Origin of the sequence: Halanaeroarchaeum sp. HSR-CO, from assembly GCF_024972755.1 — an archaeon.
GTDB lineage: Archaea > Halobacteriota > Halobacteria > Halobacteriales > Halobacteriaceae > Halanaeroarchaeum.
The window spans coordinates 1,852,314-1,961,110 of record NZ_CP087724.1 but is presented as its reverse complement, the minus strand read 5'-3'; the positions used below and the strand labels follow the sequence as shown (position 1 = coordinate 1,961,110).

At 64.4% G+C, this 108,797-nt stretch carries 117 protein-coding genes, 4 tRNA genes and 2 pseudogenes (2 of these 123 cut by a window edge); 53 read left to right on the top strand and 70 right to left on the bottom strand.

Annotated elements, in window-relative coordinates:
- Positions 1-560: the 5' portion of a shikimate kinase gene (locus HSRCO_RS10140; RefSeq protein ID WP_259517529.1), read on the bottom strand. The gene continues 289 nt to the left of window position 1, outside the view; the window shows 560 of its 849 coding nt (coding positions 1-560); the start codon lies at positions 558-560; its stop codon lies beyond the left edge, outside the window.
- Positions 561-654: 94 nt separating this feature from the next.
- Here HSRCO_RS10140 and HSRCO_RS10135 point away from each other — a divergent pair, with 94 nt between their 5' ends.
- Complete coding sequence (locus tag HSRCO_RS10135) at positions 655-1,083, top strand: DUF5796 family protein (RefSeq protein ID WP_259517528.1); 429 nt, start codon at positions 655-657, stop codon at positions 1,081-1,083.
- On the opposite strand, the gene HSRCO_RS10130 is transcribed toward HSRCO_RS10135, so the two are convergent.
- Positions 1,084-1,218, bottom strand: coding sequence for a hypothetical protein (locus tag HSRCO_RS10130; RefSeq protein WP_259517527.1), 135 nt, complete (start codon positions 1,216-1,218; stop codon positions 1,084-1,086).
- A 75-nt stretch (positions 1,219-1,293) separates the two neighbouring features.
- Between HSRCO_RS10130 and HSRCO_RS10125 the strand changes: the two genes are divergently transcribed.
- From HSRCO_RS10125 to HSRCO_RS10115, 3 genes are all read left to right on the top strand, one after another.
- Positions 1,294-3,393: a CDC48 family AAA ATPase gene (locus HSRCO_RS10125; RefSeq protein WP_259517526.1), complete on the top strand. Its 2,100-nt coding sequence runs from the start codon at positions 1,294-1,296 to the stop codon at positions 3,391-3,393.
- Between the two features lie 51 nt (positions 3,394-3,444).
- Complete coding sequence (locus HSRCO_RS10120; RefSeq protein ID WP_259517525.1) at positions 3,445-4,104, top strand: HAD family phosphatase; 660 nt, start codon at positions 3,445-3,447, stop codon at positions 4,102-4,104.
- 311 nt (positions 4,105-4,415) lie between these two features.
- Entirely contained in the window at positions 4,416-5,186 is a 771-nt protein-coding gene (locus HSRCO_RS10115; protein ID WP_259517524.1) for a DICT sensory domain-containing protein, read from the top strand.
- Positions 5,187-5,316: 130 nt separating this feature from the next.
- Here HSRCO_RS10115 and HSRCO_RS10110 read toward each other — a convergent pair whose 3' ends face one another.
- The 4 genes from HSRCO_RS10110 to HSRCO_RS10095 form a co-directional block, all read right to left on the bottom strand.
- A complete protein-coding gene (locus HSRCO_RS10110) occupies positions 5,317-8,142 on the bottom strand; it encodes a DEAD/DEAH box helicase (protein ID WP_259517523.1) in 2,826 nt (941 codons plus the stop codon).
- A 63-nt stretch (positions 8,143-8,205) separates the two neighbouring features.
- Positions 8,206-8,952 (bottom strand): metallophosphoesterase, encoded by a 747-nt coding sequence (locus HSRCO_RS10105; protein WP_259517522.1) that lies wholly within the window; start codon positions 8,950-8,952, stop codon positions 8,206-8,208.
- Positions 8,952-10,487, bottom strand: coding sequence for an RPA family protein (locus HSRCO_RS10100; RefSeq protein WP_259517521.1), 1,536 nt, complete (start codon positions 10,485-10,487; stop codon positions 8,952-8,954). Before HSRCO_RS10100 ends, HSRCO_RS10105 begins: the two co-directional genes overlap by 1 nt.
- The gene (locus tag HSRCO_RS10095; protein WP_259517520.1) at positions 10,484-11,752 is read right to left on the bottom strand and encodes a Single-stranded DNA binding protein; all 1,269 of its coding nucleotides are present in this window, start codon (positions 11,750-11,752) and stop codon (positions 10,484-10,486) included. Before HSRCO_RS10095 ends, HSRCO_RS10100 begins: the two co-directional genes overlap by 4 nt.
- A gap of 99 nt (positions 11,753-11,851) precedes the next feature.
- On the opposite strand from HSRCO_RS10095, the gene HSRCO_RS10090 reads away from it, so the two are divergent.
- Positions 11,852-12,532 carry a 2,5-diamino-6-(ribosylamino)-4(3H)-pyrimidinone 5'-phosphate reductase gene (locus HSRCO_RS10090; protein WP_259517519.1) on the top strand — a complete coding sequence of 227 codons (681 nt, stop codon included), beginning with the start codon at positions 11,852-11,854 and terminating at the stop codon, positions 12,530-12,532.
- A 23-nt stretch (positions 12,533-12,555) separates the two neighbouring features.
- Here the strand turns inward: HSRCO_RS10090 and HSRCO_RS10085 are convergent, their stop codons facing one another.
- Positions 12,556-12,843, bottom strand: a complete 288-nt coding sequence (locus tag HSRCO_RS10085; RefSeq protein WP_259517518.1) for a hypothetical protein — start codon at positions 12,841-12,843, stop codon at positions 12,556-12,558.
- 46 nt (positions 12,844-12,889) lie between these two features.
- A pseudogene (locus HSRCO_RS10080) lies at positions 12,890-13,948 on the bottom strand (NAD(P)/FAD-dependent oxidoreductase); the annotation flags it as partial.
- Between the two features lie 142 nt (positions 13,949-14,090).
- Here HSRCO_RS10080 and HSRCO_RS10075 point away from each other — a divergent pair.
- From HSRCO_RS10075 to HSRCO_RS10020, 12 genes are all read left to right on the top strand, one after another.
- Positions 14,091-14,375, top strand: coding sequence for a DUF357 domain-containing protein (locus HSRCO_RS10075; RefSeq protein ID WP_259517516.1), 285 nt, complete (start codon positions 14,091-14,093; stop codon positions 14,373-14,375).
- Positions 14,376-14,470: 95 nt separating this feature from the next.
- Positions 14,471-14,833: a hypothetical protein gene (locus HSRCO_RS10070; RefSeq protein ID WP_259517515.1), complete on the top strand. Its 363-nt coding sequence runs from the start codon at positions 14,471-14,473 to the stop codon at positions 14,831-14,833.
- Between the two features lie 80 nt (positions 14,834-14,913).
- Positions 14,914-15,537 (top strand): phosphoribosyltransferase, encoded by a 624-nt coding sequence (locus HSRCO_RS10065; protein WP_259517514.1) that lies wholly within the window; start codon positions 14,914-14,916, stop codon positions 15,535-15,537.
- Positions 15,538-15,628: 91 nt separating this feature from the next.
- Positions 15,629-15,922, top strand: a complete 294-nt coding sequence (locus HSRCO_RS10060; protein ID WP_259517513.1) for a 50S ribosomal protein L21e — start codon at positions 15,629-15,631, stop codon at positions 15,920-15,922.
- 3 nt (positions 15,923-15,925) lie between these two features.
- Positions 15,926-16,282, top strand: a complete 357-nt coding sequence (locus HSRCO_RS10055; protein ID WP_259517512.1) for an RNA polymerase Rpb4 family protein — start codon at positions 15,926-15,928, stop codon at positions 16,280-16,282.
- Positions 16,283-16,336: 54 nt separating this feature from the next.
- Positions 16,337-16,915 (top strand): DUF655 domain-containing protein, encoded by a 579-nt coding sequence (locus HSRCO_RS10050; protein ID WP_259517511.1) that lies wholly within the window; start codon positions 16,337-16,339, stop codon positions 16,913-16,915.
- A 33-nt stretch (positions 16,916-16,948) separates the two neighbouring features.
- Positions 16,949-17,773: a 16S ribosomal RNA methyltransferase A gene (locus tag HSRCO_RS10045; protein ID WP_259517510.1), complete on the top strand. Its 825-nt coding sequence runs from the start codon at positions 16,949-16,951 to the stop codon at positions 17,771-17,773.
- Positions 17,770-18,345 (top strand): HemK2/MTQ2 family protein methyltransferase, encoded by a 576-nt coding sequence (locus HSRCO_RS10040; protein ID WP_259517509.1) that lies wholly within the window; start codon positions 17,770-17,772, stop codon positions 18,343-18,345. Before HSRCO_RS10045 ends, HSRCO_RS10040 begins: the two co-directional genes overlap by 4 nt.
- A gap of 72 nt (positions 18,346-18,417) precedes the next feature.
- Positions 18,418-19,413, top strand: coding sequence for a 5-methyltetrahydropteroyltriglutamate--homocysteine methyltransferase (locus HSRCO_RS10035; RefSeq protein ID WP_259517508.1), 996 nt, complete (start codon positions 18,418-18,420; stop codon positions 19,411-19,413).
- Positions 19,410-20,462, top strand: coding sequence for a methionine synthase (locus HSRCO_RS10030; protein ID WP_259517507.1), 1,053 nt, complete (start codon positions 19,410-19,412; stop codon positions 20,460-20,462). Before HSRCO_RS10035 ends, HSRCO_RS10030 begins: the two co-directional genes overlap by 4 nt.
- Positions 20,463-20,522: 60 nt before the next feature.
- Positions 20,523-20,792: a hypothetical protein gene (locus tag HSRCO_RS10025; RefSeq protein ID WP_259517506.1), complete on the top strand. Its 270-nt coding sequence runs from the start codon at positions 20,523-20,525 to the stop codon at positions 20,790-20,792.
- Positions 20,793-20,836: 44 nt separating this feature from the next.
- Positions 20,837-21,109 carry a hypothetical protein gene (locus HSRCO_RS10020; RefSeq protein ID WP_259517505.1) on the top strand — a complete coding sequence of 91 codons (273 nt, stop codon included), beginning with the start codon at positions 20,837-20,839 and terminating at the stop codon, positions 21,107-21,109.
- 35 nt (positions 21,110-21,144) lie between these two features.
- On the opposite strand, the gene HSRCO_RS10015 is transcribed toward HSRCO_RS10020, so the two are convergent.
- A complete protein-coding gene (locus tag HSRCO_RS10015; RefSeq protein WP_259517504.1) occupies positions 21,145-21,645 on the bottom strand; it encodes an Lrp/AsnC family transcriptional regulator in 501 nt (166 codons plus the stop codon).
- Between the two features lie 272 nt (positions 21,646-21,917).
- Here HSRCO_RS10015 and HSRCO_RS10010 point away from each other — a divergent pair, with 272 nt between their 5' ends.
- On the top strand, positions 21,918-23,261 hold the full coding sequence (locus HSRCO_RS10010; RefSeq protein WP_259517503.1) for an aspartate aminotransferase family protein: 1,344 nt from the start codon (positions 21,918-21,920) through the stop codon (positions 23,259-23,261).
- 294 nt (positions 23,262-23,555) lie between these two features.
- A complete protein-coding gene (locus HSRCO_RS10005) occupies positions 23,556-24,866 on the top strand; it encodes an MFS transporter (RefSeq protein ID WP_259517502.1) in 1,311 nt (436 codons plus the stop codon).
- A 25-nt stretch (positions 24,867-24,891) separates the two neighbouring features.
- On the opposite strand, the gene HSRCO_RS10000 is transcribed toward HSRCO_RS10005, so the two are convergent.
- The 5 genes from HSRCO_RS10000 to rpl7ae are packed head-to-tail and all read right to left on the bottom strand — an operon-like array spanning position 24,892 to position 26,695.
- Positions 24,892-25,404 (bottom strand): macro domain-containing protein, encoded by a 513-nt coding sequence (locus HSRCO_RS10000; RefSeq protein ID WP_259517501.1) that lies wholly within the window; start codon positions 25,402-25,404, stop codon positions 24,892-24,894.
- Positions 25,405-25,455: 51 nt separating this feature from the next.
- On the bottom strand, positions 25,456-25,920 hold the full coding sequence (gene ndk / locus HSRCO_RS09995; protein ID WP_259519794.1) for a nucleoside-diphosphate kinase: 465 nt from the start codon (positions 25,918-25,920) through the stop codon (positions 25,456-25,458).
- The gene (locus tag HSRCO_RS09990) at positions 25,917-26,099 is read right to left on the bottom strand and encodes a 50S ribosomal protein L24e (RefSeq protein ID WP_259517500.1); all 183 of its coding nucleotides are present in this window, start codon (positions 26,097-26,099) and stop codon (positions 25,917-25,919) included. The genes ndk and HSRCO_RS09990 overlap by 4 nt, the downstream gene beginning before the upstream one ends.
- Positions 26,099-26,323 carry a 30S ribosomal protein S28e gene (locus HSRCO_RS09985; protein ID WP_259517499.1) on the bottom strand — a complete coding sequence of 75 codons (225 nt, stop codon included), beginning with the start codon at positions 26,321-26,323 and terminating at the stop codon, positions 26,099-26,101. The genes HSRCO_RS09990 and HSRCO_RS09985 overlap by 1 nt, the downstream gene beginning before the upstream one ends.
- A 9-nt stretch (positions 26,324-26,332) precedes the next feature.
- Positions 26,333-26,695 (bottom strand): 50S ribosomal protein L7Ae, encoded by a 363-nt coding sequence (gene rpl7ae, locus HSRCO_RS09980; RefSeq protein ID WP_259517498.1) that lies wholly within the window; start codon positions 26,693-26,695, stop codon positions 26,333-26,335.
- 208 nt (positions 26,696-26,903) lie between these two features.
- Here rpl7ae and tmcA point away from each other — a divergent pair, with 208 nt between their 5' ends.
- Together tmcA and HSRCO_RS09970 are read left to right on the top strand one after the other, a co-directional pair.
- Entirely contained in the window at positions 26,904-29,153 is a 2,250-nt protein-coding gene (gene tmcA, locus HSRCO_RS09975) for a tRNA(Met) cytidine acetyltransferase TmcA (RefSeq protein ID WP_259517497.1), read from the top strand.
- On the top strand, positions 29,107-29,673 hold the full coding sequence (locus HSRCO_RS09970) for a DUF456 domain-containing protein (RefSeq protein ID WP_310795433.1): 567 nt from the start codon (positions 29,107-29,109) through the stop codon (positions 29,671-29,673). Before tmcA ends, HSRCO_RS09970 begins: the two co-directional genes overlap by 47 nt.
- Here HSRCO_RS09970 and HSRCO_RS09965 read toward each other — a convergent pair.
- Entirely contained in the window at positions 29,664-31,421 is a 1,758-nt protein-coding gene (locus tag HSRCO_RS09965) for a glutamate--tRNA ligase (RefSeq protein ID WP_259517496.1), read from the bottom strand. The genes HSRCO_RS09970 and HSRCO_RS09965 overlap by 10 nt on opposite strands.
- Positions 31,422-31,519: 98 nt before the next feature.
- Here HSRCO_RS09965 and HSRCO_RS09960 point away from each other — a divergent pair, with 98 nt between their 5' ends.
- Entirely contained in the window at positions 31,520-32,368 is an 849-nt protein-coding gene (locus tag HSRCO_RS09960; protein WP_259517495.1) for an aldo/keto reductase, read from the top strand.
- 46 nt (positions 32,369-32,414) lie between these two features.
- On the opposite strand, the gene HSRCO_RS09955 is transcribed toward HSRCO_RS09960, so the two are convergent.
- From HSRCO_RS09955 to mvk, 5 genes are all read right to left on the bottom strand, one after another.
- Positions 32,415-32,861, bottom strand: coding sequence for a DUF2391 family protein (locus HSRCO_RS09955; RefSeq protein ID WP_259517494.1), 447 nt, complete (start codon positions 32,859-32,861; stop codon positions 32,415-32,417).
- 64 nt (positions 32,862-32,925) lie between these two features.
- Entirely contained in the window at positions 32,926-33,978 is a 1,053-nt protein-coding gene (idsA3, locus tag HSRCO_RS09950) for a geranylfarnesyl diphosphate synthase (RefSeq protein WP_259517493.1), read from the bottom strand.
- 1 nt (position 33,979) lies between these two features.
- A complete protein-coding gene (locus HSRCO_RS09945) occupies positions 33,980-35,326 on the bottom strand; it encodes an RNase J family beta-CASP ribonuclease (RefSeq protein WP_259517492.1) in 1,347 nt (448 codons plus the stop codon).
- A 199-nt stretch (positions 35,327-35,525) separates the two neighbouring features.
- Complete coding sequence (locus tag HSRCO_RS09940; protein ID WP_259517491.1) at positions 35,526-36,269, bottom strand: isopentenyl phosphate kinase; 744 nt, start codon at positions 36,267-36,269, stop codon at positions 35,526-35,528.
- Positions 36,266-37,252 carry a mevalonate kinase gene (gene mvk / locus HSRCO_RS09935; protein WP_396266394.1) on the bottom strand — a complete coding sequence of 329 codons (987 nt, stop codon included), beginning with the start codon at positions 37,250-37,252 and terminating at the stop codon, positions 36,266-36,268. The genes HSRCO_RS09940 and mvk overlap by 4 nt, the downstream gene beginning before the upstream one ends.
- Before the next feature lie 88 nt (positions 37,253-37,340).
- Here mvk and HSRCO_RS09930 point away from each other — a divergent pair, with 88 nt between their 5' ends.
- Positions 37,341-38,153, top strand: coding sequence for a VOC family protein (locus HSRCO_RS09930; RefSeq protein WP_259517490.1), 813 nt, complete (start codon positions 37,341-37,343; stop codon positions 38,151-38,153).
- 37 nt (positions 38,154-38,190) lie between these two features.
- Here HSRCO_RS09930 and rpsB read toward each other — a convergent pair whose 3' ends face one another.
- From rpsB to moaA, 14 genes are all read right to left on the bottom strand, one after another.
- Positions 38,191-38,904, bottom strand: a complete 714-nt coding sequence (gene rpsB / locus HSRCO_RS09925; RefSeq protein ID WP_259517489.1) for a 30S ribosomal protein S2 — start codon at positions 38,902-38,904, stop codon at positions 38,191-38,193.
- Entirely contained in the window at positions 38,901-40,100 is a 1,200-nt protein-coding gene (gene eno, locus HSRCO_RS09920; RefSeq protein ID WP_259517488.1) for a phosphopyruvate hydratase, read from the bottom strand. Before eno ends, rpsB begins: the two co-directional genes overlap by 4 nt.
- Complete coding sequence (locus tag HSRCO_RS09915) at positions 40,101-40,274, bottom strand: DNA-directed RNA polymerase subunit K (RefSeq protein WP_259517487.1); 174 nt, start codon at positions 40,272-40,274, stop codon at positions 40,101-40,103.
- A 5-nt stretch (positions 40,275-40,279) separates the two neighbouring features.
- Positions 40,280-40,480 carry a DNA-directed RNA polymerase subunit N gene (locus tag HSRCO_RS09910; RefSeq protein ID WP_259517486.1) on the bottom strand — a complete coding sequence of 67 codons (201 nt, stop codon included), beginning with the start codon at positions 40,478-40,480 and terminating at the stop codon, positions 40,280-40,282.
- A 12-nt stretch (positions 40,481-40,492) separates the two neighbouring features.
- Positions 40,493-40,891: a 30S ribosomal protein S9 gene (locus HSRCO_RS09905; protein ID WP_259517485.1), complete on the bottom strand. Its 399-nt coding sequence runs from the start codon at positions 40,889-40,891 to the stop codon at positions 40,493-40,495.
- Positions 40,885-41,322: a 50S ribosomal protein L13 gene (locus tag HSRCO_RS09900; RefSeq protein ID WP_259517484.1), complete on the bottom strand. Its 438-nt coding sequence runs from the start codon at positions 41,320-41,322 to the stop codon at positions 40,885-40,887. The genes HSRCO_RS09905 and HSRCO_RS09900 overlap by 7 nt, the downstream gene beginning before the upstream one ends.
- On the bottom strand, positions 41,319-41,672 hold the full coding sequence (locus HSRCO_RS09895; RefSeq protein WP_259517483.1) for a 50S ribosomal protein L18e: 354 nt from the start codon (positions 41,670-41,672) through the stop codon (positions 41,319-41,321). The genes HSRCO_RS09900 and HSRCO_RS09895 overlap by 4 nt, the downstream gene beginning before the upstream one ends.
- Positions 41,673-41,711: 39 nt before the next feature.
- A tRNA-Leu gene (locus HSRCO_RS09890) sits at positions 41,712-41,796 on the bottom strand.
- Between the two features lie 144 nt (positions 41,797-41,940).
- Positions 41,941-42,687, bottom strand: coding sequence for a DNA-directed RNA polymerase subunit D (locus HSRCO_RS09885; protein ID WP_259517482.1), 747 nt, complete (start codon positions 42,685-42,687; stop codon positions 41,941-41,943).
- Between the two features lies 1 nt (position 42,688).
- A complete protein-coding gene (locus tag HSRCO_RS09880) occupies positions 42,689-43,072 on the bottom strand; it encodes a 30S ribosomal protein S11 (protein WP_259517481.1) in 384 nt (127 codons plus the stop codon).
- A 6-nt stretch (positions 43,073-43,078) separates the two neighbouring features.
- Positions 43,079-43,591: a 30S ribosomal protein S4 gene (locus tag HSRCO_RS09875; RefSeq protein ID WP_259517480.1), complete on the bottom strand. Its 513-nt coding sequence runs from the start codon at positions 43,589-43,591 to the stop codon at positions 43,079-43,081.
- The gene (locus HSRCO_RS09870; protein WP_259517479.1) at positions 43,591-44,103 is read right to left on the bottom strand and encodes a 30S ribosomal protein S13; all 513 of its coding nucleotides are present in this window, start codon (positions 44,101-44,103) and stop codon (positions 43,591-43,593) included. The genes HSRCO_RS09875 and HSRCO_RS09870 overlap by 1 nt, the downstream gene beginning before the upstream one ends.
- A 19-nt stretch (positions 44,104-44,122) precedes the next feature.
- Positions 44,123-44,205, bottom strand: a tRNA-Ser gene (locus tag HSRCO_RS09865).
- Positions 44,206-44,368: 163 nt separating this feature from the next.
- Entirely contained in the window at positions 44,369-45,343 is a 975-nt protein-coding gene (moaA, locus tag HSRCO_RS09860) for a GTP 3',8-cyclase MoaA (protein WP_259517478.1), read from the bottom strand.
- 121 nt (positions 45,344-45,464) lie between these two features.
- On the opposite strand from moaA, the gene HSRCO_RS09855 reads away from it, so the two are divergent.
- The 4 genes from HSRCO_RS09855 (at position 45,465) to lrpA1 (ending at position 50,423) form a co-directional block, all read left to right on the top strand.
- A complete protein-coding gene (locus tag HSRCO_RS09855) occupies positions 45,465-46,541 on the top strand; it encodes an Mrp/NBP35 family ATP-binding protein (RefSeq protein ID WP_259517477.1) in 1,077 nt (358 codons plus the stop codon).
- A gap of 567 nt (positions 46,542-47,108) precedes the next feature.
- Positions 47,109-48,995, top strand: a complete 1,887-nt coding sequence (locus tag HSRCO_RS09850; RefSeq protein ID WP_259517476.1) for a 2-oxoacid:acceptor oxidoreductase subunit alpha — start codon at positions 47,109-47,111, stop codon at positions 48,993-48,995.
- A 3-nt stretch (positions 48,996-48,998) separates the two neighbouring features.
- Positions 48,999-49,934, top strand: a complete 936-nt coding sequence (locus tag HSRCO_RS09845; RefSeq protein WP_259517475.1) for a thiamine pyrophosphate-dependent enzyme — start codon at positions 48,999-49,001, stop codon at positions 49,932-49,934.
- 60 nt (positions 49,935-49,994) lie between these two features.
- Complete coding sequence (lrpA1, locus tag HSRCO_RS09840; protein WP_259517474.1) at positions 49,995-50,423, top strand: HTH-type transcriptional regulator LrpA1; 429 nt, start codon at positions 49,995-49,997, stop codon at positions 50,421-50,423.
- Here lrpA1 and HSRCO_RS09835 read toward each other — a convergent pair.
- Positions 50,405-51,571 carry a pyridoxal phosphate-dependent aminotransferase gene (locus HSRCO_RS09835; RefSeq protein ID WP_259517473.1) on the bottom strand — a complete coding sequence of 389 codons (1,167 nt, stop codon included), beginning with the start codon at positions 51,569-51,571 and terminating at the stop codon, positions 50,405-50,407. The two genes, lrpA1 and HSRCO_RS09835, sit on opposite strands and share 19 nt — an antisense overlap.
- A 154-nt stretch (positions 51,572-51,725) precedes the next feature.
- Here HSRCO_RS09835 and HSRCO_RS09830 point away from each other — a divergent pair, with 154 nt between their 5' ends.
- Positions 51,726-52,280 carry an NAD(P)/FAD-dependent oxidoreductase gene (locus HSRCO_RS09830; RefSeq protein WP_259517472.1) on the top strand — a complete coding sequence of 185 codons (555 nt, stop codon included), beginning with the start codon at positions 51,726-51,728 and terminating at the stop codon, positions 52,278-52,280.
- A gap of 104 nt (positions 52,281-52,384) precedes the next feature.
- Entirely contained in the window at positions 52,385-53,242 is an 858-nt protein-coding gene (locus HSRCO_RS09825; protein ID WP_259519791.1) for a DMT family transporter, read from the top strand.
- A gap of 18 nt (positions 53,243-53,260) precedes the next feature.
- Here the strand turns inward: HSRCO_RS09825 and HSRCO_RS09820 are convergent, their stop codons facing one another.
- A complete protein-coding gene (locus tag HSRCO_RS09820) occupies positions 53,261-53,668 on the bottom strand; it encodes a thioesterase family protein (RefSeq protein ID WP_259517471.1) in 408 nt (135 codons plus the stop codon).
- Between the two features lie 60 nt (positions 53,669-53,728).
- Positions 53,729-54,352: an HAD family hydrolase gene (locus HSRCO_RS09815; protein ID WP_259517470.1), complete on the bottom strand. Its 624-nt coding sequence runs from the start codon at positions 54,350-54,352 to the stop codon at positions 53,729-53,731.
- Between the two features lie 131 nt (positions 54,353-54,483).
- Between HSRCO_RS09815 and HSRCO_RS09810 the strand changes: the two genes are divergently transcribed.
- Positions 54,484-54,681: a heavy-metal-associated domain-containing protein gene (locus HSRCO_RS09810; RefSeq protein WP_259517469.1), complete on the top strand. Its 198-nt coding sequence runs from the start codon at positions 54,484-54,486 to the stop codon at positions 54,679-54,681.
- Positions 54,682-54,728: 47 nt separating this feature from the next.
- Here the strand turns inward: HSRCO_RS09810 and HSRCO_RS09805 are convergent, their stop codons facing one another.
- Positions 54,729-55,724, bottom strand: coding sequence for a cytochrome d ubiquinol oxidase subunit II (locus HSRCO_RS09805; protein ID WP_259517468.1), 996 nt, complete (start codon positions 55,722-55,724; stop codon positions 54,729-54,731).
- Positions 55,721-57,121, bottom strand: a complete 1,401-nt coding sequence (locus HSRCO_RS09800; RefSeq protein ID WP_259517467.1) for a cytochrome ubiquinol oxidase subunit I — start codon at positions 57,119-57,121, stop codon at positions 55,721-55,723. The genes HSRCO_RS09805 and HSRCO_RS09800 overlap by 4 nt, the downstream gene beginning before the upstream one ends.
- 387 nt (positions 57,122-57,508) lie before the next feature.
- Between HSRCO_RS09800 and HSRCO_RS09795 the strand changes: the two genes are divergently transcribed.
- The gene (locus HSRCO_RS09795) at positions 57,509-59,239 is read left to right on the top strand and encodes an adenine deaminase C-terminal domain-containing protein (protein WP_259517466.1); all 1,731 of its coding nucleotides are present in this window, start codon (positions 57,509-57,511) and stop codon (positions 59,237-59,239) included.
- 88 nt (positions 59,240-59,327) lie between these two features.
- Entirely contained in the window at positions 59,328-60,017 is a 690-nt protein-coding gene (locus HSRCO_RS09790) for a DUF420 domain-containing protein (RefSeq protein ID WP_259517465.1), read from the top strand.
- Here the strand turns inward: HSRCO_RS09790 and HSRCO_RS09785 are convergent, their stop codons facing one another.
- The 8 genes from HSRCO_RS09785 to HSRCO_RS09750 are packed head-to-tail and all read right to left on the bottom strand — an operon-like array spanning position 60,018 to position 66,251.
- Positions 60,018-60,806, bottom strand: coding sequence for an ABC transporter permease (locus HSRCO_RS09785; RefSeq protein ID WP_259517464.1), 789 nt, complete (start codon positions 60,804-60,806; stop codon positions 60,018-60,020). It lies immediately after the preceding gene.
- Complete coding sequence (locus tag HSRCO_RS09780) at positions 60,803-61,780, bottom strand: ABC transporter ATP-binding protein (RefSeq protein WP_259517463.1); 978 nt, start codon at positions 61,778-61,780, stop codon at positions 60,803-60,805. Before HSRCO_RS09780 ends, HSRCO_RS09785 begins: the two co-directional genes overlap by 4 nt.
- Positions 61,777-62,478, bottom strand: a complete 702-nt coding sequence (locus HSRCO_RS09775) for a hypothetical protein (RefSeq protein ID WP_259517462.1) — start codon at positions 62,476-62,478, stop codon at positions 61,777-61,779. The genes HSRCO_RS09780 and HSRCO_RS09775 overlap by 4 nt, the downstream gene beginning before the upstream one ends.
- Positions 62,475-63,896, bottom strand: a complete 1,422-nt coding sequence (locus HSRCO_RS09770; RefSeq protein ID WP_259517461.1) for a heme o synthase — start codon at positions 63,894-63,896, stop codon at positions 62,475-62,477. The genes HSRCO_RS09775 and HSRCO_RS09770 overlap by 4 nt, the downstream gene beginning before the upstream one ends.
- Positions 63,897-63,902: 6 nt before the next feature.
- Complete coding sequence (locus HSRCO_RS09765; protein WP_259517460.1) at positions 63,903-65,198, bottom strand: cytochrome bc complex cytochrome b subunit; 1,296 nt, start codon at positions 65,196-65,198, stop codon at positions 63,903-63,905.
- A 1-nt stretch (position 65,199) separates the two neighbouring features.
- Entirely contained in the window at positions 65,200-65,841 is a 642-nt protein-coding gene (locus tag HSRCO_RS09760; RefSeq protein WP_259517459.1) for a ubiquinol-cytochrome c reductase iron-sulfur subunit, read from the bottom strand.
- A 4-nt stretch (positions 65,842-65,845) separates the two neighbouring features.
- Complete coding sequence (locus tag HSRCO_RS09755) at positions 65,846-66,097, bottom strand: hypothetical protein (protein ID WP_259517458.1); 252 nt, start codon at positions 66,095-66,097, stop codon at positions 65,846-65,848.
- The gene (locus HSRCO_RS09750) at positions 66,090-66,251 is read right to left on the bottom strand and encodes a hypothetical protein (RefSeq protein ID WP_259517457.1); all 162 of its coding nucleotides are present in this window, start codon (positions 66,249-66,251) and stop codon (positions 66,090-66,092) included. The genes HSRCO_RS09755 and HSRCO_RS09750 overlap by 8 nt, the downstream gene beginning before the upstream one ends.
- Before the next feature lie 246 nt (positions 66,252-66,497).
- Here HSRCO_RS09750 and HSRCO_RS09745 point away from each other — a divergent pair, with 246 nt between their 5' ends.
- Complete coding sequence (locus tag HSRCO_RS09745) at positions 66,498-67,022, top strand: helix-turn-helix domain-containing protein (RefSeq protein WP_259517456.1); 525 nt, start codon at positions 66,498-66,500, stop codon at positions 67,020-67,022.
- Complete coding sequence (locus HSRCO_RS09740) at positions 67,019-67,228, top strand: hypothetical protein (RefSeq protein ID WP_259517455.1); 210 nt, start codon at positions 67,019-67,021, stop codon at positions 67,226-67,228. Before HSRCO_RS09745 ends, HSRCO_RS09740 begins: the two co-directional genes overlap by 4 nt.
- A 145-nt stretch (positions 67,229-67,373) precedes the next feature.
- Here the strand turns inward: HSRCO_RS09740 and HSRCO_RS09735 are convergent, their stop codons facing one another.
- From HSRCO_RS09735 to HSRCO_RS09715, 5 genes are all read right to left on the bottom strand, one after another.
- Positions 67,374-67,592 carry a DUF6684 family protein gene (locus tag HSRCO_RS09735; RefSeq protein WP_259517454.1) on the bottom strand — a complete coding sequence of 73 codons (219 nt, stop codon included), beginning with the start codon at positions 67,590-67,592 and terminating at the stop codon, positions 67,374-67,376.
- Positions 67,593-67,598: 6 nt separating this feature from the next.
- Positions 67,599-67,967, bottom strand: a complete 369-nt coding sequence (locus HSRCO_RS09730) for a cox cluster protein (protein ID WP_259517453.1) — start codon at positions 67,965-67,967, stop codon at positions 67,599-67,601.
- Between the two features lie 68 nt (positions 67,968-68,035).
- On the bottom strand, positions 68,036-68,887 hold the full coding sequence (locus HSRCO_RS09725; RefSeq protein WP_259517452.1) for a heme-copper oxidase subunit III: 852 nt from the start codon (positions 68,885-68,887) through the stop codon (positions 68,036-68,038).
- A gap of 1 nt (position 68,888) precedes the next feature.
- Positions 68,889-69,617: a cytochrome c oxidase subunit II gene (coxB, locus tag HSRCO_RS09720; RefSeq protein ID WP_259517451.1), complete on the bottom strand. Its 729-nt coding sequence runs from the start codon at positions 69,615-69,617 to the stop codon at positions 68,889-68,891.
- Positions 69,614-71,365 carry a cbb3-type cytochrome c oxidase subunit I gene (locus tag HSRCO_RS09715; RefSeq protein ID WP_259517450.1) on the bottom strand — a complete coding sequence of 584 codons (1,752 nt, stop codon included), beginning with the start codon at positions 71,363-71,365 and terminating at the stop codon, positions 69,614-69,616. Before HSRCO_RS09715 ends, coxB begins: the two co-directional genes overlap by 4 nt.
- A gap of 301 nt (positions 71,366-71,666) precedes the next feature.
- On the opposite strand from HSRCO_RS09715, the gene HSRCO_RS09710 reads away from it, so the two are divergent.
- The 3 genes from HSRCO_RS09710 to HSRCO_RS09700 are packed head-to-tail and all read left to right on the top strand — an operon-like array spanning position 71,667 to position 73,691.
- Complete coding sequence (locus HSRCO_RS09710; RefSeq protein ID WP_259517449.1) at positions 71,667-72,014, top strand: hypothetical protein; 348 nt, start codon at positions 71,667-71,669, stop codon at positions 72,012-72,014.
- A gap of 7 nt (positions 72,015-72,021) precedes the next feature.
- Positions 72,022-73,437, top strand: coding sequence for a hypothetical protein (locus HSRCO_RS09705; RefSeq protein ID WP_259517448.1), 1,416 nt, complete (start codon positions 72,022-72,024; stop codon positions 73,435-73,437).
- Entirely contained in the window at positions 73,434-73,691 is a 258-nt protein-coding gene (locus tag HSRCO_RS09700; protein ID WP_259517447.1) for a C2H2-type zinc finger protein, read from the top strand. The genes HSRCO_RS09705 and HSRCO_RS09700 overlap by 4 nt, the downstream gene beginning before the upstream one ends.
- A gap of 66 nt (positions 73,692-73,757) precedes the next feature.
- Here HSRCO_RS09700 and HSRCO_RS09695 read toward each other — a convergent pair whose 3' ends face one another.
- The 3 genes and pseudogenes from HSRCO_RS09695 to HSRCO_RS09685 form a co-directional block, all read right to left on the bottom strand.
- A complete protein-coding gene (locus HSRCO_RS09695) occupies positions 73,758-74,120 on the bottom strand; it encodes a helix-turn-helix domain-containing protein (protein ID WP_259517446.1) in 363 nt (120 codons plus the stop codon).
- 532 nt (positions 74,121-74,652) lie between these two features.
- Positions 74,653-74,850 (bottom strand): helix-turn-helix domain-containing protein, encoded by a 198-nt coding sequence (locus tag HSRCO_RS09690; RefSeq protein WP_259519790.1) that lies wholly within the window; start codon positions 74,848-74,850, stop codon positions 74,653-74,655.
- Positions 74,851-74,871: 21 nt separating this feature from the next.
- Positions 74,872-77,154: pseudogene (locus HSRCO_RS09685) on the bottom strand (bacterio-opsin activator domain-containing protein); the annotation flags it as partial.
- Positions 77,155-77,335: 181 nt separating this feature from the next.
- On the opposite strand from HSRCO_RS09685, the gene HSRCO_RS09680 reads away from it, so the two are divergent.
- Entirely contained in the window at positions 77,336-77,482 is a 147-nt protein-coding gene (locus HSRCO_RS09680; protein ID WP_259517445.1) for a hypothetical protein, read from the top strand.
- A gap of 277 nt (positions 77,483-77,759) precedes the next feature.
- Here the strand turns inward: HSRCO_RS09680 and HSRCO_RS09675 are convergent.
- Both HSRCO_RS09675 and HSRCO_RS09670 read right to left on the bottom strand, forming a co-directional pair.
- A tRNA-Arg gene (locus HSRCO_RS09675) sits at positions 77,760-77,832 on the bottom strand.
- A 33-nt stretch (positions 77,833-77,865) separates the two neighbouring features.
- The gene (locus HSRCO_RS09670; RefSeq protein ID WP_259517444.1) at positions 77,866-78,135 is read right to left on the bottom strand and encodes a twin-arginine translocase TatA/TatE family subunit; all 270 of its coding nucleotides are present in this window, start codon (positions 78,133-78,135) and stop codon (positions 77,866-77,868) included.
- A gap of 117 nt (positions 78,136-78,252) precedes the next feature.
- Here HSRCO_RS09670 and HSRCO_RS09665 point away from each other — a divergent pair, with 117 nt between their 5' ends.
- Together HSRCO_RS09665 and HSRCO_RS09660 are read left to right on the top strand one after the other, a co-directional pair.
- Positions 78,253-78,729 (top strand): redoxin domain-containing protein, encoded by a 477-nt coding sequence (locus HSRCO_RS09665; protein ID WP_259517443.1) that lies wholly within the window; start codon positions 78,253-78,255, stop codon positions 78,727-78,729.
- Positions 78,730-78,782: 53 nt separating this feature from the next.
- Positions 78,783-79,610, top strand: a complete 828-nt coding sequence (locus HSRCO_RS09660; RefSeq protein ID WP_259517442.1) for an HD domain-containing protein — start codon at positions 78,783-78,785, stop codon at positions 79,608-79,610.
- Positions 79,611-79,620: 10 nt separating this feature from the next.
- Here the strand turns inward: HSRCO_RS09660 and HSRCO_RS09655 are convergent, their stop codons facing one another.
- From HSRCO_RS09655 to HSRCO_RS09645, 3 genes are all read right to left on the bottom strand, one after another.
- Positions 79,621-80,367, bottom strand: a complete 747-nt coding sequence (locus HSRCO_RS09655; protein ID WP_259517441.1) for a hypothetical protein — start codon at positions 80,365-80,367, stop codon at positions 79,621-79,623.
- Between the two features lie 74 nt (positions 80,368-80,441).
- The gene (locus HSRCO_RS09650; protein WP_259517440.1) at positions 80,442-81,008 is read right to left on the bottom strand and encodes a DJ-1/PfpI family protein; all 567 of its coding nucleotides are present in this window, start codon (positions 81,006-81,008) and stop codon (positions 80,442-80,444) included.
- A gap of 161 nt (positions 81,009-81,169) precedes the next feature.
- Positions 81,170-81,685 carry a hypothetical protein gene (locus HSRCO_RS09645; RefSeq protein WP_259517439.1) on the bottom strand — a complete coding sequence of 172 codons (516 nt, stop codon included), beginning with the start codon at positions 81,683-81,685 and terminating at the stop codon, positions 81,170-81,172.
- 321 nt (positions 81,686-82,006) lie between these two features.
- On the opposite strand from HSRCO_RS09645, the gene HSRCO_RS09640 reads away from it, so the two are divergent.
- On the top strand, positions 82,007-82,177 hold the full coding sequence (locus HSRCO_RS09640) for a DUF1059 domain-containing protein (protein WP_259517438.1): 171 nt from the start codon (positions 82,007-82,009) through the stop codon (positions 82,175-82,177).
- A gap of 33 nt (positions 82,178-82,210) precedes the next feature.
- Here HSRCO_RS09640 and HSRCO_RS09635 read toward each other — a convergent pair whose 3' ends face one another.
- From HSRCO_RS09635 to HSRCO_RS09610, 6 genes are all read right to left on the bottom strand, one after another.
- Positions 82,211-82,669: a hypothetical protein gene (locus HSRCO_RS09635; RefSeq protein WP_259517437.1), complete on the bottom strand. Its 459-nt coding sequence runs from the start codon at positions 82,667-82,669 to the stop codon at positions 82,211-82,213.
- 33 nt (positions 82,670-82,702) lie between these two features.
- Positions 82,703-83,095 (bottom strand): hypothetical protein, encoded by a 393-nt coding sequence (locus tag HSRCO_RS09630; RefSeq protein ID WP_259517436.1) that lies wholly within the window; start codon positions 83,093-83,095, stop codon positions 82,703-82,705.
- Positions 83,066-83,137: transfer RNA gene (locus HSRCO_RS09625), tRNA-Gly, on the bottom strand. The genes HSRCO_RS09630 and HSRCO_RS09625 overlap by 30 nt, the downstream gene beginning before the upstream one ends.
- Positions 83,138-83,205: 68 nt before the next feature.
- Positions 83,206-83,865, bottom strand: coding sequence for a class I SAM-dependent methyltransferase (locus tag HSRCO_RS09620; RefSeq protein WP_259517435.1), 660 nt, complete (start codon positions 83,863-83,865; stop codon positions 83,206-83,208).
- Positions 83,862-85,949, bottom strand: a complete 2,088-nt coding sequence (locus HSRCO_RS09615) for a type II secretion system F family protein (protein WP_259517434.1) — start codon at positions 85,947-85,949, stop codon at positions 83,862-83,864. Before HSRCO_RS09615 ends, HSRCO_RS09620 begins: the two co-directional genes overlap by 4 nt.
- Positions 85,949-87,637 carry a type II/IV secretion system ATPase subunit gene (locus HSRCO_RS09610; RefSeq protein ID WP_259517433.1) on the bottom strand — a complete coding sequence of 563 codons (1,689 nt, stop codon included), beginning with the start codon at positions 87,635-87,637 and terminating at the stop codon, positions 85,949-85,951. The genes HSRCO_RS09615 and HSRCO_RS09610 overlap by 1 nt, the downstream gene beginning before the upstream one ends.
- Before the next feature lie 106 nt (positions 87,638-87,743).
- On the opposite strand from HSRCO_RS09610, the gene HSRCO_RS09605 reads away from it, so the two are divergent.
- The 8 genes from HSRCO_RS09605 (at position 87,744) to HSRCO_RS09570 (ending at position 96,148) form a co-directional block, all read left to right on the top strand.
- Positions 87,744-88,214 (top strand): DUF5793 family protein, encoded by a 471-nt coding sequence (locus HSRCO_RS09605; protein WP_259517432.1) that lies wholly within the window; start codon positions 87,744-87,746, stop codon positions 88,212-88,214.
- A 63-nt stretch (positions 88,215-88,277) separates the two neighbouring features.
- Positions 88,278-89,675, top strand: coding sequence for a phosphomannomutase (locus HSRCO_RS09600; RefSeq protein ID WP_259517431.1), 1,398 nt, complete (start codon positions 88,278-88,280; stop codon positions 89,673-89,675).
- A gap of 68 nt (positions 89,676-89,743) precedes the next feature.
- On the top strand, positions 89,744-90,883 hold the full coding sequence (locus tag HSRCO_RS09595; RefSeq protein WP_259517430.1) for a BMP family protein: 1,140 nt from the start codon (positions 89,744-89,746) through the stop codon (positions 90,881-90,883).
- A gap of 34 nt (positions 90,884-90,917) precedes the next feature.
- Positions 90,918-92,483, top strand: coding sequence for an ABC transporter ATP-binding protein (locus HSRCO_RS09590; RefSeq protein WP_259517429.1), 1,566 nt, complete (start codon positions 90,918-90,920; stop codon positions 92,481-92,483).
- A complete protein-coding gene (locus tag HSRCO_RS09585; RefSeq protein WP_259517428.1) occupies positions 92,480-93,760 on the top strand; it encodes an ABC transporter permease in 1,281 nt (426 codons plus the stop codon). Before HSRCO_RS09590 ends, HSRCO_RS09585 begins: the two co-directional genes overlap by 4 nt.
- Positions 93,753-94,850, top strand: coding sequence for an ABC transporter permease (locus HSRCO_RS09580; RefSeq protein ID WP_259517427.1), 1,098 nt, complete (start codon positions 93,753-93,755; stop codon positions 94,848-94,850). Before HSRCO_RS09585 ends, HSRCO_RS09580 begins: the two co-directional genes overlap by 8 nt.
- Positions 94,851-94,895: 45 nt before the next feature.
- Positions 94,896-95,282: a cytidine deaminase gene (cdd, locus tag HSRCO_RS09575; RefSeq protein WP_259517426.1), complete on the top strand. Its 387-nt coding sequence runs from the start codon at positions 94,896-94,898 to the stop codon at positions 95,280-95,282.
- A gap of 44 nt (positions 95,283-95,326) precedes the next feature.
- Complete coding sequence (locus HSRCO_RS09570; RefSeq protein WP_259517425.1) at positions 95,327-96,148, top strand: nucleoside phosphorylase; 822 nt, start codon at positions 95,327-95,329, stop codon at positions 96,146-96,148.
- 1 nt (position 96,149) lies between these two features.
- Here the strand turns inward: HSRCO_RS09570 and HSRCO_RS09565 are convergent, their stop codons facing one another.
- Together HSRCO_RS09565 and HSRCO_RS09560 are read right to left on the bottom strand one after the other, a co-directional pair.
- Entirely contained in the window at positions 96,150-97,304 is a 1,155-nt protein-coding gene (locus tag HSRCO_RS09565) for an NAD(P)/FAD-dependent oxidoreductase (RefSeq protein ID WP_259517424.1), read from the bottom strand.
- 57 nt (positions 97,305-97,361) lie between these two features.
- Positions 97,362-97,895: an Rrf2 family transcriptional regulator gene (locus tag HSRCO_RS09560; protein ID WP_259517423.1), complete on the bottom strand. Its 534-nt coding sequence runs from the start codon at positions 97,893-97,895 to the stop codon at positions 97,362-97,364.
- Between the two features lie 129 nt (positions 97,896-98,024).
- Between HSRCO_RS09560 and HSRCO_RS09555 the strand changes: the two genes are divergently transcribed.
- The 3 genes from HSRCO_RS09555 (at position 98,025) to HSRCO_RS09545 (ending at position 100,378) form a co-directional block, all read left to right on the top strand.
- Positions 98,025-98,942: an NAD-dependent epimerase/dehydratase family protein gene (locus HSRCO_RS09555; RefSeq protein WP_259517422.1), complete on the top strand. Its 918-nt coding sequence runs from the start codon at positions 98,025-98,027 to the stop codon at positions 98,940-98,942.
- A gap of 64 nt (positions 98,943-99,006) precedes the next feature.
- Positions 99,007-99,915 carry an arginase gene (rocF, locus tag HSRCO_RS09550; protein ID WP_259517421.1) on the top strand — a complete coding sequence of 303 codons (909 nt, stop codon included), beginning with the start codon at positions 99,007-99,009 and terminating at the stop codon, positions 99,913-99,915.
- Between the two features lie 88 nt (positions 99,916-100,003).
- A complete protein-coding gene (locus HSRCO_RS09545) occupies positions 100,004-100,378 on the top strand; it encodes a cyclic nucleotide-binding/CBS domain-containing protein (protein ID WP_259517420.1) in 375 nt (124 codons plus the stop codon).
- A 21-nt stretch (positions 100,379-100,399) separates the two neighbouring features.
- Here the strand turns inward: HSRCO_RS09545 and gyrA are convergent, their stop codons facing one another.
- Together gyrA and gyrB are read right to left on the bottom strand one after the other, a co-directional pair.
- Positions 100,400-102,853, bottom strand: coding sequence for a DNA gyrase subunit A (gene gyrA, locus HSRCO_RS09540; protein ID WP_310795431.1), 2,454 nt, complete (start codon positions 102,851-102,853; stop codon positions 100,400-100,402).
- The gene (gene gyrB, locus HSRCO_RS09535) at positions 102,850-104,772 is read right to left on the bottom strand and encodes a DNA topoisomerase (ATP-hydrolyzing) subunit B (protein ID WP_259517419.1); all 1,923 of its coding nucleotides are present in this window, start codon (positions 104,770-104,772) and stop codon (positions 102,850-102,852) included. The genes gyrA and gyrB overlap by 4 nt, the downstream gene beginning before the upstream one ends.
- A 145-nt stretch (positions 104,773-104,917) precedes the next feature.
- Here gyrB and HSRCO_RS09530 point away from each other — a divergent pair, with 145 nt between their 5' ends.
- Positions 104,918-108,797, top strand: the 5' portion of a protein-coding gene (locus HSRCO_RS09530) for an ATP-binding protein (protein ID WP_259517418.1). It continues 227 nt past the right edge of the window; the window shows 3,880 of its 4,107 coding nt (coding positions 1-3,880); it begins with the start codon at positions 104,918-104,920; its stop codon lies beyond the right edge, outside the window.

The following is a 108,797-nucleotide window of genomic DNA, read 5'->3' as shown; positions in this document are numbered from 1 at the left end:
CGACACCGCTCGACGTCCGCGTCGGCACTGAACGCCTGCTCGGGGGGCGTCCACACCACCACGTCCCAGTCCACCTCGTCGCGGACCAGGAGGGCATCCTGGTCGTTGTTCGTCACCGTCACGCCGCCCAGCATGCTCGCGCTCGCGTCGTCGAAGGCACCGGTTGCCGTCACGCCGACGTCTCGTGCCGCCGCGACCCCGATCCTGGCGGCGTCCTCCCTGGTCACGGCCTCGAGGGCACCGAGGGCGTCGAGGGTCGCCAGGACCACGGCGTTCGCCGCGGCACTGGAGCTCTTCAGGCCGGATGCCATCGGCACAGCCGAGTCGGTCTCGACGCTGGCTCCCTGCTCGTTGCCGAACTCGTCGATGACCAGTTCGGCGCTTCGCTCGATGAGGCGCGTGTCGGCGTCCGGAACCCCGTCGACCGACCCGTCGATGGTCGACCCGCCGAGGGAGACCGATGCGCGCACGTACTCGTCGATGGCGAACGCGGACCCGGTGCCGGTGGCGAGGGCATTGAGCACCGTTCCGGCCGCTGGTGCTTCGGCACGACCGTCCATGGTGCTCATTCCACAATGTTGCACTTACACGTGGCGGTCCTGGCAAGCGGGGTCAAGCGGCGGGCTTTTTACGATTTAGTGCGAACTCCACCCGATGAGTCTCCGTACGGAGGTCCCACCGGATACACTCGACATTTCGCTCGCCGAGGAGGGCATCTACGTGACCTACTGCGACGGTCGCCGGGCGTTCTACAACGGGGTCCCGGAGACGGTCCACGGGACGCTACGGACGCGGCCGGGCAAGGACGTCCAGGTACTCGTGACGAATGGCGACGACACTGAGGGGATGTTGACCTACGTCAACGAACGCAAGACCGAGGCCGAGATCCTCGAATCCAGTGGCGTCGGCCGCGTCATGTTGGACAAGGGGGAGACCGAGGAACTATTCCCGGGTGTGACGGTCACGCTCGACGGCTACGCAATCGAAGTCGAGGCAGACCCGGAGACGGCCGGTGGCCGGGTCTTCGTGTTCGAGGAGGACGAGATGGGCGAACGCAAGTTCGAACTGCTCCCCGAGGAGTAGTCACTGGAGGTACGACGGTTCTTCGGCATCGCAGTTCTCCTCGTGTTTTTTCGCGTCGTCCGGGTCGTCGAACATCAGCCCACATTTCTCGCATTTGTACCACGTCATGTCGTCCCGTTCGGTTTCCTCGACCATACATGATAATCCGCCTGCCGATGGCATAGGCGTTACCCCGCCATCCTTTTGCTCCGGTGCGCCCTCCCTTCGAGCATGCAAGACGGTCGCGGTCGCCAGGCACGCGTGCTGGAAGCTCATCCACGCGACGCTGGCCGGGGCACGGTTCGCCTCTCCAGGGCGTTGATGCGAGACCTCGGCGTGTTGAGCGGTGAGATCGTCCGGATCGACGGTCGGCGCTCGACGGTCGCGACGGTCTGGCCGGGTCGTTCCGACCTCGACGCGGACGCCTTCCGCGCGGACGGGCAGATCCGTGCCAACGCCGGGATCTCGGTCGGCGAGGCGGCGCGACTCTCGCCGGCGACCGCCGAACGAGCTACCGAAGTGGTGGTCTCGCCGACGGTCGCCCAGTCGAGAGATGCGGCCGCGATCGAACCGGTCGTGAAGCGGGCACTTCTGGACCGGCCCGTCTCTACCGGAGAGCGCGTGAAAGTCGAGGGTCTGGGCGACCTGGGCGAGTTCCAGGTCCGGGAGACCGAGCCGTCGGGACCCGTTCGGGTCACCGAATCCACATCGGTGGTCATCACCGAGCCCGAAGAGCGCACGTCGTCGGCACCCGACTCCGTCGGCCTCACCTACGAGGACATCGGGGGTCTCGACGAGGAACTCGAGCAGGTCCGGGAGCTGGTGGAACTGCCGCTCTCCGACCCGGGGGTCTTCCACCGGCTAGGGATCGAACCGCCGAAGGGCATCCTGATGCACGGCCCGCCGGGGACCGGCAAGACGCTCATCGCGCGGGCAGTGGCTAACGAGGCCGACGCCCACTTCGAGAATATCTCGGGCCCGGAGATCGTTCGAAAGTACAAGGGCGAGTCCGAAGAACGGCTCAGAGAGATATTCGAGGAGGCCGAAGCGCAGGCCCCGAGCATCGTCTTCTTCGACGAGATCGACGCGGTCGCACCGAAACGCGAGGACGGCGGGGACATGGAGAGTCGCATCGTCGCCCAGTTGCTCTCGCTGCTCGACGGTCTCGAGTCTCGTGGCGAGGTCGTCGTCATCGGCGCGACGAACCGTGTCGACGCCATCGATCCCGCGCTGCGCCGACCGGGACGATTCGACCGCGAGGTCGAGGTCGGCGTCCCAAATGCAGTGGGCCGTACGGAGATCCTCCAGATCCATACGCGCGGGACGCCGCTCGCCGACGACGTCGACATCGAACGGATCGCCGAGCGCGCCCACGGCTTCGTGGGGGCGGACCTCAGAGCGCTCGTCGCCGAGGCCGCCATGTACGCTCTCAGACGTGGTCGCGAGGCGGGGACGTGGGACGTGGAAGTGACGCGACGCGATTTCGAACGCGCGCTCTCCGGCGTCGAGCCATCGGCCATGCGCGAGTACGTCGCCGAACTACCGGAGACGTCCTTTGACGACATCGGTGGGCTCGACGCGGCGAAGGCGTCGCTCCGGGAGGCCGTCGAGTGGCCACTGACTCACGGCGACCTCTTCGAGGCCGCGTCCACGGAACCGCCTACCGGGGTCCTGCTCTATGGGCCGCCCGGCACCGGCAAGACGATGCTCGCTCGCGCCATCGCCCACGAAAGCGGCGTCAACGTCATCCGGGTCGCCGGTCCCGAGATCCTGGACCGCTACGTGGGGGAGTCCGAACGCGCCGTCAGATCGGTGTTCGAACGCGCTCGACAGGCAGCGCCGGCCATCGTCTTCTTCGACGAGATCGACGCCATCGCCGGGGCACGTGGGGGCGGAAGCCACGAGGTGAGCGAACGGGTGGTCTCACAGCTCCTCACCGAGATGGATTCGGCCGCGGATGACCCGAATCTCGTCGTCCTCGCTGCGACCAACCGCAAGGACGCACTCGATCCGGCCCTGCTCAGGCCCGGGCGACTCGAGGAACACGTCGAGGTGCCCGAACCCGACCGGGAGGGACGGCTCGAGATTCTCCGGGTGCACGCTCGCGAGAAGCCACTGGCAGCGGACGTCGACCTCGAGGCCATCGCCGCGGATCTCGCCGGCTATACGGGTGCGGACGTCGCGGCGCTCGTCCGTCGGGCCGCGATGCGTGCGATCAGGGACGTCGCCGAGCGGCGGGAAGCCGCCGGAGACACGGACGACCAGTCGGTCACGATCGGGATGGAGCACTTCCGCGAGGCGATGGCGACTGTCGACGCGATCGCCCGGTAGCGGGAGTACAGAGACGATAGCTACTCGGGCATCGGCGGTGAAGATGCGCACATGGTCCCAGCGGTCGTCTTCGACATGGACGGCGTCATCGTGGATACTGAGCAGTACTGGATCGAAGAGGAAGCGGAGATCCTCGCGGCGGCGCTCCCCGAGGGCCACGACGTGGACCCCCACGACATCACGGGCATCAACGTCCACGAGCAGTACGATATGCTCACGGCGGAGTACGACCTGCTCGTCGACCGCGAGGAATATTTCGCCCTGTTCGACTCGAAGGCGGAGTCCGTCTACGCCCGGGCGGACCTCATGCCAGGCTTTCACGACATGCTCGACGCGCTCGAGGAGCGCCAGGTCCCACTCGGCGTCTGCACCTCCTCGTACCCCCGGTGGATCGACATCGTCTTCGAGTCGAACGACCTCGAGGGTCGTTTCGACGCCGTCCTGAGCGCCGCGGACGAGCCAGTCCCCGGCAAACCCGAACCCGACCTCTACGAACGGATCGCCGCGGAACTCGACGTCGACCCGTCGGAGATGGTCGTCGTCGAGGACTCCGAAAACGGGGTGGCTGCCGCTGTGGCGTCCGGTGCGTACACTATCGCGTATGCTGCGAGTGCCCACGACGGAATCGACCACTCGCCGGCCGACGAGGTCGTGGAAACGCCCGAGCAACTGCGAGATCGGCTGCTGACCCTCGTCGACGGCGAGGAATAGCGAACAGGCGAGACGCTTCCATTGCGGACCGGTGTCTCGCGCACCCGCGGCCCGGCCCGCCACGACGGTCAGAGCATGGTCGGCGGTGGACCGGTGCTGGTATTTGAACCTGCCTCCGGTGGTGGACGGTACTTCGTCGGTGTAACGGGTGCCACAAATTTTAGCGTGCGATCCATTCAATCGGCTATTATGGGTGTGTCATGTCACAGAATCTCCGGGAGGGCGAACACGGCTGATTCGACTGGCCTGGATACGCTTCTCGTTCACCGGACGGTTGGAGGTTGCACGAGCACTCGGGGCAGAAGCGAGCCATGACGAGCGCTCACGTCGATTCACTGGCGGCGTTCCTCCCACCGGACTGGCTCGAATACGAACTCGTCGTCGCGCATCCGGGAACCGAATGGCTCTCGACGGCGGACGTCGACACGCTGTTCGACAGCAATACAGTCGATGTCTCGCATCTCGAAGTCCCCGACGTTGACCAGGAGACGCTCTTTCTCTTCCATAACGAGGAGGTGGTCACCGCCTCGCCTACCTGGAAACTGATCGATGCCATCGCCGAGGTCGACACGATGATCCGGACTGGCTCGGCCGAATCACTCGAATCGGTCGCGTTGCCCTCGGTTCTCGGCGAACTGGACGAAGTTCCCTTCGCCGCCGCCGGACCGGACGACTCGTCGCTGAAGCTGTTGTTCACCACGATCAGCCGCCACATCGAGGCCAGAGCGATCGAAGTCGGTGACGGACAGTTGCGGGCGGGATTCCAGCGACTGTCCCGCCTCCAGCTGGCCGATGAAGGCCACACCCGCGCCGTCTACGATCATCTCGCGGACACCGACGTCGACGTCCACGTCTACGGCCGGCCGGACTGGACGCCGCCGGCGTCGCTGGGGACGACGATGCATGGTGGGTATACCGAGGACTTCCTTCGGAACTGGTTCGTCGTGTTCCGGTCGGCCGACGAGGGGGTGAGTGCTGCGTTTCTGGCCCACGACCATGGGCGGGGGGCCTGGCGTGGTCACTGGACGTTCCAGGACGATCGCGTCGGTCAGATCAACCGCTATCTCGAAGAGCATCTCTGAGTTTGCCGTTCCAGGCGGTGAAGGTGTGTGAGATTCCACGTCGTACCGGGAGCGCGGAGCGCTCCCGGCCTTTTTCATGACCGTTTTTGCGCCGAGAGGTGCCCGCAGGGCACCCGAGGCGGAAAACGGTTCACCAGAACGCCTTGGTCCGGGCGTACTCGCGCTCGCGTTCCAGGATGTCGCGGTAGAAGTCGTCCTCGTCCTCGCGGTGGCGATTGATGATGCGGGCGGCGTTCTGGGGGCCGACGCCACGGGCGACGAGGGCGATGACCGCCTTCTTGCCGTGACTCTGGACGATGCTTGCGTTCCGGACCGCCCGCTCGGTCAGGTGCTCTTGCTCGTCGTCCTTCTCGTCGGCCCTGACCGCGGTGACGACCTCGCCGGCCCACGGGCTGAGCGCGGCGATCCGGGTCGATTCGCAGTGCGGACACTGGGGTTGCTCGGGGACGCGACGGACCTTCGTCTCCTGCTCCCAGTCCCGACAGTGCACACAGAAGAGCTTCACGCGGTCGTCCTTGATGCGCTCGCGGACCGCGTTGACCACGCTCGCGTCGGCGTTCTCGGGGGTCAACAACTCTTTCCCGCTCGACCGCCCGGAGACGCCGATGGGCGTCCGACCGCCGTGTCGTTCGACGGTTATCTCGCCATTCTGGATCCGTTCGAGCACCGCACTCGCCCGCCCGACGTCGAGATTCTCGTGGAATACCTCTCGGACGGCCTCGTCGTACATCGGGGTGTCCTCGAGGGCGGCCATGACGCGGTCGAGGGAGATGGCATCGCCACCACGCCAGCGCTTGAGGGCGCCGAACTTGGCGGCGACCTGCGAGAGGGTAAACTTGAGCGTATCCGACCGTTTGAGGCTCAACTCGAGGAGCGGTCCCACGTGGTCGGGGTCGGTCGATTCGAGGACGTCGACGACGTCCGGGGCGCGGATGCCCTGTGGAACCTCCAGTTCGATTCGGTACGGGTCGACGTCGACGCCGACCGAGGATCCCGTGCGCTGGCCGATGAGGGCGGCCAGGAGTCTGCCGAGCGTCTCGTTCGTCTCGTGTCCGAAACAGGCGTTGACGACGATGCTCCGGCCCTGGGACTCGACGACGAGGTCCGCGTCGGTGGGCACCGGCGCCTCGGCATCGACGTGGTTCTCGATCCCTTCGATGGCCGCGGTGGCCGTCGCCTCGTCGGCTGGATATCGGGTGGCGAAATCCCGACCCACCGCGGGGGCAGTTGCACCGGATTCGATCTGGGGGCCGGCGACCGAGCGCATCTGCCCGACCTCCTGGGCGACCTCGTACGGAACCGGTATCTCCTGGCCGACCCAGGAGGGAACCTCCCCCGAGGGGTCCTCGATCGGCGAGACCTCCACGCGGTCTTTCTCCTCGTCGATCTCGGCGATGCGCCACATCTCCCCGCGCTGGACGAAGGTCGCGCCCGGTTCGGCGAAGTTGACCACGAAGCGTTCGTCCAGGGTCCCGATCTGTTGTCCCCGTGCGATGTCGTACACCTCGTAGGTCTCCTCGTCGGGGATCATCGAGAGGTTGGCGTAGTAGTACTGCCAGGTGCCCCCCGACTTCTGGATGCGGTCTGCCTCCTCGTCCAGCCACACGACGTGATTCCGGTTGACCTCCCGGACGACCTGCTTGAACGTCTCCTCCGCAAGATCGCGGAACGGGTACGCCCGGGTGACGATCTCGAACGCTCGGCGCCCCGAGACGGTCCCCTCGTCCATGACGAGACCGACGATCTGGTTCGCGACGACGTCCAGACTCCCGTGGTGGATGTTCGCGTCCTCGACCTCGCCGGCGTAGGCCCGCCGGGCGATGGCGAGCGCCTCCATCGTGTCGTCGGGGTGGCCGGTGACGATCGTACCCTTCGAGACCTGGTCCTGGCGGTGTCCGGCACGGCCGACGCGCTGGAGCAGTCTGGCGACCTCCCGTGGACTCGCGTACTGTACGACGTGGTCGATCCGCCCGACGTCGATGCCGAGTTCCATCGAGGAGGTACACAGCAGCGCGTCGAGGTCGCCCGCTTTGAACTGCTCTTCGACCTCGATGCGGGCGGACTTCGAGAGCGACCCGTGGTGGACGCCGATGTTCGCCCCGATCTCGTTGAACCGCGAGCCCAGGGCTTCGGCGGTCTGGCGCGTGTTGACGAAGATCAGCGTCGAGTCGTTGTCCTCGACGATGTCCCGGATGGTGCGGACGTGACTCGCCATGGTCGCCGAGGTCAGTAGCTTCGACGCCAGATCTTCGTCCTCGGCCCGGATCTCCGGTTCCAGGACGCGGAAGTCGATCTTGCTCGTCACGTCGACCTCGACGATGGTGCAGCCACGGTCGCCCGTGAGGAACTTGCCGACCTCTTTGGGGTCACCGACGGTCGCGGAGAGACCGACCCGCTGGAACGGTCCGGCGAGTTCGCGGAGGCGCTCGAGGCCGATGGTCAACTGCGCCCCCCGCTTCGATGCGGCGAGTTCGTGCACCTCGTCGACGACGACGTGGTCGACCGATTCGAGCCCCGTCCGGAGCTTCGATCCGGTGAGCATCGCCTGGAGGGTCTCGGGAGTCGTCACGAGGACGTCGGGCGGATCGTTGGCCTGCTTCTGTCGCTGGTAGTCGGTCGTATCGCCGTGGCGAACGTCGACGTCGAGGTCGAGCGCGTCGGCCCACCAGTCGAGGCGTTCGCGCATGTCGCGGTTGAGCGCTCGCAGCGGGGTAATGTAGAGTGCCCCGAACCCGTCGGGGCTGGATTCGACGAGTGCGTCGAAGATCGGCAACATCGCCGTCTCCGTCTTCCCGGTCCCCGTCGGGGCGACAACGAGTGCGTCGTGGCCGTCTGCGATCGGCGGGATGGCCCGACGCTGTGGCTCCGTGGGGCGATCGAATCCCCGCTCGGAGAGGGCGTCCCGGACTGGCTGTCCGAGAGACGCGAACGCGTCGGCCCCCGTCGTCCCGCTCATCACCGCCCTAGTACCCGGGAGGCCGGGTTAAGCCCATTGCTCCGTGTGACGGGCGGACACACCTCAGACCGACCAGTACGGGCCGAGACGGGTGCCGTCGAGCAGGTAGGCGTCGGCGTCCGGCGATGCGGCCGGCAGGAACGGCGAGAGGAACTCCTGCTCGTCGACGTTGACCCACGTCCCGCCGACGAGGTCGTTGAACGCGGGGAAGACCACAATGTCGCCGTCGATTGCGGGGCCGTCCTCGCTGTCCATTCGGTCGTCGAACGGGTCGGCGGAGAGCGGGCCCCGCAACCAGACGCGCTCGATCCGACTGCCGCCGACCTCGTCGGCCAGCCTGACGGTCGGATGTTCGTGACCGACCGCCAGCACGTCGGCCTCGAGGACCCCCTCGCTCGGCCACGAGTGCCCGTGCACGAAGCCGACCGAGCCAATGACCACGCCGTCGCCGTTCGCGACCTCGAAATCGAGGACGTCCCCCAGGCGGCCGTCGTGGTTGCCGGGGACGAGCGTGACGTCGATGTCTCTGAGGTCGTGTTCGAGGTCCATGAGTTCCTCGAGTTCTGCGCCACTCGGCTCACCGATGTGGTTCCCGAGATCACCGAGAAACACGACCCGGTCAGCGTCGGTCCGGTCGACGAGCGACCGCACTCGTTCGCGTCGCTGGGGCCCACGGCTCTGTATCTCGACGCCGTCGCGGCGGAGTTGTTCCTCGACGCCCGCGTGGTAGTCCGCCACCACGAGTGCCGTCTCGTCGCCGAGGTCGGCGGTCGCCGCCGGTGCGTCGCGGATCGGGTCGACCAGCGCCATCAGATGGGCGTGATACGGTCATCGGACGGTTCGTAGCACCGACCGCCCATCAGCGCGTCCTGGATGGCGTCCTCGACGGCGTCCGTTCCGACGCCATGCTCCTCGACGACCTGCTTCACCAGTTCGTCGCGGGGAGCGCCGTCGCCGTCGTCCAGTTCGCCCATCGTCTCGACCACCACGTCTTCGAGGTCGATATCTTCGGCTTCGTCGGTCTTCGCTTCCGCCGCCGCTGGCTTGGCGTCAGATTCGTCGCCGGCCGTATCGTCGGGTTCCGACTCGGAGTCCGGTTCGGTCGCTGTGGAGGATGACTCTGGCTCCGTCTGGGTCACCGGCTCCGCCTCCGATGTATCAACTGGCTCCTCGGGTTCGGGCGTCTCGATGCCCGCTTCCCCGGCGGAGTCTACCTCGTTACCGGTAGCGAAATCCACCCCGAACTCCGATTTGACCTCCTCGCGTTCCTCCTCGGAGAGTTCGTACATCTCGTCCGGGTCTTCGAGGGACCCGACCTCCTCCTCGGCTTCTGGCTCGGTCGTCTCGGCGGCGTCCTCGTCTGATGCAGCTTCGGAACGGTGCGCTTCGGTTTCACCGACATCTGCCGAGGCCTCTTCGACCGGTTCGTCGGTCGAGGACTCCTGCTTTGGGGCCTCGGCTTCAACCGCTGCGGCCTCGGTTTCCTCCGTTTCGGCCTCGGCTTCCGTATCCGTTTGAGACTGGGTGTCCATCGTGGCGACTGCTTCAGTCTCAGCTGCCGTCTCGTCCGCCGTTGCTTCCGACGTGTCGGCCGATTCGTCGTCTTCGACGGCGTATTCGGGCGCCTGGAGGGAGTACTCGAATCCGAGGTCGACGTCGGCTCCCTCGTCTGGAGCGAGCGTCGGCGCCTCGACTTCGTCGAGTTCGTTCGCCACGACGCGGGCGGCGTCGAGTGCGACGCGGTGGATCTCGGCGAGGTAGCCGGTCGTCGTCCCGTACTGGTCTATCGCCTTCGGGATGCCGGCGGCGAGTCCTGGCTGGATGCCGCGGCGTTCGAGCGCCTCGGCCAGGGCGTCGCCACGCTCGGCCATGTCGAGCGCCCCGGCGAACGTCTCGATCCGGTCGATGGTCTGCTCGGCGGTCTGGACGACCCAGCGGTCGCGGGTCTCCGCCGTGACCCTGTTGGCGCTCTCCGGGCGGATGGAGGTGTAGACGATGTCCGAGTCGTCCGGCTGGAAGGTCCGTGCCTTGCCCGTCACGGCGACGAACTCCGGCGGGTCCGTGCGCTCGAAGAACGCCAGTGCCTCGGGCTGGTACTGGCCCGCGTAGACGACGAACGCGCCGGTCGGGTCTACGATCCTGGCTCTAAGGACGTCGTCGCTAACCTGCTCTAGCTCCGTCAGGACGCCGACGGCGAACACTCGGTTGACCCGTGCACCGGTTGGGGTGACGACGTAGTTCGGGGCACGCTCCTCGTCGCTCTCGGCGTAGGTGAAGTCGCTGTCCTCGAACTCCGCCGCGAAGAGGCGGTAGGCGACCTCTCGCTGGGGCCGTTCGCCGCTCATGGCTGTGCCTCCTCGAGCAGGGCGTTCGCCCGTTCGGCCGGGTCGTCCTGGGACCGTTCGAACTCGGTCGCTTCGAGGTTCGACCCGAAGTCGTCGACGCTCAGGTGCCCGCGCACCCGGTACTCGTACCCGACGAGTTCGTCGGCGATGGTGTCGGCGACGACCGACTGGTCCATCGCGTCGCGGGCCTGTTCGCGTGCGTCATCGACGTCGCCGCCGTAGACGACCTCGGTCAGTTCGTCGTCGAGGATGACGGTCACCGTCCCCGTTCCGTCGTCCAGGATGGCCTTCACGCGGAGGTCGTCCTCGCCTTCGACGGCGCCGTGCTGGCGACACTGTCCCTTCTGGACGACGCGGCCGCACTCGGGACATCGCTGGATGAGCCCCGAGCCGTCCCGAATCTCGATGATGTTCCCGGCGAGTGCGACGTCGTAGACGCCGCCACTGTCGACCGCATCCCGGATGGGCAGTTCGGTCGGGCCACCGGGTTCGACGCCGTCGTCGAGGACGCTCACCTCGGTGAACTCGGAGACGTTCACGGAGGGAACGCCCCTGAACTCCCGCACGTAGACGTTCTCGAGCCGGAGCGAAGCCCCGTCGGTGATGGCGTCGTGGGGGTCCCAGTCGGTGAACGGCAGTCTGGCCGTTTCGTCGCCGAGGACGCCCGAGAGGATGTCCGTCTTCCCGTCCCGGCCGTCGATCGTCCGCGATTCGACGTCGAGCACCTGCACCTCCACGTTGCGGCCGCGGTCGCCCGGCTCGAGGTCACGAAGCAGCGTGTCGCCACCGACCTCGTGGGGGATCGAGAGCGTCTCGTCGGCGACGCTCACGGAGGTGTGCTCCCCGATGTTCAACTCCGGTTTCCCCTCCCACTCGCGGACGGAGGCGTTACCGATAGTGACCGTATCGCCCGGTTCGACGTCGAAGTCGTCCCAGGCGGTGTAGGATATCCGCCCGCTCTCGTCGGCGACGGCACCCTCGCGGATGACGTGATCGTCGCCCTGGTACTGGATGCGTCTGGTGCCGACGGTGAGCACTGTCACGGTAACGGTCGCCGAGCCGCTCTCGGTCGTGATATCGTGGATGGCCGTCGCCGAGGGAGCACTCCCGTCGCCGTCTCCACCACCGTATTTTCGTCGGAGACTCTGCTTCGCTTCGTCGATGGGCACGCTGTAGGCGAGCAGGTTCTCCAGGTCCTCTTTGACCTCCGTTTTGTCGACGCCGAGGTCGGAGGCGAGATCCTCGGCATGAGATTCGATTTCCATCGTCGTTCCCTTCGCAGACCGGCGGTAAAAGGTTCGTGGGCTGGGTCGCGGTCGTGTGGCGGTCGAAACGAGTATGGTCGCGTCATCTGAACTGTTCGTATGCACGTCGTCGTCAACGCCGCCGTGAGCGTGGACGGAAAACTCGCCTCTCGGGAGCGCGAGCAACTTCGTATCAGCGGTCCCGAGGACTTCGCGCGCGTCGACCGCCTGCGCGCCTCGGCCGACGCGGTGATGGTCGGTGTCGGAACGGTCCTGGCCGACGACCCGTCGTTGACCCTGGACGACGAGTCGCTCGTGGCCCGTCGAAGGGATGCCGGGCAATCACCCCACCCCGCGCGAATCGTCGCCGACTCGCACGCCCGAACCCCGCCGGATGCCACCATCCTCGACGACGACGCCGAAACCTTCGTCCTCGTGACCGAGGCGACGCCCACCGATCACCTGCGCTCGCTCGAGGAGGGCGGCGCAACCGTCATCGTCGCGGGGACCGATCGTGTCGATCTCTCCGCGGCCTGTAACGAACTGGCGGCAGCGGGCGTTGAGACGATCATGGCCGAGGGCGGCGGCGAACTCATCTTCTCGCTCTTCGAGGACGACCTTGTCGACGAACTGACGGTCTACGTCGGGTCGATGCTCGTCGGGGGCCGTGATGCGCCGACGCTGGCCGACGGCGAGGGATTCGTCGCGGAGTTCCCCGACCTCGACCTCCAGTCGGTCGAACGACTGGACGACGGCGTGGTCCTGGAATACGACGTCGCCGACGCTGGCGAGAGTCGATAGACGGAAGACTGGGTGCGTCGGTATCAGTGGGAGTGGCCGGTGGCCTCGCCGTAGGTCATCCCGAAGCGCTCCTCGAAGACGTCCATCGCGTCCGACTCGATCGCTTCGAGTTCCTCGTCATCGTCGCCGTGCCCGTGGTGGACGATGGCGTGGGCACGCTCCGCGAAGGCCATGACGACCATGTCGCCGACGATCTCGGCGTCGGTCTCGTCTGCTTCCTCGCGGAAGAGGTCCACGAGGTCTGCTGGGAGTTCGATCTCGTCCGATTCGCCGTCGACGTCGAGGGATACCGTCAGTCGGTCAGTTGCCATGGTACCGGGTTCGTCCGACCGGACAAGAAACCACTGTTTTCCGGACTCAGTCGTCCGCTGTGGCACGCGTCTCGCCGGAAACGTCACCGAGGTCGGCCGTCTCGAGCCAGTCGTCCGCGTCGATGGCGGCCTGACTCCCCATCCCGGCCGCCGTGACCGCCTGCTGGTAGTGGAAATCGACCACGTCGCCCGCGCCGAAGATACCCTCGACGTCTGTCCGTGTCTGGCCGCCACCGCGCCCGCCTTTCGTGAGGAGATACCCCTCGTCGTCGAGTTCGACGCCGGTCCCTTCGAGGAAGTCGGTATTGGGCGTGTGGCCGATGGCCAGGAAGACCGCGCCGACGTCCATGTCGAAGTGCTCGACCTCGTCGGCGGTCTCGGGGTCCTCGAGTTTGTCGGTCGGGTGGCTATCGTGGTGGCGGACCAGACTCACGTGGTCCACGCCGTCCGCCTGGGAGCCGTGGATCTCGACCGCCTCGGTGTTCTTCAGCAGTTCGATGTCGCCGGCCTCGACCTGCTCCATGACCCGGTCGATCCAGTAGTCCTCGGCCCGGAAGTTCTCGCGGCGATGGGCGATGTACACCGTGTCCGCGAACTTCGTGAGGAACGTCGCCTCCTCCATCGCGGCGTCACCGCCGCCGACGACGAGCATGTCTTCGTCCCGGAAGAACGCCCCGTCGCAGGTCGCACACGTCGAGACGCCGTACCCCATTAGGGTCTCTTCACCCGGGATGCCGAGGGTGCGGGCGCTTGCACCACTGGCGACGATGACTGCGTCGGCGGTGTAGACGTCACCGTTCGAGAGTGTGATCTCGAACGGACGCGAGCTGTCGTCGATGGTCTCGACGATGCCGTGTTCGACCTGGGTCCCGAACTTCTGGGCCTGTGTTTTCATCCGATTGATCAGGTCGGAGCCGTTGATGCCGTCCGGGAAGCCCGGGTAGTTGTCGACCTCGGTCGTCAGCGTCAACTGTCCACCTGGCTCGTCTCCCTGGAAGAGCAGCGGTTCGTTGTTGGACCGACCGGCGTAGATGCCCGCGGTGAGTGCGGCGATGCCGGAGCCGACGATGAGGAGGCGTCGGTGCTCGACCTCGGCACCGCCGTCCGGTACCGCTCGCGACGAATCCGTGTGTTCCATGCCATCTAGTTGCTCAGAGACCCGTAATTAGCTTGTCCCCCAGGGCGGTCTCGCCGGGTCCAGTCGCCGGACACGAACGCTTAGGGGCGACCGGGTGCTGGGTGTGGCTATGCCCGCCGACCTCGAGGAGAAGACCGACCGCTACGAGCGACTGCTCACCGAAGCCCTCGACGCCGCCGAAGTGACCGCCCCACCGGAGACGCCGCTCGGCGAGGCGGCCACCGAATACGAGGAGATGGCGCGCTCGTATCTGGCGGACGGGCGGCACTTCCGGGAAGACGACGATCTCGTCAACGCACTGGCTGCGTTCTCCTACGGCCACGCGTGGCTCGACGCCGGTGCGCGTATCGGACTCTTTTCGGTACCGACTGCGGGACACCTGTTCACCGTCTGAAATCGGGCCGAAATCGTCAGTTGGAATCACTTCCACGGCGGTCATCATCTTTATATCTCGGACCCCGAAATCGTAGCATCGACGCCGTGATGGGGATGGAAGAAACTACGAACTGTGTCGTCTGTGGCCGTGACGGCGGCTACCACCGGGCAGTCGTCGATGTCGTCGACGAGCGTGTCGTCGGCGCCCTCTGTCGGGAGTGCGAGCGCGAGGAGTTCGGCCGCACCCTCGAACGAGGCTTCTTCGAGGCCCGCGAGGGCTGTATCCTCTGTGACCGCGACGGTCACGTCGCCATCCCCATCTGGCGACCCGTCGCCCGCACCACGGACGACGGTGCGGTGCTCAACGAGGTCACGTTCGCCATCGACGAGGCGACTGTCAGGTTGTGCGATGAGCACCTGGCCGCCATCGCGGAGGAGTTCCCCGCAACCCGCCCCCGACCGGTTCCGTCGCGGTAGTCGGGGCCGATCGCGGTAGTCGGGACGGTCTCTGTCGGGTCGCCACCGGGTTTGATGGCTTTCGCCACGTAGTGTTATGTATGTTTCAAGATAGGGTCACCGCTGGGCACCAGCTGGCGGAGCTGATGGAGGCAGACGCACTACCCCTGGACCTGGTTCTCGGCGTTCCCCGCGGTGGATTACCGGCAGCCAGAGCCGTCGCCGACGCCTTCGATGTCCCGCTCGATGTCATCGCGGCGAAGAAACTCGGTGCACCGCGCAACCCCGAACTCGCCATCGGCGCGGCGGCGTCGGACGGGACTGTCTGGCTGAACGACGAACTGATCGACCGACTGGGCGTGGCCGACTCGTATGTCGACGAGGAGCGCAAACGGGCGATGTCGGTGGCTGCAGAGAAGGAGGCGACGTATCGTGAGGGACGCGAGCCCCCGGCCATCGAGGGGAAACGGGTCGCCATCGTCGACGACGGCATCGCGACGGGAGCGACGATGAAGGCGAGCATCCGTGCCGTTCGGAACCAGGGGGCAAGTGGGGTCGTGGTCGGCGTCCCCGTCGGACCGCCAGAGACCGTCCGCGACCTCCGAGACGAGGCTGACGCGGTCGTGGTTGTGGAGCAGCCGCGGAGTTTCGGCGCCATCGGCGCCCACTACCGCGATTTCACCCAGGTATCCGACGAGGAAGCCATCGGGTACCTCCGGACGTGAATATTCCTCCCCGGCCCGGTTCCGTGGTCCGCGCCGAGCGGACGGGAACGTGCCTTTTATAACTTCCTCGCTGGTAGAGAGTTGTACGACTATGCCGAGTTCCAACGGACCCCTCAACAGCACACGCAAGAAGCTCTCTAACCGACCGCGAGAGCGTGGGACGTCCCCGCCACAGCGGTCCGTCGAGACCTTCGAGGCCGGCCAGAAGGTACACCTCCACATCGATCCGAGCGTTCCCGATGGTCGCTTCCATCCGCGATTCAACGGCCAGACGGGCGAGATCATCGAACAGCAGGGTCGGGCGTACAAGATCGCCATCACGGACCGCGGCAAGGACAAGACCCTCTTCGCCATCCCCGCTCACCTGCAGGCTCAGCAGGACTGACCCATGACGATCTTCAAGGAGACGGTCGACGAGGAGTTCGTGACGGTCTCGGAGGCCAAAGAGCTGCTCGCCGACGTCGAGAGCGAACGGGCACTCGACGAGGAACGGGAGCTTCGGTACGAACTGGCTCGGGCCATCGAGCACTCTCAGCGCTTTGCCGTCCTCGACCCCGAGGAGTCGGTCGACCTCGTCGAGGAACTCGCCGCGCTGGAGACGGTCGACACCAAGGTCGCGTTCAAGATCGCCGACCTCCTCCCGCAATCGCGGACGGAACTCCGCGCCGTCTTCGCCCAGGAACGCTACGCCCTCTCTGGCGACGAACTCGACGAGATTCTCGACATCGTCGCCAAATACGCCTGACCGCGCCGGCCAACTGGGGCATCTATTAAGTGGCCGCTCGGCGTACGCACAGCCATGAGCGACAGTGACGGGTCTGACGCAGACGACCGCGAGTACGCGGTCGTCCTCGACGTCCTCGCCCACGGGCGAAGTGACGCCGACGAGCCGCAGTATCGCCGATCGCCGGTCGCCTACGCAGTCGGCGAAGATACGTTCGCACTCTTCGAAATGACGTTGACCGACGACGCGGACATCTCGATCGGTGACCGCGTCGCCATCCGACCCGCCTTCGAGGAAGGGATCGACCGTGGGCGGCAGATCGACTACGATGGGCTGACCGACGGCGCCCGGTCCGAACTCGAGTACGTCGTCGAGGAGATCGTGGAGGACAACGAGCGACGCTTCGTCGACTTCTTCAACGAGGCCCAGCCCGTTTCCCTCCGACTGCATCAACTCAACATCCTGCCGGGTATCGGGGACAAACTACGCGATACGATCCTCGAACGGCGCAAACGCCAGCCCTTCGAGACCTTCGAACAACTGGACGAGCAGGTGGACGGACTCCACGACCCGATGGGGACCATCAGCGACCGCATCCTCGAGGAGATCCGCGAGGGTGAGGACCTCAAGTACCGTCTCTTCGTTCGCTCGTAAGCGGTATCAGGCCTCGCCCGCTACGAACGGCTAATGTCTCGCCGTCGCGACCCCGACGATCTGATCGCCCGGGCGGGCCGTGGCGATCCGCGTCGGGATCAGCACTTCCTCGTCGACGACCGCGTCCTCGATCGCATTCCGACGTACGCCGACGACTTCGACACCTCGCACGTCCTCGAGATCGGTCCGGGGACGGGTGCGCTGACCGACCGCTTGCTCGCGGTCGCCGACCAGGTGACGGTCGTCGAGCGCGACGCCGACTTCGCCACCTTCGTACGGTCCGAGTTCGCCACGGCGGTCGACGAGGGCCGGTTGACGGTCGTCCAGGGAGACGCGCTGTCGGTCGATTTCCCCGAGTATACGACCTGCATCTCCAATCTTCCGTACGGCGTTTCCACGGAGGTCACCTTCCGCCTGCTACCGACGCGCAACCCCGCGGTGTTGATGTTCCAGAAGGAGGTCGGCGAACGGATGGCCGCCGACCCCGGGACCGCGGAGTACGGCCGACTCTCCGTGGCAGCCCAGCACTACGCGACCGTCGAGGTCGTCGAGCCAGTGCCGCCGGCGGCCTTCGACCCACAGCCGGCGGTCGATTCGGTCGTCGTCCGGTTGACGCCCCGAGATCCCGAATATCGCGTCCCCGACGAGGATGCGTTCCTTCTGCTGGTGAAGGCGATGTTCACCCAGCGCCGCAAGACGGTGCGAAACGCCATCCGCAACACCGCCCATATCTCCGGTCTCAGCGACCCCGACGCCGTCGTCGAGGCGCTCGACGAGTCGCTGCTTTCTCGCCGACCCGACGCGCTCGAACCGGCCGCGTTCGCCAGGATCGCCACGGTCGCTGGCGATATCGGATGACGGACCTCGCCGACCGGCGCGGCATCGAGACCGACTACTACGAACCGGCCGAGGATTCGATGCTGCTGGCGGACGTCGTCGTCGCGGACGTCGACGCGAGCGACCTGGTCCTCGACGTCGGAACTGGGTCCGGGTACGTCGGCGCCCGGATTCGAGACGAGGCGGGGTCGCGGGTCGTCGGGTCGGACCTGAACCCCCACGCCTGTCGCCGTGCCGTAGCGGCCGGTATCGAGGCCGTCCGCGCGGATCTCGTGTCCCCGTTCGCCGACGGGGTCTTCGATGTGGTCACCTTCAACCCTCCGTACCTCCCCGCAGACGACGACGCGGCCCGCGACGACTGGGTGGAGGTGGCGCTGACCGGTGGCGAATCGGGCCGCGCCGTCATCGACCCGTTCCTGGACGCCGTCGGTCGGGTGCTCGCGCCCGATGGGCGCGTCTACCTCCTCGTGAGCACCCTCACCGGCATCGAGGCCGTCGTTAAACGGGCTGGACAGCGTGGGTTCTCGTCGGTGCTTCTCGACGAGACGTCGTTCCCGTTCGAGACACTGGTCGTCCTGAAACTCGTGGCGTGAGGGTGGGATTACTTATGCTCATTATCTGGGAAAGAAAATATTAAAGAGCGTGATTGCCCTACCTCTTCTCACATGCAATTACTCGCGACGACGCCGGGGCTCTATCCGCTTCCGGACGACGCGAAGGAGACTCTCTCCGACTTGAAGGGTCACCAGCGAGGCGACATGATCAGCGGTGACGAAGACGACGACATCGTCGCCGTCTACGAGGACGTTCGCACCGAACTGATCGACACCCAGGCGGCGGCCGGACTCGACCTCGTGGTCGAGGGCCAGGCGCGCTGGGACGACATGCTCGCCCACCCGCTCGTCGTCCACGAGAACGTGGAGACCGGCGGTATCGTGCGCTACTTCGACAACAACAACTTCTATCGCGATCCGATCGTCCGCGGCGAGTTGACTCCGGACGGGGACATGGCCGCCGAACTCGAGGCCGCTTCTGCGCTGACCGACGACTTGCAGGCGGTCGCGCCCGGCCCGTACACCCTCGCCGAGTTGGCGACCGACGAGTACTACGAGGACGACGCGGTCTTCCTCGACGCGGTGACCGACTTCCTCGCCGCCGAGGTAGAGGCCTTCCCGGCGGCCGTCGAGTCGCTGTTCCTCCTCGAACCGTCGCTCGTCACGAACCCGCCCGGTGAGGGCGAGGACGAACGGGTCAGCCAGGCGATCGACGCCGTCGCGGACGCCATCGACGTCCCGGTCGTCGTCCAGACCTACTGGGGCGCCCTCGAGGAGACTGTCCACGCCCACCTGCTCGACGCCGACGTCGACGCCATCGGCTACGACCTCGTCTCGGACCACGAGGCGAGCATCGACCTCGTCGCCGAGTACGGGACCAAAGACGACATCGCTCTCGGCGTCATCGACGGGCAGAATACGCTCGTCGAGGAGCCCGAAACCATCGTCGAACGGGTCGAGTGGGTCGACCAGCAGACGCCGCCAGCCCAGGATTTCGACACCGTGTACGTCACCAGCAATACCGAACTGTTCTACCTCCCCGTGAACCGCTTCGAAGACAAACTCGGCGCACTCGCCGCAGCCGCCGACCTGGGGGTGAACGAATGACGGACACCCGCAGTCAGTTCCGACCGGCTGATCACCCGAACGACCACTTCCTGCTGACGACCGTCGTCGGGAGTTACCCGAAACCCAAGTGGCACGACCGCGCCCGCCAACTCTTCGAGGACGCCGACGCGGATTTCGACGAGGACGCCTGGGCGGAGGCCAAAGACGACGCCGCCCGCCTCATCACCGAAGAACACGAGCGCTCGGGCCTCGACGTCGTCGTGGACGGCGAGATGCGCCGCAACGAGATGGTCGAGTACTTCGCCCACCGCATCTGTGGGTACGAGTTCAACGGGCCGGTGAAGGTCTGGGGGCACAACTACTTCGATAAGCCATCGGTCGTCGACGAGGTAGAGTACGACGAGACCTGGCTGGTCGACGAGTTCGAGTTCACCGACGACGTGGCTGGCCGCCCCGTCAAGGTGCCCATTACCGGTCCGTACACGCTGGCCTCCTGGAGTTTCAACGAGGTCTACGAGGACGACGCCGAACTGGCGAACGAACTCGCAGACCTGGTCAACCTCGAGATCGAGAAACTCGTCGAGGCGGGGGCGACGTACATCCAGATCGACGAACCGGCGCTCGCGACCACGCCCGACGACCACGCCATCGTCGGTGAGACCCTGGAACGCATCGCCGACGGCATTCCGGACGACGTCCGCCTCGGCCTACACGTCTGCTACGGCGACTACTCGCGTATCTACCCCGAGATGCTCGACTTCCCGGTCGACGAACTCGACCTCGAACTGGCCAACGGTGACTTCGAACAGGTCGAGGTCTTTACCGAACCCGAGTTCACGAAAGACCTCGCGATGGGCGTCGTCGACGTCCACGACGCGACCGTCGAGTCGGTCGAAGAGATCAAAGAGAACATCACTCGTGGGTTCGAGATCGTCCCGCCGGAACAGCTAACGGTCAGCCCGGACTGTGGGCTCAAACTCCTACCTCGGGAAGTCGCCTACCAGAAGATGGCAAACATGGTCCAGGCCGCCCGGGAGATCGAAGCCGAACTCGACGCGGGCGAAATCGACGTCCCCGCCGCCGAGTAACCGGCCGATTGACAGCCGAGTAACCGGCGCCTTTTTCGCCGTCCTCCACGGCGTTCCCGTATGAGTGACTGGCGGGAGTGGACATATCGGGTATTCGTCGGTCGCGACGTGCTCGCGGCGTATCTCGGGGTGCTCGCAGTGGTCTGGATCGCGCTGGTCGCCGACCATCGGCTTCTCCAGATCCCCGGCCACATCTTGCTCGTGGGTTTCGACGTCATCCAGACCGCCCTTACACCGCCTTTCGCCCGGCCTCTGTTCGACGTCTATCGGGCCGGCTACCTCTACGGCCTGGCCGTGGTGGTCGCCGCAATCTACCGGGCCTCGCGGTGAGAACCGACCACCACCTTTATCAAATTACCAACCATTTTATCCCCATGCACCCCCGAACAGTCGAACGGATCGACGTCATCTCCCTGGCGAAGGTTGTCGGCGGCATCGGGTTCCTGTGGGGCCTTATCATCACCCTCGCCTGGATCGCGACGGGCATCCTCGGGGGACCGTTCCCCGGGCTACCGGAATTGCTGTCGTCCACCGTCGGGAGCCTCCTCGGAGGCGTCATCGTGGGCGGGGTGACGGCGATACTCTACAACGCAGCGGCGAGTCTCATCGGTGGAGTCGAACTCGAACTCTCCGATTCCGCACCGTGATATCCTTCGCGTTTCCGTCCCACCACGACGCCCCGTCAGTCCAGCATCTCGTAGATCGTCTCGGCGTCGAAATCGGCGATGGGGAACTCGGCGTGTTTGACCGGTTCGATGACGAACTTCGAACTCGTCTTCTGGATGCCATCGATAGCCTCGAAGTCCTCGACCAGTCGTTTGACCATCTCGCGGTCGTGAAGGTGTGAGATGACTACGAAGTCGGTCTCCCCCATCGTGAAGTAGACCTGGTTGACGCCTTCGACGGCCGCGAGTTTCTCGCCGATACTCGTGTGATAGCCCTCCTCGAATTCGGCGAACACCTCAGAGATCACGGTGACCGAGAGGCCGACCTTCTCCAGGTCGAGTTCGAAGAGGTCGTTTTTCAGTACCCCCATCTCGCGGAGCTGTTGGATCCGATAATGGACCGTCGACTTCGGAATCCCCGTCTCGTCGCTGATCTCCTTCGAGCTCGTCGCCTTCCGCGTTCCAATCGCGGCCAAAATGTCCAGGTCTTTTTGGTCGACGTCTAACTCTTCTTCCATCTTGATAGGTGATATTCCAGGAGTGAGTGATAAACTTTCGCCGTCCGAGTGGGGGGGGGGGAGGGGCGATACTCGCCGTGTCCCGCTTTGCAGGCCCGTGTTCGGACGGGTCGTATCGCGCATCGTATGGCCAGATGGTCTATGCTGGCAACGGGGGTCGGGTACTATCCGAACCGATCGGACAAAAATGTATGTTGACGAAATACGATTCTTCTATGGGATTATCAACAAGATTTATAACCATTGTTGCACCTCTTTCGAATAGAGAACGGATGCCAGCACACTCTCCATCCATCCACGAGCTGCATTTCGACGACGCTCCGAGCGTCGACGACGCACCGGGCCGTCGATCACGCCAACTCGTCGACCGGCAAAAGGAGATCGACAGCAACGCGGTCGCCTATCCGCGTCGGATTCCCATCGGTATCGACGAAGCGAAGGGCGCCACGCTGCGAGACGTGGACGGGAACACGTATCTGGACTTCTTCGCTGGAATCGGCGTGTTGAACGTCGGTCATTCGAATCCGTACGTCCTCTCCGCCGTCCACGAACAGATCGACAAGGTCGTGCATACGATCGATTTCCCGACCGAGGCTCGCATCGAACTCATCGAGAAACTCGATGCGATCGCGCCCGGGAATCTGAGCGGCAATAGCAAGGTCATCTTCGGCGGTCCCTCCGGGAGTGACGCCATCGAGGGCTCGATCAAACTGGCCAAACAGCACACCGGTGGGTCCGGGCTCATCGGGTTCCGCGGTGCCTATCACGGGACGACCGCCGGCGCAGGAAGTTTGACTGCCGGGAAGAAGTACAAACGCGATTACGCGCCACTCCTGGCGGACGTCGTGCACGCGCCCTATCCACGGACGGATACGGAGGTCCAGTTCGCCCTCGACGAGGTCCAGTCGATACTGGAGGACCCGTATGGCGGACTCAGTAATCCGGCCGGTATCTGGGTCGAACCGATCCAGGGCGAGGGCGGCGTCGTCGTCCCACCCGCGGATTTCTTGCCGGGCTTGCGCGACCTCGCGGACGACAACGACGTCCCGCTGATCGTCGACGAGATCCAGTCGGGGCTGGGCCGGACCGGCGAGTGGTGGGGCAGCGACCACTTCGACGTCACGCCGGACGCGATAACCATGGCGAAGGGGATCGGCGGTGCCGGCTTGCCGATCGGAGCGATGCTCTACGACGAATCGCTCGACACCTGGGGACCGGGTGGCCACGTCGGCACCTTCCGGGGACACGTACCCGCGATGGTCGGCGGCCTCCGAGCCATCGAGTACATCGAAGAGCACGACCTGCTCCAACACGCGACGGAACTGGGCGAATACATTCGGTCACGACTTCGCGAGATCGCAGAAGACGAGTCGTCGATCGTAGACGTCAGGGGCAAGGGACTGTTCATCGGGATGGAACTTCGTGACGACGACGGACAGCCGATGAAAGAGACCGTCCAGACGATCCAGACGCGGGCGTTCGAGCGCGGTATCCTCGTCTGGACGGCGGGCAAGTACAGCAGCACGCTCCGTCTCCTTCCGCCGATGGTCATGACCCACGAGCAGGCGGCCACGGGTCTGGATATCCTGACCGAGGCCGTTCACGACGTCCTGTAACGGCCCGGTTCGAGCCGTATCGGTCTCGTCGATCCGGTTCGAGCCGTATCGGTCTCGTCGATCCGGTTCCGTCGTTCCAGTCGGCGTCTTCGAAAGACCGTTCGTCGATGGATTCCGTTGAGTACTCCTCGATACCGTCGGTGGGCCCGACGAGGTTCGTCGTGCTCCGAGCCTTCTCGATGCTGTCGGTGGTCTTCCGTATGACTGCTCTGGCCACTCGGGCGAATACACGGCTCTTCATCGGGGATAGGTCCCACCACAATCGTTAACCAGCGTTCATCGCAAATAGTTGTCGTGCGTCTGTTGACTGATACCAGGAACCGACGCTGGCTCGCCTGGGGGGCGCTGGCGCTCGTCTTCCTGCTCGTCAACATCCATCGGCTCTCCACGGCCGTTCTCTCCGAACAGTTGACCGCGGATTTCGCCATCTCGGCAGCCCAGCTGGGGACGTTGCACGCCTCCTTCTTCGTCATCTACGCTATCGTCCAGATACCGACGGGCGTGATGGCCGACCGGTACGGCCCGCGGTACATCGGTGCCGGAGGCGCGTTCGTGTTGAGCGTGGGCGCTATCTGTTTCACACTGAGCGACGGCTATCTCGTCGCCTTCCTCTCGCGGGCACTCACCGGCCTCGGGAGTGGCGTCATCTTCATCTCCATTTTGCGGTTCAGCGCCAACTGGTTCCGGACCGACGAATTCGGGATGATGACCGGGCTGACCGCCGGCGTCGCTGGCCTGGGTGCCATCTTCTCGACGACGCCACTGGCGGTCGCCGTCGGCCGGTTCGGCTGGCGACCGACGGTCTTCGGGCTGGCGCTTTTCGGGTTCGCCGCGGGTGTCGCCGTCTTCGGCCTCGCGAGACGTTCGCCCGCTGCTGCCGGCCTCGAACCGATCAGGAACGTCCCCGAACAGCCCGCCATCTCGCTTTCTGCGACCGGCGCCTACATCCGCACGCTCCTCGGCGACGTCGACCAGTGGCTCCTGTCGATCGTCTTCTTCTCGGGGATGGGTACCGTCCTGACGATCATCGGACTGTGGGGTGTTCCGTACCTCGTTGTGGTCTACGGTCTCGACGTCACCACTGCCTCGTACTTCACGCTCCTCGGATCGGTCGGGATGCTCGTCGGTTCGCCGACCGTCGGCTGGCTATCGGACCGGATCGGGCGGCGGTTCCTTCCGATGGCCGCAGGGCTCGGACTGTTCGTGGTGACTCTCGCCGTCGTCCCCATCACCGGGAAGCCACCGCTTGCCGTCGTCGCCCTCACGTACTTCCTGACCGGGACCGGTCTCGGGTTCATCGTGCTGGCGCTCCCCATCGTCAAGGAGAAGTATCCCGCCGCGGTGAGCGGGGTCGCCACCGCGACCGTCAACGCGGCGGGCTTTTTCGGGGCAACCGCTCTCCCGCCCCTGATGGGTGTGGCCCTCGATCGCTATCGGACCGGCGATATCGTCGGCGGGACGGTCGTCTACACCGAGTTCGGCTATCGTGTGGCGTTCGCTATCACCACCGTCGCCGTTGCCGTGGCGTTCCTGAGTTCGATGGTGCTCTTCGTGCGGAAACGACGGCATCCGGAGCAATTCCGATCGGAGCGCCTCGACGCCTGACGAGCAATCGACCACCGACCGTCTCTCACGCCGGTCCACGAACCGCTTCGGCCACTCCTTCGATGGTCTCGATCTCCTCGTCGCTGTAGCCGATGAACCGGACGTCCGAGAGCGTCTCGCCCGAGAAGTCGGCTATCTCCTCGCAAATCAGTCGCGCTCCGTCCGCCAGGTCGAAGCCCGCGACGCCACACCCGAGCGCCGGGATGACCAGCGACTCACACCCCAATTCGTCGGCCGTCGAGAGTGCGTTCCTGGTCGCCGCTCGGATGCTCGCTTCGGTCGCTTTGCCGTCCCCGTAGTGGGGCATCGCGGCCGCGTGAACGACGTAGTCGGCGTCCAGATCGAAGGCGTCGGTGATGGCGACCTCGCCGAGCTCGACCGGCCCCCTCTCCATCGCCGCCTCGTTGATGGGGCCGTTCGCTCCGCGGCGGAGCGCACCGGCGACACCCGACCCCATCCGGAGGCTGGTCCCGGCGGCGTTGACCAGGCAGTCCGCCGACTGTGCCGCGATGTCTCCCTGGACGACTGCGAAGTCCATGCGTGGCTGTTCGGTGCGATGACACAAAAACGTCGGTCCGAATGGCCGCCGTCAGTCTTCGTACAGCCAGGCTTCGTCGATGCGCTCGTAATCGAGCAGTTCCTCGTCGTCGAAGAACAACTCGATCTCGCGCCCGTTGGAGCCGGGTTCGGTGTCGGAGCCGTGAATGACGTTCCGACCCAGGTCGAGTCCGAAGTCGCCGCGGATGGTGCCTGGCGCGGACTCGGCGGGGTCGGTCTCGCCCATCATGGTACGGACCTGCTGGGTCGCGTCCTGGCCCTCCCAGACCATCGCCATGACGGGACCGGCCGTGATGAACTCGACGAGGTCGTCGAAGAAGGGCTTGTCCTCGTGCTCGCCGTAGTGTTCCTCGGCGAGGTCACGGTCGATCTGCATGAACTTCCCGCCGACCAGTTTCAGTCCACGGTCTTCGAATCGCCCGATGATCTCACCGATCAGGCCACGCTGGACGCCGTCGGGCTTCACCATCACGAAGGTGCGTTCTTTGCTCATTATTCGCCGCTCCGCGCCTCTTCGGTCCACTCGACGTCCCGGGCTTCGCGGCCCAGGTCGGCGTTCTTCTCGCACTTCGAGGAGCAGAAGTACATCGTCCGACCGTCGTTGTAGACGTACATCGTGCCCGTGCCGGGCTCGATGTCGGATCCACAATAGTCGCACTGACGTGTCTGTGGCATTATTGGCCTCCGATGGAGTCGGCTTCGCGGGCCGTCTCACGCAGCTGGATCACGTCGCCGACCCGCACGGGGCCGAGGACGTTGCGCGTGATGATGCGGCCCTGGTTCGATCCTTCCTGGATGCGACATTTCACCTGCATCGCTTCGCCGTGCATCCCCGTCTTTCCCACGACCTCGATGACCTCGGCGGGCGTCGAGCCCTCCGTTTGTTCTTCCGCGCTCATGGTTCTGGGTTACCGCAGGTCCTCGACCTTCGTGGCGATGTCCTCGACGTCCTCCTCCGCCTCGCCGGCGTCGGTGATGGCGGCGGCCGCGCTGCCGACCTCGAGGCCGGCGGCGGCGCCGAGCTCGTCCTGTGCCTCGACGAAGACCGTCGAGATCCCCTTCTCGTCGGCGAGTTCGGGGATGTGCATGACGATCTCCTCGGGAGAGACGTCCTCGGCGACCACGACGAGCAGGGCGTTGCCCCGCTCGATGGCCTTCGTCGTCTCGTTCGTTCCTTTCTTGATGCGACCGGTGTCGCGGGCCACCTCGAGCGCCTCGAGCGCTCGTTCCTGGAGGTCCGCTGGGACGTCGTAGTCTACGTATACTGGCATGGTTTCTCCTAATTCCTACGAACGGGCTTGCGCTCCCCCGCCGTGAGTGGTCCTGGGGCTGGGAGCATCATCGACCCTCGCAGGGTGTACACGTCACTGCGTTTCCCGTGCTTAAAAGCGTGTCCAAACCCCTGCGGCGTGCGACGGGGCGACAGGCCCCAGCGGCGAGGGGAAACGGTCTTGCGGGCGCCGTCTGAACAACTCGACGATGCTCCGCGAGGTGGCCACCGATCTTCGGGCCGAGGCGAGACGGACGGACGAGCGCCGTGTCCTCGTCCTCGCCGGCGACCGAACGGGCGGTCATCGCGCGGCGGAACGCGCAATCGAGGCAGCCGGTATTCCCCGCGAATCCGTCACGGCGGTCGGAACTGGGGATGGCACGCAGTTCGACACGGTTCGCCAGTCCGCGACCGACTCACTCCTCGGGACGACCCGTGGGGCCATCGTCCTCGACTGCCACGAGACGTGTCGGCCCAACGCCCTGGGTCGGGTCGTCGGGACCGTCGACGGCGGCGGCCTCCTCGTCCTCGTGGTCCCCCCACTCGAGGAGTGGCCGAACCGACGGGACGAGTTCGACGAGTATCTCGCAGTCCCGCCAGCGGCGGTCGACGACGTCGGGGGGCGGTTCCGCGAGCGGCTGGTTCGGACACTCCGCACCCATCGTGGCATTGCTATCGTCGACGTCGACGAAAATCGACTCCTCGCCGATGGGTTGACCCACTCCGCACCCCGTCCAGCGACGCGGTCGCTGGAGGTCCCACCCTCGCCAACGTTTCCCCGGGACGCCTTTGTCGCCTGTCGCACACAGGACCAGATAGCGGCCCTCTCGACCCTCGAGAACCTGCGGCAGGAGTCGACGGCGGTCGTCGTCGAGGCCGACCGAGGCCGCGGGAAATCGAGCGCGGCAGGCCTCGCCGCGGGTAGTTTCGCGGCTGCCGGCGAGGACGTCCTCGTGACCGCACCGAACTACCGGAGTGCGGCGGCCGTCTTCGAGCGGGCCAGCAGACTGGGCTCGACGCTGGAGGTACTGGCCGGCGACCCGGCCGAGCCTCGCCCGCGGGTGCTCGAGACGACGACCGGGGGTCGCGTTCGGTTCGAACGACCAGCACGAGCGACGACCCTCCCCGAGGACCCTGACGTGGTCCTGGTGGACGAAGCAGCGGCGCTGCCGGTACGCAGACTGGAGTCGTTCCTCGACGCCTCCCGGGTCGGATTCACGACGACCGTCCACGGGTACGAGGGCGCCGGTCGGGGCTTCGACGTCCGGTTTCGGGACCGACTTGCCGAGAGCGACCACGCCGTCCACGAGGTTCGGATGGCCGAACCAATCCGCTACGCCCCGGGCGATCCGGTCGAGGTGTGGGCGTTCAACGCCCTCCTTCTCGATGCCAGACCGGCCGTCGACCCGCTCGTCGAGGACGCGCAGCCGCCCACGGCGACCTATCGGGTCCTGACCACCGACGCGTTGCTGGCCGACGAATGGCTTCTCAGGGAGGCCTTCGGCCTCCTCGTCTCGGCGCACTATCGCACGGAACCGAACGACCTCGCACGGCTGCTCGATGCCCCGAACCTCTCCGTCCGCGCGCTCCTGGTGGATGGACACGTCGTCAGCGTCGCGCTGCTGGCGCGTGAAGGCGGACTCGATGCCGAGACGCGAGCGGCCGTGTACGAGGGCGGTCGCATCCGTGGCAACATGATTCCGGACGTGCTGATGAGCCAGTTGCGAGACGAGTCGGCCGGCGAACCGGTCGGGATGCGGGTGATGCGGATCGCCACCCACGCCGCCGTCCGGGACCGTGGGTTCGGCTCTCGCCTGCTGGAGGAGATCCGTGCCGAGTTCGACGACCGGGACTGGATCGGCACCGGTTTCGGGGCGACGCCACGGCTCGTCAGGTTCTGGGCGCAGAACGGTTTCTCGACCGTTCATCTCTCGACGACCCGGAACGCGACGAGTGGTGAGTACTCGGTCATCATGTTCGATCCGCTGTCGGCTGCTGGCGACCGTCTCCACGACCGCCACACGGAGTGGTTCGTAGAGCGGATCGGACCGCAACTGACAGACGTCCTCCGAGACGTCGACGCAGACGTTGTTCGGTTCGTGCTCCGGGCGAGTGCCGCCGACGCGGGGACGCGTATCCAGTCGCTGTCGGCCCACCAGTGGCGACTCGTCGTCGGCGCGGCCTACGGCCCCGCGCTCTACAGCGTCGATCCCGGCCCCTTCGAGCGACTGGCCCTTCACTACCTCGTCGCCGGTTCGTCCGAGCTGCTCTCCGAGCGCGAGGAGCGGCTGCTCGTCACCAAAGTACTTCAGGGACACTCGTGGGAGACCGTCGTGGACCGTCTGGGCTATCACGGAACCTCGGCCGCGATGCGTGCGCTCGGCGACGCCTACCGACCGATCGTCGAGGCTTATGCACCCGAGGCGCTCCTCGACGACCGCGACCGCTACGGGCCGTGACCGGTCGACCGACACGGCCATCTTCGTCGGCCCGTTGGTATTCGGCATGGATCTGCTGGTCGTCGTGGCATTCGCCCTGCTCGTCCTCGGCGTCGTCGCGAGCGTGCTCCCGGTCATCCCCGCCGGCGCGGTGTCGATGGTCGGTGTGCTCACTTACTGGTGGGCGACGGGCCGACCGGGCCCGCTCGTCCTGGCGGCCCTCCTGCTGACCGGTCTGCTGGCGCTGGCCGTCGACTGGGTGGCCGGCATCGTCGGTGCGAAGGCTGGCGGCGCGACGCTCCGGACGAGCGTTCTGGCGACGGCCGTGGGGATGGTGTTGTTCGTTCCCGCCGGTCCGATCGGTCTGGTCGTCGGAATCGGGGGAACGATCTTCGCCCTCGAACTGTCGCGCGGGGCGACGAGGGAAGCGAGTCTGCGCGCGGCCGGCTACGCCGTGATCGGCGTTCTCAGCTCTGCGGTGATTCAGGCGCTCCTCACGGGATCGATCCTGCTCGCGATGCTGGCTGTCGCCTACCTGTGAGCGAAGTAGGCGACCGTCTCCTCGTCGTCGTGGCGGTCGATACGAGCGAAGCCGACGCGGACGAACTGCACCATCGCGTCGGGGTCGTCGTCCCCGACGCCCGGCTCCGCGAAGCCGTGAACGTCGCCGTCGGTCGTTCGCATCCGGACCGGGACGCTCTCGTCTGCTGGCACCCAGTGAACTACGTCCACATCGCCGTCTCGCACCACGTCGATGTCGTCGCCGGTAGCGACCAGGCGCTCGTTTTCGTATCGCACGGCGCCGAATCCCTTGAGCCAGACCAGATCGCCGACCGCCGGGAGATCACGAACCTCCAGGAGGACGGCGTCTCCGACCGGGATCTCGCGCTCCCCGCGATCCTCGTGGTCCGGATGGAAGAGTGGCGTGGCGGTCGATGGACCGCCCTCGACGGGAAGTTCGACGGCGTCGAAGGAGTCCTCGGCGTCCCCGCCCCGCGCGTCGAAGTCGGTCCTGACGAAGAAGCGACGGTCGGTCTCGTCGTCGATCAGTTCGCGGTTGTTCGCGTAGATGCTCGACATCGAGAGGTCGACGTTGCTCGTGGAGGTGCCCAGTTCGATCATGGCGTCGACGATGGCTTCTCCGCGAATCCCGCGCCGACGAACGCTCTGGAGCGTGGGGGCCCGCGGGTCGTCCCAGCCGTCGAGTGCCCCGTCGTCGACGAGCTCCTTGATCGTGGAGGTGCTCATGGTCACGTCGTACTCGTCGATCTGGACGTGCCCCCAGTGGACGACCTCGGGGTACTCCCAGTCGAAGTAGTCGTAGACGAAGCCCTGTCGCTTCGCGGAGTCCTGCAGGTCGATCCCACGGATGATGTGGGTGACGCCGGTGCGGTGGTCGTCGATCCCCGACTGGAAGTCGAGCATCGGCCAACACCGGTAGTCGGCGGCCGTCTCGCGGGGATGCGGGACGTCGATCATCCGGAAGGCGACCCAGTCGCGGAGGGCGGGGTTCTTGTGCTCGATGTCGGTCTTGACCCGGAGGACCATCTCGCCCGAGTCGTACTCCCCCTCGACCATGGACTCGAACTCCGTTTTCACCGTCTCGACGTCTTTGCTTCGGTGGGGACAGGGCTCCCCCGCGTTCTTCAGGTCGGAGAATTCCTCGCCCGGACAGCTACAGGTGTAGGCGCCGCCCTTCTCGATGAGGTCTCGTGCATACTCGTAGTAGGTGTCGAGTCGGTCGCTCGCGATGACGACGTCGTCTGGCTCGAATCCCAGGTACTCGATGTCCGAGAGGATCTGGTCGTATGCGTCGAGGTCCGGTCGCTTCGTCTCCGGATCGGTGTCGTCGAACCGGCAGATGAACGAGCCGTCGTAGCGCTCCTTGTAGGTCCCGATGACTGCCGGCATGCGGGCGTGGCCGAGATGCCAGGGGCCGTTCGGATTCGGGGCCAGTCGCATGCGGACCTCGTCGTACTCCTCGGCGTTCGGCAGGTCCGGGAGCGTCCTTGCATCTTCTTCGTCCTCGGCGTCGAGCTCTTCGACTGCGTCGGGATCGAGTTCGGCTAACCGTTCGCGCTGCTCGGCGGGGTCCATCCCGTTGACCCGCTCGACGACGGGAGCAGCGATTCCGGCAATCTCGTCGCCATGCTGGCGGAAGTCCGGGTTCTCGCCCATTAACGGGCCCATGATGGCGCCGACCTGCGCCTCGCTCTCGTGTTTGAGGGCGTTGAAGAGGGCGTTCCGTTCGGCCTCCCGCTGGATTCGCTCGCGGAGGTCCTGGTCCATACCCCTCTTTCCCGTGGGCGGGAGAAAACTCGAACGGTTCGACCCACGGCCCTGCCGACGCCCACAGTGTTTTCGGCCTGCCGGTCGACACTCCAGCTGTGACCGCAAACGAGCGCGACACGTTCGACATCGGCGGCGAACTCACGGTCAACCGACTCGGATTCGGCGCGATGCGCATCACGGGCGAGGACATCATCGGTCGCCCGCCGAGCGAGCCGCGTGCCCGGGACGTCCTCCGACGGGCGGACGAACTGGGGGTGAACTTCATCGATACGGCGGACTCCTACGGACCAGGTGTCTCCGAACGCCTGATCGGCGAAGCCCTCGACGCGACCCGCGACGACCTGGTCGTCGCGACGAAGGCCGGTATCCTCCGCAACCGGGACGGCGACTGGCTCGCCCACGGCGACCCCGACTACATCAGGAACCAGGCGTTGACCAGCATCGATCGCCTCGGCGTGGACGCGATCGACCTCTACCAGTTCCACCGCCCCGACCCGGACACCGACTTCGAGGCGTCGGTGCACGCGTTCGCCGAGTTGCAGGACGAGGGACTCGTACGCCACGTCGGCCTCTCGAACGTCTCCGTGGACCAGCTCGAGACGGCTCGGGACATCGTCGACGTCGCGACGGTCCAGAACGAGTACAGCTTCGTCAACCGCGAACACGACGACGTCCTGGCGGCCTGTGAAGACGCGGGAATCGGGTTCATCCCGTACGCACCGCTTAACTGGGGGTCCATCGAAGACGAGGCCCGGGAGGCGGCCGAGACGGTCGCCGAGAAACACGACGCGAGCGTCTTCCAGATCGCCCTCGCCTGGGTCCTCGATCACAGCGAGGTGACGCTCCCGATTCCGGGCACCGGTGACGTTCGGCATCTCGAAGCAAACGTCGCTGCCACGGGTATCGAACTGGACGACGCGGATCGGGCGCTGCTGGACCGCTAGCGCCGAACCGTGTACGGGCGACTCTTCCTGGGTGCGTTTCACCCGCTCACTTCGCGAAGACGCTGTCCGCCGTCGCCGCACCGACGACACTGAAGACGGATCCAAGACTGACCGCGTTGAACGTGATCCGAGCGATGCCGATGTCGGTCTCCGCCGTGTCGATGAACGTCGCCGGCGCACCGAACAACAGTGCCAGAATGACCACGGACCCGAACGAGACGCCCATCAGTGAGATAAACCGCAGCGGGATGCCGGCGATCTCCTCCTCTTCGTCCTGGTCGCGGGTGGTATCCGCTTTGTAGAGGGTCGCGTACCCGATGGCGAACACGAGTGCGATCGTCGCCACCGCCTGGGCTACCGACATGTTCGCCGCGAGCGTCCAGACTTCCTCGGTCACGACGAACGGCCCCGCGAGGAGGAACCCGCCGACGACCTGCTGGGCGGTGTCGGCCAGCCGAAACTGGCGTGGCCGACGCGGTCGCCGCAGTTTCATACCCACTCCTACCGATTCCTGGGTGAAATAGCGTCCGATACCGCGAGAACGGTCGAGCGAGTCCTCAGTAGCCGCGGTCGATCAGGTAATCGGCGACCTGTTCGAGTCGCGTCCGTGCTTCGCTGTCGGGGAGCACCTGGAGGTAGTCTTTCCCCTCTTCGACGTATTCGCTGGCGAGCGACCGGGCGTACTCGATGCTTCCCGCGTCTTCGAGGGTGGCGACCGCGTCCGTTATCGCCGCTTCGGTGACCGCTTCGGGTGTCTCGGCCTCGACGAGGTTCTCCACGTCGACGCCGTGCTCGCGCGCGTGGAGCGTGATGATCGTTCGCTTGCCCTCGACGAGGTCGCTGCCGCGCTGTTTGCCCAGGTCCTCGCTCGGCACCGTGAGGTCCAGGACGTCGTCGTGGATCTGGAAGGCCTTGCCGACCGTGCGTCCGTATTCGGTGAGGGCCTGCTGTGTCTCCTCGTCGGCACCGAGCAGGATCGCGGGGATCGCTGATGACGCAGCGTACAGCACCGCCGTCTTCCGATCGATCATGTCCAGGTACTCGTCGGTCTCCACCGTCGGGCGGGTCTCGAAGTCCACGTCGAGGGACTGTCCCTCGCAGATGCGGGTGCAGGTCGAGGCGAGCGTGTCGAGTGCCTCGATGGCGCGGTCCGGGGGCGCCCCCGACTCGATCATGATCTCGAATGCCTTCGAGTAGAGCGTGTCCCCGGCGAGGATGGCGGTCTCGGGGTCGTACTGGACGTGGACGGCCGGGACGCCCCGGCGCATCTCGTCCTGATCCATGATGTCGTCGTGGATGAGCGTGAACGACTGGATGACCTCGACGCTCACCGCTGCCTTCATCAGGTCGATCGGCGGTTCGTCGTCGACGAGTGTCGGAAAGTCACGATAGTCCTCAGTTAGTGGTTCGACGTCGAGGATCGCCTCGCCCGTGAGTAGCAACATCGCCGGTCGAAGGCGTTTCCCACCGGCGTCGAGGAGGTACCGCGACGCCTCGTAGAGTCGCTCTGGTTCGGTGATCGGCAGGTCCGTTTCGACGGCATCGTTGACGAGTTCGCGTCGCTTCCGAACCGCCTCGAGAACCGTCTGTTCACGTGCTTCGGGGGTCATCTCACTCCACGAGCTGGATGCGGTTGCCGTTCCGCGTGACGTGCAGGTCACGCCCCATCTCGTAGCCCTCGCTCTCGGCGAGGTCGACGTACGGGGCCATTCCCTTGAGGTCCTGATGGGCCGGGATGACGTGCTGGGGCTGGAGAGCGTCCAGCATCTGGTAGTGGCCCTCCTGGCTCAGGTGCCCGGAGACGTGGATCTCGTCGTAGATGCGCGCACCTTGCATCGAGAGGAGCTTCTCGGCCTGATAGCGCTGTCCCTCGTTCGTCGGTTCGGGGATGACGCGGGCCGAGAAGATGACCTTGTCACCGTTCTCCAGTTCGAAGGGCGTCTCGCCGCGGCCCATCCGGGTGAGCATCGCGCGCGGTTCCCCCTGGTGGCCGGTGACGATGGGCAGGAAGTTCCCCTTGCCCTCGTTCATGATGCGCTTGAACGCACGGTCGACGCTCTTGCGGTGACCGAACATCCCGAGGTTGTCGGGGAAGTCCACGTAGCCCATGCGCTCGGCGGCCCCGGAGTAGTGCTCCATCGACCGGCCCAGGAGGATGGGCTGGCGACCGATCTCCTTGGCGAACTCGACGAGACTGCTCACGCGGGAGATGTGACTGGAGAACGTGGTCGCGACGATGCCGCCCGAGTAATCCTCGATACTCTTCATCGTATCGCGGAGGTGGAACCGGGCCATCGACTCGCTCGGCGTGCGCCCCTTCTTCGAGGCGTTCGTGGTGTCCTCGATGTAACAGAGCACGCCCTCGCCCTCGCGACCGATCTCGCGGAACCGCTTCATGTCGATCGGGTCCTCGAGGACCGGATCGTGGTCGATGCGTTTGTCGAGGCCGTAGACGATTGCGCCCTCTGGCGTGTGGAGGACCGGATTGATGGCGTCGATGATGGAGTGGGTGACGTGGACGAACTCGAGTTCGAGGCCCTCGCCGATCTCCATCGATTCGCCGCCCGACATCTTGACCAGATCGTTGTCGACGCCGAACTTCTGTTCGCCCTCGATCTGCCCTTTCACCAGTTCGATGGTGTACGGCGACGCGACGATCGGTGCGTCGTACCGATGGGCGAGCTTCGAGAGGGCACCGATGTGGTCGAGGTGGCCGTGCGTCGGCACGATGGCCTGCACGTCACCCTCCAGTTCGGACATCACGCGGTCGTCCGGGATGGCGCCCATGTCGATCAGGTCGAGGCTGTGCATCCGCTCGGTCTCCACGTTGTCGTGGATCAGCACCTTCGACAGGTTGAGCCCCATGTCGAAGATGACGACGTCGCTTCCTGCTCGAACGGCAGTCATCTGCCGTCCGACCTCTTCGTATCCGCCTATCGTTGCGATTTCGATTTCCATAGTTGAATCACTGAAAGCCGCTGTGCGGCCCGCTCAGTACTGAAACTCGTCCCGTGCTCGGCGTCGGCGTCCCCGGCGTCTTGCAGCCGTCGGTCGCCGCCGCGTTGTCGCCCGCGACGGCCTCTTTGCAGGTACGTATGTGTCCATCTATTAAAAAGAGCGGGTTTGTCGCTTTCCGGTGGCCGTCGCCCCGAAACCGTCAGGGGGCCGGTCCAACGAGCGTACCGGCACCCCCACCGGCCAGGAACTCCTCGAGGTCGCCCAGACCGAAGATGGATGCAGGCACCTCGGCATCGAGCAGTGCTCGGACCTTCGCGGCCATTCCACCGGTCACGTCGGTGGAATCGCTTCCACCGAGGACCGCCGCCACGTCCGAATACTGCTCGATACGCGGAACGACGTCGCCGTCGTCGTCGAGGACGCCCGGAACGGTCGAGCACAGGCCGACCCGCTCCGCGTCGAGGTCTTTCGCGAGCGCGACGACCAGTTCGTCCCCGCTGACGATGGTCGCGCCCCGTTTCTCTGTCGGGAACACGTCGCCGTGCAGGACGGGGACGAATCCCTCCTCGAGCATCGTCTCGACGCTATCGGTGTACAGTTCGACGTCGCCTTCGCCGGTTCGATAGCCCGCCGAGAAGGGGCGAACCGGGACCGCGGGGACCGCTGCAGCACCGAGGTCGTCCGTGACTCGTCGCACGAGTCTGCCCATTGCCCGGTGGATCGCACGGATGGACGCCGTGTCGTGGGTCCCGCTGTCCGAACTCACGTCGCGGTCCGCCGCGTTGGGATGGCCGAACGACCCGCCACCGTGGACGACCACGAGGTCGTCGACCCCGGCGTCGGCGATGGCGCTCGTCGCCCTGGAGAGTGCCTCGTCGTCGACCGTTTCGCGATTGTCTTTTTTCGTGACGACACTGCCGCCGAGTTTCAAAATCGTGGTCATGGTTCCAGCCGAACCCCTTCCTTGTCCAGCCGGGCGCGGAACACCTGTTCGCAGTCGGGCGTGTACTCCAGGGCCGTCTCCGTTGCGCTCGATTCGTCCAGGGCGACGATACAGCCGCCGCCACCCGCGCCGGTCAACTTCGCCCCCTTCGCACCCGCCTCGCGCGCGCCCCACACCATCGCGTCCAGCGACCGGGCGGAGACGCCCAGCGCGGAGAGCAATCCGTGGTTGAAGTCCATCAGCCGACCGAGTTCGTCGACGTCGCCCGCCTCGAGGGCGCGCTCGCCCTGACGGACGATGTCGCCGATGGCCGTCACGGTGTCCGCGGCGAAGTCGTACTCGTCTTTGAGGGCCCTGACACCCGAGACGAGTTCGCCCGTGTCCCCCGCACCCCCGTCGTAGCCCACGACGAAGGGGAGATCCGGCGCCTCGATGGTTTCACAGCGGTCACCCTCCACCCGGACGGCACCACCCATCGTCGAGCAGTAGGTGTCCGCCCGCGACGCCTGTCCATCCTGGACCTCGTGCTCGACCTGATAGGCACGTTCGGCGAGTTCCGCCCGGGACAGTTCCACACCGAGTTCCCGGGTACCGGCCTCGATGCCGGCCACCACGACCGCGGCCGACGAACCGAGCCCAGCTCCGAGAGGGATGTCGCTGTCGATGGTCACGTCGAATCCCGCGTTCGGTCTGTCCGCGGCGTCACGGGCCTGGTCGACCGCGGCGTCCACGTAGCCCATCGCGGCGGTGAGTAGCGACTCGGAGACGTCGACGGACGGACTCTCGTCGGTCGAACCGCTGAACTCCACCGTGAACCCGTCGAGACTGAGGTCCTCGGCGTCGATTCGGAGTCTGTCGTCCGCTCGTTCCTCGACCGTCACCGTCGCCCGACGTTCGATGGCACAGGGGACGGCCGGTTCGCCGTACACGACGGCGTGCTCCCCGAAGAGGTAGACCTTTCCCGGGGCGGATGCGGTGGCCATACCGATGGGTGGTCGCCGGTCACTAAAATGGATGCGGCTTCGACGGGCACCACCGGCGCTTATCGGTCTGGCCGGCGAATCGTCGCCTATGCGACCCGTCGTCGACCACGTCCCCTACGCCGTCCGCGACCTCGACGAGGCCATCGCCCGGTTCGAACGAGTGGGGCTTGCGCCCATGTACGGCGGCACCCACGGTGACGGAGCGACCGAGATGGCCCTCGTCCCGTTGCCGGATGGGACGTACGTCGAACTCATCGCCGCGACCGGCGAGGGCGAGCCCGGTTTCTGGCCGGCGGCGATCGAGGCAGGTGACGGTCCCTGTGCCTGGTGTGTCCAGACCGGAAGCGTCCACACCGAGCTCCAGCGGTTCATCACCCACGACGTCCGGGTCGACGGCCCACAGCGAGCGAGCCGTGATCGGCCGGACGGTACCCACGTCGAGTGGGACATGGGCTTTCTCGGCTCCGACGAGCGCGAGGTGCTTCCGTTCCTGATCGCCGACCGAACGCCGAGGGAGTATCGGGTTCCGGACTCGGAGCTCTACGGCAGTCCACTTTCGGGTGTCGGCTGGGTCGTCATCGCCGTTCGGGACCTCGCGTCGGCCATCGAGCAGTTCGCCCGGCTGTACAGACTCCCCGAACCGGAGACCGACGTGGACACCCACTTCGGCGAGATGGCGTGGTTCCCCGAGCAGGCGTTCGTCCTCGCCGAGCCCACCGACGAGCCACTCCTGGATCGCCTCGAGTCGTCCGGTCCGGGACCGGCGGCACTCTTCCTCTCGGCCGAGATGGACCGGGCCACCGACCAGTTCCCGCTCACCGGCGGGCGGTCCCTGTTCGACCGTCGTCTCGCCTTCTTCGAGGGATTCGACCACCAGCTCGGTGTCGTGAGCCGGCGCTGATCGATCGGCGACCGCAGAAAGGACGTTCCGCGCCGGATCAGAGTTCGTCGTCTTCGAAATCCTCGAGCGCGTAGGCGGGTTCGGCCCCGCGGCGGTCGAGGGTCTCGTTGGCCAAAAGCCAGTAGACGACCGAGAGCGCGCGTCGACCCTTGTTGTTCGTCGGAACGACGAGGTCGACGTTGCTCGTGGAGTTGTTCGAGTCGCACATCGCGATGACCGGGATGCCGACGGTGATGGCTTCCTTGACGGCTTGCGCGTCACCGATGGGGTCGGTCACCACGACGACGTCCGGTTCGATGTAGCCGTCGTACTGCGGGTTGGTGAGCGTGCCCGGGATGAAACGACCCGTTCGCGCTCGGGCGCCGACCGCCTCGGCGAACTTCTCGGCCGGGAATCGGCCGTACTGTCGCGAGGACGTGACCAGGACCTGCTCCGGGTCGTAGTTCGCGAGGAAGTCCGCCGCGGTGCGGATGCGGCTGTCTGTCGTACTCACGTCGAGGACGTACAGACCGTCGGTACGGACGCGGTGGATGAACCGGTCCATATCCTTGGTCTTCTGCTGTGTGCCGATGTGGACGCCGGCGCCGAGGTAATCCTCGACGGGAATCAGCAGGTCGGCGTCCTCGTCGGCCATCACGTCCTCTGGCTGTTCTTGTGGCTCCGCGTCCTCGGCGGCGTCCGGCTCGGCTGCCGGTTCCGCGTCGTCGGGAGCCTCGAGGTCGGTGTCGTCTGTTGGTTCGTTTTCGCTCATTGTGCCTCCTCGGCAATGCGAATGAGTTCGTTGAGCTTCGCGGTTCGCTCGCCGCCGACCGCACCCGTCTTGATGTACGGGGCGTCCGTCGCCACGGCGAGGTGGGCGATCGTTGCGTCTTCGGTTTCGCCGCTCCGGTGGGAGATGACCGGGTCGTAGCCGTTTGCGACGGCCATCTCGATCGCGTCGAACGCGTCTGAGAGCGTCCCGATCTGGTTCGGCTTGACGAGCACGCTGTTGGCCGCACCCACGTCGATGCCGTGGGCGAGGCGGTCGGTGTTGGTGACGAACAGGTCGTCGCCGCAGATCAGTGTCTTCTCGCCGACGCGGTCGGTGAGGTCGGCGAAGGCGGTGTAATCGTTCTCGTCGAGTGGGTCCTCGACGTAGACCAGGTCGTACTCCTCGACGAGGTCGGCGACGTACGTGACCTGCTCGGCGGTCGAGCGCTCCTCGTCGCCGTAGCGGTAGACGCCGTCGTCGTAGAGTTCGGCGGCGGCCACGTCGAGGCCGAAACCGATCTCGAAACCGACTTCGTCGGTCACGCGGTCGGTCGCTTCGGCGACGATATCGAACGCCTCCGCGTCGTCGATCGACGGCGCCCAGGCACCTTCGTCACCCTTCGCGGCGGGGATGTCGCGGTCGGTGAGGATCTCGCCGACGGCGCCGTGAACCCTCGCGTTGGCGAAGACCGCCTCGCGGACGCTCGGGGCGCCCACGGGTGCAGCGAGGAACTCCTGGATGTAGGTCGCGTCGGCGGCGTGTTCGCCGCCGCCGATCACGTTTCCGAGCGGGATCGGGAAATTACGACCGCGGAAGGCTCCTCCGAGGTGCTGGTACAGCGGAGCACCGAGCACGTCGGCTGCCGCCTTGGCGACGGCCATGCTGATGGCGACGGCGCTGTTGGCGCCGATGTCGGAGAAGTTCTCCGAGCCATCCGCCGCGTGGAGGGCGGCGTCGACCGCACGCTGGTCGCCCGCGAAGACCCGTTGTTCGAGTCGCGGAACGGCCTTCTCTCGTGCGGCCGCGATGGCCTCGTCGACCCGCAACTCTATCGCTTCGTGTTCGCCCGTGCTCGCGCCGCTCGGTGCGGCGGCACGACCGAACCCGCCCGACTCGGTCAGGACGTCGGCTTCGACGGTGCGGTTCCCGCGCGAATCGAGTATCGCACGGAGGCTGACCTGCTCGATGCGGGTCATTCAGACCTCCCTCCGGACCGTGAAGGGGAGGATCTCTTCGTCGTACTCCTCGGCCGCGATGAGGATCGGTTCGGTCTGGTCGGTGTCGATCAGGACGGGTGCCCCGTAGGAGACCTGCAGGGCCCGTGCCCCGATGATGCGTGCCTTCTCGTACCGATTGTATGTCTGTGACATGCTCGTTATTGGTAGGGTGAGACGACGTCGACCAGGTCGTCGTGTGAGACGAGCATACGGCGACAGCAGTACCGATCCAGTCCCAGGTCGTCGAGTACCTCCTCGGGGTCTTCGTCACCGTCGTGCGTGTTGGCACGAGCCTTGTATTCGTCCCAGTACTCGGCCACCGGATTACCGCACGTGAAACATCGGACGGGTACCATCATGGCTGAATCACCTTAGCGGTAGGATTTCTGGTAGCGGGCACGAGCGCCGGGGCCGCCCCACTTCTTGGACTCGGACTGGCGCACGTCGTTGACGAGCAGTGTGCGGTCGAACGCCATGTAGGCGTCCCGCAGTTCGGCGTCGTTTCGATGCTCGACCAGTCCACGGGCGATGGCCGTGCGGACCGCGTCCGCCTGACCGGCGAACCCGCCGCCCTGGATGTTCACGTCGACGTCGACCTGGTCGCGGAGGTCCTCGTCGGCGATGCGGAACGGCTCCAGCATCTTCAGACGGGCCATCTCCGGTTCGACCAGTTCGATCGGTCTCGAGTTGATTCGAACGCGACCCTTCCCGTCGCGCACGGTAGCGCGCGCGACGGCCGTTTTCTTCTTCCCACTAGTGTTGGTTACCATGTGACGTTCGCTCCCAGGTGGTCTGACACTTCGCCGAGCGTGACGAAGCGGGTGTTCGAGAGCCTGTCGATGGACGTGCCGTCGAGCACCTCGCCGTCGTCGTCGTACGGGTTGTCGACGTACACGCGGACGTTGCTGAACGCCTCGCGACCGCGCTGTTTTTTGTACGGGACCATCCCGCGGATGGCACGCTTGAAGATGCGGTCGGGGCGCTTGGGGTAGGCCGGGCCACGATCGGACCCGATCTCGGAGCGCTTCTCGTACTTCGCGAGGACGTCCTCGGTGCGTCCGGTGATGACCGCGTCTTCGGCGTTGACGACCGCGACGCGCTCACCGTCGAGGGCGCGCTCCGCCACGTTCGTCGCGACGCGACCCATGATGCAGTCGGCCGCGTCGATGACGACGTCGGCGTCGAACTCTGCGAGGCTCATGCGATCACCCGCACGTCGGTTCCTTCGGGATACTGTTCCATCGCCTGTTCTAGATGTAGTGCCTCGCCGTTCGCGTGCTCAATCTTCGTCTTCGCACTCGCGGAGAAGTCGACCGCCGCGATGGTGACCGACTTCTGGAGGGCGCCGGACCCGAGGACCTTCCCCGGGACGACGACCGTTTCGCCTTCGGTGGCGTACCGCTCGATGCGACTCAGATTGACTTCGGCGTGGGACCGGCGCGGCTTCTCCAGCCGCCCGGCGATGTCACGCCACACGTCCGCTCCCGAGTCTCGGGAGACGGATTTAAGCTCGGCGATGAGGCTGCTAAGTCTCGGACTTGTCTTGCTCATGCTACAAACTCCTTGGCAGTAATGAGCTGAATACGGGAGTGCAGGGAGCAGGATTTGAACCTGCGAACCCCTACGGGACAGCGCCCTGAACGCTGCGCCTTTGGCCTGACTCGGCTATCCCTGCACGCCCACGCAAAACGCGTGGTTCGTTGGGCAATACCTCCTTGCCCCCGACCCTTGAAACCAATTTCGATTGCAGGCACCGGGGCAGCCGCTCCTGGGGTCGGGGCGGGCGCCGCGGTCTGGTGGTGGATCGGGGGTGTCATGATTACAGCTGGACGGCCTGCTCGAGCTCCGCTGCGCGGTCCGACAGCGACTGGACTGCGCGGAGTACCAGGGATTCGACGGACATCGAACCGTCCGTCTCGACGTGGAAGACGAACGCGCCTTCGACGTCGCTCACTTCGACTTCCTTGTCCGGATATCGATTCCGGAGGTCGTTGTCGAACGACTCTGCGGGGATCAGCTCGCCATCCTCCTCGATGACGCCGCGAACGATTTCCGGATCGCCGTCACCGTATTCGGCGGCGTCGCCGACGACCTCGACGTGCTGGAGATTGCGGTATCCGATGCCGACGCCGCCCTGGAACTTGGCGTGGTCGCGACCACGACCGAGGACGGCGACGGCCTCGAGTTCGAGGCGCTGGTCCTCTTTGAGCTCGATGATCGGGATGTTCTTGTCCGCTGGCTCGACCATCTCGTCGGCAGAGACCAGGTCGCCCGAATAGGCGGTGCCAGGTCCCTGGACGTCGAGTGCGAGGGTGACCTCCTCACCCTCCTCGAACTCGTCAAGTGGGGTGGTCAGCGGGACCAGCCCCAGGCGGAGTGCGAGTTGCTCGTCGAACATCACGCTCGAGTTCTCGATGAACCGAACGGTGTCGATCGAGAGCGTCGGGACGTCGGCCAGCATCGCGCGTCGGATGCCGTTGGCGAGCGCTGGCGTGATACCGCGGACGAGGAACCGGGCGTCCCGGGCCTCGTGGTCGATGAATTCGACGTCGAAGTCTCCTGCCATGTTAGAATCCGCTGTTTTTCGGCGGGCGGGTGCCGTCGTGGGGGATGGGCGTCACGTCTTCGATGCGCCCGATCTCCAGGCCGGCTCGTGCGAGCGCCCGGATGGCGGCCTGTGCGCCTGGGCCGGGGTTCCGTTGCAGGTTGCCGCCGGGACCGCGCACGCGGACGTGCACGCCCTCGATTCCCTGTTCCTGTACCGTCTCGGCGATCTGTTCGGCCATCTGCATCGCAGCGTACGGGGACGCCTCGTCGCGGTTCTGCTTGACCACCGCGCCACCGCTCGACTTCGCCAGCGTCTCGGCGCCGGTCTGGTCGGTGATGGTCAGGATGGTGTTGTTGAACGAGGCGTGGATGTGGGCGATGGCCCATTTTGTGTCCTCAGCCATGCGAAATCACTCCTGTGCGGATGCCCGTTCCGGGTGCAGTTCGTCCGCGAGTGGGCTGGTCTCGTCGAACCTGATGTCGTCCTCAACGTCGACGGCGACCTTGTAGGACGGGGCACTCACGCGTGCATCGCCGACCAGAATGTGGCCGTGGGTCACGAACTGGCGAGCCTGATCGACCGTGTTCGCCAGGCCCTTGCGGTAGGCCACCGTCTGCAGACGGCGTTCCAGCACGTCCGTCACGTCCAGTGACAGGACGGCGTCCAGATCGTCGTCCTCGTCGAGGACGCCGATGCGGGCCAGTCGGGAGACGAACTCGTCGGCCGACTCCTCGCCGGTGCGACCGAGGAGGCGTCGGGCCTCGCGTCGGTACGATCGCAGTTCGGACTGTGCACGCCAGAGTTCCTCTTTGTTCTTCAGGCCGTAGCGCCCGACGAGGTCCGCTTCCTCGGCGATGCGCTCACCCTGGTAGGGGTGATTCGGCGTCTCGTAGAACTTGGTGTTTTCACCGGGGAGTGCCATTATTCAGTTTCCTCCGCCGCTTCTTCTTCTGCCTGTTCTTCACGGATTGCCTCGACGTTCACGCCGATGGTACCCTCGGTCCGACCGGTGGACTTCGTGCGCTGCCCGCGAACCTTCTGTCCCCGCTCGTGACGGATGCCCTTGTACGATCGGATCATCCGCATGCGGTTGACGTCCTGGTTCCGGGTCAGCTCGACATCGTTGCCCGTGACGTGGGTGGTCTCGCCGGTGTAGAAGTCGTTCTGGCGATTGGCCATCCAGTCGGGGGCGTGGTCTGCGAAGTTCTCGACCGACTCGATGACGTCGTCGATGACGTCGTCGTCGAGTCGTCCGAGGGTCGCGGTCCGGTCGACGTCGGCCGCTTCGGCGATGACTCTCGCCGCTCGTCGGCCGATGCCGTCCATTCCGTTGAGGGCACGCTCGACGGTCTTCGTCCCGTCGAGGTCCGTCTGTCCGATACGGACGAAGTATCGAATGTCCTCGTCCGCTTCTTCTTGTTCTTCCGAACTCATAGTTTGGGTTGTCGGAATGCGTCGTGGCGGGGATTTGAACCCCGGAGGCTTACGCCACAGAGTTAGCAACCCTGCGCCTTGACCAGGCTAGGCTACCACGACGCGCTCGTTCGTTATTTCCGCCCTTGCGGACTCGGGGCCTAGCACCCCTACAGTGCAACGCGGTTGGTCGTACCCTGCGCCGTCACTTAAACCCCTCGAAACACGGGTGTTCGTCGTCGGTGATCTGGTCGGATTTGGAGCACCGAGGTGCCTCCGTCGAAAATCAGTCCGACGCCAGCGGTGCCTCGACGTACTTCTCGTTTCGCTCCCACTCCCCGTCCGCCGTCTGTACCTTGTATTCGCCGTAATAGGGGACGCGGTTCGCGACCGTCTCGCGGAAGGTCTCCCGAATCTCCGCTTTGGTCATCTCTCCCATCGACCGGAGATCGTCGGTCCGGTTGAGACAGCCCTTGAGTTTCCCGTCGTGGGTCACCCGCACCCGATGGCAGTTGGCACAGAAGTCGCCGTTCTCGACGGGATCGACGATTTCAACCATCCCGCCGTTGACGAAGTACCGACGCCGGTGGTGCATCTCTCGCACTTCGACTCGGTCGGCCCGGTCGGTGAGCCAGTCGTGGACGCGCTCGATGTCGATGGCCCACTCCGGTTCGTCGACCAGTTCGGGCATGAACTCGATGAGCTGGAGGCGGAGCCCGTCGTTCTCGGCGACGTAATCGACCATCTCCGGGACGTAGCTTGCCGTGCGTTCGAAGACGACCATGTTCAACTTCACTGGCGTGAGCCCCGCCTCGACGGCGGCTTTCACCCCATCCATCACCTGGTTGTACGCACCGCTTTTGGTAATCTCTTTGAACTCTTCGGGCTGGAGGGCATCCTGCGAGACGTTGACGCGTTCGAGTCCCGCTTCCCTGAGGTCGTTGGCGCGGTCGGGGAGGAAGGACCCGTTCGTCGTCAGCGAGGGGGTTATCGACGCCGGAGTCCGCCGGATGATCTCCTCCAGATCATCGCGGAGCATCGGTTCGCCACCCGTAAATTTCACCTTCTCGATGTCGAACTCTTCGGCGACCTCGAGAAAGCGGATGACGTCGTCTGCCGACATCTCGTGGTCCTGGGCGTCCATCGGACCTCTGGTGTCCCCCAGCCCCTCGTTGTGACAGTAGACACAGTCGAAATTGCATCGATCGGTGAGGGAGATGCGGACCTGGCTCACCTCGCGACCGAATCCGTCGACGAGCATACTCCAGTCTCGGTACCGAATCGTATTAAATTCGGTGGCGTCGTTCGGGGAAACGTAACCATCATTGGTTACGACATCTATGCCACAATCCTTATCGGTGGTTCATTCCCTACGCACGAGCATGGACGAAGATGCGGTTAGAGAAGTACTCGCTGGCATCGAGGATCCGGATCTTGGCGACGACATCGTCTCGCTAGGACTCGTCGGCGACGTCACCGTCGCCGGAGACGAGGTGACCGTCGAAGTGGCCCTCGAGGCGCCGGGATCGCCGGTCGAGGCCGAACTTTCGGATTCCATCGTGGAGACGCTGGAGGCCGAGGGACTGTCTGTCACGCTGACCACAGCTGACGACGATACCGATGACGACGCCATCGGCGTCGAGTCGCTCGGTCCGGACGCCGAAGGCGACGCCGAGCCACTCCCGGGCGTGACGAACGTCATCGCGGTCACCTCCGGGAAGGGCGGCGTCGGCAAGAGTACGATCTCCGTCAACCTGGCGGCGGGCCTGGCAGCGCAGGGCGCGGATGTCGCGCTGTTCGACGCGGACATGTACGGCCCGAACGTTCCCCGGATGCTGGGGTCCACCGGGCAACCGCGGGCGACGGAGGACGAGAAGATCATCCCGCCCGAGGCGTACGGGATGAAGCTGATGAGCATCGGGCTGATGGTCGGCGAGGACGACCCGGTCATCTGGCGCGGCGCGCTGGTGCACAACACCATCACGCAACTCATCGACGACGTCGAGTGGGGCGAACTCGATTACATGGTGGTCGACTTCCCGCCGGGGACGGGGGATACGCAGTTGACCTTCTTGCAGTCGGTTCCGATTACCGGCTCGGTAATCGTCACGACGCCCCAGGAGGTCGCCATCGACGACGCCCGCCGCGGCCTCCAGATGTTCGCCCGCCACGACACACCGGTGTTGGGCATCGTCGAGAACATGAGCACGTTCGTTTGCCCGGACTGTGGCAGCGAACACGACATCTTCGGCGCGGGCGGCGGGGAGTCGTTTGCGGCGGACAACGAGATGCCGTTCCTCGGCGCCATTCCGCTGGACCCGAGCATCCGCACCGGCGGTGACGAGGGCAAGCCGATCGTCCTCGACGACGACAGCGAGACCGGCCAGGCCTTCCGCGACATGGTCGCCGAGACCGCGGACATGGTCGGCATCCTCAACCGACAACAGCACTCTCAATAGGCAATAGCGTCCACCGACGAGGAGCAACGCGGCATCAACCGTGCGGTAGCCGCCGACCTCCGGGGCCCAGAGGAGTTCGGCGGCCGAGCGGCTTGCGGCGACGATCAGGCGGACGAACGATCGCTACGACGAGTCCGTGGAGACCACGCCGGCGGCCATCTACGGCACCATGCGCACGATACTGCAGATCCCGGAGCGGGGGAAACGGGAGTCGTAACCTGTCGTCGGCCCTCGCGTTTTTGGTCCCTTCAGAGACGGTAGCGGCATCGATAGCGTACAGTCGAACCGACGGCCGACCCGGCCGACACATCAGACTACCGATACACGTGCTATGATGGTGTCCGGTGCGGTCACGTACCGACCACCGGTACTGGCCGGTCGTACGGGCCTCGGCATATACTGTCAATCAGTAGTTACGAATGCCCCTCCTGTAGCGGCCGAACCCGTGAAATGTCCGGGGTACCCCCCGAATCCTTCATAATCATTTAATGTCAATGGATGGCAAACGATTTAGTACGAGGGCCCCCATATTTCGAGGTAGCGGTCCATCCGGACCGAGGCCACACTATGACTACTGACGAACTCATCTGGCGAGTTGCAGGGGGCTCCGGCGACGGAGTCGACTCGACGAGCCAGAACTTCACGAAGGCGCTGATGCGGTCGGGCCTACACGTATTCACGCATCGACACTATCCGTCGCGGATCCGCGGCGGTCACACCTACGTCGAGATTCGGGCATCTGACGAGCCCGTAAAATCTCGGGGCAACGGCTTCAACTTCCTCCTCGCACTCGGTGACAGTTTCGCCCGAAACGAGGACGAGACTGCCGTCTACGGTGACGAGGAGATCAAACCGCTCTCCGAGAACCTCGACGAACTCCACGACGGCGGAATCATCGTCTACGACACGGGTCAGATCGACGCCGCCGACATCCCGGACTTCGAGGAGCGCGCGGACGAACACGACTGGCAGGTCTATCCCATCGACCTCCGTTCCATCGCCCAGGAACACGGGCGCGAGATCATGCGGAACACGGCCGGTGTCGGCGTGACGGCCGCGCTCATCGACATGGAACTCGACCCCATCGAGGAACTCATGCGGGAGGCCATGGGCGAGGAGATGCTCGAGGCGAACCTGTCCGTCCTCCAGGACGCCTACGATCACGTCACAGCGGAGTTCGACACCGATACCGGGTTGAGCGTCCCCGAGGGCGAACACGACGAGGAACAGGTGCTGCTCTCCGGGAGCCACGGCATCTCCTACGCCGCTATAGACGAGGGCTGCCGGTTCATCTCCGGGTATCCCATGACGCCGTGGACCGACGTGTTCACGATATTGTCCCAGGAACTGGAGGAGATGGGCGGCGTCGCCGAGCAGGTCGAAGACGAAATCGCCGCCGCTGCCGCGGCCGTCGGTGCCAGCCACGCGGGTGCGAAGGCCATGTCCGGGTCCTCCGGCGGTGGCTTCGCCCTGATGTCCGAACCGCTCGGACTCGCCGAGATGACGGAGACGCCTCTCGTGCTCGTCGAGGCGATGCGGGCCGGTCCCTCGACCGGTATGCCGACGAAGACCGAACAGGCCGACCTGGAACACGTCCTGTACTCCTCACAGGGTGACCACTCCCGCGTCGCCTTCGCCCCGAGCGATCCGCTCGAGTGCTACACGCAGACGCGCAAGGCGTTCGAGATCGCCTGGGAGTACCAGCTTCCGGCCATCGTCATCTACGATCAGAAGCTCCAGGGCGAGTATCGCAACGTCCCCAAGAGCTTCTTCGATCAGCAACCCAACCCGGACCTCGGCGCCACCCTGACGGAAGCGGAACTCGAGGACGCGCCCCACGACCACACGGGACGCTTCCAGCGCTTCCAGACCGACGTCGACGTGAGCCCGCGCTCGCTGCCCGGCCAGAAGAACGGTCGGTATCTCGCGACCGGCAACGAGCACTGGCCGAACGGCCAGATCGCTGAGGACCCGACGAACCGCGTCGAACAGGTCCACCGGCGACTCGGCAAGCTCGACTCGATCCGCGAGGACCTGAACGCGATGGACGAGTCCTACCAGTCCTACTGGGGCGCCGACGACGCGGAGATCGGCGTCATCGCCTGGGGCAGCCACCAGGACACGGCCGAGGAGGCCGTCGAAGAACTCGCCGCCGACGGGAAACCGGTCAAGGGACTCGGCGTCAGCGAGATCATGCCGTTCCCGAAGTCGGAGGTCACCGAGTTCATCGAGAGCGTCGACGAGGTCCTGATCGTCGAGATGAACGCCAGCGCCCAGTTCCGCGGACTCGTCCAGAAGGAACTCGGCACGTACGGCGAGAAGCTATCGAGCCTGCTCAAGTACAACGGGGAGCCCTTCCGGTCCTCGGAGATCGTCGAAGCGGTCGACCTCGAGCTGAATGGGGGCGGTGAACCCACCGCGCAAGTGACCCTTCAGCCAGCAGCAGGTGACTAGACCATGAGTGGATTCAACGCAATCAGCTCGGAACCGGACGTACAGCGAGACGACTACACCCCCGAGATCGAACCGCAGGCCACCTGGTGTCCAGGCTGTGGGGACTTCGCCGTCCTCAAAGCGCTGAAGGGCGCCCTCGCCGAACTCGGCAAGGACCCCGAGGAGATCCTGCTGGTGACCGGTATCGGCTGCTCCTCGAAGACGAACAGCTACTTCGACAGCTACGGGTTCCACTCCATCCACGGACGCCCCCTCCCGATCGCGCGGGCGGCCAAGATGGCCAACCCCGGTCTCGAGGTTATCGCCGCGGGCGGCGACGGCGACGGCTACGGCATCGGCGGGAACCACTTCACCCACTCGGCCCGAGAGAACCACGATATGACCTATATCGTGTTCAACAACGAGGTCTTCGGCCTCACCAAGGGCCAGTCCTCGCCGACCAGTCCGAAAGGCCACAAGTCGAAGACCCAGAAGAAAGGCGTCGCGAAGGACCCCGTCCGGCCGCTGTCGCTCGGCCTGTCCGCCGGCGCGTCCTACATCGCGCGCACGGCCGCGGTCAACCCGCGCCAGGCACAGGAGATCCTCGTCGAAGCGATCGAGCACGACGGCTTCGCCCACGTCGACTTCCTCACGCAGTGTCCGACCTGGAACAAGGACGCCCGTCAGTACGTCCCGTACATCGACGTGCAGGACTCCGACGACTACGACTTCGACATCTCCGACCGAGAAGAGGCCTTCCGGATGATGTACGAGACCGAGAACTCCCTCTACGACGGGAAGGTCCTCACCGGTCGGTACTACAAAGAAGAGGACCGGCGGACCTACCAGGAAGAAAAACGGATGCGTGGCGAGATGCCCGAGGAACCGCTCGTCGAGCGCTACTTCGACGACGACTACGAGTGGGAGCGCTCGTACGACCTCCTCGACCGGCACGCCTGATCAGTCACGTCGTCTTTCCGATTCGGTAGGTATTTTTTCCGTGAACGCAAAAGGATTGGCGTGAGCGCCGAATCGACGAAAGACCGGATCCTCGAGGTACTCGAAGCGGACGCGAAGGCGTCGTACGCGGATATCGCCGAGCGAGCGGACGTCTCGAAGCCGACGGTCCGAAAGTACATCAACGAACTCGAGGCGGAGGGCGTCGTCGTCGGCTATTCGGCCGACGTCGATCCGAAGAAACTCTCCGGACAGAGCATCGCACTCGTCGGCATCTCCGTCGAGAGCGATCACTACGTCACGGCAACGAGCGAACTCAAAGATCTCGACGCGATCAAGACGCTGTACACGTCGAGTGGCGACCATATGCTCATGGCTGAGGTGCGCGCTCCGGATGGCGACGCCCTGGGCGAGGTCATCCGCGAGTCGATCCTCGGCATCGAGGGCGTCACCGCCGCCCACCCGTCCTTCCTTCAGGAACGACTCAAGTGAGTCTCCGCGGTGAACTCAGACAGCAGGTCGTCGAGGCGGTCGATGGCGAGTTCGATGTCCTCCGTGCTCGTCGCGTAAGAGGCACGGAGCGTGTCCTCTGCCATCGATCCGAAGTCCGGCCCCGGTGTCATCGCCACGTTCGCCTCTTCCAGGAACACGTCGGCCACCTCGAAGGCGTCGCCGGGCAGGTCACTCACGTCGAGCAGTAGATAGTACGCGCCCGCGGGCGTATAGCCCATGTCGATGCCCCACCGCCTGGCCGCGTCGAGTAACAGGTCGCGGCGCTCCCGATAGGTCTCGCGGGCATCGTCGAGCCACGACGGTTCGGTCTCGATCGCAGCGCGGGCGCCGTCCTGGACGAAGTTCGGGGCACAGATGAGCACGTTCTGTACCAGCCGATTGAACGCCTCGACCTCGTCGGGTGGGGCGACCACCCAGCCGAGTCGCCACCCGGTCATCCCGTACCGCTTCGAGACGCCGTCGAGGACGAACGCCTCGTCCGTGTACTCGAGGACGGAGTGTTCTGGCGCGTCGTAGGCGAGGCCGTGGTAGATCTCGTCGGAGATGACTCGGGTCCCGGTTCGCTCTGCGAGGTGGACGAGTTCCGCGATGGTATCACCCGACATGACGGCGCCGGTCGGATTCGCCGGCGAGTTCAACATCATCGCGGCCGTCTCGTCGGTGACCTGGGCCTCGAAGTCCTCGACGCGCGGTTCGAAATCCCGGCCCGGATCGAGTGTGACCGTGCTCACCCGGCCGTCGGCCTGTCGGACGAAGTTCGGATAGGGGGCGTAGTACGGATCGGTGAGGACGACCTCCTCGCCCGGATTCACCGTGGTCAGCATCGTCACGAGGAGCGCGGGCGACGAACCGGGCGTCACGATGATCCGTTCCGGTGGGACGTCGACGCCGTAGGTCCGGTCGTAGTAGTCGGCGATCGATTTCCGCAGTTCCGGCTTTCCCCGGGAGGAGGTGTAATCCAGATTCCCCTCGCGGAGCGATGCGATGGCTGCCTCGGTTGCTGCGGCCGGGGGTTCGATGTCGGGTTCGCCCACCTCCATGTGGACGACTCCCTCTCGTTCACTGGCCCGTTCGAGGACGTCCATCGCCGAGAATGGCGACGTTTCCATCGCACGCTTCGAGGGCATTGCACTCGGGTCAAAGGTGGGCCGGCCTATAAAGATACCACGGTCGTCAATGCTTGCCTGTCACAGCCGTCCGCGTATGGTGTTGAGTGTTCACATACCTGCGAGACGTTCCTCCACACTGACGCTTATGCCCCGTACTCCCGACCCCTCGAACGTGACCGACGTAATCGTCGCTGGCGGTGGCCCCGCCGGCCTGAGTGCTGCACTGCTCACCGAGAAAAACGGCCTCGACACCCTCGTCTTCGATACGGACGAGACCTGGATGCACAAGGCCCATCTGTTCAACTACCTCGGTATCGAGAGTCTCGACGGATCGGCGTTCGTGGAGCGGGCCCGGTCGCAGGCGGCCGCGTTCGGGGTCGAGACGCGTGAGGAGGAAGTGACCGGCGTCACTGCGACGGCGGACGGCTTCGAGGTCGAGACCGACGACGGCGCATACGCGGCCCCGTACGTAATCCTGGCAACGGGTGCAGACCGCGAACTCGGCGAAGAACTCGGGGTCGCGTTCACCGACGATGGCGTCATCGACGTTGACGTTTCGATGGAGACGAGCGTCGAGGACGCCTACGCGACGGGGGCAATGGTTCGTCCCGAGGAGTGGCAGGCCATTATCGCCGCGGGTGACGGTGGCGCGGCGGCCCTCAATATCCTCTCGAAGGAGAAAGGCGAGCACTTCCACGACTTCGACACGCCCGCGGACGCCGAGTAACCCTCCTCGCACCGACCCGAATAGCAACTTCTTTGCCAGTTCTCGGCGACGACCCGGTCGTGCTCTCGTGGCCCTCGTCGTTCGTCGAAGAGCGCGTTCCGCCGATGGCGGTCGTGGCTGTCGCTATCGTCGCCGTCAGTACGAGCGCCATTCTGGTCCGCCTGAGCGAGGCGCCCAGCCTCGTAAAGGCCTTCTACCGCGTCCTGTTCACCACGGCCTTCATCCTCCCGTTCGCCGGTCGCTATCGCGAAGCGTTCGGGCGCATCGGCCGCCGGGATCTCCTCTTCGCCGTGGTCTCGGGGATCGCACTCGCCGTCCACTTTGCGGCGTGGTTCGAGTCCCTCGAGTGGACCAGTGTGGCGGCCTCGGTCACCCTGGTCCAGGTCCAGCCGATTTTCGTGGCGGTCGGTGCCTGGGCACTCCTCGACGAACACCTCAACGCCAGGATGGTCGGTGGAATCCTCGTCGCCTTGGTGGGCGCGGCCATCCTCTCGGGCGCGGGACTTCTCGGCGAGGGCGTCGTCGGCGCAAATCCACTGTACGGGAACCTGCTGGCGATCGTCGGTGCGATCATGGCGGCAGGCTACGTCCTCGCCGGGCGGTCGCTCCGGCAACGACTCCCGCTCGTTCCCTACGTACTCGTAGTCTATGGCGTGGCAGCGGTGGCGTTGTTCGGCTTCGTGGTGATTGAGGGGGCCGCGCTGTCGGGCTATCCGCCCAGGGAGTGGGTCCTGTTCGTCGCGATGGCCGTCGGCCCCGGACTCCTCGGCCATACGCTCATCAACTGGGCGTTGAAGTACGTCGAATCGAGTGTCATCAGCGTCTCACTGCTCGGTGAACCGGTCGGTAGCGCCATCCTGGCGTTGTTCATCTTCACCGAGATTCCCGGGACGGCCACCGTGGTGGGTGGGTCTGTCGTCCTGCTCGGTATCTTCGTCACGGCACGGGCCCGCCAGGTCTGAACGAGCGCCATCAACCCGCTAGTTCTCGACTGTCGGATTATCCGCCGTGAAGGCTGCCCGCCACTGCTCGGGTACCGGGACCGCCTCACCGGTTTCCTGGTCGATGGGAACTTGGACTGTCGAGGCGGTCACCGCGACCTCCCCGTCGGATTCGACCGCGTACTCGATCGTGAAACTCCGCTCGCCGACGTCGGTGACGGCAACGCCGATGTCGACCGTCCTGGACGTGACCGGCGCGTGGAAGTCCAGTTCCATGTGGGCGACCACCATCGACATGTCGGTCAACGGTTCCTCGAGGACGTCGAGGAAGTAAGAAAAGCGCGCCTCCTCGAGGAAGGTCGCGTAGGCCGCGTTGTTGACGTGGCCGAGGGTGTCGTGGTCCGAGTAGCGGACCGGCACCGTGGCCTCGTAGGGCATGTCGGTCATCACTCGTCGTTCTCCGGGGGGCCCCAAAACGGTTCTGTCGTCCGAACGACCACGTCGTCCTCAGTACTCCGCCAGTCTGTCCCGGACGTCGTACAGGGTTCGGGTCGGCCCTCGCTCCCGGTCCAGATGGATGAAAGCCATCCCGGTCCGCTCGGCGAATCGGCGATCGGACTCCTGATCGCCCACGTAGACGTACTCGTCGGTGGTCGTCTGCTCGTGGAGGCGGTCGTAGAGGTGCGTATCGGGTTTCAGCCGTGAGACATCCGCGAGGGCGGTGCCACGGCCGACGAGGACCTCGAAGACGCCATCGAGAGCGACCTGTTCGACGAACGTCTCGACGACGACCTGCGGCGAGTTGCTGATGATGCCCAGCGGGTATCGGTCGGCCAGTTCGGGGACGACGTCGGCGTCGGGATAGGGGCCGATGGTTCCGGATTCCATCGCCGCGAGTTTCGCGTCGATGTATCGACGGTTTCGGATCGTCCAGAGGCGCTCCACCGGTACTCCGGCGGCGTCCGCAACCGACCGTATCGACGCCTCGGTCGGCGGAAAGAGGGACGCCCGGTTCTCCTCGGTGTCCTCGAGACCGACCGCCTCGAGCGTCTCGCCCATCGCCCGGTCGAGCCACGAGAGATTCGACTCCGAGTCGAGCAGGACTCCGTCGAGGTCGAAGACGACGTGCATATCCGTGGTTCGCCCCCACCTGGCTTACCCTTCACGCTCGGCCGGCTTTTGGATACGAAGTATCGAGGTTCGCTGGCCTTCGAATCACAGCCACAACCGGGAAAACTACCGGGGACCTTTCTTCGTGTGCAATGACGACGACGATCACCGTCACCGGTATGAGTTGTGGCCACTGTGAACAGACCGTCACCGACGCCCTCGAATCGGTCGATGGTGTTCGGAGTGCGACGGCGGACAACGAGGCGGACGAGGCCGAAATCGAGGGCGACGCACCCGTCGGGGACCTGATCGCTGCCGTCGAAGCGGCCGGCTACGAAGCCAGCGCCTGACTCGCGGCAGAAAAGAACGACGGGTTCGGCGGCGCGATTCTCGCCGCTCAGTACCCCTCGCCAGCCTGTACCGGACCACGGAAGGCGTTGTACAGGACCGCGAAGTAGAGCAAGACGAGCGGCAGGAAGATGACCAGGACGACGGTCATCACGTTCATCGCCAGCACCGAGACGGCGGCGTCCTGGACCAGCAGTCCGTCGATGGGGTAGATCGTCGGGTAGAGCAGATAGCCAACGAGCGCGATGAGCCCGAAGGTCTGGACGCCCGCGGTCACGAAGGCAGGAAGCGACTGACCGGTGCGTAGCAGGACTATGTAGGCGATACCCAGGAGTGCCGTCAGCGCTACCAGGAGGAGGGCGAACGGACTCAGGACCTTGGCAGCCATCCCCTCGACGAACAGGTAGAGGTAGCCGACGGTCGTGACAGCGAGCACCAGATAGGCGACTTGCGCGATGGTGCCGTAGGTGCTCACCATCGCGGACTTCTCCTCGAGTTTCATGTTGGTGAACGCAGCGCCCTCGACGGCCGAGAGCGTCACCACCACGAGACCCACGACGATCCCGGGCAGGGAGACGAGACTCGTCGACCCGATCAGCCAGTTGGCGGTGAACACCCCGAGGAAGAAGGGTGCGAGTGTGCTCCCGGCGACGAACAGGACGCCCCAGAGGCGTTGCCAGGATTCGTCGTGGCGCTGTTCGCGAAATTCGGGCGAGACGCCCCGGATGATGAGCGCGCCCAGGATCAGGAACATGAGCAGGTAGTTCCCGCTGAAGAGGCCGGCGTACACGTCGGGGAAGACCGCGAACATCGCGCCACCGAAGACGATGAGCCAGACCTCCGTCCCGTCCCAGAGCGGCGCGACCGCGGTGAGCATCGATTCTTTGATCTCCTCGTCGTCGACCACCCCGAACAGGATGCCGATGCCGAAGTTCGATCCGTCGAGCCACAGGAACATGGCCAGCGTGAGGAACATCACGACGTACCACATCTCGACCAGCGGCAGGCCCAGTAGGTACGTGTCGGCGAGCGAGAGTGGCATCATTTGGCGGGCACCTCCGCTCCACCATCGGTCGTGGTCGGCGCCGTCCCGTCGCTCGGTGGTTCCGGTCCCGTCCGGACGATGCGGAAGACGAGATACGCCCAGATGGACAACAGCGCGGTGTAGGCGAAGATGAACCCGACCAGGGTCAGCGTCGCTTCACCGCCGGTCAGGCCAGGGGAGACGCCATCCGACACCAGAAGGACGTCCTGGACCGCCCACGGCTGTCGACCGATCTCCGTCACCATCCAGCCGAACTCGACGGCCAGGACGCCGAGGCCCGTCGAGGCCACCATCGCCTTCTGGAGGAGCGTGTCATCGAACAGGTCGCCCTGGCGCCAGCGATAGACGCCCCAGAGCGCCAGGAAGATGAACCAGAACCCGAGTCCGACCATGGCTCGGAACGAGTAGAACACGAGCAGGTACGGTGGGAGGTCGTGTTCGATGTCCTCGAAGCCGGTGATCACGGTTGCTGGATCGCCCGCCCCTGCGAGCATCGACCCCACCCAGGGTATCCCGATGGTGAACAGGTCCTCCTCGGCCGGTGCCACGACGTTATCGGTGCTCGTCGGGACCGCCACGAGGTGCAGCGGCGCGTATGCCTCGGTGTCCCAGATCGCCTCGATGGCGGCCATCTTCGACTCCTGGGTTTCGTGGACGTGTCGACCATAGGCGTCACCCTGCACTGCCAGCAGGGGCGCGGTGATGATCATCGCGATGAGGGCTACCTTCATCGTCTTTTTCCAGAACGCCGAGCGGTCGTCGGTGGTGAGCAATTTATAGGACGCTATCCCCGCGATGAACAACGCCGCGGAGAGCACCGCGGCCGTCTGCATGTGGGTGAACATGTAGAAGAATCGCGGCGTCAGGTAGGCTGCAACCGGGTCCGTGATGACGGCGACCTCTTCTCCCGCGCGCGTCCCCATCTCGAAGCCGGCGGGAGTCTGCATCCAAGCGTTGGCGATGAGAATCCAGACAGCCGACAGCCACGATCCGAGGCCGACGAGGAACGCGGACACCAGGTACATTCGGTCCGAGACCCGGTCACGTCCGAACAGGAAGATGCCGAGCATCGTCGATTCAAGCATGAAGGCCATCAGTCCCTCGGTCGCCAGCGGCCCGCCGAAGATGCCACCGACTATCGAGGAGTACGCGGCGAAGTTCGTTCCGAACTCGAATTCGAGGACGATACCCGTCACGGTTCCGGAGACGAACGTCAACGCGAATATCTTCGCCCAGAACCGTCGCAGTCTGGCGTACACTTCCCCGTCGCCACGGACTTCCTTCCACGTCCAGTAGACGAGGAACGGTGCGAGTCCCATGGACAACGTGGGAAAGATGATGTGGATTGCAGTCGTCCACGCGAACTGCAACCTACTTGCCAATACTGGGTCTACCATGTTTCACCTATCTGATTGGTTTGCCGTAATCGTTTTCGCTTCGATACGCCAGGGTAGCGACTCCGCGACCGATCGTCGCTCGTCGATCCAATCGTCCATACTATTGTGGTTCTCGAACCTTCTCATAATAGCACGGGGCCGTTCCCGAAGACTGGGAATCGACGTCGGATGAAAACCTCACGACGGCGGTGCCTTCAAACGCAACTCGAAGGCGGCCATTGTTGCCGACACAAGGCGGCATGTATCCCAGAGAATGGCGGGGTACTACTCCCCCGATATGATGGAATATTGGTCGACAGGGTCCACATCGGACCGGGTCCGCCGACCCCGAACGTATGTCCGTAAACTGAAGAATCTCCGGGTCGAAGACGGTTGCAGGTGGATACAGTGAACGAGGTTCAATCGGTAACGCTCGGCCGGTCCCCGGCCGACGTGGTTGTCCGTGGCGGTCGCGTGCTCTCCCCGACGACGCGGTCGATAACGCGTCGGGATGTCGCCATCGTCGACGGGCAGATCGCCGGGCTCTTCGACGATAGCCAGGCGATCGTCGGGACGGACACGAGTATCGTCGACGCCACCGATGCGGTGGTCGCGCCGGGACTGATCGACGCCCACACGCACCTCGATCTGCATCAGACCGTGGAAACGTCCTACCACCGGATGGTCGCCGGTGGCGCGACGACCGTCGTCTCGGAAGTCGCAGCGTTCGGCCCGTCCTTCGGGGCGGACGGCGTGAAGACCTTCCTCGCCGCGACGGCCGACATCCCGCTGCGGGTCTACGCGACGGTCCCCCCGCAGCCGGTCTTCGACATGTTCGAACCGGCCTGGGCGGACGAGACGGAACGAGATGCCCTTCGAGCCCTGCTCGATCGGGACCGTATCGTCGGCGTCGGGGAAACGGCCTGGCCCCGGATCGTCGGTCGAGAGACCCCTGCCGAGACGCTCTACGATGCCGCCCACGATCGGGGGACGGTCGTCACGGGCCACGGGGCGGGCTGTCGGGGCGAAAAACTCCAGGCGTTCGCCACGGCGGTCGACGACGATCACGAGGCGATCAGCGGCGACGGAATTCGCGAACGGGTCGACGCCGGTATCCACGCAGTCGGCCGGTTCGGGACGATCCGGGACGATATGGACGCCATCGGGGCGGCGTATCAGGAGCTGGACGCGTCGGAGCTCTCGCTGTCCACGGACGGCATGTGGCCGCGGGAGCTCGTCGAGATGGGATATATGGACGCCGTCCTCCGGCGGGCCGTCGACGCCGGGGTCGATCCGGTCGACGCCGTGGTGATGGCCACCCTGACGCCGGCTCGCCACTTCGGACTGGCGGAACTGGGGACGCTCCGGGCCGGAACGCCCGCCGACCTGACGATCTTCTCCGACCTGCAGACCTTCGACGTGGAGACGACGATGATCGACGGGGAGGTGGTGTACGACGGCGGTGACCCGGGACGACCGATGGCGCCTACGGTCTCGTATCCGGACGGGTTCACCGATGCGGTGAACGTCGACGTCTCCGCCGACGATCTGGTCGTTCCTGTCGATGCAGGTCAGGACGGCGCCGTCCTCGCCATCGAATATGGCGGTGGCCTGTTGACGGAACACGACGTCGTCGAACCGCCCGTTCGGGACGGGGCGTTCGAAGTGGACCCGCCCTCGCTCGCGAAGGTGGCCCTGTTCGATCGGCATCCCGAGCGGGACGGGGGTGGCTTCGTCGGGTACCTCACCGAGTTCGGCCTCGAGTCGGGAGCCATCGCGACCAGCGTCACCTGGGAGACCGCCGGCGTCGTCGCCGTCGGGACCAACGAAGGGGACATGGTCGACGCGATCGGTACGCTGGCGGGGATGGGCGGTGGCTGGGTCGTCGTCGACGGTGGCGACGTCATCGCCACCCATCCGACCCCGGTCGGGGCGACCTGTTCGCGCCGACCGGTCGAGGAGACCGCGGAGCGGTACGACGCCATCGAGGCGGCTATCCGTGACCTGGGCGTCGATGCCGACCGGCCGATGTTGGGGATACAGACACTCTCGTTCGTCGGCGTTCCGTCCCTCAAACTCGGCTTCGACGGATACGCGGACATCAGGGCCGGGGAGACGGTCGGACTGGCTCCCGAGTGAGTGCATCCCGGTGCCGTGACCGAGTCGACGGCGGTCGATGCCTCGGCCACAACACCGATAGGCACGCCCCGCGTCTGGCGATAGTACGATGGACGCTTCCGGAACGGACCGATCATGGGCGGCGGCGCACCCGCGAATCGTGACGGTGACCGTGAGCCTCGTGGGCTACGCCGTCGTCATCGCTTCGTTCACGGATCTCGTCTCGCTCCCGGCACTGGAACCGGCGACGGTGAACCTCCTCTCGCATCTTATCGCCGGCATCAACACCGTCGCCCTGTCGGTGCTCGTCGCCGGTGTCGTCTTCGTCCGCCGGGGCGACGTGGACCGGCATCGCCGGTCGATGCTCATCGCGTTCGGGCTCATTCTTCTGTTCCTCGTTCTCTACGTGTGGAAGCAAGCGGGCGGGTTCACCAAGGGACTCGTGGTGACGGAGGGACACCTCCTCGGGGGGTACGCAGGGATCGTCTCTGGGGCGTACCTCGTCATGCTCGCCATCCACATCCTCCTCTCTATCGTCGCCGTTCCGTTCGTCGTTCACGCGCTCGTGCTCGGACTCACTCGACCAGTCGAGGAACTCCCGGAGACGGCCCACCCGACCGTGGGTCGCATCGCGGTCGCCGCCTGGACGACGAGCCTGGCACTCGGCATCCTGACGTATCTCATGTTGAACCACATCTACGACTGGGAACGGATTCGCGGAGCGGCACTCCTCTTCGTCTTCGGTTCGCGGCCCGCGACGACGATCGTCCGCTCGTGGGCCGAACGGATCCGTCGGTGATCAGTTCTCGGTCCAGGTGAGCGCCGTGCCACCGGCGACGAAGGACAGGACGGCGAGGCCGGTCAGGATTGCCAGATATCCACCGACGCCGAGCGCCGGCAGGACGGCCGTCGACTCGGGTGGCGCGTAGACCGCTGCGCGAACGCCCCGCGAGAAGTACGTGAGTGGGGAGAGCAACGGGACCGACTCGAACCAGGCCGGGAACTGCTCCGGAGCGATGAACGTCTCCGAGACGAACAACAGCGGGAGTGCGATGCCGTTCGACATCGAGATGGCGCCGTCCTGCGAACTCGCGACGCGCCCGATCACTGCAGCGATGCCACAGAAGAGGACCGATCCGACCACGACGAAGGCCACAAGCCACGGGGACAGCGTCATCGAGGTTCCGAGCAGCGCCAGCGAGACGACGAGTACCACCGCCGCCGTGAGGATCAGTGCGACGTTCACGAGGCTCTGGGCGGCCAGCCACTCGAACCGGGTCAGGGGAGTCGACGCGAGTTTCTCGAACCGGTTGTCCTCGCGATACCTGGCGACCTCGCTGCCAACCCTGGACAGCGGCGTGAACAGGACGACGACCGCCAGATAGCCGGGCACGTAGTAGCCGGTGGGCTTCGCGAAGAGTCCCGACCCGGTCGGGTCAGTCTGGACCAGTCCGGCGAAGATGACCACCAGTACCACGGGGAACACGAACGTGAAGAACACGGCCGTCCGACGCCGAAGGAAGGTCTTGTACGAGGCGACGGCTTCCGCCCTGACACGACGGGAGCGAGCGGCGATCACGCCGCTCATTCCTCGCCCTCCCGTTCGTTGTCGCCGACCAACGAGAGGTATGCGTCTTCGAGTGTCGGTTCTCGCCAGGAGAGGGCGTCGAAGCTCACGCCTTCGTCCGTCAACGTCCGCGCGACGTCGCCGATCTGCTCCGGGCCGATACCGGTCACGACGAGTCCGTCTCTCGAATAGGTCACTTCGTAGCCGTCGACTTCGGGTGGAGCGTCGTCCGTCTTCACGACGAGTCGGCTCTCTCCACCGTACCGCCCCACGAGATCGGCCGGCGAACCAGTTTTCAACAGACGGCCGGCGGCCAGGAAGCCGACTCGGTCGGCAAGCCGTTCCGCCTCGGCCATGTCGTGTGTCGTCAGGACGATGGTCCGGCCGTCAGCGGCCACCTCCTCGAAGTGCTCCCAGAGGCGATGGCGACCCGCCGGGTCGATGGCGGTCGTCGGTTCGTCGAGAAAGACGAGTTCGGGATCGTTCACCAGGGTCGCCGCGACGGCGACCCGTCGCTGTTGCCCCCCGGAGAGGTCCTCGTAGAAGGTCTCCCGGTCCGGTCGCAGTCCCACATCTTCGAGGACCGCACTCGGGTCCCTGGCGCTCTCGTACAGGCCGGCGTAGTACGAGACGATTTCGCGAGCGGTCAGTCTCCCCGGCGGTGAGAACGACTGCGGGAGGACCCCGACACGTTCCGAGTCGACAGCGGACGGCGGACCACCGAAGACGGACACGGTCCCGCTATCGGGGCTGACGGTTCCCGTCAGTGTTCGTACGAAGGTGGTCTTCCCGGCGCCGTTCGGACCCACGAGCGCGAATATCTCGCCCGATCTGACGGTCGCCGAGACCCCATCGAGGGCCACCGTTTTGCCGTAGGTCCTGGCGACACCGTCGGTGACGATCACCGGATCGCCAGCAGTCTCTCTTCGGACCGTCTCGGGCGCGTCTACCGTCTCGGCGTCCGCCGTTCGCTGTCCCGTCACGTGGGCTGTCATTGGCGAATCCTTCGTATTAACCCGTCGACGGTGCCGACCCTGCCCGTCGCAGACGCGTAGAGGATTCCCACGGTGAGTACGAACAGCAGGGTTCCGACGTCGTAGGAGTACTGGTACGCCGTCGACGTCAATCCGGACGCCGGACCACCGAGGAGACCGATCAGCGGAGCGAGGATGGGAACGGTACAGCCCACACAGGTGACCAGGCCGAGCGCTCCGGCGAGGAGTCCCCGGGAGATACGGAGGACGTTCGCGTACAGCAGGTACGAAAGCGCGGCGTAGCCGATGACCTCGAAAGGGACCATCGACACCCGGAGTGTGGGCCCCGCAGCGACGATGGAGGGCCCCCATCCCGGCATGAGCATCGAGACGCGAAGCGACCAGTCGGTCCCTGCCGGCGTCCCACCGAGGTTGCCGGCCGCGTACATGAGTACCAGGTAATAGCCGACGGCGACAGTCATACCGACCGCGCGGTGTCGCCAGTTCTGTGGCGTGGTCTCGATGGCGCTCACCGCGAGCAGCCCGGTGTTGATCCAGACGAACGGGTAGACGACGTACCGTAGCTGATCGACGCTGGTCGAGGAGACTGCCAGGAATCCCGCGACGAGGAGGAACTCCGTGAATACCACGAGCGTCCACGTCGCGACCGTCTCACCGTCGAACCGTCTGGGGTTCAGGGATGAATACCCGCTACTCATGCGACGAGGAGGGTGTCGAAGACGATTGCCAGGAGGACGATACCGAGGTACGCGTTGGACGCGTGGAAAGCTCTGAAGGCGGCGTTCTCGGTCTGCTCGCGGAAGAGACCGACTACCGCGAGCAGGAAGACGACGGCGACCGCGACGGTTCCCACGGCGTACACCCACCCGAGTTCGCTGGCCGTTCCCAGGACGACCGATGCAACGAGTGTCGCCCCGAGGTAGCCGAGGATGTGACGACGCGTCACAGCTTCGCCGGCGGTGACCGGGAGCATGGGGTAGCCGGCGCGGGCGTAGTCGTCCTTGTAGGCGAGTGCGAGGTTGTAGAAGTGTGCCGGGGTCCAGAGGAACACGACGAGACCGAGCACGACGGCGGGCATCCCGACCTCGTTGGTCACGGCGGCCCACCCGATGAGTGCGGGGAACGCCCCGACCGCGCCACCGAGGACGGTGTTGTGCTCCGTGTGCGGTTTCAGGATCATCGTGTAGACGACCGTGTAAAAGAGGATGGCGAGCACGCCGAGGGCCGCCGCAAGCGGGTTGACGAAGGCCAGGAAGACCACGACCGACAGGCCCGCGAGCGCGACTCCAAAGGCGATGGCTCGTCTCGGCGGGATGACGTCGGTCACTACCGGTCGGTCCGACGTGCGGTCCATGTACTGATCACGGTCGCGTTCGAGGACTTGATTGAAGGTCCCACTCGAACCGACCGCGAGAACACCACCGGTGATGGTCCAGACCACCGTCTCCGCTTCGAGGGCGGGGCCAGCGGCGAGTCCCATCGAAGCCATCGCCACGAGGGCGAGCAACCACATCAACCGCGGTTTCGTCATCCGGAAGTACGCCATGGCGATGGTCCCCCAGCCGTACGACTCCTGGCCGGCCGTCTCGCTGGACCTGGGTTCCAGGTCCTCGAACGATTGATTCGCCGTCGAGGGCTGTCGCGTTGGGGCCCCGTGTCGGGACTCCAGACGCCACAGCAATCCGAGAAGGATGGCGCTGAAGATGGAGACCGCGACCGTGAGATGGCCCGCCGTCAGCAGTCTCGAGGCCCCTTCGAGAGCGATGAGTGCGCCGAGGGCTGCCTGCACAGGGTAGAGTAACGCGGCAACAGCGACGATGCCGCCGATCCGGGGTCCACTGGAATACCACGCGACGACGGCCGTCGTGGCGATGAGGACGCCGACGACGATGGCGAGCACCCGGTGTCCCCAGGCGATCGCCATCGCCGGCGAACTCACCGCGATCAGGGACCCGTTACACGTGGGCCACGTCGTACACGCGTCGTTCGCGTGGAGCAGTGACGTCGTCGCACCGACGAGTACGAGCAGGTAGACCCCGATCGCCGACGCGGCGAGGAGCATCGTCAACCGGTCTTCGAGTATCGTCGCGAGTTTGCGGATGGCCGTGGTCATCATCGTGGGTCAGTGTTCTTCTTCGACGGTCGAGGGTGTCTCGGGTGTCCGCGTCGCGAATCGCTCCTTGATGCCGAGGTAGGCGACGAGCCCGACCGCCGGCGGGACGAAGACGATCAGTGCTCGCATCGTGTTCCCGGGAATGCCGAGTTCCGTGTAGTACCCGGCCACTGCGGTGACCACGAAAAACGCCGCGGCGCCGATGCCGATGGCGGTTCGGCCCGGCCGATCGAAGGGGTGTTCGATACTGGTGTAATCGCGGTCGTCGACTTCGCTTCCGGTGACGAGTTTGTCGACGATCGGGACCGACGCGATGGCCCCGCCGACCACTCCTGGGACGACGACGCCGGCGAGGAAGCGAGCACCGATCGTCCCGCCGAAGATGGTGACGTCGACGGGCGGCATCACGCGCAGGATGCCATAGACCCAGAGGAGATACCAGTCAGGTTTTACGGCTGGCGTACTGCCGCCAGGCGGGCCATAGACCTCTATCGGGTGGACCGGAACGAACGCAGCGAGGAGGGTAACGCCGGTCGCGTACGCGAAGAACACGCCGATCATCACGACGACCTGCTCGGGCCACATCGGGATGCCGACGAGCCCCTTCTTCACGGAGCCGGCCTGCTGTTTCAGGCGACCGGTGATGCCGGGATCCTGGGTGTGTTTTATCTTGAGTATCAGGAGCAGGTGGACCGAGATCAGCCCCACCAGTGCGGCCGGAATGAGCAGGATGTGGAGGGTGTAAAAGCGGGGGACGGTCTGGGGATTGGGGAACGGGCCGGCGAAGACCAGGTTCGCGAGGTCCTGTCCCACCCACGGGACGGACGTGGCTATCTGGTAGCCGATGGCCGTTGCCGTGACTGCGAACTGGTCGAAGGGCAGGAGGTACCCGACGAACGCGGCGAGGACGGTCAGTCCCAGGAGGCCAGTACCGATAAGCCAGTTGATGTCTCGGGGTTCCCGGTACGCCCCGGTGACGTAGACGCGAGCCATGTGAACGACCAGCGTCGCTAGCATGATGTGTGCGCTCCAGTGGTGGATGCGTCGGACGAGTTGCCCGATTGCGAGGCCGTTCAACTGGAGGACGCTCGCGTACGCGGCCGGGAGTTCCTCGCCGTTGACCGTTACCGTCGTCGTACTCGGTTCGTAGAAGAGACCCAGGAAGATGCCGGTCGCGACGATACCCGTGAACGAAAATAGCGCCAGTTCGCCCAGAAGGAAGGTCCCGTGTAGCGGGAAGACCTTACGCTCGAAGTGACCGAACAGTCGATCCAGATCGAGTCGTGAATCGCCTCCGTCGGCCATCTCACGGACCCACCTTATCACCGAAGTCCGAGGTCAGTTGGATGACGTCGTCCTCGCCGACCTCCAGCCCGATCTGTGGCAGCGGCCGTTCCGCGGGCGGGTGGACGACCTTCGCTCCTTCGTAGGGGTCGAACTGGCTCCCGTGGCAGAAACAGTGGTCGGTTGGCCGGCCCGTCGCGGTCTCGTCGCTGGTGTCCCAGTCGACGGTACAGCCGAGGTGCGTACAGATGGCCGAATAGGCGACGTACCCCTCGGCTGTCCAGTCGGGGTTCGTCGGCTCGGTGATCTGGTCCTCGGGAAGCCGGTGGAGTCGAATCATGTCGTTGTTCGAATCGACCAGCTCCTCCGGGAAGGTAAGGATCGAATCCGGCATGTCCATCATCTCCACGGTCACCGGGTCACCGACCTCGAAGGTCGTGTCTCCGTCGGGTGGCTGGTACCGTTCGGCGAGAACCAGCGTTTGCCCCGCCAGTTCCGTCCCTCCTCCACCTTCGGCGTTGATACCCAGCGTCTTGAGGGGGGTGAGCATCGCGGCCGCGAAACTCACCACGCCGATGCCGCCGAACGTCTGGACGATGCGGCGTCGCAGGGTGTTATTACTGGACAGTTCCTCGTCGGTCGTCGGTGAATCTGTGCTACTCATGGGTTCACCAGAGGTCTTCGTCGTATTCGATGACGATGCGGTGGTCGTGGAACAGTCGGTGGTAGAGGACCGCCATAACGGCTATCGAGGCGAACGATACGGCCAGGAGTGTCCCGAGGACCGGAGTCGAAACGTCCAGGAAGATGCCGGCGCCGAACCCGATTGCGGCGGCGGTCAACAGCAGACTGACCGCGATGAACGCGCCTTCGAGCATCGTGGAGTTCGACGGGGGGACCCTCGAGATGATCTCACGCATGGAGGCCAACCCCCCACTTCTCCAGGAGGTAACTCACAACGAGGATGACGCCGACGAACGCGAAGGCGATGGCGCCGATCTCGTAGGCCTCCAGTGCGGCGAGCACATCCCCAAATATCAGGGGGTAATCGGTTGCCTGGCTCAGTTGTCGCATACCACGGTCACCTTTCCAATAACGAGGTGTCTCGGGTAAATAACGGTTGGGGGAAATGTGAGGTTTGTACTACACGAGGCCCTACATTTACAGGTCTGGGAGGGCATACCAAGACTGGGGATGATACGCCCGTGATGACCCCGTGGTCACTCGACGTATACACCGCCGCTACCCCATTGTTTATCATTGACAGGGCAGAAGGATCCAATACGAGATAAAGTACCGAACATACTTGGGAAAACAACTATGGCAGAGACCAGAGCGCGGATCGCGGAAGCGGTCCGGACCCAGCCGGGGATACACTTCAACGGGCTCGTTCGTTCACTCGACCTCGCTACCGGGCAGGTCCAGTACCACCTCAAACAACTGGACTCGACCGACGAGGTCGTCAAGACGGAACTCTACGGCCGGACTCACTACTTCCCCGATACGTACGACGACTGGGAACGCCGGACGCTGGCGCTGTTGCGTCGGGAGACGACGCGTGACGTCGTCGCCGCGTTGCTCGAGTCCGGACCGGTCCGCCCGAACGCGCTGGCCGAGGAACTCGATCTCGCCCGGAGCACGCTCGAGTGGCATCTCGACCACCTCGTCGAACAGGCGGTCGTCAACAAGCGACACTCAGCGCGAAACCAGGTGACCGTCGAGCTCGCTCGGCCAGCCGACACCATCGAACTCGTCCGGAACGCAGATCCGACATTGCTCGGGATGATGGTCTCCCGGTTCACCCGGCTGGTCGACCGTATGCTCGCGGAGGAGAATCAGTCATGAGCACACCGAACGTCGGTTCGGCGTCCCGGAATCGGAAGCAGGCCGCCCTGCTCGTCAGCCCGTTCCTCCTACTCGGGCTGGCTGACGTCGTCCTATTGTTGGTGTGGGGGATCGATCCGCTCTGGGGATTCGTCATCCTGCCACCCATCCTGTTCATGACGTTGCTCGGCTGGATCGCCTTCACGAACGACTTCGACGACCGCTAATCGACGACAATGAAAGAGAAAACGATCCTCGGTTTGATACTCGGTGGACTCGCATTCCTGATGTTCGCGACCGGCTTCATCCTCGTCCTCGGGTAACGGGTCGGCGGGGACTCTCTCGACTAATCGGTTAGCGATCCAGTCCGTCTTACGACTCGATTTTGATAGCTGCGACGTACGTGACGTACGCGAGGATGATCGCCGGGACGACGATGAGTCCGATCGCCAGGATCGGCACTATGGTCAGATTCATCCCCCAGTACGCCACCCCCATGATGAGTACCAGGAAGGCGGCGAGGACCACCAGGGGTACGACGTTTACCGAGATGTCCAGTAGCGTTTCTGTCGTCCAGGGTTGGGATGCCATGGGTAGTTAGGGGGAGTTGCGGAGTGGTTCGTAGACTGTACCTGCGACGGCGCCCACGACGAGTAGCACACCCGCGAGGAGGATGGCCTCACCGCGGATGGCGATCGGGTTCGCGGCCCCCACGCTCAGGACGTGGGCGAGAGCGAGCGATTCGAGCTGTGTCCACCACAGCCCGCCGCCGAAAAGGGCGAAGAGCACGCCGACCACGGCCAGGGCGTACCAGGGCCGCTCTATCATCGCTGCATCCTGCAGGATGCCGGCGACACTCCCGCCGAACAGCAGGATACCACCGATCGACAGCGGGACCAGGTTCATGACGATTCCAATCTCGGCGACCACCAGTCCGAGGGCGACGAAGGGTGGCCACGCGCTCATCAGCTCCCGACTTCCGGGGATACCAGTTGGGCCATCGTGGTTCGAAGCCCCGTCGTCGTTTGCGACCATCAGACGACCGCCCCCACGTAGAGCGTCGTGACCAGGAAGATCCACACCGCGTCGACGAAGTGCCAGTACATCGTCACCGTGGCCACGGACGTGTGTCGATCGGCCGAAAACTGCCCGGCTATCCCTCTGACGAAGAGGATCAGGAGGAGAACCACGCCGAGCAAAACGTGGAGTCCGTGGAGACCGGTTAACCCGAAGAAGGCACTGTAGAACGGGCCACTGGCCAGTCCGAACCCTTCGGTGACGACGAACTGGAAGTACTCGTAGGCCTGTCCGGCGAGGAAGACCACGCCGAGGACGACGGTGGTGCCGAGCAGGGTGCGAAAGCGCTGTCTGTTACCGTCGCGGAGCGCCGTGTGCGCGAAGTGGAGCGTGAAACTGCTGGTGATCAGTATCGCCGTGTTGGCGGCGACCAGGGAGGTGAGGAGGTGTGGGAGTTCACCCGGTGGCCACGGCCCGACGCGGATGAAGAAGTAGTACACGAACCCCGTTCCGAACGTGGCCACCTCGGTGGCGAGGAACAGGATCATCCCCCACCGGAATTTGGCCGCGTCCCCGGGGCGATTCCAGAAATGGGCGATGAACGCCTGGTAGAGCCACCCGTAGAGACCGGCGATGAAGACGACGACTCCCAGAACGATGACGGCCGCACCGGCCATCTCGGGGAGGGCAGCCCAACCCTGGAGGAAGACGAGCCAGAGGCCGAATCCGGTGTAGATCGCGGCCGCACCGAGTGCCGCGACGAACGGCCACCAGGACGCCTCTCCGAAGGCTCGAGGCCAGTCGTCCGGTGCAGGGAGGTGTGGCTCGCTACTCGATCCGTCGACCGTCTCGGAGTCTCCGACGCTCATCTCAGTCGTCCTCCTCGTCGTCGCTCTGTTGTTCGTCGAGCCACTCCTCGTACTCGGCGCTACTCACGACTTCGACGGTCGCGAGCATCTTGGAGTGCCCCTGACCGCAGTACTCCGCGCAGTATAGCTGATAGGTGCCTTCCTCGGTTATCGTCGTCTGTAACCTGTTGGTCTGTCCCGGGATGGCGTCGACCTTCAACGCGAGTTCCGGCACGTGGACGGCGTGTATCACGTCCGCCGAGTGCACCCGTAAGTAAATCGGCCGGTCCGTCGGGACCACCATCTCGTTGAGCGTCGAGACGTTCTCGTCCTGGTAGTCGAACTCCCAGAGGAACTGTCGTGCAGTCACGTCGACCACCACGGCGTCGTCGGGGAGTTGCGCCTCGGCTTCCGGCGACGGCGTCACGTCGGGATGGGCGAGCACCTGGTAGGAGGCGAACCCGACGAACACGAGGATGAGGGCCGTCGCCACCGTCCAGGAAATCTCGAGACCCTTGTTCTCGGGCGTGGGTTTGGCCTCGTCGTTGTTCCGGAATTTGAGGACCGTGTAGAGCAACAGTCCCTCCATGAAGATGGCGATGGGCACTGCGAGCAACAGGAGGTCCCTGTTCAACCCCATGATGAGGTCTCTGGTCGTCGACTGTGCGACGACTGGCGTGGTGAATACGACCGTGGCGATGAGGCCGGCGAGGCCCACCGTCACACCACGACGCACGTGCTTTCGTGTCATTGTGCTTCCTCCGTCTCCGTGACCCCGTCATCGGTCTCGGGCGTTCCGCCGTCCGCCATCGGGCGAACGCGCTCTCTCTCGAACCACTCCCAGTCGGGTGTCAGCAGGCCGTCCGACTCCAGATCCCACGGGTCGCCAGTCGTCACCCGCTCACCATACCGGTACGAGACGAGCAGGTTGATGAGGACGACGACCTGTCCGATGCCGATGATGAACGCTCCGACGGTCGCCAGGACGTGCAAGTCGGCGAACTGCGGAAGGTACGTCGCATACCGGCGAGGCATGCCGCCCCATCCCAGCACGAGCATCGCGAAGAACGTGACGTTCGTCCCGATCAGCGAGAGCCAGAAATGGATCTTCCCGGACGTCTCGTGGTACATCCGACCGGTCAACATCGGGAACCAGTAGTAGAAGCCCGCGAAGAGGGCGAACACGGTCCCGCCCATCAACATGTAATGGAAGTGGCCGATGATGTAGTAGGTATCGTGGACGTACATGTCGATGGGAATCGACCCGAGGAACACGCCGGTGATGCCGCCGATGATGAAATTAGAGAGGAAGCCGACAGCGAACAGCATGGGCGTTTTCAGGACCAGTTTCCCGTCCCACATCGTCGTGATCCAGTTGAACGTCTTCACCGCACTCGGGACGGCGATAGCCAGCGTGACCGCCATGAAACTGGCGCGGAGCCGCGGGTCCATCCCGGTCGTGAACATGTGGTGGGCCCAGACGCCGAACGAGAGGACCCCGATCGCGAGCGTCGAGTAGACGACGAACTTGAACCCGAACAGCTTCCGGCCGGAGAAGCGTGGGATGATGAGACTGATGAGCCCCATCGGCGGCAGGATGAGGATGTACACCTCCGGGTGACCGAAGAACCAGAAGAGGTGTTGCCAGAGGATCGGACTCCCGCCCTCGACCGCGAAGAACGTGGTGCCGAAGTTGCGATCCATGATGAGCATGATCAACGCCGCACCGAGGAGTGGGAACGCGAAGAGGATCTGGCCGGCCTGGGCGAGTACCGTCCAGGAGAAGATGTCCAGTTCCTTCCAGGAGACGTCGCGCTCGGTGAAGGTCGTCGTGATGAAGTTGATGGCGCTCAGCAGGCCACTCACCCCGATGATGTGCTGTCCGAGCAAGAAGAGGTCCACGCCGGGATTGCTCGATTGCGTGGCCAGTGGCGTGTACATCGTCCAGGCCGTCTGTGAGCCCTGCATCTCCGGGAGGAAAAAGCCGGCCCAGATGAGCAGTGCTCCGGGCGGGAGTAACCAGAACGCAATGGCATTCACCCGGGGGAAGGCCATGTCGTCGGCGCCGATGAGCAAGGGCAGGAAGTAATTCGCGAACGCGGCCATGACTGGCGTCCCGAAGACGATGAGCATCGTCGTCCCATGGGACGTCATGAGCGCGTTGTAGGTGCCGATCTCGATGATCGTCGCGTCCGGCGTCAGCAGTTCGGTCCGCATCAGGAGGACCGAGAATCCGGCCCACGCGAAGGCGATGATCGCGTAGATGCCGTACATGATTCCGATGTCCTTGTGGTCGACGGTCGTGAGCCACCGGAGAACACCAGTTGGCTTCTCGTGGCCATGCCCGTACCCCGTCTGTGATCTCTCTCCAACTGTCCCTTCTGCTCCGCCTCCGGCCGGTGAAGCAGTCCAGTTCTCGACCCGAGCGAGCCAGGCGGTGGCCCCCAGGAGGAGCACGCCGGTCGCGATCGAGAGTGTGGCCTGCGTAGCGCCCACCATATTATGGTGCTACTTGCGGGCACCACAAAAAGATGGTTCTGGTATGCGTGTCGAAAGTCTTCGCGATGTCGACTACTAATTGGCCTCCTTGGTGGGTCACTGTGTCGGCCCTTTCGATCCAGGCATAACCACTATATTGTGGTAACCTAGCTCCCTCTGCCGATTCGCGTGATACGCAGTCAACGCTGTCCGTGGTGGCGGACACAGCCGAGCCAATCGATCGATACTCGTCGCACGAGTGGATTCGAGGTTTGGGCCACAACCATCTTTAGGATATCTTCCATCGGTTCGACCGACTCCGATGGCCGTGTTCGCTCTCGAGGTGCCGTCGTTCGGGGATCCACTCGTGGTGGCGACCCTCGTGATACTCTCCGGGATCGTGTCGCTAGCACTCGCGATCATCGGCATACAGGCGTTCAGACGACGTCCGTCGCTCTCGTACTTCCTCGTCGCCGCCGCCCTCGTGGTCCTCGCGTTGAAGGCGTTCATCGGGGGGCTGACGGTGGTCGGACTTCTCGACCTCGGGATCCACCACGTCATCGAACACGGCCTGGATCTGTTGATGGCTGTGCTGTTGATCGGGGCCATCTACGCCGCGCGAAGCCAGCACCGCTGTCTGGTGAACACACCGGTCACGGAGCGGTTCTAGAGCAGCGATGACCTGGATTTCTCGACCCGACCGACAGACGACCGCTCGTCGTGGACGACGTGGGGCATTGCTGACCACGACGACACTCCTGATTCTGATCGTGGTCAGCCGACCAGTCCTCGCGCACGCGAGCGGACTCGATGGTTCCCGTGAGTCGGTGGCCATTCCGACGTGGCTCGTCTTGCTCACGGGTGGCGCTGTAATCGGTGCCTCCTTCCTGCTGGTGAGCATGGTCACCGACCGGCAGTTTATCGACTCGATCAACGAGTCGGGCCTCTCGTTCGATATCAATCGCCGGGATTGGCTGCCGAAGGTTGGCGGTGCAGTCGGCGTGAGCGTCCTGGTAACTCTTCTCTACATCGGGTTCGTCGGGCCGCAAACCGGGTCGGCGAACCTCCTCGTCCTCTTCGTCTGGTCGCTCTGGTGGGCAGGCTATGCCATGTCGGTCTATCTGCTGGGGAACACCTGGCCAACCCTCAATCCGTGGCGATTCCTCGCCGATATCATACCCGTCTCCTTCGACGTTCGGTATCCGTCCCGCCTCGGATCGTGGCCGAGTCTCGCCGGTCTCTTCGTCCTGGTGTGGGTCGAAGTGACGAATCCGATCGCCGAACGACCCGCGTTGCTCGCAGCAGTCGTCGCCGGCTACTCCCTCGTCACCGTGGCGGGCGCGGTCGTCTTCGGGACCGGGGTGTGGTTCGAGAACGTCGACCCGATCTCCAGGGTATTCCACTTCTTCGGGTGGATCGCACCGGTCCAGCGGACCGACCAGGGACTTCGGGCTGGTCTGCCCGGGTGGCACCTCGTCGACGACGGTCTCGTGACCGGGATCGACGACGTGGCCTTCGTCATCGGGTTGCTCTGGTTGACGACGTTCGACGGCTTCGTGGCAACGCCGGCCTGGAAGGCGATCATCACGCCCCTCGTCGACGTCGGTGTCCCGCCCCTGTTCGGGTACGTCGGATTACTCATCGCGGGATTCGTGGTCTTCGCAAGCGCGTACTTCCTCGCCTCTCGATACGCGAAACGGCTCGCCATCACGGGCCTCGACGAGACTACCGTGGGTATTCGGTTTGCCCAGGCGCTGCTTCCCATCGCGGCCGGCTATCACCTCGCGCATTACCTGGCTTACTTCCTCCAGTTCGTCCCATCGGTCGCCGTGCTCTCGGCGAATCCACTGTCGCCCCCGGCGCAACTGCCGATTCTCGTGGTTCCCGACTGGTTCGGAACCGTCCAACTCGTCTTCGTCCTCGTCGGACACGTGGTGGCCATCTGGGTCGCCCACGGCATCGCCTTCGATAGCTTCACGGGACGGCTCCAGCCACTGCGCAGTCAGTACACCTACACCGCCGCCATGGTTCTCTACACGATGGCGAGCATCGGAATCGTCTTCCAACCGTCGATACCCCTCCCCTATCTATGACGGACCAGCAACCCGACGACACCGCGACCGTCCATCGCTGTCCCTACTGTGGCCGACCGGAACAGACCACGCAGTTGCTCGCACTCCACATCGGGGAAGAACACTGGGAGCAGGCGACCGAACGGGAACGAGACCGGTACCGAACCGAGTACGAGGCGGAATCCGACGCTCTGTGGCGGTTCCGGTTGATCGCCGTGGGCGTACTGGTGGTGATCTACTTCGGCTTCCTCTTCACGTACTCCATCGTCGGCTGAACGGCACTCGATTCAGCCCAAACGGCACATCGACCACCACCTCCGACACTCCGAGCCCCGAACTGATTACAGATGGCGCGTGAGATCCGTGACGAGTTTCGATTCGACCGCGTTGAGGCGCTGTGACAGCGCCGACCGGGTGATGTCGAGGCGGTCTGCGAGGTCGCCGAGCGAGACGTCGCGAGGGCGGTCGTAGTATCCTTCTTCCACGGCCAACTGGATGGCCTCTCGTTGTTTCTCGGTGAGGTTCAGCTCTTCGGGATGGCCGGCGCTCCCCCGGTCCGAGTGGTGTCGTTCCCCGTTCGCCGCAGCGAGGCGGCGGAGACGCCACCGGTCGGCCTTCCCCTCTAACTCCGAGATGACCTCGCCGAGACCCTCGCGATCCGAACTGTAGCCGCTGACGATCAGTGCCCCGCCCTCGACGGCCATCTCTACTGGTGTGAGGCCCGCCTCGCACAGTGACGGACAAAGACACCCATTGTCGATGCCTGTCGAGACAGTTTTCATCGCGTCGGCACTCGTCTCGGACTCCTCGACGGCGATGTGACAGGTTGTCCCGAGGAGTTGTACCGTTGCTCGTTCGATAGACCCCCTTCGTCCCCCGAGGGGGCAGCCCTGAGAGCATCCGACATCGATTCCGAGTTCGACCCATAGCTCGTGTCCCGAATCTCGTTCAGAAGCCGATTGGAGCGATTCTCCCGGCGACTGTGTGGGTGTAGGTTCGCTCCGACTCATGGCCACTCACCACCATCTAGGAGCCCTGGCCGCCACCCCATTGGTGGAATGGAACCGCTCCGCGCCGCGGGAGTTCGGCGGGGTCGAACATATCCTTGGCACATACTCTACCACGAGACCTCCACCGGGGAGTAGATGCAATCTATATGTCTACCATCGGCCCAACGCTTGGCATCTATATCTCTAGACTGGAGGGGTACGACCCGACGCAGTCGGGCATTCTCTGTCAGTCCTCTTCCCGGCGAACGAGCGCGGTCGCGAGTTTTCGCTGCGCATGACGCAGGTGATGGTGGAACGTCGATCCAGCGATGTCGAGACTGTCCGCGAGCTCCTCGATGGTGCTGTCCCGCGGCCACTCGAAGTAGCCACCGTAGTAGGCCGTCTCGAATATCTCGTACTGTCGATCGGTGAGCGTGGACTCCATCGTCGTGGCTACGTCCGCCGCCGTGGTGACCGGTTTGTCCTTCTCCCGTTTCGCCTGCAACTGAATACCCGGATACCACTCCTGTAGATCTTCGACGAGTGCCGAGACATCCACTGACAACGGCGCTTCGAAGCCGTAATCTCCGGATCCCGCCTCGATATCGATATGGTGGAGGGTCACCTCCTGGTGGGAGAGTCGACCCATCGAAGCATCGTCGTCCAGCGTGACGCCGACCCGTTTGTGATTGGATTCGTCGGCGATAACCCAGGCCTCGCTGACGTCTCGCTCATCGACTACGGTCTCCACGAATTTGGCCGGTGTGGTCTCATCGATGCCGAGATAGACCGTGACCGAGTCGTCGGTCGTCGAGACGACGAGCCCGTCGAGCCATGCTCGACAGTCGAGATTGGCGGTCGTCTCGACGAACGGGACTGCCGTCTCGTCCACCGTGAACCTGAGGTCAACGACGCTGTCCGCGAACAGCAACTTCTTGTTCGTGATGGCGTTCCTGGCGAATCCGATGGTCTTGCCGAGGGTGGCCAACCCGGCGAGTTCCTGCTCTCTGAACGAGAAGCCGCCCAGTGTCTGGACCACGAGTACGCCGTAGACCGAGCCACGGTGGGAGAGCGGGAATGCGGCGACCTCTTCGGCTGCCGCGGTATCCGGTTCCTCGTTTTCGCCTGTCGCCTCGTCGGGAACCTCCCGAACCTGGACCTCGCCTGACTCCATCGCCTGGATGCCGACTCGGTGGCCGATATTCATCTCGATACGCTCTTCATCGTCTTCGATGACCGCGCCCGACTCGGTCGCACCGATGCGCAAGGCGAGTTCGTCAGGGCTGCCCACCGATTCGGCAATCCAGGTGGTGGCGTACCGCTCCGCATCGGCGAGTTGCGTACACACGAGTTCCTCGATCCGGTCCTGGTCCGAGGAGTCGACGAGTTCGCGCGTGATATCGAGGACGATGTCGGTCACTCGATCCATGAGTTCCAGATCGTCGCGTTGCCGGCGTAACATTCGCTCGCGCTCCTTGCGCTCGCTGATGTCCTCGACGACGGTCATGACTCCCTCGATGTCCCCGTCCGGGTCCGCGACCGTCGCCGTCGAGATGCTCACGTCGATTCTCTCGCCCGATTTCGTGATCCGGCGACGCTCCACGCCCGTGAGCGATTCGCCCGCCAGCACCCGCGAACGGAGGGTCCGATAGTCGTCTCGACCGTCGTCGGGGATCGTGGGATCGTGCTGGCCAAGTACAGTGGACTCCTACCAGCCGAACATCCGGCTTGCTGCCGGATTCCATCGCTGTACGTTTCCGCGGGTGTCCGTGATGTAGATCGCAGCGGGTGAGGCCTCGATGATCGCATCCAGTTTCTCCGTCGTCGTCTGGAGGTCGTGGATGTACTCCTGGATGTCGTCGTGCATCGTCTCGAGGGCGACCCCGAGCTCGCCCGGCACCTCGGCTTCGAATACGTCCGCGTCGAAATCCCGGGCTGCGAGCGCTCGCGATTGGCCGGAGACCGTCTGCAGATACTCCTGGACCTCGGCACACGAACGACTCAACCTGGCGAGTTCCGAGCGTTGGTCCGCGAGCGGCATCGAATGGTCGACCGGTGGATCCGGCGCCGCGTCGTCGTCCAGTTCACCCTCTGCCAGCCGAAGACCCTTCGTCGCGATGGCAGCCATGGGCTTTCCGAGGTACTGTCTGGCGAACATGCTCCCGAGCAACGCCACGAGGACGTCGACGCCCAGCAACACCACGAGCATCCGCTGGAGGGCCTGGCGCTCGACCCGTATGACCTCGGTCAACTCGGCAGTGGCCGCGTCGCTCGTCGCGAGCAACCGATCGTTCTCCGCGCGGACGTACGCCAGCGATTCCTGGAAGGCTTCGGACTCGGGGTCGGCGTTCAGGACGGTGACGATGTGTGGTTTGTACTCCTCCCAGACCTCGGCCTGGGTGGCGAGTTCGTCCTTTGCAGCCGCCGGTGGTTCCTGTAACGATTCACCTCGGAGAACTACCGATGGCATGGTATCGTCCGTCTCGCTCTCTGGATTCAATTGCGTATCAGTCACCCGCCCGCCGTACAGCAGCGCGTTGAGATTTCGGTCGTATCGGTCGATACTCACACGGAGTCGGTCGCGCGCCTGGTCGGGATTCTCGCCGTGGGCGATATCGCTGGCGAACCATAGCATCCGCTGGGACAACATCCGTTGCTGTCCCGCGATGTTCACGGAGTTGCCGTCGTCTTCGACCTGCTGGTGGTACGAGTAGATCACCGTGATATTGACGAGCGCGACGAGGACCATCACGAGCAGGAGGACCGTCACCTTCTCGGAGATCTTGAACCGGGTGTTCGGACGGGAGATGAGTCGTTTCATATCTGTCTGACGGCATTCGTCCGCGCGGTCGTGGATCCCGATCCACTTGCCACGCGTCACATAATTCGAGACAGTAGGTCCGGTGGTATAAGGCGAGGGGCGATATTGTGTGGGTCCGAACCATTCGGATCACTCGCTGGTGGCGATTGGATACGTGAACGAACGCGGCGGGAGTCCCGCGAACGCAAGCGAGTGGGACTACGTCGGGGAAGTGAGCGATTTCGACGAAATCGTGAACGGACTCGATGGGATTTGAACCACGGTCGGAGCAAAGCTCCTCCCTGATTCAAATCCCATGCGCCGGTTCGGTCGGCGCTACGCTCCTCCCTGCACGGGCGCGGCGGGATTTGAACCACGGTCGTTCCAGTCACTCCGCTTCTTTCACTCTCTGATTCAAATCCCGCGTGCCGGTTCGCTCCCTCCGGTCGCTGCACGGGCGCGGCGGGATTTGAACCAGAGAAAGACTCACTTCGTTCGTCTTTCAGGGCTCAAATCCCCCGCCGTTTGCTGCTCACGGTTTGTTCGCAGCAAAACGGGCGCGGCGGGATTTGAACCCGCGATCGAGAGGTTAGGAACCTCTCGCCCTATCCGCTAGGCCACGCGCCCTACCAGGTAATCGGACGCTACCGCGAAAAACGATTACGCTTCGGTTGACGATTCGCTTTCGGCTTCGGACGACTCCTCGCCCAGGGCCTCCGAGGTCGCCTCGCCAGGACCTTCGCGGATCTCCTCTAACTCCTGTTCGACTTCTTCGCGGCCTTTCTGGAACTCTCCCATCGCCTGCCCCGTAGAGCGGGCGAGCTTCGGAATCTTGTTCGCGCCGAACAGCAAGACGGCGATCAGCAGGATGACGGCCAGCTCCATCCCGCCTGGCATCCCGCCCACGAACAGTGGTAGTGCGTCGATCATCTCTATTCGTTCGTAGCCTATTGCTGATTATAGGCTTTTTGCTCGGTGATATTGCCGAATCGAAGAGCGTCTCGCCCCTTGCACAACCGTCATTGGGCTCTCCTCCCTCCAATATATATGGTCGAAATCGGTGACGAAGCACCAGAAATCAGTGCGCCGCTCGCGAACGGAGACATCGAAGCATTCTCCCTTTCCGACGAACTCGACGATGGGCCTGTGGTCCTCGCCTTTTTCCCGGGGGCGTTCACGAGCGTCTGCACCGACGAGATGTGTACCTTTCGGGACGAGATGGCGCAGTTCAACGAGGTCGGCGCGACGGTCTTCGGCATCAGCGTGGACACGCCCTTCTCGCTGAACGAATTCCGCGACGCGCACGACCTGCAGTTCGGTCTGATCAGCGACCACGAGAAATCGGCCATCGAGGCCTACGACGTGGCAATGGACTTCGCCGACCTGGGCTACTACGGCGTGGCCAAACGAGCGGTGTTCGTCGTCGACGAGACCGGTGAAGTAACTTATCGGTGGGTCAGCGACGATCCGGGCGTCGAGCCAGACTACGACGCCGTCGAAACGGCCGCTGAAGAGGCCGCGTAAGCGAGTACAGCAGATACCACTACTTTTCATCGGGCACGTCCTTCGTGTACGACATGCGCAACGACAGCCCGCCAACCGACGATCCACCCAGTGATGGCCGGGAGTACGATCCGGACGCGGAACATGCGTTTCCGGACGAACGCCTCAACGCCGTCCTCGAGACCATTCTCTCGGACCCCGAGGTGACGGCTTATCTGTCCGCACAGAACGTCAACCCCGTCGCTCGGAAGGGTTTCAACGACCACGGGTCCAAACACATCCAGATCGTCCGCAACCGGGCGCTTCGCCTGTACGAACTGCTGAAACAGGGTGATGTCGAGTTCAATGGCGCTGCCGACCAGGGCCTGGAGGAAGCCGACGAGTCGGTCATCATCGCGCTCGCGGCCACCCTCCACGATATCGGTCACGTCGTCCATCGAGACGATCACACCTACTATTCGATCCCCCTCGCTTCGGACATCCTCGATAGAATCCTCCCCGAGTTCTACGACGTGGAGGCAGCCGTTCGCGTGAAGTCGGAGGTGCTTCACGCCATCCTCTGTCATCACACGCCGGAAGACCCCCTGACGACGGAGGCGGGCGTCATTCGGATCGCGGATGGCCTCGACATGGAACGGGGGCGTTCCAGGATACCGTACGAGCGGGGTGGCAGAGGTATCAACACCATCTCCAGTCAGGCTATCGAGAGCGTCTCGCTCGTCGAGGGCGACGGAAAACCCGTCCTCGTCGAGATCAGGATGCGGAACGCCGCCGGCGTCTACCAGGTGGACGGACTCCTCAAGGAGAAATTGGAAAAATCCGGGCTCGAGGACGACATCCGCATCGTCGCGGTCAACATCGGCGCGAAAGACGACCAGCTCGTCGAACGCATCGAACTCTGATGGCCCCTCCTCACTCGACGAAGTCCTGCAGCGTGGCCTCGGTCTCCCCCGTCGTCGCTGTCACGCGGATCGCGAGCGCCTGTTTGAGGTCGGTCTCCTCGGCCCAGGAACGGAGTTTCCGCTCCGTCTCGGCGCGGCTATCGGCGGCCGAGAGGTCGGGTGCGATCGTCACGTCACCGATGAATCCCTCCGTGAATTCCTCGAACGTCCGACCGAGCTGTCTCGAGTAGAGTTCGCGATGCGGTGACTGTCGTCGCTGCGGGTCGGTCAACGCGGCAACCGATTGTGCCGGGACGACGTGGACCCGTCGCTCTCCAACTACGAGGACGAACGCATCCGCGGTGATGGCGAGCAGTCGGTCCAGCGCCTCGCTTTCGTTCATCTCTGCGAGGCTGTACTCGGGGTCGGCGAGTGCCCGCGCATCGACTGTCTTCGCGACCAGCCCGGTGACCTGCTCGAAATCGGGGACGGACGCGTGGAACACGACCCCGAGGTCGGGATCCGTTTGGGACGCTGTCTCGGTGTCTGCATCGGACGTGACCGAGATGGCCTGAAACCGGGCTGCCGACTTCGAGGTACCGTCCACGTGGTTCGCGATGGTTCGCGGAACGGCCCGGCGGACCGTCTCGTGGGGGTCGCCGTCACCGCTCGTGATTCGTTCGACCGGCTCTCGCGAATCCGACGTGTTCCGCGCGACTTCCTGGCTCGCCGCCTCGACGCGGTCACCCAGGAATCGTACGAATCGGTACGTCCGCATTCGTTGAAACGGTCGCACGGTCGGTATAAAAGACTGTGGCTCTTCGTCCGCTCAATCACTGCCCAGCGGACAGTCTACGCCTGGAATGGCGGGTCGTACGGATAGTCCATCTGCTCGGCGATGGCCCGTCTGGTGTCTCTATCGGATAGTTCCTCGACGATGTACAACCCGAGATCCAGTGATGAGGACACGCCCCGGCCAGTGATGACCGGTCCGTCGTGGACGACTCTGTCATCGACGACCTCGGCGTACTTCTCGAGGAGGCCGAACGCAGACGGATGTGTCGTCGCGCTCCTGCCCTCGAGGAGACCAGCAGCACCCAGGAGTATCGACCTCGTACAGACGGAAGTGACGTACTCACTCTCCGACGCAGTACCGATCCACTCGACGAATGATTCGTCGTGACGAAGGGCTCGCGTCGCCATCCCGCCGGGGACGAAGACGAGGTCGTAGGAACCCAGATCCGGCTTCACCTGGTCCACATCGAGGGTCAGCCCATCTGTCGTTACGGTCTCCGTTCTGGCGCAGACGTCCCATTCGAGCGGGAGGAAATCCATCCGATGCAGTCGAGTGATGGGATCGTAGCCGCCCACGAAGTCCAGGGCAGTCATTCCGTCGTAGGCACAGAACGCGACGTTCATGCGCTACTATCGGGGGCTCGTACCCATTGTTGTTATGCTACCACACGGCGGAGGGATCGATGGCGTTCGAGAATCCAGAAACCCGTCACTCAGGCAGTCGCCGCATGTAGCTGATTCAGGGGTACTTGACTGGGTGAGGGTTTGGTGTACCTGGGGGGACCTTACCAGCCGCCAAACATCCCGCCACCCATGTGTCCACCCATGCCGGGACCGTGGCCACCGGGGCCGTAGGCGCCACCGTTACCGTAGCCAGCACCGGGGCCATTGCCACTCCACGGACCGGGACCGTATCCGTTCCCACCGGGCATCATCGGACCGTGGCACCAACCGGGCGCCTGATACCCAGGCCCAGCGTTAGGACCGTACTGCTGGCTATCCCCCGGTGCGTTCCAGGTACCGTCCGTGGGACCCATGTGTTCTGCCATCGCAGCAGCGACCTCCTCGACGGTGGTCCCGGTCTGCTGCTCGAAGGATTCCACACCGTCCGGCCCCATCCTGGTCTCCATCCACTCGGTCATGTACTGCGCTTGCGTTTCAGTCGCGTTCTCTCCGTCGTCATATGGCGTCGTCGGTTGTGTGACTGTACTGCCGTGGGCACTCACGGCCGGGGCGACCACGCCGATGGCGAGAGCCGCGACCAGTGCTCCAACGAGCAGGATAGTGATGGTTCGTCGCATTACATATGGACAGAGGACCCGGTTTGTACTACTCTGGATGGGTGAAAATCGGGCGAGGAGAACGTCCGAGACGGTTCATAGACGGATCTAAACGTCTTTTAGTGACGAGAACGTTCCTCCCAGGCGAATTCGACATCCTCGACGTCGCGGTCCGTCGGCTCAGTGCTAATTGTCCATTGGGTCGACGGTAGAGCGGCCCGCGATGGCGAATCCGTGAGGCCCCGAACTCGTTCGGTATCCGGATGTGTAGCTCACACGTCCCAGGTACGTTCCAGCCCTCGATACCGTTTTCCGCGGCAACATAGTATGGTGTGTTGACACATGGCAAAACGACTCGAGTGCCCGATCGATGGGTGTCACCGGACGTTCGAGGCAGCGACCGAAGACGAAATCATGAGCGAGGCAGCGGAACACGCAGAGAGTACTCACCCCGATCTGGAACTGGACGAGGAGACCGTCGCCGGCATCAGGTCGGGAATACAGGACGTGTAGGCATCGTTCCCCAGGTAATACGCGGCAGACCGGCTAGTCTGTAATTTGGGTTCGGAGAACTGCGCCGACCGGGAGTCCCGCGAGGGAGCGAAGTAAGTGAGGGGGACGTCGTTGGGCGAAGCCCAACGGGATTTGAACCACCTGCAGGCGGTCGCTCACTTCGTTCGCGCTGCGCCTGCCGTCATTCAAATCCCTGTGCTCGTTTTCCTCGCAGGCTGCTCGGAAAACTGCGCCGACCGGGATTTGAACCACCTGCAGGCGGTCGCTCACTTCGTTCGCGCTGCGCCTGCCGTCATTCAAATCCCTGTGCTGCTTTCCCTTGCGGCCGCTCGAAAATCCAAAGCGATGACCGATTTGAACCACCTGCAGGCGGTCGCTCACTTCGTTCGCGCTGCGCCTGCCGTCATTCAAATCCCTGTGCTCGTTTTCCTCGCAGGCTGCTCGGAAAACTGCGCCGACCGGGATTTGAACCACCTGCAGGCGGTCGCTCACTTCGTTCGCGCTGCGCCTGCCGTCATTCAAATTTCAGGCTGTTTTCCTGCGGCTGCCTGGAACTGCGCCGACCGGGATTTGAACCACCTGCAGGCGGTCGCTCACTTCGTTCGCGCTGCGCCTGCCGTCATTCAAATCCCTGTGCTCGTTTTCCTCGCAGGCTGCTCGGAAAACTGCGCCGACCGGGATTTGAACCACCTGCAGGCGGTCGCTCACTTCGTTCGCGCTGCGCCTGCCGTCATTCAAATCCCTGTGCTCGTTTTCCTCGCAGGCTGCTCGGAAAACTGCGCCGACCGGGATTTGAACCACCTGCAGGCGGTCGCTCACTTCGTTCGCGCTGCGCCTGCCGTCATTCAAATCCCTGTGCTCGTTTTCCTCGCAGGCTGCTCGGAAAACTGCGCCGACCGGGATTTGAACCCGGGCCATGAGCTTGGAAGGCTCAGGTCCTAGCCGCTAGACCATCGGCGCGCATTTTCGTCTACCGGTTGCCCAAATAAGGACGTTTCCATTCACGACTCGGCGAACCGGACCGATCATCACTCCGACCCCGTGACCACCGCATAGCAATTGCCATTCGAGACCCACTCTCGCTCGACTCCTACCGCACTCGCCTCGAGGTCGGTACCGAACTCCGACGGGTCGTAGATGTGGTAGTATCTGGGCACCGCTCGTCCGTCCGGCATCGTGAACGTCACGGTCGTATCGAACCCCTGGGTCTCGTCGAACCGGTCGTGTTCGGTGCTCCAGACGCTCACCAGGGCACGACCGGCCGGCGTCAGGACGCGTGCGAGTTCGTCGAGGCTTTCGACTCGCGCCTCCCTCGTCGGCAGGTGGTGCATCGTCGCAACGTAGGTCGCGAGGTCGACGCTGTCCTCGCGGAGGGGGAGTCGACTGGCGTCACCCTGGAGGAGAATGGCGTCGAAATTGTGGTCGTCCCTTCGAGATTCGGCTTCGGACAGTAATGCCCGGCTGGCGTCCAGGCCGATCGCTCGGTCGGCGACGGCGGCGAGCAACTCGGTGTGGCGTCCGTTCGCACACCCGACGTCGAGGGCCGTGGTACTCTCGACTCCGTCGAGGAACGAGGTGACTTCAGGCCAGGGGTTCTTTCGCTTGGTGGCGAAGTGGGCGGCGATCTCGTCGTACGTAGCGACCACGTCGCTGGCCGTCGTATCGCTACCCGCGCTCTCCTCGCTCATCCGATCACCAGGAAGAGAGCATAGGCGATGGCGAGCAGGAAGGTTGCGTGTTTCGCGCCGGACTTGAGGCTTCCCGAACCCATCTGGCCGGCGACGAACCCGGAGGCGACCGACTGAATGAGCGCACCGTGGAAGAACACGAGGCTGTAGGCGTCCTTCTGGGCCTCGGTGAGTTGCTGGATGCCTCCGGGGAGTCCGGCCCCCGGTACGCCGCCGGTCCCACCGCCGCCCAACCCGCCGGTCGGGATGGCCGGAACGAAGATGGTGTCCAGGGCCACGACGATGACCAGGAACACGAAAAAGGAGATGTAGACGACGACGGTGTACGTCAGCATCTCGTTGCGACGTTCGCGCTCGAGTCGTCGGGTCGCCTGGGCCTCGTCGGCCGCGATGCGAAGCACCTGTCCGATGTCGTTCGTGGCCTCCATCGCGTTCGTCGTGAGGGTGACGACCCGCGTTATCGCCGGCGTTGCGACGCGGTGTTGGAGGCGTTGGAGGGCGTCTTCGACTCTGGCTCCCCACGTGATGTCGGCCCAGGTCCGTTCGAGTTCGGTGGAGAGCGACCCGAGGTCCGAAGAGACGACCCGGCCGAAACTCTCGACGATGGACATCCCCGCCTCGTTCGTGCTCGCGAGTCTGTCGAGGAAGTCGGGGATCGCCGCTTCGATAGCCTTCACTCGACGGTTTGCCACCTCGTAAGTGATGGCAAACGTCCCGACGACGAAGAGCGTCGCCTGGACGAGTGGATCGTCGTACAAGGCGATGGTCAGGTCTCCGCCCTGGAGGTGGGGTAACCACTGTAAGAACGTCCAGAGGAGGCCGAGGGGGATGGTCGCCCAGAGGAGCACCAACGGTCGTTCGGTCAGCATTCGCGACGGGTCCCTCAGGCTCTCCAGGACCGGCCTGAGACGCTGGTAGATTTCCAATCGGTAGCGATTTGCCTTGGTAGCGGTCCTCCCGCCGTCGGTCATCGGGACGGCGTCTCCCTCTGAGACGACCCGGATGTCCGAAAATCTGACCAGGTTCGTATCGTGGTCATCATCGGGAGTGACATTCTTGACGTCCTCGGTGATCGAATCCAGGTAGACGATGAAGCCGAGCGTCGCCAGCGGTATCACCGCGTAGACGAGCACCCGAAGGAACTCGAGGGTCCCCCCGAGCATCAACCCGATGACCACGAGGATGGTGATGAGGAACAGCGGCCCAGCGACGAACACCGTGACGTACGCCTCGGCGAGCGTGCCGAGCAGTTCCAGGAAGGCCTGTTGCTGGGCTTCCTCCTCGTCCTTGTAATGTTCGTACTGGTCCCGGAGGAACGCAGAGAGCGACTGGCCGCTCTGGAGGACGCTGGCGAGGTTCTCAGCCAGGTCCTCGAGATTCCGACTCGGTGTGCGGTCACGGAGCCGTCGGATGGTCGTGAGCACGTCCGTTCCAAACAGGTCGATGTCCCGGACCGCCACGGCGACCTCGTCGGCGGTCTCCCCGTAGACGGCCCGGTTGTCGGCCAACACGCGGAGGATGTCGGGGAACGGCATCCCCGAGCGTGACAGGGCGAACATGAACGCGACGTTCCGCTTGAGCGAATTGTCGATCCGCCGCCCCCGTTCGCCACTGGTGAAGCGTGGAATCGCCCATCGTAGCTGGTAGGTCCCGAAGGCGGAGAGCAGGCCGACGGTTGCGCTGCTGACCAGCACGGTCAGGGCGAGGGTGACCAGTCCCCACTCCCCGGCCCCTGGCATTGTCGCTTCGATCGATTCGACGAATCGTCCCCCGCCCTCGGTCGTCCGAAGCACGATTGCTGCTCCCCGAAAGGCATACACACCCAGGACCGTTCCGACGACCGCTGCCACGATCACGAAGGTGTACGTCTTGGCGGCGTACACTCGGTACGTCGTCCCCACGTGGGCCGATTCGAGCCACTGGCGTTGCTGATGATTGCTCGGCGTGCGGCGCCGAACGAAATCGCCGAAGACGACGAGGGACAATCGTGTGATGAGCGTCTCGGCCCACTCGACGTACGGCGAGAGCATTATGGCGCCACCGACGAGGAGAACGACAGCGAGAGGGACGAATTCGAGGACCATCAGTTACTCGTGATGTCCTCGCTGTCACTTCCTGGCATCGACGCATCGACGTCGGTCTCGAGTCGCCCGTCGATCCGGTCGACGACGCGCTCTTTGTCTGCGTAGTACTCGTTTACCAGTGCGGTGAACCGCCGGAAATCCGTCACCTCTCGCTCGACGAGGTACTGGAGCACCCGCTTTCGATTCCGAAACTCGCGGAGCAACTCCGCACGTGACCAGCCGCGTTCGTCCCGGATCTCCTCCAGGACGATGCTGTCGAACTGTGAGAACGTGTCGCTTTCCGGGTTCCACTCGAAGGCAGTCGAGTAATCGAGGTCGCCGGTCCGCTGGTCGATCCCCTCTATCTCCGCGATGACCTGGTTGCGTCGAACACGTTCGTCGCCGACGTAGGTGAGCGTCTGGACGGAGAGGATATCCAGGGACTGGATCATCGCGCGCGGGACGCCGATGGGTTCGTTCTCGAGACGGTTGATGGTCGTCTGGACGCTGTCGGCGTGCATCGTCGAGAAGGTGGTGTGGCCGGTGTTCATCGCCTGGAACAGCGTCATCGCCTCCACCCCCCGGACCTCGCCGACCACGATGTACTCCGGTCGGTGACGGAGCGCGGACCGGAGGAGGTCGTACATCGTGATATCGTCGCCTTCGCCCAGACTCTCGCGGGTGATGGAGGAGAGCCAGTTCTCGTGGTGGAGGGTTAGTTCCCTGGTGTCCTCTATCGTGAGCACTTTCGAGCGCGGTGGGACGAACATCGACACTGCGTTCATCGACGTGGTCTTTCCAGAGGCGGTCCCGCCGGCGAAGATGAGTGATTTGTTGTTCTCGATGGCCAACCAGAGGTAGGCCATCTGGTTCAGGTCGAAGGTGTCGAAGTCGACGAGGGTGGCCGGCGTGAACGGTTCGTCCGCGTACTTCCGGATGGTGAACGCCGAGCCTCGTGGGGTCACCTCCGTCCCGAGGGCGAGTTCGGCACGACTTCCGTCGGAGAGTGTTGTCTCCGTGACTGGGTCACCGATACTGATGTGTCGGCCCGACTGCTGGGCCAGTCTGATGACGAAGCTATCGAGTTCTTCCCGGCCGAACTCGCGGTTCGTCTTGATGTCGGTGTACTCGTCGTGGTAGACGAACACCGGGATATCGTAGCCGTCACAGGAGATGTCCTCGATGTGGGTGTCGGCCATCAACGGGTCGAGTTGTTCGAACCCCTCGAAGGACCGGTGGAGGTAATAATACAGTCGATAGAACGTGTTCGTGTCGACGTCGACCCCGTACTGTTCGAGCAACGTCTCCAGGTGTTCTCTGAGGATTGCCTGACTGTCGTCGGGGTCGTAGGCGGCCCGATAGATCAGCGTGTCTCGGATGTCGCCAAAGAGGTCCTCGAGTAACCCTCGTTCGAACTCGGTGAGTTCCGGTTCGACCACGTGATACAGATACTCGTTCTTCTCGTCGTCGTGGTTCACCGAGATGAACGAGAACGGCGCGTTCACCCAGTATCGGTCGACTTCTTCGTAGCCGTCGACCCCGTCGAACGAGATGAGCGGGCCGTGTTGGTTCGGGTCGTACTCGTCGGCCGATATCGACGTGCCCCGAAGTACCTCGACGACCCGAGCCAACCGCCACCTGACGTCGTCTAGCCAGTGGTTTCCGGACCCGCCGAGGTCCGATGGTTCTTCGCGTGAGTTGCGCGGCATTGGGGCGTTCGTCTACAATGAAGCAGAGGGTGGGCATAAAACCTGCCGGGCGGCCCGTCGCCGCCGTTACGTTCAAATCTCACAAAGCCCAATCGGCCGCTAGGTGATGAGGCGCGACTACTTCACGCTGTCCGTCAGCAACGTCGACTGGGTCGACGAGGAGGGGGACCCTCGTTTACCGACTGTTGAGATCGATTTCCAGGGACCGGAATCGACCCTCCGTTCACGATTCGCCGACGACGCAGGAGCCGTCCTCGACGCGGCGGACACCGACGTCGCATTCCGTCTTCAAGATTCCGTCGACGACCCAGAAGCCGAGGGCGTCGTCGCCGTCACGAACCGGCTCACTGGCGATTTCATCCTCGAGATGAACGTCGAGGCCGAAGCCGTCCTGGAGTTCATCACGGCAGCCCGTCGCTACGCAGACGCGACAGACGGAGACGCCCGGTATCGCGTCGAGATAGCCTTCGGGGGCGAACACTTCGTCACCTACGAGAAGTCGACGTTCCTGGTGTACAACAGGGACGGCGACCTCCTTCGCTCGAACAGCCTCATTCCCAGCGGCGTCGAACTGTAGGGTACTCGGTGACCGGTGACAGCATCGACAGCCTCTAAGTACTCCGCCGGCGAGCCACCTGCTATGGACCTCTTCGGAACGGCTGGTATCCGTGGCGACGCCACGACGACGGTGACGCCATCTCTGGCACTTGCCGTGGGTCGGGCCGCCGGTGAAGACGGCGACGAGTTCGTACTGGGGCGAGACGGCCGGGTGACCGGACCAGCGTTGACCGCGGCGATGGAGGCGGGCCTCGAGAGTGCCGGAGCCGACGTGCGGACCCTCGGCGTGGTCCCCACGCCGGCTGTCGCGTACGCCTCGCGAGGACGACGAGGGGTCATGATAACCGCCTCACACAATCCCCCAGAGGATAACGGCATCAAACTCTTCGAGGACGGGGTGGAGTACGACGCGACCGCCGAGCGACGGATCGTCGACCGAGTCGACGCCGATGTCGCCCCGACCGACTGGAACCGGTGGGGGAACAGCGAGTCGGTCGATGTCCTTCCCGCCTACCGTGAGGCCGTCGTCGACTACGCGGTCGAACAGCGCATCGCTCCGTCGCACCCGGCGGCCTCGCAGGGATCGAATCGGCTCGAGACGCCACTCGAGGGCGTCTCCATCGCGGTCGACTGTGGCAACGGAATGGCGAGTCTCGCGACCCCGTTCGTCCTTCGAGCCCTCGGTGGCCGCGTCGTCACGCTCAATTGCTCTGTCGATGGGCACTTCCCCGGGCGCCCGAGCAAGCCGACGCCGGAGACGGTGAGCGACCTTCGGGCTTTCGTCGCAGACGGCGAGTTCGATCTGGGCATCGCCCACGATGGAGATGCCGACCGCATCGTTATCGTGGCGCGGGACGGCGACGTGGTCCACGAGGATACCATCGTCGCCATGCTCGCGGAGCACTACGTTCGGACCGCAACGGCGCCGGACCCAGTGATGGTGACCACTCCGAATGCCTCCGGACGGATCGACGAACGGGTGAAGGCGGCCGGTGGTCGGACAGAGCGGGTCCGGCTCGGGGCGCTTCACGAAGGTATCGAACGGGTTCAGGCCAGTGGTGGAACGGTCGTGTTCGCAGCCGAACCCTGGAAACACATCCATCCGGGCTTCGGAACCTGGATCGACGGTGTGACGAGTGCGGCGGTCGTCTCGACACTTCTGGCGACGGCGGGAGGCCTCGATGCGCTCCGCGAACCGATCACGGAGCGACCGTACCGAAAGATCAGCGTCGACTGTCCCGACGAAGGCAAAGTGGCGGTGATGGATGCGCTCGAGGACTCGCTTCCCGACCAGTTCCCAGCGGCGGCCGTCGACACCGATTACGGCGTCAGACTGGACTTCGACGACGGTTCGTGGGTCCTGGTTCGTCCAAGCGGGACCGAACCCTACATCAGGGTCTACGCGGAGAGCGACGCAGTCGACGACCTCGCCGAGACGGTCCGGTCGCTCGTCGCCGATACCGTCGATTCGGTGGACTAGTTAGCACGGACCGATAGCGGCGATTATCGACGCCTTTATTGGACAAACACGGTGTTTTCGGGACAGACATGTCCGGCTTCGACCGGCGGCAATTTCTCAAACTGACGGGTGGTAGTAGCGTCGTGGCACTCAGCGGACTCGCAGGCTGTTCCGGCGGTCCCTCGGGTGGAGCGGAAACGACTGACAACTCCGACGGTGGCTCTGGCGACGACGAAACGACGACCCAGTCGACCGACGAGGTCGACGCCAATATCGGCATGGTGTACGCCACTGGTGGGCTCGGCGACGGTTCGTTCAACGACCAGGCACAGTCCGGCTTGAAGGACGCGAACGAAGAATGGGACCTCGCGTACGAGGAGGCCCAACCGGAGAACGTCTCCGACTTCGCGAACTACCAGGAACAGTTCGCCCAGTCGACCGATCCGGAATACGACCTCATCTCGACGATCGGGTTCTTGCAGGCCGACGCCCTGTCGGAGACGGCGGCCGATTATCCGGACCAGAAGTTCATGATCGTCGACAGCGTCGTCGAGGAACCGAACGTCAACTCGTACGTCTTCGCCGAGCACGAGGGCTCGTACCTCGCTGGCCAGCTCGTGGCGATGCTCACCTCGACGGAGTTCAGCGCTGGTGCGGCCGAGACAGTCTCCGACGAGAAGACGGTCGGGTTCGTCGGTGGCGTCCAGTCCGACCTGATCGAGAAGTTCGAAGCTGGTTTCCGTGCGGGTGTGGCCGACATCGACGACGAGATATCGATCCAGTCCTCCTACGTGGGTGATTTCAACGACCCGAGCGGGGGGAAGGAGGCGGCACTGACGATGTACGGTGACGGGGCGGACTTCGTCTATCACGCCGCGGGCAACACGGGGACCGGCGTCTTCCAGGCCGCACAGGAAGAAGGCCGCTTCGCAATCGGCGTCGACCGCGATCAGTCGCTGACGAAGGACAGTTACGCCGACGTCATCCTCGCGAGCATGGTCAAACGGGTGGACACGGCCGTCTACAACGCTATCGACGGCGTCGTCGAGGGGACGTTCGAGGGCGGAAACGTCACCCCGCTCGGTCTGCAGGACGAGGGCGTGGCGCTCGTCTACGGAGACGAGATCGGCTCCGACGTTCCCAGCGATGTCGTCGATACCGTCGATTCGGCCCGCCAGGCCATTATCGACGGCGACATTTCCGTCCCGACCAGCCCCGACGACGTCTGAAGCGAACACCTACCAAACGGTCGCCTTTGAAACAATGGACACAGCCGTTCGACTGGCGGGGATCACGAAACGGTTCCACGGTGTGCTGGCCAACGACGACGTCGACCTGACCGTAGCCGAAGGCACGGTTCACGCACTACTCGGCGAGAACGGTGCTGGCAAGACCACGTTGATGAACGTCCTCTACGGTCTGTATCAGCCCACCGAGGGCGAGGTTCACGTCCACGGGTCGCGACGCGACTTCGATTCCCCACGGGACGCCATCGACGCAGGAGTGGGGATGATCCACCAGCACTTCATGTTGGTCGAACCGATGACCGTCACCGAGAACATCGTGCTCGGGAACGAGCCACGGAAGTGGGGCGGCCTTGCTATCGACCGGGACGCCGCGCGGGACGCGGTCGTCGACCTCAGCGATCGATACGGATTCGACGTGGATCCAGACGCCACCATCGCCGACGTGAGCGTCGGTGTGCGCCAGCGCGTCGAGATTCTGAAAGCACTCTACCGCGGGGCCGAGGTCCTCATCCTCGACGAACCGACCGCCGTGTTGACTCCCCAGGAGGTCGAGGACCTCTTCGACGTCATCGACGAACTCACCGACCAGGGAAAGACGGTCATCTTCATCACCCACAAACTCGGCGAGGCGATGACCGCTGCCGACGAGATCACGGTCCTCCGTGATGGGCGGAATGTGGGGACCGTCGATGCAGCCGAGACGGATCGGGAGTCGCTTGCCGAGATGATGGTCGGTCGCGAGGTTCTCCTCGAAGTCGATAAACGGCCAGCTGCGGTGGGTGACGTCGTGCTCGATGTCGATTCGCTGTCCGTCGACGACGAACGTGGCGTCGAGACGGTCTCCGAGGTCTCCTTTTCGATCAAGGAGGGCGAGGTGTTCGGCATCGCCGGGGTCGACGGCAACGGGCAGACCGAACTGGTCGAGGCCATCACCGGGCTTCGGTCCCCGACGGAGGGGTCGATAACGCTGGACGACGCGGTCGTCACCGACCGCCATCGTCGCGAACGGATCGAAGCGGGGATGGCATACATCCCCGAGGACCGGCAATCACGGGGTCTCGTCATGGATTTCGACCTCGTCGAGAACGGCATCCTCGGCAGTCAGCACGCCCCACCGTTCGCGTCGACCGGTCGCATCGACTGGGAGGAGGCCAGCGGCCACGCCACCTACGTGGTAGAGGAGTACGACGTTCGTCCCGGGGACACCGCCGCGGACGCCGTCTCGTTGTCGGGTGGCAACCAGCAGAAGTTCATCGTCGGGCGGGAGTTCGAGCGCGAGCCCCGAATCATGATCGCGACCCACCCGACGCGGGGGGTCGACATTGGCTCGACCGAGTACATCCACGAACGGATCCTCGGCCTTCGGGAACAGGACACGGCCGTGTTGTTGGTCTCGTCAAAACTCGACGAGGTCCAGGGGCTCTCCGACAGACTCGCCGTCATGTACGAAGGCGAACTCATGGCCGTCGTGGATCCGAGTGACGTCTCAGAGGAGGAACTCGGGCTGTTGATGGCCGGCGAATACCCGGACTCGATAGCAGACGCCGACCACCGGGCCACGGTAGATGGGGGCTCGCCATGAGCCTCCGCGACCGACTGGAGGCCGTCCTCGCCCGTCTCGTCCGTGCCTCGGCGACCGAACGAATCCTGATCAGTTCGGCATCGCTGTTGCTCTCGGTGCTGGTGGGGTTCGTCCTCATCCTCATGGCCGGCCGGATGACCAGTTGCGGGACGGCAGCGGTCTCCTACTTCGGCGTCGGATTCTGTTACGACCCGTTCCTCGTCTTCAACAAACTGTTCCTCGGCGCACTCGGTAACCCAATCAATCCGGATTTCAATCCCCTGCAAGGCGAGTTCGGTGCGATCATCCGTCCGGGGTTCGACCTGCTCAACGGGCAACTGGCCACGACGCTCTCAGAGACGACCATCCTCATATTCGCGGGGTTGGCCGTCGCAGTCGCCTTCAGAGCGGGCATCTTCAACATCGGGGCACAGGGACAACTCGTGATGGGGGCACTCGCAACGGCCATCGTCCTCCTCTACGTCGCGCCGTTCGTCTCCGGTGCATTCGGGACCCTCGTGTTGCTCACACTCGGGATCCTCATCGGTGCGACGGCCGGTGGTGCCTTCGCCGCGATTCCGGGCGCCCTGCTCGCGTACGCGGAGGCGAACGAGGTCATCACGACCATCATGTTGAACTTCGTGGCGACTGCCATCGCGCTGTACCTGGCCGCGAACCGATTCAAGGACCCCGAGAGTTTCGCCAATCAGACGGTCGCCCTCCCCGACGTGGCCCTCTTCCCGAACGTGGTCTTCCAGCCCCGGGACGACTTCTCTCTGCTCGCACTCGGCTTCGCTATCGTGCTCGTCTTCGCCATCTGGTACCTCCTCACGCGGACGGCGCTGGGCTACGATATCCGTACCAGTGGCATCCAGCCCACGGCTGCCGAGTACGCGGGGGTCGACGCGGAGCGGACCATCGTGACGAGCATGGTGCTCTCCGGGGCCCTGGCAGGTGTCGGCGGCGCCGTCTACGTGTTGATGGTGCTCGGGAACTTCCAGACGGGTGTCCCGAGTTACGGATTCGACGGCATCACCGTCTCCATCCTCGCGGGGAACAGTCCGCTGGGGGTCGGGTTCGCCGCTTTGCTCTTCGGCGTGTTGAAGAGCGGGTCCATCGTCGTGGACGTCGGCTCCGACGTTCCGCCACAGCTCGTGGGCGTCCTCCGGGGTCTCATCATCCTGTTCGTCGCGATGCCGGAGTTCTTCCGGCTCATCGGCGCCCGCATCCTCCCCGAGAATATCGCCGAACCGGAGCAGGCTGCGCCCGATGGTGGGGAGGTGACCGACGATGAGTGAAGCGGACAGACGCGACGCGACCGGCACACTCACCGATCGACTCCCGGGCCGCCTCGCCGGCATCGGCAATCGGGGGCTGTTCGTCGTTGCCACCCTCCTCGTGCTGGTGGTGATCGGCGTCTTCGGCGCGCTGAATCCCGAATCCACGACCGGTCGTCTCTTCGACATCTTGACTGACAAGAGCACGCTCGCGTCCGCATTGCGTCTCTCTGTCCCCATCGCCTTCGCGGCCCTGGGTGGTATCTTCGCGGAGAAGAGCGGCGTCATCAACATCGGTCTCGAAGGCCTGCTCATCATCGGTGCCTTCGGCGGGGTCTACGCGACCGATATCACCGGGAGCATCTGGATCGGAATGGGGGCAGGCGTGCTCGCGAGTACCATCCTCGCGGCCCTGTTCGCCGTCGTGACGATCGAGTTTCGGGCGGACCAGATCATCGCTGGCCTCGCTATCTGGCTCATCGCGCTCGGTCTCGCGCCGTTCCTCTCCCAGGTCATCTACGGTGGGCCGAACACCGACAGCGTCGAGACCTTCAGCAGTATCACGATTCCCTATCTCTCGGAGATCCCCTTCTTCGGGGCGCTGTTCGACGCCAGTCCCGTCGTCTATCTGATGTTCGCCGCCGTGGGGGCCTCCTGGTACACGCTCTATCGCACTTCCTTCGGCCGCTGGGTCATCGCCAGCGGCGAGAACCCGAAGGCCCTCGACACCGCCGGCGTGAGCGTCCGGAAGGTCAGATATGCCGCCGTGATGCTGTCGGGTGTGCTCTCGGGAATCGGCGGCGCGGCACTCTCGTTGAGCCTCGGCCAGTTCACGGGCAACGGTCCGACGATGGTCAACGGGAAGGGATTCATCGCCATCGTCGCTTACCTGTTCGGGAACTACAACCCGATCGGCGCGATGCTCTCGACGCTCCTGTTCGCCGGTCTGGACGCCGTGCAGTTGACACTCCAGGCTCGCGACGTGCTCGCCATCCCGAAACCGCTCGTGCGGACCATCCCCTATCTGACGGTCATCGTCGTCCTCGCCCTCGTCGGGAAAACCCGCATCCCGAAGGCCGCCGGCGAACACTACGAGTCCGGCGAGGAGTGAGCGGGAGTCGGGAGGTATTTTTCGCCCGCTTTCGTACCGTCGTCCATGCACGAACTCATGGCGGCGGCCCGGGAGGCCACGTCGCAGGCCTACGTCCCCTACTCGGAGTATCCCGTCGGTGCGGCCATCGAGACGGCCGACGGTTCCGTGTTCACGGGGACGAACATGGAGGTCTCGAACTTCTCGAACAGCCTCCACGCCGAGGAGGTGGCACTGGTCAGGGCGCGGATGGCCGGCCACGAGACGTTCTCCCGTATCGCCGTCACCTCCGAGAAACGCGACGGGGTCACTCCCTGTGGGATGTGTCGACAGACGCTGGCCGAGTTCGCCGACCCGGAACTGACCGTGTTCACCGAGGACGACGACGGTGTGACCGAGTACTCGCTGGGCGAGCTTCTCCCACACGCCTTCTCGAACGAACTGCTCGATTGAGTGGCGAAGCTTCTTTGCGGATCGCAGGCGAATTCGAGCCATCGATGCCCGCCACTAGCGAGGACCCCAGCGACGACGTCCAGTACCACCTCGACGTCGGCGCGGACGACGTGGCCGACGCCGTACTGTTACCGGGCAATCCCGAACGCGTCGACCGGATCACGCAGTTCTGGGATGACGCGACAGAACGCGGCTATCACCGCGAGTACCGGACCGTCACCGGAACCTACGAGGACGTCCCGATATCGGTCACCTCGACCGGTATCGGCAGTCCATCCGCCGCCATCGCCGTCGAGGAACTGGCCCGGATCGGTGCTGACACCTTCATCAGAGTCGGATCGAGTGGTGCCATCCAGCCGGGAATGGACGTCGGTGACCTCGTCATTACGAGCGGGGCCGTCCGGCAGGAAGGAACCAGTGCGGAGTACGTCCGGGAGGACTACCCGGCCGTCGCCGACCGTGAGGTCGTCTCCGCACTCGTCGCGGCGGCCGAACGGCTGGACTACGACTACCACGTCGGTCTGACGATGAGCGCCGACAGTTTCTATGCGGGGCAGGGCCGCCCCGGATTCGGCGGGTTCGAGGCGGCGGGAAGCGAGGACCTGATCGATGCTCTCCAGGACGCGAACGTCACGAACGTCGAGATGGAGGCCAGCGCCATTCTCACCCTGGCGAACGTCTACGGGCTCAGAGCGGGTGCCGTCTGTTCTGTCTACGCCAACCGCGTGACCGGGGAGTTCCGCAAAGAGGGCGACGAACGAGCGGCCGAAGTCGCGAGTCTGGCCGTCAACCTGCTGGCGGCGATGGACGAGACGAAACGTGCTGCTGGCGTCGACCACTGGCACGCGGGCCTGACTCTGGACTGAATCAAAGCGAGTTCCAGGCCCGCATCGCCCGTGGCCAGGAGGTCACCGTGGCCAGCCACCGGGCGGCGACGCCCTTTTTCAACACCGACGCGACGGTCCCGCCGACGACGCCGGTGGGCAGCCCGAGGACGTCGATGGCGAACGTCGTCTCGCCCACGGACACGAGCGTCCCCCGATCGGTGAGGGTCCATTCGGTGAGGGGTTCTCCCCGGATCGCTCGCGATACGTTGTCCGCGACGGCAGTTCCGGACTGGATGGCTGCCTGGGCGGTCGGCGGGGCCCGTCCGTTCGGCGTGTCCACCAGCGCCGAGTCTCCGACAGCGAAGATGCTGTCGTCGCTCGTCCGAAAATCACCCGCCGTGAGAAGTCGGTCGTGTTGGCTCTCCACGTTCGTCGCGCCGACCGCTGCCTGACCACTGATACCTCCCGTCCACACGAGAACGTCTGCCGGAATCGGATCCCGTGCATCGAACTGGACCGCCTCGGCGGTGGCTTCGACGATGGGATCGTTCGTCAGGATGCGAACGTCGGCCGCCGACAGCGCGGCCTCGATGGCATCCCGTAATTCGGGGTCGCCATTCGGGAGGATCCGATCGAGTGCCTCGACCAGGATGATCGCTATCGGGGCGTCGCGTTCGTCGCGGTATCGTGCTATCTCGCCGGCCGTCTGGATGCCCGAGAGGCCACCGCCACCCACCACGACCTGTACGGGGTCGTTTCGAGTGGCGCCCGCTATGGCCTCGTCGATAGCGTCGTTGATCGCCAGGGCGTCCTCGAGTGTGGACAAGGGGTAAGCGTGGTCCTCGAGGCCGTCGATGCCGTAGTAGGCTGGTTCGGATCCGATAGCGACGACGAGGTAGTCGTAGTCGACGGTCGTCCCACCGGCGAGACCGACGGTCCGATCGTCCACGTCGACGTTCTCGACGACCCCCTGTATGACGGTGGTATCATCACGAGCGATGGCCTCGAGGGGGACCGTGATGTCGTGGCGAACCAGGGGGTCGCGGACGGCGCGATGGAGCTCGTGACGTACGAGGTGATACACGGTATCGTCGATCCAGGTCACAGAATAGTCGTCAATCGCCCGGTCCTGCAATCGCGTGACGGCCGCGGTTCCAGCGTAGCCTCCACCCAAAACGACGACCGAGTCGGTCATGGCTATCCGTCGGGTCGGCCTCCTTACAACCCCTCCGTTTGGAGGGAGTCGTGCCGGTTAGTGCTCCGGTTCTTCGGCCGGTGCAGTCATGTCGTCAATCTTGAGAATGACGATGTTGTGGGCGTCGTCCTTTCCGTCGACTGACCCCTCGACGACGAGTTTCGAGATGGGGGTCGGTCCGACGGAGACCGAGTCACCCTCGTGGAAATCCCTGACTGAGCCGCGAAGCTGGATTTCGGCACGGCAGAGTTCGGGGTGGTGAACGCTGGAGAGATCGATGTCCTGCACGTTTGCCTCCTCGATGAGTTCCCCGTTGAGGTAGACGTCCACGTTCGCGGGACGGTCCATCTGTTCGATCTCGAGTGCCTCGAAGGCGTTGGTCGTCGGTTTGTATCCGCCCTTCGGGCCCGGGACGCCCTCGACGAGCTGGAGTGCTTTCAGGCTCTGCATCTGGTTGCGGATCGTTCCCGGATTCCGGTCTACTTCCTCGGCGATGTCCTCGCCCTTGACGGCAGATTCGCGCTGGGTGTAGAGGTCGACGAGTGCCCGGAGAATGGTTTTTTGGCTGGCCGTTAATTCGATTGACGACATATCTCGAATAGAGGTTCCTCCCGCAGATAAAACCCCCGACTGACGGGCTCAGATGGGCGCGACGAGCCCTGTAGGCCGAACCTGCCGCTATTCGAAGCGGTTATCATACCGTCGGGCAGAAGGCCACATATGAATGGACAACGGGTTCTCGTCACCGGCGGCGCCGGATTCATCGGGTCGAATCTCGCCAATACACTCGCCACCGAGAACGAGGTAATCGTTGTCGACGACCTGTTCCTCGGCACCGAAGAGAACCTCGACGACGCCGTCGAGTTTCACGAGCGAAGCGTTTTGGAAGCGGATCTCCCGGCGGACGTGGACGTCCTCTTTCACCTCGCCGCGCTCTCGTCGATGGCGATGCACGAAGACGATCCCCAGCGGGGCGCTCGGGTGAACGTCGAGGGATTCGTCAACGCCGTCGAGCAGTTCCGCCGCCATGGCGGCGACACCGTGGTCTACGCGACGACGTCGTCCATCTACGGGGACCGGACGGAACCGTCCCCGGAGTCGATGGACGTCGACGCCCGAACCGGCTACGAGGCGTCGAAACTCGCCCGCGAGCGCTACGCGGAGTACTACGCCAACTACTACGACATGTCGATGGCCGGGCTGCGCTATTTTTCGGTCTACCAGGGGTACAACGGGGCAGAAGAACACAAAGGGGAGTACGCCAACATCATCGCGCAGTTCGCCGACGACGTCGCGAACGGTCGCTCGCCCGAGATCTACGGCGACGGCACCCAGACACGGGATTTCACCCACGTCGAGGACGTCGTCGAGGCGACCATCCAGGCGGCCGAGCACGAACTGACCGGCATCTACAACGTCGGGACGGGCGAGCAGTACGACTTCGAGACGGTCGTCGAGATGATCAACGACGAACTGGGAACGGCGGTCGAGCCGACCTACGTCGAGAATCCCATCCCCGAGGACGTCTACGTCCACGACACCATGGCTGACGCCACGAAGATCGAGGGCGCGACCGGTTGGTCGCCGTCCATCTCCTTCGAGGAGGGCATCCGGCGGGTCTGTGCCCCCTACCAGTAAGGCCCTCCTTCTGCAGTCGGTCGAGACACGAAGCGATTTCACGATCCATCCGTTAGGGTCGCCCATGACGAATGCCGTCCGAATCATCGGAGCGCCGACCGATTACGGCGCGAATCGACGAGGTGTGGATATGGGTCCGTCGGCCATCAGATACGCCGGCCTCGACCGGCAGATAAGGGCGGCCGGAGCGGCCTGTGCGGATATCGGCGACGTTCGTGCACCGCTGATGGAGGAACGAGAGAACGGCTCGGACGTGAACGCCAGACACATCGACGCCGTCAGGGAGGTGAACGTCCGTCTGGCCGACGACGTCGCGGCAGCTATCGAGGACGGCGAGGTGCCGCTGGTCCTCGGTGGCGACCACTCCGTCGCCATCGGGTCGATGGCCGGGTCGGCCCGGACCGACCCTACCGGCGTCGTGTGGTTCGACGCTCACGGCGACTTCAACACGCCCTCGACGTCGCCGAGTGGTAACGTCCACGGTATGCCGCTGGCGGCCGCTCTGGGCCTCGACGAGTTCGCGGAGATGGACTGGGCCACCGCAGCGGGGCTCAGCGAGGAGAACGTGGCACTCGTCGGCCTCCGCGACCTGGACGAGAGCGAACGGGCAGCTATCCGGGCGAGCGACGTCACGGCCTACACGATGTCGGACATCGACGAACGCGGGCTCACCACCGTCGTGGAGGACGCCCTCGCGGTCGCCGCAGACGGTGTCGAGGGGATCCACGTCAGTCTCGACCTGGACTGGCTCGACCCCAACGAAGCGCCGGGCGTCGGGACCCCGGTTCGGGGTGGCGTCACCTATCGCGAGGCCCACGCCGCGATGGAACTGCTCGCCGATCTCGACCGCCGGTACGACGTCTTGCGATCGCTGGAACTCGTGGAGGTCAATCCGATCCTGGACGAACGCAACCAGACGGCGGAGATGGCCGCGGAACTCGCGGCCAGCGCTCTCGGCAAGCGGATCCTCTGAGTCGAGTGGTCGTGTCACCTCCGCGCCGTCGTATCAACGTCCGAGGAAAAGTCGAAACACCATTGTTTGCGGACCCACTGTTCACACTATGGCATCTGATGGACCGACACGCGTCGAAGACGTAATGTCGACACCACTGGAGATGATCGCTCCCGACGAATCCGTACAGACCGCAGCAGAGGTCATGCGCGAACACGACATCGCCGCCCTCGTGGTGACGGCGAGCCGCCACGGGATCATCACGAGTACTGACATCATCGCCGCCGTCGCCGACGGGAAGGACCTGACGGAACTCACGGTCGAGGACGTGATGACCAAGGAAGTCGAGACGGTCACGCCCGACCTCTACATGGAGGAAGTCGCCGCAATGTTGACGACGTACGGCATCAAACACCTCCCCGTGGTGGACGACGACTTCGTCGGCATGGTCTCCTCCAGCGACGTCGCCGCCCATCTCTCGTAGAACGAATCGACTGTAGACCGTCTACGCTTCTGGCTCCGGGAAGACGGAGATCCCCGCTAGCCTGTCGCCCGTCTCGATGTCCATCACGTGGACGCCCTTCGTATTCCGGCCGACCGAGGATATCTCGGCGACCGGGATGCGGGTCAACTGCCCGCCTTCGCTCATCGCGATGACGTGATCGCTGTCCTCGACCGCCTCGATCGCCGCGACGCGCCCGTTGCGCTCCGCCGTCTTGATATCGACCAGTCCTTTCCCGTTGCGCGACTGGGGACGATATTCCGAGAGCGGCGTCCGCTTGCCGTACCCCCGTCTCGTCACGGTCAACAGGTTGCGATCGTCTGTCTCTCTGATCGCGCTGACGCCGGCGACCCGGTCACCCTCTTCGAGTTTGATGCCGCGGACGCCTCGGGCATTCCGACCCATCGACCGGACGTCGGTCTCGTCGAAGCGGATGGCCATCCCGGTCTCGGTCCCGAGGACGATGTCGGAGGCGCCGTTCGTTACCTCGACGTCGACGAGTTCGTCCGCGTCTTCGAGGGAGATGGCGATGATGCCGGTCGAGAGGATGTTCTCGAAGTTCTCCACGCCCGTTCGCTTGACGTAGCCGTCGCGGGTCGCCATGGTGAGGTACTCGCCGTCCTCGAAGTCGTCGGTCGCGACGACCGCGTTGATCTCCTCTTCGTCGTCCAGATTCAGGAGATTTACCGCCGAGGTCCCCCGGGCCGTCCGGGACATCTCCGGTATCTGGTAAACCTTCAGTCGATAGACCTGTCCCTGGTCTGTGAAACACAGCAGGTCGTCGTGGGTTTGCGCGGTGAACACCGTCGCGATGCGATCGCCCTCCTTGAGATCGGCGCCGATGATACCCTTGCCCCCGCGATGCTGCGAGGAGAACGTCTCGACGGGCACTCGCTTGATGTAGTCGTGTTCGGAGAGGGTGACGACGACCTCCTCGTTCGGGATGAGGTCCTCGTCGGTGACCTCTCCCATGTCCTCGACGATGGAGGTGCGACGGTCGTCCGCGTACTCCGCCCTGATCTCCCGCAGTTCTTCTTTGATGACGCCCAGCAGCTCGGATTCGTTCGCGAGGATGGTTTCCAGGCGTTCGATGGTGGCTTGCACCTCTTCGTACTCGGCTTCGATCTCGGCGGCCTCGAGGGAGGTGAGACTGCCCAGTTGCATCCGGACGATATGTTCGGCCTGCATCTGGGTGAACTCGAAGGTCTCCCGCAGCGCGTCTTTCGCCGCATCGCGGTCCTCGGAGTTACGGATGGTCTCGACGACCTCCTCGATGTGGTCGAGGGCGAGCAATCGACCCTTGAGGATGTGTTCGCGCTCTTCGGCCTCGGCGAGTTCGTACTCGGAGCGTCGGCGGACGACCTCCTTGCGGTGCTCGAGGTACTCCTCCAGCATCTCCTTCAGGGAGAGGACCCGCGGTTCGCCATCCACCAGCGCAAGGTTGATCACGCCAAAGGTCTGTTCCAGGACGCTCTCGAGCAGACGATTCTCGACGACGTCCGTGTTCGCGCCGCGCTTGAGTTCGACGACGACCCGGATGCCGTCGCGGTCGGACTCGTCCCGGAGGTCCCGGATGCCCTCGAGGGTGCCCTCGTTGGCCATCTCGGCGATGCGTTCGACGAGTTTCGATTTGTTCTGCTGGTAGGGCAACTCGTCGAGGATGATGCGGTCGCTGCCCGAGTCAGTCTGCTCGACGTGGTAGTCCGCGCGAACGGTCAGTCGGGCCCGGCCGGTCTGATAGGCCTTCCTGATCGAGTTTCGTCCCACGATGGTCGCTCCGGTCGGGAAGTCCGGTCCCTCGACGTACTCCATCAGATCCGGGATGGTACACGCCGGGTCCTCGATGAGGTGGATGGTCGCGTCGATGATCTCGCCGAGGTTGTGTGGCGGGACGTTCGTACTCATCCCGACGGCGATGCCCGACGACCCGTTGACCAGCAGGTTGGGGAACGCTGCCGGGAGGACCGTCGGCTCCTGCAGGCGGTCGTCGTAGTTGGCCTGGAAGTCGACGGTGTCCTTCTCGATGTCCGAGAGGAGTTCCTCGGCGATGGGAGCCATCCTTGCTTCCGTGTATCGCATGGCCGCCGCGGGGTCGCCGTCGACCGACCCGAAGTTCCCCTGGCCGTCGACGAGCGGGTGGCGCATCGAGAAGTCCTGGGCCATTCGCACGAGCGTGTCGTAGATGGCCGAGTCGCCGTGCGGGTGGAAGTTACCCATCGTCTCGCCCACGATGGACGAGGACTTGCGGTGGCCGGACCCACTCGAGATGCCCGCCTCGTGCATCGCGTAGAGGATGCGCCGGTGGACCGGTTTGAGTCCGTCGCGGACGTCGGGGAGCGCCCGACCCGCGATGACCGACATCGCGTAGTCGATGTAGGACTGCTCCATCTCGTCCTCGACGCGAACGTTCTCGATGCGGTCGGCGACGTCGTCCGGCATCTCCGGTTCCGAACTCATATGTCGACCCACTCCGCTTCCGAGGCGTGTTCCTGAATGAATCGTTTCCGCGGTTCGACCGCGTCACCCATCAGCACCGAGAACATCCGGTCGGCCGCCGCGGCGTCCTCGATGTTGATCTTCTTGAGGATGCGGTTTTCCGGGTTCATGGCGGAGGTCCAGAGCTGTTCGGGGTTCATCTCGCCGAGGCCCTTGAACCGCTGGACCTGGGTCGGGTTCCCGTCGCAGACCTCATCGACGATCTCGTCACGCTCTGCGTCGGTCATTGCGTCGTAGGTCTCTCCCCGATACCGGATCCGATAGAGGGGCGGTTTGATGGCGTAGACGTGGCCACCCTCGAGGAGGGGGCGCATGTGGCGGTAGAAGAACGTCAACAGGAGCGTCCGGATGTGCGCGCCGTCGACGTCGGCGTCCGTGGCTAAGATGATCTTGTCGTACCGGAGGCCGTCGATGTCGAACTCCTCCCCGACACCGGTACCGATGGCCCGGATCATCGCTCGAATCTCCTCGTTCTGGAGGATACGGTCCAGGCGATGTTTCTCGACGTTCAGGATCTTCCCGCGGATGGGCAGGACGGCCTGGAACTCGCGGTTGCGTGCCTGTTTGGCACTTCCGCCAGCGCTGTCCCCTTCCACGATGAACAATTCCGCGTCTGCCGGGCTCTTCGTTTGACAATCGGCCAGTTTCCCGGGCAGGGCCGTCGACTCGAGGGCGTTCTTCCGGCGGGTCAGTTCCTCCGCCTCCTTGGCGGCCTTGCGGGCCTTCGCCGCCTCGACGGCCTTCGAGATGACGGCACTGGCCGTGTCGGGATTCTCCTCGAAGTACGTCCCGAGACCCTGGTGGAGCGCCGATTCGACGACGCCGCGGACCTCGGAGTTCCCGAGTTTCGTCTTCGTCTGTCCCTCGAACTGCGGGTCGGGGTGTTTGATAGAGATGACGGCCGTGAGGCCCTCGCGGATGTCCTCGCCCTTGAGGTTCTCGCCGTCGAGTTCGCCGAGCATCCCGTGGTCGTTGGCGTAGTCGTTGACGACGCGAGTCAGTGCCGTCTTGAATCCGGTGAGGTGTGTCCCGCCTTCGCGCGTGTTGATGTTGTTGGCGAAGGCGTGTGTGGAGGACTGGAGATCGCCGGTCGCCTGGAGGGCGATCTCTACCTGGATGCCGTCCTGTTCGTCGTCGATGTAGACGATGTCCTCGTGCAGGGGCGACCGCGAATCGTTGAGGTACTCGACGAATTCACGGATGCCGCCGTCGTACCGGAACGTGACCTCCTCGCCGTTCTCGGCGTCGCGCTCGTCCCGGAGCGTGATCTCGACGCCAGAGTTGAGAAAGGCCAGTTCGCGGAGCCGGGTCGAGAGCGTCCCGAAGTCGAATTCGTCGGTCTCGAAGATGTCACTGTCTGGACGGAACCGGATCGTCGTCCCCGTCTCGTCGTCTGGCACCTCGCCGACCTCCTCGAGGCCCGTGACGGGCTCCCCACGCTCGAAGCGCTGCTGGTACTTGGTCCCGTTCCGTTCGACTTCGACGGCCAACCGCTCGGAGAGTGCGTTGACGACGGAGACGCCGACACCGTGGAGCCCACCGGAGACCTGGTAGGACTTGTTGTCGAATTTCCCCCCTGCGTGCAGGACCGTCAGGATGACCTCGACAGCCGGGCGGTCGTACTCCTCGTGGGTATCTACCGGGATGCCACGACCGTCGTCGGTGACGCTCACCGAACCGTCGTCGTGCAAGACCACCTCGATAGACGAACAGTGTCCGGCCAGCGCCTCGTCGATGGAGTTGTCCACGACCTCGTAGACCAGGTGGTGGAGCCCTCTCCCGTCGGTCGACCCGATGTACATCGCGGGTCGCTTTCGGACCGCTTCGAGGCCTTCCAGCACCTGGATCTGGCCGGCACCGTATTCGGGTTCCTCTACCATGAATGAGCTACTAATCCGTAGGTGGCTATTACTTAAAAAAGATTCGTACGCGCGCGCGACGGTCAGAACCGCCCTCCCGCCTGCTTTCACTTTCACCGTGCTACCGGGAGTCTTTTAGTCGGGACTGCGGTAGAGCCGGTATCGAATGACGTCCTTCCAGTCGACGATTGGCGAGGAGGACATCGCCGAGGAGCTGGCAGCGGGCCAGCGCGAGATCTCCATCGCCGAATTCTTCGAGAAGAACAAGCACATGCTGGGCTTCGACAGCGGTGCCAGGGGCCTGGTCACGGCCGTCAAGGAGGCCGTGGACAACGCCCTGGACGCTGCCGAAGAGGCCGGCCACCTTCCCGATATCTACGTCGAGATCCAGGAGGCGGGGGAGTACTATCGGCTCATCGTCGAGGACAACGGGCCGGGGATCACCGAGGCGGAGGTGCCCAAGGTCTTCGGCAAACTGCTCTACGGCTCCCGATTCCACAAGCGCGAGCAGTCGTTGACGCCAGATCAGGAACTTCTCGTCCGTCGAAACGGCGTCGTGGAGACTGTTCCCATTGGCGTACTGTGCGACGCATTCCTGCCGAATGAGGGGGCTGGCAAAGCACCGCTCCAAGCCGATATCGAGGTTCCCTCGTTCAACAGGGAAACACTCGAAATGTCCTGGCAGCCGGTCACCCACGCGATCCGTCACGAGACCGATGAGAGAACGTTCGAAATCACTACTGAGAAGGGCCGAACCGTCGAGGTGACGGGTAATCATAGCCTCTTTACGCTCAGGAGTGATGGATCGGTCGAACACGTAGCGGCCGGTGAGTTGTCACCCGGTGACGTCGTTCTTTCGCCGCAGTCGCTGCCGACCGCGACCGACCCGGTCGAGTCGGTAAATCTCCTCGAGCATCTTAGTCCCGAGCAACTCGAGGACCGACGGCTCTACGTCTATGGCTTCGACGAGGACCAACTAGGGGAGCTCCAGACCGGTGAGAAGATTCGGAAAAAACCGTCTTCGGACAGCGATCGCAAGCGCACATACTATCGCTACGAAGGCGTCAACATCCTCAAAGATAGCCTCGAAACCAACTACCTGGAAAAAGGCTATCTACCCGCCTCGACCGTCATCGAACTCGGGTGGGAAGATGTCGCCGCGGACGGGACCCTGAAAACGTATCGCGTCGGCGGTGATGAGACCACGATACCTGTAACCATTCCGCTCACGGACTCGTTCATGCGCCTTCTGGGATACTACGTTGCGGAGGGGCATGCCGGTCCCCGTCAGGTCGGATTTACGTTCGGGTCCCACGAAGACGACCTTATCGCGGCGACCGAGTCCGCGGCGGGAGAACTGGGGTGTGAGACGACGACTGTCGCCCGAAAGCGCAATTCGACGCGCGTCAAGGCGTTCGGATCGCCAATCGCCATGTTCCTCAAGAACGTCTGTGGGGCGGGTGCTGAGGAAAAGCGCGTTCCGTCGTTTGTCTTCGACGCGCCGTCAGACGCGCAGCGACAATTCCTTACGACCGTCTATCAGGGGGACGGGTCGGACGCGCATCCGAGTAACGAACTCTCGCATACGACGGTCAGCCAGAGACTCGCGCAGGAACTCTCCATCCTCTGGAACATGCAGGGAGTCCTCGCGAGTACGGAACGCCAGGAACACAATGGCGGCTTTGCCGATGATGGTTCGACGGTCTATCGGACGAAAGTGTACGGGGACGATCTGAATGTCCTCGACTCGTATGGTGAACGGCAACCATCGGGGGTGCAGGGCTACAAGCGCATTCCGGTGTCCCTCCTCGACGACGTTCGTGTCGACGCTGTAGATGCGACGACGGTCTCAGATACTATCCCCGGACTCCTCTATGGGGCCGGTGTCGGTTCATCCCCCGAATTCGCAGCCGAGTACCAGCGAGTCATCGAGACCGCCTTGGATGAGGGGAGAGCTGACGTCCCACGGTATTCTTACAATCTCGTAGAGAAGGGACTGTTAAACGAAAACCTGGAGCCCACAGCGGCTCTTCGGGACCTCTATTCTACAATCCGGGATCTGCAGGGGATCTCCGAGTCGGACATGAGCCTGCTTCCCGTGACCGACGTGACGGAGACTGATCCACCAGAGTACGTCTACGACATCTCCGTGCCAGGAGCGACGGGTAGAGACGAGAACTTCGTCGTCGTCAACGAAGGTGCACTGGCCGTGAAGAACAGTCGCGGCCAGCAGGGCATCGGCATCTCCGCGGCCGTCCTCTACTCCCAGTTGACCAGCGGGAAACCGGCGAAGATCACGAGTCGAACCCAGGGGCAATCCGAGGCGCGGTACTTCGAGTTAGTCATCGACACGGATACGAACGAACCCGAGATCCGGAAACAGGAGACCACCACCTGGGATCGTGGACACGGCACGCGCATCGAACTCGAGATGGAAGCCAACATGCGGGCCCGCTCACAACTCCACGACTACATCCGCCACACCGCGGTGGTCAACCCGCACGCCCGCATCGAACTCCGGGAGCCGGACGCCCACCTCAAGTCCGAACGCGTCGAGAACGCGGAACTCCCCACGGAGACCGAGGAAATCCGTCCGCACCCCCATGGCGTCGAACTCGGCACCCTCATCAAGATGCTCCAGGGGACCGATTCGCACTCCGCACGGGGGTTCCTCCAGGAGGAGTTCACCCGCGTAGGCCGCAAGACCGCCGACGATATCCTGGCCGAGTTCCGCGACCGACACTTCGGTCGCGAACTTCGCTGGCCGGTCCCCAGGGATCACGAGGACGTCGACCTTCGACGGGAGGTCGTTGCCGCGATCTCCAACAAGCGGACCCAGGACAAACGGTCGTTTGCGGAGCGACTCGACCACGTTCTCGAGAAGCGCTCGCCCCTCGGCCACGACGAACTCGTCCAGGCGGTCGCGGACGTCGCCGAGAACGTCGGCGAGGAGACGGGGACGACCTTCGGGACGACGGTCCAGGAGAACGTCGTCGAGGCCGTCTGGAGCGTATTGACTGCCGATCGCGTCTCGGCGCTGTACAAACACGTCGACGCGGCGACGACCAGCCAGAAAGACGATGCGACCGTCCACGGCCTGGCCGAACGCATTGCCAGCAGACTCGACGACTCCCCGAACGACCGACTCACGCGGTCGGATCTCGCCGACGTGGTCGACCGCGCCGCGGAGATGACCGTCGAGATGGACGACGCCAACGTGGGCGAGACGGCCCGCGAGAACGTCATCGAACGCCTCTGGACTTCGATGGCGCGCATCGACGGCGAGGTCCCGAAGACCAGGCAACTCGGCGCGGAACGCGACCTGGCGGGAATGCTCCTCGACGCGATGAACGCGGTCAACGTGATGGCGCCGCCGACGAGTTGTCTCTCGCCCATCACCGCCGAACTCGTCGAGGCGGGCCTCCGCAAGGAGGTCGACGCCGAGTTCTACGCCGCCTCGACGAGGGACGCCTCGGTCCACGGCGGCGACCCGTTCATCGTCGAGGCCGGTATCGCCTACGGCGGTGACCTCCTCGACGAGGGGAGCGCCGATCTCATGCGCTTTGCAAACCGCGTCCCGCTCGTCTACCAGCGCGGGGCGTGTGCGACGACGGACGTGGTGAAGGGAATCGGCTGGCGCAACTACGGGCTCGAACAGCCAGGGGGCTCGGGCCTCCCGAACGGCCCCGTCGTGATCATGATCCACGTCGCCTCGACGAACGTCCCGTTCACGAGCGAATCCAAAGACGCGCTCGCGAACGTCCCCGAAATCGAAGACGAAATCGAACTGGCCGTCCGGGAGGCCGCCCGCGAGTTGAAATCGTATCTCAACAAGCGCCGGTCGATGGAGAAGCGACGCAAGAAGCAGACGGTCATCGCCGACATTCTCCCGAAGATGGCGGCGAAGGTCGCGGAGATGACGGGCCAGCCACCACTCGAGGTGAACGACTCCATGGCGCGCATCATGAACAACGTCCTCGTGGAACGCGACGTCGAGGACGAGACCGTCCGCGTCGTGGTGGAGAACAACGACTCGACGAACGCGG

What these genes read in the sequence shown, in the direction of transcription:
- HSRCO_RS10135 (WP_259517528.1), top strand. Translation starts at nt 655, where the DNA reads ATGAGTCTCCGTACGGAGGTCCCACCGGATACACTCGACATTTCGCTC.
- HSRCO_RS10130 (WP_259517527.1), bottom strand. Translation starts at nt 1,218, where the DNA reads ATGGTCGAGGAAACCGAACGGGACGACATGACGTGGTACAAATGCGAG.
- HSRCO_RS10125 (WP_259517526.1), top strand. Translation starts at nt 1,294, where the DNA reads ATGCAAGACGGTCGCGGTCGCCAGGCACGCGTGCTGGAAGCTCATCCA.
- HSRCO_RS10120 (WP_259517525.1), top strand. Translation starts at nt 3,445, where the DNA reads ATGGTCCCAGCGGTCGTCTTCGACATGGACGGCGTCATCGTGGATACT.
- HSRCO_RS10115 (WP_259517524.1), top strand. Translation starts at nt 4,416, where the DNA reads ATGACGAGCGCTCACGTCGATTCACTGGCGGCGTTCCTCCCACCGGAC.
- HSRCO_RS10110 (WP_259517523.1), bottom strand. Translation starts at nt 8,142, where the DNA reads ATGAGCGGGACGACGGGGGCCGACGCGTTCGCGTCTCTCGGACAGCCA.
- HSRCO_RS10105 (WP_259517522.1), bottom strand. Translation starts at nt 8,952, where the DNA reads ATGGCGCTGGTCGACCCGATCCGCGACGCACCGGCGGCGACCGCCGAC.
- HSRCO_RS10100 (WP_259517521.1), bottom strand. Translation starts at nt 10,487, where the DNA reads ATGAGCGGCGAACGGCCCCAGCGAGAGGTCGCCTACCGCCTCTTCGCG.
- HSRCO_RS10095 (WP_259517520.1), bottom strand. Translation starts at nt 11,752, where the DNA reads ATGGAAATCGAATCTCATGCCGAGGATCTCGCCTCCGACCTCGGCGTC.
- HSRCO_RS10090 (WP_259517519.1), top strand. Translation starts at nt 11,852, where the DNA reads ATGCACGTCGTCGTCAACGCCGCCGTGAGCGTGGACGGAAAACTCGCC.
- HSRCO_RS10085 (WP_259517518.1), bottom strand. Translation starts at nt 12,843, where the DNA reads ATGGCAACTGACCGACTGACGGTATCCCTCGACGTCGACGGCGAATCG.
- HSRCO_RS10075 (WP_259517516.1), top strand. Translation starts at nt 14,091, where the DNA reads ATGCCCGCCGACCTCGAGGAGAAGACCGACCGCTACGAGCGACTGCTC.
- HSRCO_RS10070 (WP_259517515.1), top strand. Translation starts at nt 14,471, where the DNA reads ATGGAAGAAACTACGAACTGTGTCGTCTGTGGCCGTGACGGCGGCTAC.
- HSRCO_RS10065 (WP_259517514.1), top strand. Translation starts at nt 14,914, where the DNA reads ATGTTTCAAGATAGGGTCACCGCTGGGCACCAGCTGGCGGAGCTGATG.
- HSRCO_RS10060 (WP_259517513.1), top strand. Translation starts at nt 15,629, where the DNA reads ATGCCGAGTTCCAACGGACCCCTCAACAGCACACGCAAGAAGCTCTCT.
- HSRCO_RS10055 (WP_259517512.1), top strand. Translation starts at nt 15,926, where the DNA reads ATGACGATCTTCAAGGAGACGGTCGACGAGGAGTTCGTGACGGTCTCG.
- HSRCO_RS10050 (WP_259517511.1), top strand. Translation starts at nt 16,337, where the DNA reads ATGAGCGACAGTGACGGGTCTGACGCAGACGACCGCGAGTACGCGGTC.
- HSRCO_RS10045 (WP_259517510.1), top strand. Translation starts at nt 16,949, where the DNA reads ATGTCTCGCCGTCGCGACCCCGACGATCTGATCGCCCGGGCGGGCCGT.
- HSRCO_RS10040 (WP_259517509.1), top strand. Translation starts at nt 17,770, where the DNA reads ATGACGGACCTCGCCGACCGGCGCGGCATCGAGACCGACTACTACGAA.
- HSRCO_RS10035 (WP_259517508.1), top strand. Translation starts at nt 18,418, where the DNA reads ATGCAATTACTCGCGACGACGCCGGGGCTCTATCCGCTTCCGGACGAC.
- HSRCO_RS10030 (WP_259517507.1), top strand. Translation starts at nt 19,410, where the DNA reads ATGACGGACACCCGCAGTCAGTTCCGACCGGCTGATCACCCGAACGAC.
- HSRCO_RS10025 (WP_259517506.1), top strand. Translation starts at nt 20,523, where the DNA reads ATGAGTGACTGGCGGGAGTGGACATATCGGGTATTCGTCGGTCGCGAC.
- HSRCO_RS10020 (WP_259517505.1), top strand. Translation starts at nt 20,837, where the DNA reads ATGCACCCCCGAACAGTCGAACGGATCGACGTCATCTCCCTGGCGAAG.
- HSRCO_RS10015 (WP_259517504.1), bottom strand. Translation starts at nt 21,645, where the DNA reads ATGGAAGAAGAGTTAGACGTCGACCAAAAAGACCTGGACATTTTGGCC.
- HSRCO_RS10010 (WP_259517503.1), top strand. Translation starts at nt 21,918, where the DNA reads ATGCCAGCACACTCTCCATCCATCCACGAGCTGCATTTCGACGACGCT.
- HSRCO_RS10000 (WP_259517501.1), bottom strand. Translation starts at nt 25,404, where the DNA reads ATGGACTTCGCAGTCGTCCAGGGAGACATCGCGGCACAGTCGGCGGAC.
- HSRCO_RS09990 (WP_259517500.1), bottom strand. Translation starts at nt 26,099, where the DNA reads ATGCCACAGACACGTCAGTGCGACTATTGTGGATCCGACATCGAGCCC.
- HSRCO_RS09985 (WP_259517499.1), bottom strand. Translation starts at nt 26,323, where the DNA reads ATGAGCGCGGAAGAACAAACGGAGGGCTCGACGCCCGCCGAGGTCATC.
- rpl7ae (WP_259517498.1), bottom strand. Translation starts at nt 26,695, where the DNA reads ATGCCAGTATACGTAGACTACGACGTCCCAGCGGACCTCCAGGAACGA.
- tmcA (WP_259517497.1), top strand. Translation starts at nt 26,904, where the DNA reads ATGCTCCGCGAGGTGGCCACCGATCTTCGGGCCGAGGCGAGACGGACG.
- HSRCO_RS09970 (WP_310795433.1), top strand. Translation starts at nt 29,107, where the DNA reads ATGCACCCGAGGCGCTCCTCGACGACCGCGACCGCTACGGGCCGTGAC.
- HSRCO_RS09965 (WP_259517496.1), bottom strand. Translation starts at nt 31,421, where the DNA reads ATGGACCAGGACCTCCGCGAGCGAATCCAGCGGGAGGCCGAACGGAAC.
- HSRCO_RS09955 (WP_259517494.1), bottom strand. Translation starts at nt 32,861, where the DNA reads ATGAAACTGCGGCGACCGCGTCGGCCACGCCAGTTTCGGCTGGCCGAC.
- idsA3 (WP_259517493.1), bottom strand. Translation starts at nt 33,978, where the DNA reads ATGACCCCCGAAGCACGTGAACAGACGGTTCTCGAGGCGGTTCGGAAG.
- HSRCO_RS09945 (WP_259517492.1), bottom strand. Translation starts at nt 35,326, where the DNA reads ATGGAAATCGAAATCGCAACGATAGGCGGATACGAAGAGGTCGGACGG.
- HSRCO_RS09940 (WP_259517491.1), bottom strand. Translation starts at nt 36,269, where the DNA reads ATGACCACGATTTTGAAACTCGGCGGCAGTGTCGTCACGAAAAAAGAC.
- mvk (WP_396266394.1), bottom strand. Translation starts at nt 37,252, where the DNA reads ATGGCCACCGCATCCGCCCCGGGAAAGGTCTACCTCTTCGGGGAGCAC.
- HSRCO_RS09930 (WP_259517490.1), top strand. Translation starts at nt 37,341, where the DNA reads ATGCGACCCGTCGTCGACCACGTCCCCTACGCCGTCCGCGACCTCGAC.
- rpsB (WP_259517489.1), bottom strand. Translation starts at nt 38,904, where the DNA reads ATGAGCGAAAACGAACCAACAGACGACACCGACCTCGAGGCTCCCGAC.
- eno (WP_259517488.1), bottom strand. Translation starts at nt 40,100, where the DNA reads ATGACCCGCATCGAGCAGGTCAGCCTCCGTGCGATACTCGATTCGCGC.
- HSRCO_RS09915 (WP_259517487.1), bottom strand. Translation starts at nt 40,274, where the DNA reads ATGTCACAGACATACAATCGGTACGAGAAGGCACGCATCATCGGGGCA.
- HSRCO_RS09910 (WP_259517486.1), bottom strand. Translation starts at nt 40,480, where the DNA reads ATGATGGTACCCGTCCGATGTTTCACGTGCGGTAATCCGGTGGCCGAG.
- HSRCO_RS09905 (WP_259517485.1), bottom strand. Translation starts at nt 40,891, where the DNA reads ATGGTAACCAACACTAGTGGGAAGAAGAAAACGGCCGTCGCGCGCGCT.
- HSRCO_RS09900 (WP_259517484.1), bottom strand. Translation starts at nt 41,322, where the DNA reads ATGAGCCTCGCAGAGTTCGACGCCGACGTCGTCATCGACGCGGCCGAC.
- HSRCO_RS09895 (WP_259517483.1), bottom strand. Translation starts at nt 41,672, where the DNA reads ATGAGCAAGACAAGTCCGAGACTTAGCAGCCTCATCGCCGAGCTTAAA.
- HSRCO_RS09885 (WP_259517482.1), bottom strand. Translation starts at nt 42,687, where the DNA reads ATGGCAGGAGACTTCGACGTCGAATTCATCGACCACGAGGCCCGGGAC.
- HSRCO_RS09880 (WP_259517481.1), bottom strand. Translation starts at nt 43,072, where the DNA reads ATGGCTGAGGACACAAAATGGGCCATCGCCCACATCCACGCCTCGTTC.
- HSRCO_RS09875 (WP_259517480.1), bottom strand. Translation starts at nt 43,591, where the DNA reads ATGGCACTCCCCGGTGAAAACACCAAGTTCTACGAGACGCCGAATCAC.
- HSRCO_RS09870 (WP_259517479.1), bottom strand. Translation starts at nt 44,103, where the DNA reads ATGAGTTCGGAAGAACAAGAAGAAGCGGACGAGGACATTCGATACTTC.
- moaA (WP_259517478.1), bottom strand. Translation starts at nt 45,343, where the DNA reads ATGCTCGTCGACGGATTCGGTCGCGAGGTGAGCCAGGTCCGCATCTCC.
- HSRCO_RS09855 (WP_259517477.1), top strand. Translation starts at nt 45,465, where the DNA reads ATGGACGAAGATGCGGTTAGAGAAGTACTCGCTGGCATCGAGGATCCG.
- HSRCO_RS09850 (WP_259517476.1), top strand. Translation starts at nt 47,109, where the DNA reads ATGACTACTGACGAACTCATCTGGCGAGTTGCAGGGGGCTCCGGCGAC.
- HSRCO_RS09845 (WP_259517475.1), top strand. Translation starts at nt 48,999, where the DNA reads ATGAGTGGATTCAACGCAATCAGCTCGGAACCGGACGTACAGCGAGAC.
- HSRCO_RS09835 (WP_259517473.1), bottom strand. Translation starts at nt 51,571, where the DNA reads ATGCCCTCGAAGCGTGCGATGGAAACGTCGCCATTCTCGGCGATGGAC.
- HSRCO_RS09825 (WP_259519791.1), top strand. Translation starts at nt 52,385, where the DNA reads ATGGCGGTCGTGGCTGTCGCTATCGTCGCCGTCAGTACGAGCGCCATT.
- HSRCO_RS09820 (WP_259517471.1), bottom strand. Translation starts at nt 53,668, where the DNA reads ATGACCGACATGCCCTACGAGGCCACGGTGCCGGTCCGCTACTCGGAC.
- HSRCO_RS09815 (WP_259517470.1), bottom strand. Translation starts at nt 54,352, where the DNA reads ATGCACGTCGTCTTCGACCTCGACGGAGTCCTGCTCGACTCGGAGTCG.
- HSRCO_RS09810 (WP_259517469.1), top strand. Translation starts at nt 54,484, where the DNA reads ATGACGACGACGATCACCGTCACCGGTATGAGTTGTGGCCACTGTGAA.
- HSRCO_RS09805 (WP_259517468.1), bottom strand. Translation starts at nt 55,724, where the DNA reads ATGATGCCACTCTCGCTCGCCGACACGTACCTACTGGGCCTGCCGCTG.
- HSRCO_RS09800 (WP_259517467.1), bottom strand. Translation starts at nt 57,121, where the DNA reads ATGGTAGACCCAGTATTGGCAAGTAGGTTGCAGTTCGCGTGGACGACT.
- HSRCO_RS09790 (WP_259517465.1), top strand. Translation starts at nt 59,328, where the DNA reads ATGGACGCTTCCGGAACGGACCGATCATGGGCGGCGGCGCACCCGCGA.
- HSRCO_RS09785 (WP_259517464.1), bottom strand. Translation starts at nt 60,806, where the DNA reads ATGAGCGGCGTGATCGCCGCTCGCTCCCGTCGTGTCAGGGCGGAAGCC.
- HSRCO_RS09780 (WP_259517463.1), bottom strand. Translation starts at nt 61,780, where the DNA reads ATGACAGCCCACGTGACGGGACAGCGAACGGCGGACGCCGAGACGGTA.
- HSRCO_RS09775 (WP_259517462.1), bottom strand. Translation starts at nt 62,478, where the DNA reads ATGAGTAGCGGGTATTCATCCCTGAACCCCAGACGGTTCGACGGTGAG.
- HSRCO_RS09770 (WP_259517461.1), bottom strand. Translation starts at nt 63,896, where the DNA reads ATGATGACCACGGCCATCCGCAAACTCGCGACGATACTCGAAGACCGG.
- HSRCO_RS09765 (WP_259517460.1), bottom strand. Translation starts at nt 65,198, where the DNA reads ATGGCCGACGGAGGCGATTCACGACTCGATCTGGATCGACTGTTCGGT.
- HSRCO_RS09760 (WP_259517459.1), bottom strand. Translation starts at nt 65,841, where the DNA reads ATGAGTAGCACAGATTCACCGACGACCGACGAGGAACTGTCCAGTAAT.
- HSRCO_RS09755 (WP_259517458.1), bottom strand. Translation starts at nt 66,097, where the DNA reads ATGCGTGAGATCATCTCGAGGGTCCCCCCGTCGAACTCCACGATGCTC.
- HSRCO_RS09750 (WP_259517457.1), bottom strand. Translation starts at nt 66,251, where the DNA reads ATGCGACAACTGAGCCAGGCAACCGATTACCCCCTGATATTTGGGGAT.
- HSRCO_RS09745 (WP_259517456.1), top strand. Translation starts at nt 66,498, where the DNA reads ATGGCAGAGACCAGAGCGCGGATCGCGGAAGCGGTCCGGACCCAGCCG.
- HSRCO_RS09740 (WP_259517455.1), top strand. Translation starts at nt 67,019, where the DNA reads ATGAGCACACCGAACGTCGGTTCGGCGTCCCGGAATCGGAAGCAGGCC.
- HSRCO_RS09735 (WP_259517454.1), bottom strand. Translation starts at nt 67,592, where the DNA reads ATGGCATCCCAACCCTGGACGACAGAAACGCTACTGGACATCTCGGTA.
- HSRCO_RS09730 (WP_259517453.1), bottom strand. Translation starts at nt 67,967, where the DNA reads ATGAGCGCGTGGCCACCCTTCGTCGCCCTCGGACTGGTGGTCGCCGAG.
- HSRCO_RS09725 (WP_259517452.1), bottom strand. Translation starts at nt 68,887, where the DNA reads ATGAGCGTCGGAGACTCCGAGACGGTCGACGGATCGAGTAGCGAGCCA.
- coxB (WP_259517451.1), bottom strand. Translation starts at nt 69,617, where the DNA reads ATGACACGAAAGCACGTGCGTCGTGGTGTGACGGTGGGCCTCGCCGGC.
- HSRCO_RS09715 (WP_259517450.1), bottom strand. Translation starts at nt 71,365, where the DNA reads ATGGTGGGCGCTACGCAGGCCACACTCTCGATCGCGACCGGCGTGCTC.
- HSRCO_RS09710 (WP_259517449.1), top strand. Translation starts at nt 71,667, where the DNA reads ATGGCCGTGTTCGCTCTCGAGGTGCCGTCGTTCGGGGATCCACTCGTG.
- HSRCO_RS09705 (WP_259517448.1), top strand. Translation starts at nt 72,022, where the DNA reads ATGACCTGGATTTCTCGACCCGACCGACAGACGACCGCTCGTCGTGGA.
- HSRCO_RS09700 (WP_259517447.1), top strand. Translation starts at nt 73,434, where the DNA reads ATGACGGACCAGCAACCCGACGACACCGCGACCGTCCATCGCTGTCCC.
- HSRCO_RS09695 (WP_259517446.1), bottom strand. Translation starts at nt 74,120, where the DNA reads ATGGCCGTCGAGGGCGGGGCACTGATCGTCAGCGGCTACAGTTCGGAT.
- HSRCO_RS09690 (WP_259519790.1), bottom strand. Translation starts at nt 74,850, where the DNA reads ATGGAGTCCACGCTCACCGATCGACAGTACGAGATATTCGAGACGGCC.
- HSRCO_RS09670 (WP_259517444.1), bottom strand. Translation starts at nt 78,135, where the DNA reads ATGATCGACGCACTACCACTGTTCGTGGGCGGGATGCCAGGCGGGATG.
- HSRCO_RS09665 (WP_259517443.1), top strand. Translation starts at nt 78,253, where the DNA reads ATGGTCGAAATCGGTGACGAAGCACCAGAAATCAGTGCGCCGCTCGCG.
- HSRCO_RS09660 (WP_259517442.1), top strand. Translation starts at nt 78,783, where the DNA reads ATGCGCAACGACAGCCCGCCAACCGACGATCCACCCAGTGATGGCCGG.
- HSRCO_RS09655 (WP_259517441.1), bottom strand. Translation starts at nt 80,367, where the DNA reads ATGCGGACGTACCGATTCGTACGATTCCTGGGTGACCGCGTCGAGGCG.
- HSRCO_RS09650 (WP_259517440.1), bottom strand. Translation starts at nt 81,008, where the DNA reads ATGAACGTCGCGTTCTGTGCCTACGACGGAATGACTGCCCTGGACTTC.
- HSRCO_RS09645 (WP_259517439.1), bottom strand. Translation starts at nt 81,685, where the DNA reads ATGCGACGAACCATCACTATCCTGCTCGTTGGAGCACTGGTCGCGGCT.
- HSRCO_RS09640 (WP_259517438.1), top strand. Translation starts at nt 82,007, where the DNA reads ATGGCAAAACGACTCGAGTGCCCGATCGATGGGTGTCACCGGACGTTC.
- HSRCO_RS09630 (WP_259517436.1), bottom strand. Translation starts at nt 83,095, where the DNA reads ATGGCCCGGGTTCAAATCCCGGTCGGCGCAGTTTTCCGAGCAGCCTGC.
- HSRCO_RS09620 (WP_259517435.1), bottom strand. Translation starts at nt 83,865, where the DNA reads ATGAGCGAGGAGAGCGCGGGTAGCGATACGACGGCCAGCGACGTGGTC.
- HSRCO_RS09615 (WP_259517434.1), bottom strand. Translation starts at nt 85,949, where the DNA reads ATGGTCCTCGAATTCGTCCCTCTCGCTGTCGTTCTCCTCGTCGGTGGC.
- HSRCO_RS09610 (WP_259517433.1), bottom strand. Translation starts at nt 87,637, where the DNA reads ATGCCGCGCAACTCACGCGAAGAACCATCGGACCTCGGCGGGTCCGGA.
- HSRCO_RS09605 (WP_259517432.1), top strand. Translation starts at nt 87,744, where the DNA reads ATGAGGCGCGACTACTTCACGCTGTCCGTCAGCAACGTCGACTGGGTC.
- HSRCO_RS09600 (WP_259517431.1), top strand. Translation starts at nt 88,278, where the DNA reads ATGGACCTCTTCGGAACGGCTGGTATCCGTGGCGACGCCACGACGACG.
- HSRCO_RS09595 (WP_259517430.1), top strand. Translation starts at nt 89,744, where the DNA reads ATGTCCGGCTTCGACCGGCGGCAATTTCTCAAACTGACGGGTGGTAGT.
- HSRCO_RS09590 (WP_259517429.1), top strand. Translation starts at nt 90,918, where the DNA reads ATGGACACAGCCGTTCGACTGGCGGGGATCACGAAACGGTTCCACGGT.
- HSRCO_RS09585 (WP_259517428.1), top strand. Translation starts at nt 92,480, where the DNA reads ATGAGCCTCCGCGACCGACTGGAGGCCGTCCTCGCCCGTCTCGTCCGT.
- HSRCO_RS09580 (WP_259517427.1), top strand. Translation starts at nt 93,753, where the DNA reads ATGAGTGAAGCGGACAGACGCGACGCGACCGGCACACTCACCGATCGA.
- cdd (WP_259517426.1), top strand. Translation starts at nt 94,896, where the DNA reads ATGCACGAACTCATGGCGGCGGCCCGGGAGGCCACGTCGCAGGCCTAC.
- HSRCO_RS09570 (WP_259517425.1), top strand. Translation starts at nt 95,327, where the DNA reads ATGCCCGCCACTAGCGAGGACCCCAGCGACGACGTCCAGTACCACCTC.
- HSRCO_RS09565 (WP_259517424.1), bottom strand. Translation starts at nt 97,304, where the DNA reads ATGACCGACTCGGTCGTCGTTTTGGGTGGAGGCTACGCTGGAACCGCG.
- HSRCO_RS09560 (WP_259517423.1), bottom strand. Translation starts at nt 97,895, where the DNA reads ATGTCGTCAATCGAATTAACGGCCAGCCAAAAAACCATTCTCCGGGCA.
- HSRCO_RS09555 (WP_259517422.1), top strand. Translation starts at nt 98,025, where the DNA reads ATGAATGGACAACGGGTTCTCGTCACCGGCGGCGCCGGATTCATCGGG.
- rocF (WP_259517421.1), top strand. Translation starts at nt 99,007, where the DNA reads ATGACGAATGCCGTCCGAATCATCGGAGCGCCGACCGATTACGGCGCG.
- HSRCO_RS09545 (WP_259517420.1), top strand. Translation starts at nt 100,004, where the DNA reads ATGGCATCTGATGGACCGACACGCGTCGAAGACGTAATGTCGACACCA.
- gyrA (WP_310795431.1), bottom strand. Translation starts at nt 102,853, where the DNA reads ATGAGTTCGGAACCGGAGATGCCGGACGACGTCGCCGACCGCATCGAG.
- gyrB (WP_259517419.1), bottom strand. Translation starts at nt 104,772, where the DNA reads ATGGTAGAGGAACCCGAATACGGTGCCGGCCAGATCCAGGTGCTGGAA.